At 71.6% G+C, this 114,621-nt stretch carries 98 protein-coding genes, 1 tRNA gene and 1 riboswitch (2 of these 100 running past the window's edge); of the genes, 40 read left to right on the top strand and 59 right to left on the bottom strand.

Annotated elements, in window-relative coordinates; genetic code table 11:
* The 3 genes in view from ACNI14_RS01340 to ACNI14_RS01350 are tightly spaced (at most 2 nt apart) and all read left to right on the top strand, a layout consistent with a single transcriptional unit that may run on beyond the window.
* Window positions 1-636: the 3' portion of a DUF4350 domain-containing protein gene (locus ACNI14_RS01340; protein ID WP_420518129.1), read on the top strand. It extends 624 nt beyond the left edge of the window; only the last 636 of its 1,260 coding nucleotides appear in the window; its start codon lies off the left edge, out of view; the stop codon is at window positions 634-636.
* Window positions 633-1,667, top strand: a complete 1,035-nt coding sequence (locus ACNI14_RS01345) for an AAA family ATPase (protein ID WP_420518130.1) — start codon at window positions 633-635, stop codon at window positions 1,665-1,667. Before ACNI14_RS01340 ends, ACNI14_RS01345 begins: the two co-directional genes overlap by 4 nt.
* Window positions 1,668-1,669: 2 nt before the next feature.
* Window positions 1,670-2,962, top strand: a complete 1,293-nt coding sequence (locus ACNI14_RS01350; protein WP_420518131.1) for a DUF58 domain-containing protein — start codon at window positions 1,670-1,672, stop codon at window positions 2,960-2,962.
* A gap of 14 nt (window positions 2,963-2,976) precedes the next feature.
* Here the strand turns inward: ACNI14_RS01350 and ACNI14_RS01355 are convergent, their stop codons facing one another.
* Complete coding sequence (locus tag ACNI14_RS01355) at window positions 2,977-3,972, bottom strand: stage II sporulation protein M (protein ID WP_420518132.1); 996 nt, start codon at window positions 3,970-3,972, stop codon at window positions 2,977-2,979.
* Window positions 3,973-4,013: 41 nt separating this feature from the next.
* On the opposite strand from ACNI14_RS01355, the gene ACNI14_RS01360 reads away from it, so the two are divergent.
* Window positions 4,014-4,841 carry an RDD family protein gene (locus tag ACNI14_RS01360; RefSeq protein ID WP_420518133.1) on the top strand — a complete coding sequence of 276 codons (828 nt, stop codon included), beginning with the start codon at window positions 4,014-4,016 and terminating at the stop codon, window positions 4,839-4,841.
* 72 nt (window positions 4,842-4,913) lie between these two features.
* Here ACNI14_RS01360 and ahcY read toward each other — a convergent pair whose 3' ends face one another.
* Genes ahcY through ACNI14_RS01375 form a run of 3 tightly spaced genes read right to left on the bottom strand, consistent with a single transcriptional unit; the run spans window position 4,914 to window position 8,202 of the window.
* Entirely contained in the window at window positions 4,914-6,359 is a 1,446-nt protein-coding gene (gene ahcY / locus ACNI14_RS01365; protein ID WP_420518134.1) for an adenosylhomocysteinase, read from the bottom strand.
* A 38-nt stretch (window positions 6,360-6,397) separates the two neighbouring features.
* A complete protein-coding gene (locus tag ACNI14_RS01370; protein ID WP_420518135.1) occupies window positions 6,398-7,837 on the bottom strand; it encodes a phosphomannomutase/phosphoglucomutase in 1,440 nt (479 codons plus the stop codon).
* Between the two features lie 11 nt (window positions 7,838-7,848).
* Complete coding sequence (locus tag ACNI14_RS01375; protein ID WP_420518136.1) at window positions 7,849-8,202, bottom strand: DUF3499 domain-containing protein; 354 nt, start codon at window positions 8,200-8,202, stop codon at window positions 7,849-7,851.
* Window positions 8,203-8,272: 70 nt separating this feature from the next.
* Between ACNI14_RS01375 and ACNI14_RS01380 the strand changes: the two genes are divergently transcribed.
* Window positions 8,273-8,671, top strand: coding sequence for a metallopeptidase family protein (locus ACNI14_RS01380; RefSeq protein ID WP_420518137.1), 399 nt, complete (start codon window positions 8,273-8,275; stop codon window positions 8,669-8,671).
* Here the strand turns inward: ACNI14_RS01380 and ACNI14_RS01385 are convergent.
* The 4 genes from ACNI14_RS01385 to ACNI14_RS01400 form a co-directional block, all read right to left on the bottom strand.
* Window positions 8,668-9,972 (bottom strand): DUF5719 family protein, encoded by a 1,305-nt coding sequence (locus tag ACNI14_RS01385; protein ID WP_420518138.1) that lies wholly within the window; start codon window positions 9,970-9,972, stop codon window positions 8,668-8,670. The genes ACNI14_RS01380 and ACNI14_RS01385 overlap by 4 nt on opposite strands.
* A complete protein-coding gene (locus tag ACNI14_RS01390; protein ID WP_420518139.1) occupies window positions 9,969-13,082 on the bottom strand; it encodes a glycosyltransferase family 2 protein in 3,114 nt (1,037 codons plus the stop codon). The genes ACNI14_RS01385 and ACNI14_RS01390 overlap by 4 nt, the downstream gene beginning before the upstream one ends.
* A gap of 24 nt (window positions 13,083-13,106) precedes the next feature.
* On the bottom strand, window positions 13,107-13,427 hold the full coding sequence (locus ACNI14_RS01395; RefSeq protein WP_062131961.1) for a WhiB family transcriptional regulator: 321 nt from the start codon (window positions 13,425-13,427) through the stop codon (window positions 13,107-13,109).
* Window positions 13,428-13,490: 63 nt separating this feature from the next.
* The gene (locus tag ACNI14_RS01400) at window positions 13,491-14,504 is read right to left on the bottom strand and encodes a glycosyltransferase (protein ID WP_420518141.1); all 1,014 of its coding nucleotides are present in this window, start codon (window positions 14,502-14,504) and stop codon (window positions 13,491-13,493) included.
* 86 nt (window positions 14,505-14,590) lie between these two features.
* On the opposite strand from ACNI14_RS01400, the gene ACNI14_RS01405 reads away from it, so the two are divergent.
* On the top strand, window positions 14,591-15,787 hold the full coding sequence (locus ACNI14_RS01405) for an LCP family protein (RefSeq protein ID WP_420518142.1): 1,197 nt from the start codon (window positions 14,591-14,593) through the stop codon (window positions 15,785-15,787).
* 110 nt (window positions 15,788-15,897) lie between these two features.
* Window positions 15,898-17,157 carry an LCP family protein gene (locus tag ACNI14_RS01410; RefSeq protein WP_420518143.1) on the top strand — a complete coding sequence of 420 codons (1,260 nt, stop codon included), beginning with the start codon at window positions 15,898-15,900 and terminating at the stop codon, window positions 17,155-17,157.
* A gap of 75 nt (window positions 17,158-17,232) precedes the next feature.
* On the opposite strand, the gene purE is transcribed toward ACNI14_RS01410, so the two are convergent.
* Both purE and ACNI14_RS01420 read right to left on the bottom strand, forming a co-directional pair.
* Complete coding sequence (gene purE / locus ACNI14_RS01415; protein ID WP_420518144.1) at window positions 17,233-17,742, bottom strand: 5-(carboxyamino)imidazole ribonucleotide mutase; 510 nt, start codon at window positions 17,740-17,742, stop codon at window positions 17,233-17,235.
* Window positions 17,739-18,884, bottom strand: a complete 1,146-nt coding sequence (locus ACNI14_RS01420) for a 5-(carboxyamino)imidazole ribonucleotide synthase (RefSeq protein WP_420518145.1) — start codon at window positions 18,882-18,884, stop codon at window positions 17,739-17,741. The genes purE and ACNI14_RS01420 overlap by 4 nt, the downstream gene beginning before the upstream one ends.
* A gap of 42 nt (window positions 18,885-18,926) precedes the next feature.
* Here ACNI14_RS01420 and ACNI14_RS01425 point away from each other — a divergent pair, with 42 nt between their 5' ends.
* The gene (locus tag ACNI14_RS01425) at window positions 18,927-19,421 is read left to right on the top strand and encodes a GtrA family protein (RefSeq protein WP_420518422.1); all 495 of its coding nucleotides are present in this window, start codon (window positions 18,927-18,929) and stop codon (window positions 19,419-19,421) included.
* Here ACNI14_RS01425 and ACNI14_RS01430 read toward each other — a convergent pair.
* Together ACNI14_RS01430 and ACNI14_RS01435 are read right to left on the bottom strand one after the other, a co-directional pair.
* Window positions 19,399-20,706, bottom strand: coding sequence for an ATP-binding protein (locus ACNI14_RS01430; RefSeq protein WP_420518146.1), 1,308 nt, complete (start codon window positions 20,704-20,706; stop codon window positions 19,399-19,401). The genes ACNI14_RS01425 and ACNI14_RS01430 overlap by 23 nt on opposite strands.
* A gap of 9 nt (window positions 20,707-20,715) precedes the next feature.
* Window positions 20,716-21,393, bottom strand: coding sequence for a response regulator transcription factor (locus tag ACNI14_RS01435; RefSeq protein WP_420518147.1), 678 nt, complete (start codon window positions 21,391-21,393; stop codon window positions 20,716-20,718).
* A 103-nt stretch (window positions 21,394-21,496) separates the two neighbouring features.
* Here ACNI14_RS01435 and ACNI14_RS01440 point away from each other — a divergent pair, with 103 nt between their 5' ends.
* Both ACNI14_RS01440 and ACNI14_RS01445 read left to right on the top strand, forming a co-directional pair.
* Window positions 21,497-23,608 carry a glycosyltransferase family protein gene (locus ACNI14_RS01440; RefSeq protein WP_420518148.1) on the top strand — a complete coding sequence of 704 codons (2,112 nt, stop codon included), beginning with the start codon at window positions 21,497-21,499 and terminating at the stop codon, window positions 23,606-23,608.
* A gap of 99 nt (window positions 23,609-23,707) precedes the next feature.
* Window positions 23,708-26,608, top strand: a complete 2,901-nt coding sequence (locus ACNI14_RS01445) for an FtsK/SpoIIIE domain-containing protein (protein WP_420518149.1) — start codon at window positions 23,708-23,710, stop codon at window positions 26,606-26,608.
* On the opposite strand, the gene ACNI14_RS01450 is transcribed toward ACNI14_RS01445, so the two are convergent.
* The gene (locus tag ACNI14_RS01450) at window positions 26,600-27,034 is read right to left on the bottom strand and encodes a hypothetical protein (protein WP_420518150.1); all 435 of its coding nucleotides are present in this window, start codon (window positions 27,032-27,034) and stop codon (window positions 26,600-26,602) included. The two genes, ACNI14_RS01445 and ACNI14_RS01450, sit on opposite strands and share 9 nt — an antisense overlap.
* Before the next feature lie 165 nt (window positions 27,035-27,199).
* On the opposite strand from ACNI14_RS01450, the gene ACNI14_RS01455 reads away from it, so the two are divergent.
* The gene (locus tag ACNI14_RS01455; RefSeq protein WP_420518151.1) at window positions 27,200-27,454 is read left to right on the top strand and encodes a WhiB family transcriptional regulator; all 255 of its coding nucleotides are present in this window, start codon (window positions 27,200-27,202) and stop codon (window positions 27,452-27,454) included.
* A 56-nt stretch (window positions 27,455-27,510) separates the two neighbouring features.
* Here the strand turns inward: ACNI14_RS01455 and ACNI14_RS01460 are convergent, their stop codons facing one another.
* Window positions 27,511-28,959, bottom strand: coding sequence for a sensor histidine kinase (locus tag ACNI14_RS01460; protein WP_420518152.1), 1,449 nt, complete (start codon window positions 28,957-28,959; stop codon window positions 27,511-27,513).
* Between the two features lie 58 nt (window positions 28,960-29,017).
* Here ACNI14_RS01460 and ACNI14_RS01465 point away from each other — a divergent pair, with 58 nt between their 5' ends.
* The 3 genes from ACNI14_RS01465 to ACNI14_RS01475 are packed head-to-tail and all read left to right on the top strand — an operon-like array spanning window position 29,018 to window position 30,284.
* On the top strand, window positions 29,018-29,512 hold the full coding sequence (locus ACNI14_RS01465; protein ID WP_420518153.1) for a DUF2505 domain-containing protein: 495 nt from the start codon (window positions 29,018-29,020) through the stop codon (window positions 29,510-29,512).
* Complete coding sequence (locus tag ACNI14_RS01470; RefSeq protein WP_420518154.1) at window positions 29,509-29,913, top strand: fluoride efflux transporter FluC; 405 nt, start codon at window positions 29,509-29,511, stop codon at window positions 29,911-29,913. Before ACNI14_RS01465 ends, ACNI14_RS01470 begins: the two co-directional genes overlap by 4 nt.
* Window positions 29,910-30,284, top strand: a complete 375-nt coding sequence (locus ACNI14_RS01475; protein WP_420518155.1) for a fluoride efflux transporter FluC — start codon at window positions 29,910-29,912, stop codon at window positions 30,282-30,284. Before ACNI14_RS01470 ends, ACNI14_RS01475 begins: the two co-directional genes overlap by 4 nt.
* 12 nt (window positions 30,285-30,296) lie before the next feature.
* Here the strand turns inward: ACNI14_RS01475 and ACNI14_RS01480 are convergent, their stop codons facing one another.
* The 4 genes from ACNI14_RS01480 to ACNI14_RS01495 form a co-directional block, all read right to left on the bottom strand.
* Entirely contained in the window at window positions 30,297-31,574 is a 1,278-nt protein-coding gene (locus ACNI14_RS01480) for an APC family permease (protein WP_420518423.1), read from the bottom strand.
* A 151-nt stretch (window positions 31,575-31,725) separates the two neighbouring features.
* Window positions 31,726-31,799 (bottom strand) — tRNA-Met (locus ACNI14_RS01485).
* Between the two features lie 210 nt (window positions 31,800-32,009).
* Window positions 32,010-35,054, bottom strand: coding sequence for a UPF0182 family membrane protein (locus tag ACNI14_RS01490; RefSeq protein WP_420518156.1), 3,045 nt, complete (start codon window positions 35,052-35,054; stop codon window positions 32,010-32,012).
* Window positions 35,055-35,101: 47 nt separating this feature from the next.
* Window positions 35,102-36,223: a YlbL family protein gene (locus ACNI14_RS01495; protein ID WP_420518157.1), complete on the bottom strand. Its 1,122-nt coding sequence runs from the start codon at window positions 36,221-36,223 to the stop codon at window positions 35,102-35,104.
* A gap of 107 nt (window positions 36,224-36,330) precedes the next feature.
* Between ACNI14_RS01495 and ACNI14_RS01500 the strand changes: the two genes are divergently transcribed.
* The 3 genes from ACNI14_RS01500 to ACNI14_RS01510 all read left to right on the top strand — a co-directional run bounded on the left by ACNI14_RS01500 (window position 36,331) and on the right by ACNI14_RS01510 (window position 39,107).
* A complete protein-coding gene (locus ACNI14_RS01500; protein ID WP_420518158.1) occupies window positions 36,331-37,758 on the top strand; it encodes a zinc-dependent metalloprotease in 1,428 nt (475 codons plus the stop codon).
* Between the two features lie 142 nt (window positions 37,759-37,900).
* Entirely contained in the window at window positions 37,901-38,062 is a 162-nt protein-coding gene (locus ACNI14_RS01505; protein WP_419390722.1) for a DUF5679 domain-containing protein, read from the top strand.
* Window positions 38,063-38,216: 154 nt separating this feature from the next.
* Window positions 38,217-39,107, top strand: a complete 891-nt coding sequence (locus tag ACNI14_RS01510) for a hypothetical protein (protein ID WP_420518159.1) — start codon at window positions 38,217-38,219, stop codon at window positions 39,105-39,107.
* A 6-nt stretch (window positions 39,108-39,113) separates the two neighbouring features.
* Here the strand turns inward: ACNI14_RS01510 and ACNI14_RS01515 are convergent, their stop codons facing one another.
* Window positions 39,114-41,096, bottom strand: coding sequence for an ATP-dependent helicase (locus ACNI14_RS01515; protein ID WP_420518160.1), 1,983 nt, complete (start codon window positions 41,094-41,096; stop codon window positions 39,114-39,116).
* 84 nt (window positions 41,097-41,180) lie between these two features.
* Window positions 41,181-42,062, bottom strand: a complete 882-nt coding sequence (gene nudC, locus ACNI14_RS01520; protein WP_420518161.1) for an NAD(+) diphosphatase — start codon at window positions 42,060-42,062, stop codon at window positions 41,181-41,183.
* Window positions 42,063-42,217: 155 nt separating this feature from the next.
* On the opposite strand from nudC, the gene ACNI14_RS01525 reads away from it, so the two are divergent.
* The gene (locus tag ACNI14_RS01525) at window positions 42,218-43,168 is read left to right on the top strand and encodes a macrolide 2'-phosphotransferase (protein ID WP_420518162.1); all 951 of its coding nucleotides are present in this window, start codon (window positions 42,218-42,220) and stop codon (window positions 43,166-43,168) included.
* Between the two features lie 67 nt (window positions 43,169-43,235).
* Here the strand turns inward: ACNI14_RS01525 and ACNI14_RS01530 are convergent, their stop codons facing one another.
* The 4 genes from ACNI14_RS01530 to ACNI14_RS01545 are packed head-to-tail and all read right to left on the bottom strand — an operon-like array spanning window position 43,236 to window position 51,731.
* Window positions 43,236-46,526 (bottom strand): ATP-dependent helicase, encoded by a 3,291-nt coding sequence (locus ACNI14_RS01530; RefSeq protein WP_420518163.1) that lies wholly within the window; start codon window positions 46,524-46,526, stop codon window positions 43,236-43,238.
* Window positions 46,523-49,705 (bottom strand): PD-(D/E)XK nuclease family protein, encoded by a 3,183-nt coding sequence (locus ACNI14_RS01535; RefSeq protein ID WP_420518164.1) that lies wholly within the window; start codon window positions 49,703-49,705, stop codon window positions 46,523-46,525. The genes ACNI14_RS01530 and ACNI14_RS01535 overlap by 4 nt, the downstream gene beginning before the upstream one ends.
* 49 nt (window positions 49,706-49,754) lie before the next feature.
* Complete coding sequence (locus tag ACNI14_RS01540; RefSeq protein WP_420518165.1) at window positions 49,755-50,729, bottom strand: DUF368 domain-containing protein; 975 nt, start codon at window positions 50,727-50,729, stop codon at window positions 49,755-49,757.
* A 45-nt stretch (window positions 50,730-50,774) separates the two neighbouring features.
* The gene (locus ACNI14_RS01545; RefSeq protein WP_420518166.1) at window positions 50,775-51,731 is read right to left on the bottom strand and encodes a DUF3152 domain-containing protein; all 957 of its coding nucleotides are present in this window, start codon (window positions 51,729-51,731) and stop codon (window positions 50,775-50,777) included.
* 50 nt (window positions 51,732-51,781) lie between these two features.
* Here ACNI14_RS01545 and ACNI14_RS01550 point away from each other — a divergent pair, with 50 nt between their 5' ends.
* Window positions 51,782-52,000, top strand: coding sequence for a DUF3107 domain-containing protein (locus ACNI14_RS01550; protein ID WP_420518167.1), 219 nt, complete (start codon window positions 51,782-51,784; stop codon window positions 51,998-52,000).
* Window positions 52,001-52,013: 13 nt separating this feature from the next.
* On the opposite strand, the gene ACNI14_RS01555 is transcribed toward ACNI14_RS01550, so the two are convergent.
* A complete protein-coding gene (locus ACNI14_RS01555; RefSeq protein WP_420518168.1) occupies window positions 52,014-52,520 on the bottom strand; it encodes a gluconokinase in 507 nt (168 codons plus the stop codon).
* 201 nt (window positions 52,521-52,721) lie between these two features.
* Here ACNI14_RS01555 and ACNI14_RS01560 point away from each other — a divergent pair, with 201 nt between their 5' ends.
* Complete coding sequence (locus tag ACNI14_RS01560) at window positions 52,722-54,368, top strand: DEAD/DEAH box helicase (RefSeq protein ID WP_420518169.1); 1,647 nt, start codon at window positions 52,722-52,724, stop codon at window positions 54,366-54,368.
* Here ACNI14_RS01560 and ACNI14_RS01565 read toward each other — a convergent pair.
* Together ACNI14_RS01565 and ACNI14_RS01570 are read right to left on the bottom strand one after the other, a co-directional pair.
* Entirely contained in the window at window positions 54,359-55,525 is a 1,167-nt protein-coding gene (locus tag ACNI14_RS01565) for a glycerate kinase family protein (RefSeq protein ID WP_420518170.1), read from the bottom strand. The two genes, ACNI14_RS01560 and ACNI14_RS01565, sit on opposite strands and share 10 nt — an antisense overlap.
* Window positions 55,522-57,216 carry an alpha-amylase family glycosyl hydrolase gene (locus ACNI14_RS01570; RefSeq protein ID WP_420518171.1) on the bottom strand — a complete coding sequence of 565 codons (1,695 nt, stop codon included), beginning with the start codon at window positions 57,214-57,216 and terminating at the stop codon, window positions 55,522-55,524. The genes ACNI14_RS01565 and ACNI14_RS01570 overlap by 4 nt, the downstream gene beginning before the upstream one ends.
* 149 nt (window positions 57,217-57,365) lie before the next feature.
* Between ACNI14_RS01570 and ACNI14_RS01575 the strand changes: the two genes are divergently transcribed.
* The 4 genes from ACNI14_RS01575 to ACNI14_RS01590 are packed head-to-tail and all read left to right on the top strand — an operon-like array spanning window position 57,366 to window position 61,714.
* Window positions 57,366-58,757, top strand: coding sequence for an ABC transporter substrate-binding protein (locus ACNI14_RS01575; protein WP_420518172.1), 1,392 nt, complete (start codon window positions 57,366-57,368; stop codon window positions 58,755-58,757).
* 1 nt (window position 58,758) lies between these two features.
* Window positions 58,759-59,694 carry a carbohydrate ABC transporter permease gene (locus ACNI14_RS01580; RefSeq protein WP_420518173.1) on the top strand — a complete coding sequence of 312 codons (936 nt, stop codon included), beginning with the start codon at window positions 58,759-58,761 and terminating at the stop codon, window positions 59,692-59,694.
* Complete coding sequence (locus tag ACNI14_RS01585) at window positions 59,694-60,560, top strand: carbohydrate ABC transporter permease (protein WP_420518424.1); 867 nt, start codon at window positions 59,694-59,696, stop codon at window positions 60,558-60,560. Before ACNI14_RS01580 ends, ACNI14_RS01585 begins: the two co-directional genes overlap by 1 nt.
* Entirely contained in the window at window positions 60,557-61,714 is a 1,158-nt protein-coding gene (locus tag ACNI14_RS01590) for an ROK family transcriptional regulator (protein ID WP_420518174.1), read from the top strand. Before ACNI14_RS01585 ends, ACNI14_RS01590 begins: the two co-directional genes overlap by 4 nt.
* Before the next feature lie 27 nt (window positions 61,715-61,741).
* Here ACNI14_RS01590 and ACNI14_RS01595 read toward each other — a convergent pair whose 3' ends face one another.
* Window positions 61,742-62,590 (bottom strand): PHP domain-containing protein, encoded by an 849-nt coding sequence (locus ACNI14_RS01595; protein WP_420518175.1) that lies wholly within the window; start codon window positions 62,588-62,590, stop codon window positions 61,742-61,744.
* A 61-nt stretch (window positions 62,591-62,651) separates the two neighbouring features.
* On the opposite strand from ACNI14_RS01595, the gene ACNI14_RS01600 reads away from it, so the two are divergent.
* From ACNI14_RS01600 to ACNI14_RS01610, 3 genes are all read left to right on the top strand, one after another.
* Window positions 62,652-64,025, top strand: coding sequence for an aminopeptidase P family protein (locus ACNI14_RS01600; protein WP_420518176.1), 1,374 nt, complete (start codon window positions 62,652-62,654; stop codon window positions 64,023-64,025).
* Between the two features lie 371 nt (window positions 64,026-64,396).
* Window positions 64,397-65,866, top strand: a complete 1,470-nt coding sequence (locus tag ACNI14_RS01605) for a hypothetical protein (RefSeq protein ID WP_420518177.1) — start codon at window positions 64,397-64,399, stop codon at window positions 65,864-65,866.
* A 139-nt stretch (window positions 65,867-66,005) separates the two neighbouring features.
* Window positions 66,006-66,983 (top strand): LLM class flavin-dependent oxidoreductase, encoded by a 978-nt coding sequence (locus ACNI14_RS01610; protein ID WP_420518178.1) that lies wholly within the window; start codon window positions 66,006-66,008, stop codon window positions 66,981-66,983.
* A gap of 31 nt (window positions 66,984-67,014) precedes the next feature.
* On the opposite strand, the gene ACNI14_RS01615 is transcribed toward ACNI14_RS01610, so the two are convergent.
* Both ACNI14_RS01615 and ACNI14_RS01620 read right to left on the bottom strand, forming a co-directional pair.
* Complete coding sequence (locus tag ACNI14_RS01615) at window positions 67,015-67,548, bottom strand: hypothetical protein (protein ID WP_420518179.1); 534 nt, start codon at window positions 67,546-67,548, stop codon at window positions 67,015-67,017.
* 66 nt (window positions 67,549-67,614) lie between these two features.
* A complete protein-coding gene (locus ACNI14_RS01620) occupies window positions 67,615-69,015 on the bottom strand; it encodes an aminotransferase-like domain-containing protein (protein ID WP_420518180.1) in 1,401 nt (466 codons plus the stop codon).
* A 96-nt stretch (window positions 69,016-69,111) separates the two neighbouring features.
* On the opposite strand from ACNI14_RS01620, the gene ACNI14_RS01625 reads away from it, so the two are divergent.
* From ACNI14_RS01625 to ACNI14_RS01635, 3 genes are read left to right on the top strand one after another with little or no spacing between them, the layout of a single operon-like run.
* Window positions 69,112-70,530, top strand: coding sequence for a pyridoxal phosphate-dependent decarboxylase family protein (locus tag ACNI14_RS01625; RefSeq protein ID WP_420518181.1), 1,419 nt, complete (start codon window positions 69,112-69,114; stop codon window positions 70,528-70,530).
* Window positions 70,531-70,589: 59 nt separating this feature from the next.
* Window positions 70,590-71,879, top strand: coding sequence for a magnesium transporter MgtE N-terminal domain-containing protein (locus ACNI14_RS01630; protein WP_420518182.1), 1,290 nt, complete (start codon window positions 70,590-70,592; stop codon window positions 71,877-71,879).
* Window positions 71,876-72,379: a DUF1003 domain-containing protein gene (locus tag ACNI14_RS01635; protein WP_420518183.1), complete on the top strand. Its 504-nt coding sequence runs from the start codon at window positions 71,876-71,878 to the stop codon at window positions 72,377-72,379. Before ACNI14_RS01630 ends, ACNI14_RS01635 begins: the two co-directional genes overlap by 4 nt.
* A gap of 28 nt (window positions 72,380-72,407) precedes the next feature.
* Here ACNI14_RS01635 and ACNI14_RS01640 read toward each other — a convergent pair whose 3' ends face one another.
* Window positions 72,408-72,698: a hypothetical protein gene (locus ACNI14_RS01640; RefSeq protein ID WP_420518184.1), complete on the bottom strand. Its 291-nt coding sequence runs from the start codon at window positions 72,696-72,698 to the stop codon at window positions 72,408-72,410.
* Between the two features lie 247 nt (window positions 72,699-72,945).
* Here ACNI14_RS01640 and ACNI14_RS01645 point away from each other — a divergent pair, with 247 nt between their 5' ends.
* Entirely contained in the window at window positions 72,946-74,070 is a 1,125-nt protein-coding gene (locus ACNI14_RS01645; RefSeq protein WP_420518185.1) for an Mrp/NBP35 family ATP-binding protein, read from the top strand.
* Between the two features lie 88 nt (window positions 74,071-74,158).
* Entirely contained in the window at window positions 74,159-75,169 is a 1,011-nt protein-coding gene (locus ACNI14_RS01650) for a DUF6395 domain-containing protein (protein WP_420518186.1), read from the top strand.
* 8 nt (window positions 75,170-75,177) lie between these two features.
* On the opposite strand, the gene ACNI14_RS01655 is transcribed toward ACNI14_RS01650, so the two are convergent.
* Complete coding sequence (locus ACNI14_RS01655) at window positions 75,178-75,846, bottom strand: hypothetical protein (protein ID WP_420518187.1); 669 nt, start codon at window positions 75,844-75,846, stop codon at window positions 75,178-75,180.
* Window positions 75,847-75,924: 78 nt separating this feature from the next.
* On the opposite strand from ACNI14_RS01655, the gene ACNI14_RS01660 reads away from it, so the two are divergent.
* A complete protein-coding gene (locus ACNI14_RS01660; RefSeq protein WP_420518188.1) occupies window positions 75,925-77,157 on the top strand; it encodes a galactokinase in 1,233 nt (410 codons plus the stop codon).
* Window positions 77,158-77,165: 8 nt separating this feature from the next.
* On the opposite strand, the gene ACNI14_RS01665 is transcribed toward ACNI14_RS01660, so the two are convergent.
* From ACNI14_RS01665 to ACNI14_RS01690, 6 genes are all read right to left on the bottom strand, one after another.
* On the bottom strand, window positions 77,166-77,966 hold the full coding sequence (locus ACNI14_RS01665) for an exodeoxyribonuclease III (RefSeq protein ID WP_420518189.1): 801 nt from the start codon (window positions 77,964-77,966) through the stop codon (window positions 77,166-77,168).
* Entirely contained in the window at window positions 77,966-78,880 is a 915-nt protein-coding gene (locus tag ACNI14_RS01670; RefSeq protein WP_420518190.1) for a bifunctional methylenetetrahydrofolate dehydrogenase/methenyltetrahydrofolate cyclohydrolase, read from the bottom strand. The genes ACNI14_RS01665 and ACNI14_RS01670 overlap by 1 nt, the downstream gene beginning before the upstream one ends.
* A 17-nt stretch (window positions 78,881-78,897) precedes the next feature.
* Window positions 78,898-80,190 carry a serine hydroxymethyltransferase gene (gene glyA, locus ACNI14_RS01675; protein WP_420518191.1) on the bottom strand — a complete coding sequence of 431 codons (1,293 nt, stop codon included), beginning with the start codon at window positions 80,188-80,190 and terminating at the stop codon, window positions 78,898-78,900.
* Window positions 80,191-80,235: 45 nt separating this feature from the next.
* A riboswitch (ZMP/ZTP riboswitch) is annotated at window positions 80,236-80,322 on the bottom strand.
* 36 nt (window positions 80,323-80,358) lie between these two features.
* The gene (locus tag ACNI14_RS01680; RefSeq protein WP_420518192.1) at window positions 80,359-81,402 is read right to left on the bottom strand and encodes an acyltransferase family protein; all 1,044 of its coding nucleotides are present in this window, start codon (window positions 81,400-81,402) and stop codon (window positions 80,359-80,361) included.
* Window positions 81,403-81,457: 55 nt separating this feature from the next.
* A complete protein-coding gene (locus tag ACNI14_RS01685) occupies window positions 81,458-81,991 on the bottom strand; it encodes a GNAT family N-acetyltransferase (protein ID WP_420518193.1) in 534 nt (177 codons plus the stop codon).
* Window positions 81,992-82,045: 54 nt separating this feature from the next.
* Entirely contained in the window at window positions 82,046-83,971 is a 1,926-nt protein-coding gene (locus ACNI14_RS01690) for a SpoIID/LytB domain-containing protein (protein ID WP_420518194.1), read from the bottom strand.
* Window positions 83,972-84,147: 176 nt separating this feature from the next.
* Here ACNI14_RS01690 and purU point away from each other — a divergent pair, with 176 nt between their 5' ends.
* Together purU and ACNI14_RS01700 are read left to right on the top strand one after the other, a co-directional pair.
* Window positions 84,148-85,002 carry a formyltetrahydrofolate deformylase gene (purU, locus tag ACNI14_RS01695; protein WP_420518195.1) on the top strand — a complete coding sequence of 285 codons (855 nt, stop codon included), beginning with the start codon at window positions 84,148-84,150 and terminating at the stop codon, window positions 85,000-85,002.
* A 191-nt stretch (window positions 85,003-85,193) separates the two neighbouring features.
* On the top strand, window positions 85,194-86,213 hold the full coding sequence (locus ACNI14_RS01700) for a CAP and S-layer homology domain-containing protein (protein WP_420518196.1): 1,020 nt from the start codon (window positions 85,194-85,196) through the stop codon (window positions 86,211-86,213).
* Between the two features lie 54 nt (window positions 86,214-86,267).
* Here ACNI14_RS01700 and ACNI14_RS01705 read toward each other — a convergent pair whose 3' ends face one another.
* The 6 genes from ACNI14_RS01705 to ACNI14_RS01730 are packed head-to-tail and all read right to left on the bottom strand — an operon-like array spanning window position 86,268 to window position 92,566.
* Window positions 86,268-87,143 (bottom strand): N-acetylglucosamine-6-phosphate deacetylase, encoded by an 876-nt coding sequence (locus ACNI14_RS01705; RefSeq protein WP_420518197.1) that lies wholly within the window; start codon window positions 87,141-87,143, stop codon window positions 86,268-86,270.
* Window positions 87,144-87,149: 6 nt separating this feature from the next.
* Entirely contained in the window at window positions 87,150-87,932 is a 783-nt protein-coding gene (locus tag ACNI14_RS01710; protein ID WP_420518198.1) for a glucosamine-6-phosphate deaminase, read from the bottom strand.
* Window positions 87,925-88,830, bottom strand: a complete 906-nt coding sequence (locus ACNI14_RS01715; RefSeq protein ID WP_420518199.1) for an ROK family protein — start codon at window positions 88,828-88,830, stop codon at window positions 87,925-87,927. Before ACNI14_RS01715 ends, ACNI14_RS01710 begins: the two co-directional genes overlap by 8 nt.
* Window positions 88,827-90,320, bottom strand: a complete 1,494-nt coding sequence (gene nagZ, locus ACNI14_RS01720) for a beta-N-acetylhexosaminidase (RefSeq protein ID WP_420518200.1) — start codon at window positions 90,318-90,320, stop codon at window positions 88,827-88,829. The genes ACNI14_RS01715 and nagZ overlap by 4 nt, the downstream gene beginning before the upstream one ends.
* A gap of 4 nt (window positions 90,321-90,324) precedes the next feature.
* Window positions 90,325-91,314 (bottom strand): malate dehydrogenase, encoded by a 990-nt coding sequence (locus ACNI14_RS01725; RefSeq protein WP_420518201.1) that lies wholly within the window; start codon window positions 91,312-91,314, stop codon window positions 90,325-90,327.
* A 34-nt stretch (window positions 91,315-91,348) separates the two neighbouring features.
* A complete protein-coding gene (locus tag ACNI14_RS01730) occupies window positions 91,349-92,566 on the bottom strand; it encodes an NADP-dependent isocitrate dehydrogenase (RefSeq protein ID WP_420518202.1) in 1,218 nt (405 codons plus the stop codon).
* Between the two features lie 192 nt (window positions 92,567-92,758).
* Here ACNI14_RS01730 and ACNI14_RS01735 point away from each other — a divergent pair, with 192 nt between their 5' ends.
* Entirely contained in the window at window positions 92,759-93,634 is an 876-nt protein-coding gene (locus ACNI14_RS01735) for an MIP family channel protein (protein ID WP_420518203.1), read from the top strand.
* A gap of 136 nt (window positions 93,635-93,770) precedes the next feature.
* On the opposite strand, the gene ACNI14_RS01740 is transcribed toward ACNI14_RS01735, so the two are convergent.
* Genes ACNI14_RS01740 through purN form a run of 3 tightly spaced genes read right to left on the bottom strand, consistent with a single transcriptional unit; the run spans window position 93,771 to window position 96,246 of the window.
* A complete protein-coding gene (locus tag ACNI14_RS01740) occupies window positions 93,771-94,034 on the bottom strand; it encodes a hypothetical protein (RefSeq protein ID WP_420518204.1) in 264 nt (87 codons plus the stop codon).
* The gene (gene purH, locus ACNI14_RS01745; protein WP_420518205.1) at window positions 94,034-95,593 is read right to left on the bottom strand and encodes a bifunctional phosphoribosylaminoimidazolecarboxamide formyltransferase/IMP cyclohydrolase; all 1,560 of its coding nucleotides are present in this window, start codon (window positions 95,591-95,593) and stop codon (window positions 94,034-94,036) included. The genes ACNI14_RS01740 and purH overlap by 1 nt, the downstream gene beginning before the upstream one ends.
* Window positions 95,590-96,246 (bottom strand): phosphoribosylglycinamide formyltransferase, encoded by a 657-nt coding sequence (gene purN, locus ACNI14_RS01750; protein ID WP_420518206.1) that lies wholly within the window; start codon window positions 96,244-96,246, stop codon window positions 95,590-95,592. The genes purH and purN overlap by 4 nt, the downstream gene beginning before the upstream one ends.
* Before the next feature lie 49 nt (window positions 96,247-96,295).
* Here purN and ACNI14_RS01755 point away from each other — a divergent pair, with 49 nt between their 5' ends.
* The gene (locus ACNI14_RS01755) at window positions 96,296-96,721 is read left to right on the top strand and encodes a hypothetical protein (RefSeq protein ID WP_420518207.1); all 426 of its coding nucleotides are present in this window, start codon (window positions 96,296-96,298) and stop codon (window positions 96,719-96,721) included.
* Here ACNI14_RS01755 and ACNI14_RS01760 read toward each other — a convergent pair.
* From ACNI14_RS01760 to sucC, 3 genes are all read right to left on the bottom strand, one after another.
* Window positions 96,708-97,934 carry a cell division protein PerM gene (locus ACNI14_RS01760; protein ID WP_420518208.1) on the bottom strand — a complete coding sequence of 409 codons (1,227 nt, stop codon included), beginning with the start codon at window positions 97,932-97,934 and terminating at the stop codon, window positions 96,708-96,710. The two genes, ACNI14_RS01755 and ACNI14_RS01760, sit on opposite strands and share 14 nt — an antisense overlap.
* A gap of 205 nt (window positions 97,935-98,139) precedes the next feature.
* On the bottom strand, window positions 98,140-99,033 hold the full coding sequence (gene sucD, locus ACNI14_RS01765) for a succinate--CoA ligase subunit alpha (protein WP_420518209.1): 894 nt from the start codon (window positions 99,031-99,033) through the stop codon (window positions 98,140-98,142).
* A 10-nt stretch (window positions 99,034-99,043) separates the two neighbouring features.
* A complete protein-coding gene (gene sucC, locus ACNI14_RS01770; RefSeq protein WP_420518211.1) occupies window positions 99,044-100,210 on the bottom strand; it encodes an ADP-forming succinate--CoA ligase subunit beta in 1,167 nt (388 codons plus the stop codon).
* A 356-nt stretch (window positions 100,211-100,566) separates the two neighbouring features.
* On the opposite strand from sucC, the gene ACNI14_RS01775 reads away from it, so the two are divergent.
* Window positions 100,567-102,723 carry a choice-of-anchor U domain-containing protein gene (locus ACNI14_RS01775; protein WP_420518212.1) on the top strand — a complete coding sequence of 719 codons (2,157 nt, stop codon included), beginning with the start codon at window positions 100,567-100,569 and terminating at the stop codon, window positions 102,721-102,723.
* Window positions 102,724-102,797: 74 nt separating this feature from the next.
* Here ACNI14_RS01775 and ACNI14_RS01780 read toward each other — a convergent pair whose 3' ends face one another.
* Together ACNI14_RS01780 and ACNI14_RS01785 are read right to left on the bottom strand one after the other, a co-directional pair.
* Complete coding sequence (locus ACNI14_RS01780; protein WP_420518213.1) at window positions 102,798-103,445, bottom strand: response regulator transcription factor; 648 nt, start codon at window positions 103,443-103,445, stop codon at window positions 102,798-102,800.
* On the bottom strand, window positions 103,442-104,857 hold the full coding sequence (locus ACNI14_RS01785; RefSeq protein WP_420518214.1) for a sensor histidine kinase: 1,416 nt from the start codon (window positions 104,855-104,857) through the stop codon (window positions 103,442-103,444). The genes ACNI14_RS01780 and ACNI14_RS01785 overlap by 4 nt, the downstream gene beginning before the upstream one ends.
* Window positions 104,858-104,966: 109 nt before the next feature.
* Here ACNI14_RS01785 and ACNI14_RS01790 point away from each other — a divergent pair, with 109 nt between their 5' ends.
* Entirely contained in the window at window positions 104,967-105,881 is a 915-nt protein-coding gene (locus ACNI14_RS01790) for a L,D-transpeptidase family protein (protein ID WP_420518215.1), read from the top strand.
* A gap of 6 nt (window positions 105,882-105,887) precedes the next feature.
* On the opposite strand, the gene ACNI14_RS01795 is transcribed toward ACNI14_RS01790, so the two are convergent.
* The 7 genes from ACNI14_RS01795 to ACNI14_RS01825 all read right to left on the bottom strand — a co-directional run bounded on the left by ACNI14_RS01795 (window position 105,888) and on the right by ACNI14_RS01825 (window position 113,829).
* Window positions 105,888-106,841 (bottom strand): L-lactate dehydrogenase, encoded by a 954-nt coding sequence (locus tag ACNI14_RS01795; RefSeq protein WP_420518216.1) that lies wholly within the window; start codon window positions 106,839-106,841, stop codon window positions 105,888-105,890.
* A 65-nt stretch (window positions 106,842-106,906) separates the two neighbouring features.
* Window positions 106,907-109,261, bottom strand: a complete 2,355-nt coding sequence (gene pcrA, locus ACNI14_RS01800) for a DNA helicase PcrA (RefSeq protein ID WP_420518217.1) — start codon at window positions 109,259-109,261, stop codon at window positions 106,907-106,909.
* Between the two features lie 76 nt (window positions 109,262-109,337).
* Complete coding sequence (locus ACNI14_RS01805; protein WP_420518218.1) at window positions 109,338-109,745, bottom strand: hypothetical protein; 408 nt, start codon at window positions 109,743-109,745, stop codon at window positions 109,338-109,340.
* A 154-nt stretch (window positions 109,746-109,899) separates the two neighbouring features.
* Entirely contained in the window at window positions 109,900-110,433 is a 534-nt protein-coding gene (locus tag ACNI14_RS01810; protein WP_420518219.1) for a hypothetical protein, read from the bottom strand.
* 75 nt (window positions 110,434-110,508) lie between these two features.
* A complete protein-coding gene (locus ACNI14_RS01815; protein WP_420518220.1) occupies window positions 110,509-111,897 on the bottom strand; it encodes a DEAD/DEAH box helicase in 1,389 nt (462 codons plus the stop codon).
* 262 nt (window positions 111,898-112,159) lie between these two features.
* Window positions 112,160-112,810: a response regulator gene (locus tag ACNI14_RS01820; protein WP_420518221.1), complete on the bottom strand. Its 651-nt coding sequence runs from the start codon at window positions 112,808-112,810 to the stop codon at window positions 112,160-112,162.
* A complete protein-coding gene (locus ACNI14_RS01825; protein ID WP_420518222.1) occupies window positions 112,807-113,829 on the bottom strand; it encodes a sensor histidine kinase in 1,023 nt (340 codons plus the stop codon). The genes ACNI14_RS01820 and ACNI14_RS01825 overlap by 4 nt, the downstream gene beginning before the upstream one ends.
* Window positions 113,830-114,008: 179 nt before the next feature.
* Here ACNI14_RS01825 and ACNI14_RS01830 point away from each other — a divergent pair, with 179 nt between their 5' ends.
* Window positions 114,009-114,621: the beginning of a PspC domain-containing protein gene (locus ACNI14_RS01830; RefSeq protein ID WP_420518223.1), read on the top strand. The gene runs 1,136 nt beyond the window's last position; 613 of the gene's 1,749 nt are visible here — the first part of the coding sequence; its start codon is at window positions 114,009-114,011; its stop codon lies beyond the right edge, outside the window.

The raw sequence follows: 114,621 nt of genomic DNA on the forward strand, positions 1-114,621 counted from the left end.
GAGCGACGCATCGCGCTGATCGCATCGTGGCCCCTCGTCACGAATGCGAACCTTGCGGACGACGGGAACGCGGCACTCGCGCTCCGCGCTCTCGGTCGCCACGACTCGCTCGTCTGGTATGTCGGCGACCTGTTCGACCCCTCCACCGTGACCTGGAGCGACCCGGACGGCGCCAGCGGCGCGGACGACGCCGCACCCCCCACCGAGATCGAGGCGAACCCCGACTTCCTGCCGCCGGGCACGGGCAGCGCCGTCTACCTGCTCGCGCTCACCGTGCTGCTCGCGGCGTGGTGGCGCGCCCGCCGATTCGGGCCTCTCGTGCGCGAGCCGCTGCCGGTGATCGTGCGCGCGTCCGAGGCGACCCGTGGCCGCGCCCGCCTGTACCGCCGCTCCCGCGCGAGCGGCCGTGCGACCGCCGCTCTGCGCGCCACCGCCGCCGCGCGCATGGCGAGACGACTGGGAGTCCCCCGCGCCTCAGGCAGAGCCGCGCTGATCCCCGCCATCGCCCGTGCGGCTGACCGCCCGGAGACAGATGTCGAAAGAATCCTCTACGGCCCCGCGCCCACCGACGATTCGACAATGATGAGCATCATCCACGAGCTCGACACCCTGGAAAGTGAGGTTCACCGACCGTGACCGACACCCCCGAATCCCCGCAGCCTGCAGCCGACACGCCTCGTCAGGACGGCGCCCCCGGCACGGTGGCAAGCGCCGCCGCGGACGGCGCCCGCGAGTCGCTGTCCCGCATCCGCACCGAGGTGGGTCGCGCCGTCGTCGGCCAGGATCAGGTGGTCACCGGCCTGGTGATCGCGCTGCTGTGCCGCGGTCACGTGCTGCTCGAGGGCGTGCCGGGTGTGGCGAAGACGCTCATGGTGCGCACCCTCGCACGCACCGTCGGGCTCGACTCGAAGCGCGTGCAGTTCACGCCGGACCTCATGCCTGGCGACGTCACGGGATCGCTCGTGTACGACGCCCGGACCGCGGCGTTCTCGTTCCGCGAAGGCCCCGTCTTCACCAACCTGCTGCTCGCGGACGAGATCAACCGCACCCCTCCCAAGACGCAGTCGTCGCTGCTGGAATCCATGGAGGAGCGTCAGGTCACCGTCGACGGCACGGCCCGGCACCTGCCCGACCCGTTCCTCGTCATCGCGACCCAGAACCCCGTGGAGTACGAGGGCACCTATCCGCTGCCCGAGGCCCAGCTGGACCGATTCCTGCTCAAGCTGCCCGTCCGCATGCCCGCCCGTGAGGCAGAGATCGACGTGCTGCGCCGCCACGCCGCCGGTTTCGACCCCCGCGATCTCGACGCGGCCGGCGTCAGGTCGGTCGCGACCGTTCAGGACCTCGAGGCCGGCCGCGAGGCGGTTTCGCAGGTCACGGTGTCGGACGAGGTCGCCGGCTACGTGGTCGACATCTGCCGTGCGACTCGCGACGCCCCCTCGGTGGCCCTGGGCGTGTCGCCCCGCGGCGCGACAGCGCTGCTCAGCACGGCGCGGGCGTGGGCGTGGATGCGCGGCGGCACGTTCGTCACCCCCGACGACGTCAAGGCACTCGCCGAATGGACGCTCAGCCACCGCATCCAGATGCGCGCAGAGGCGGAGCTCGAGGGCGTCACCACCGCCGCGGTGCTGTCCTCCGTGCTGGCGAGCGTCCCGGTCCCGCGCTGACCATGTACATCACCGGTTGGACCGTCGCGCTCAGCGCCTTGGGCGCCGTGCCCGCGCTGTGGGTGCAGGATCGCCTCTTCGCGTGGGCGTGGGTGCTCGGCGTGATCGCGCTGGCCTGCCTGGACGCGGCGTTCGCGCCCAAACCGGGAAGCCTCGGCGTGCGCCGGTCCGCGCCGCGGGCGGTCCGACTGACGGAGTCCACCGCCGTCGAGGTCGAGGTCGTGAACCTCGGCGGTCGGCGCGTGTCGGGCGCCGTGCGTGACGCGTGGCAGCCCTCGGCGGGAGCGACGGGCAACCGTCACCGGCTCCGGCTGGCGCCGGGCGAGGCGACCGTGTGCGTCACCCCGATGCGGCCGACGCGGCGGGGCGACCGGCGCGCCGACGTGGTGACGGTGCGCACCGCGGGGCCGCTGCGGCTCGCGGGTCGACAGCGATCGGTGGCGGCCCCCGCCACGCTGCGGGTGCTTCCCGAGTTCGCTTCTCGCAAGCACCTTCCCTCGCGACTGGCACGCCTGCGGGAGATCGACGGGCAGACGGCCGTGCAGCTCAAGGGCGCCGGCTCGGAGTTCGACTCCCTGCGCGAGTACGTGATCGGCGACGACGTCCGCACCATCGACTGGCGCGCGAGCGCGAGGCGCGCCGAGGTGCTCGTCAAGACCTACCGTCCCGAGCGCGACCGACGCGTGATGACGGTGCTGGACACGTCGCGGCTGTCCGCCGCGCGCGTGGGGGACGCGCCACGTCTCGACGCCTCCATCGAGGCGACGCTGCTGCTCTCGGCGCTGGCCTCCAAGGCGGGCGACCGCGTTCAGGTGAGCGCCTTCGACCGGGTCGAACGCGCCCGCGCGATCGGCGTGTCGGGGCCGGCGATGATGCCGGCGCTGGCCGATGCGCTGGCGACGGTCGAGCCCGCGCTGGTCGAGCCGGACTGGCCGGCCGTCGCGCGGCTCGTGCAGTCCCGGCTGTCGCAGCGATCGCTCGTCGTGCTGATGACCACTCTCGACGCCTCGGCGATCGACGGCGGACTGCTCGATGCGGTGGCGGCGATCGCCCACACGCACGCGGTGGTGATCGCCTCGGTCGACGACCCCGAGGTGCGCTCTCTCGAGCGCGGGCGCGACGACGTCCACGACCTCTATGCGGCGGGAGCGGCCGCCCGCGGCTCTCTCGAGCAGGACGCCGTGGCCGCGCGCGTGCGCGAACTGGGGGCCGACGTGCTCACGGCGATGCCCGACGATCTGGCGCCCGCGGTCGCGGACCGCTACCTCGACCTCAAGGCCTCGGGGAAGCTGTAGGAGCGTAGGCCACGCTAGCCGACCGCCGCGGCCCGATCCGTCGCGAAGTCGCCCTCGGAGTCCCCGGTGACCCGCGCGGCCACCGCGTGGCGACCCACGACGAAGATGTAGAGCCAGAAGGCCGCGAAGGCGAGCGCACCGATCACGATCTTGACGGCCCACGGCAGGTACGAGCCCGTGACGAAGCCTTCGATGATTCCGGACAGGAACAGCACGCCCACGAGCCCGATGCCGACGCTGACCGCGATCCGACCCTCCTCCGCGAGCGCCTCGCCGCGGCTGCGATCCCCCGGAACGAGCATGGTCCAGAACAGCCGCAGGCCGGCGCCCGCCGCGACGAACACCGCGCTCAGCTCGAGCAACCCGTGCGGGATGATCAGCTGGAAGAAGATGTCGAGCAGGCCCGCCTCCGCCATCACGGCGGCGGCGACTCCCAGTTGGATCACGGTGTTGTACATCAGGATGAGCGGGAACACTCCCGTGATCCCCAGGGCGATGCACTGGAGCGCGATCAGCCCGTTGTTGGTCCACACGGACGCGGCGAAGGACCCCGAGTCGTACTCGTAGTAGTAGTTCGCGAACTCGAGCTCCGCGACGGCCGCCCTCTCCTCGGGAGATCCGATCAGGGCGAGCGCGTCCGGGTGGGACACGGTCCACCACGCCGTCACCGCGCCGAGGGCCACCACGGCGACCAGCACCGCCGCTCCCCACCAGCGCACGCGATAGAAGGCCGCGGCGAGGCCGAGCGTCAGATAGTGGCGCACTCCGTGCGTCGACACCTCGTGAGCGCCGGTCAGCCACACGCGGGCGCCCGCGAGCAGGATCGACAGCCTTGTGACCAGCCCCGGCTCGGGAGCGGCGGATCGGATTGCGGACAGGTCCCCCGAGGTGGACTGGTACAGCCGGGTCAGCTCGTCGGCCTCCTCCCCCGTCAGGCGGCGACGTCGCGACAGGTCCTTGAGCCTGGCCCAGCGCGTCTCGCGAGCCTGAGAGAAAGCGTCGATGTCCACGCCGCTACGATGCCATAGGAGCGGCGGGAAGGGAGCGCACGATGACCGATATCGACGATGAGATCCTCACCGGCGAGGGCGTGGTGCTCAGCACCGGCGCCGCGTCCGTGACGATGCGTATGCTGTCCGGAATCCTCGACCTGCTCGCATACGGCGTGCCGGCGCTGCTGGCGATCGCCGCCGTCGAGCGCGCCGTCGCCCCGCTCAACGCCGCGCTGGGACGCGCGTCGATGATCATGGCGGCAGTCGTGATGATCGTGCTCGTGCCCGCCCTGGTCGAGACCCTCACGCGGGGGCGTTCTCCCGGGCGCTTCGCCGTGGGGCTGCGGGTCGTGCGCGACGACGGCGGACCGGTCTCGTTCCGCCATGCGTTCACCCGGTCCCTCGTGGGACTGGTCGAGCTGTTCGGCACGCTCGGAATGCTGGCCATGACCGTCTCGGTGCTGTCGGCCCGCGCCAAGCGGCTGGGCGACATGCTTGCGGGCACCTACGCGATGCGCATGCGCGGCGCCAAGCGGGCGCTGCCGCCCGTGGAGATGCCTCCGCACCTCGCCGCGTGGGCGTCGACCGCGGACATCAGGCGGCTGCCGGACGGGTTGGCTCTCACGTGCCGCATGTTCCTGGCCCGCGCCCACGACCTGCACCTGGGGTCGCGCGCGCGGCTCGCGGGCTCATTGTCCGGGCGTCTCGCCGAGTACGTCGCGCCCGCGCCGCCCGACGGCACCCACCCGGAGCACATGATCGCGGCGGTGCTCGCGGAGCGGCGGTCGCGGGAGACCGCGATCGAAGCGCGCCGCAGCGCGCGTGCCGCCGGGGAGTCGGCCAGAGCAGCCACTCTCCCCTACGGGATTCCTGACGCCGTCAACTGACGCGCACCCGGCCGCGCGTGCGGACCTGAGCCCGCCCGCGCATCGGCCGCCTGTCCAGGTGCCGCACACGCCCTAGTAGCGGTAGTGCTCCGACTTGAACGGACCGTGCTGAGGGAGCCCCAAGTAGTCGGCCTGGTCCTCGGTGAGCTCGGTGAGCCGCACGCCCAGCGCGTCGAGGTGCAGCATCGCGACCTTCTCGTCCAGCACCTTCGGCAGGCGGTGCACGCCGAGCGGATAGGCCTCGAGGTTCACCCACAGCTCGATCTGGGCGAGCACCTGGTTGGCGAACGAGGTGCTCATCACGAAGCTCGGGTGGCCCGTAGCGTTGCCGAGGTTCAGCAGTCGCCCCTCGGACAGCACGATCACGCTGTGCCCGTCCGCGAAGGTCCACTCGTCGACCTGTGGCTTGATGGGCTGGTGCTTGGCTCCTGAACGGGCGAGCCCCGCGATGTCGATCTCGTTGTCGAAGTGCCCCACGTTGCCCACGATCGCCTTGTCCTTCATGGCGGCCATGTGCTCGACGCGAATGATGTCCTTGTTGCCGGTCGTGGTGATGAAGAAGTCCGCGCGGTCCACGACGTCCTCGATGCGCACCACCTCGTAGCCATCCATCGCCGCCTGCAGCGCGCAGATCGGGTCCACCTCGCTCACCACCACGCGCGCGCCCTGGCCGCGCAGCGCCTCGGCCGCACCCTTGCCGACGTCGCCGTAGCCGGCCACGAACACGACCTTGCCGCCCATGAGCACGTCGGTGGCGCGGTTGATGCCGTCCGGCAGCGAGTGGCGGATGCCGTAGCGGTTGTCGAACTTGGACTTGGTGACCGAATCGTTGACGTTGATCGCGGGGAAGGCCAGGTCGCCACGTGCATGCATCTGGACGAGCCGGTGCACTCCGGTGGTGGTCTCCTCGGACACTCCGGCGATCCCGGCGGCCATCCGCGTGAAGCGCTGCGGGTCCGCCTCGAGGGACTGGCGCAGCACGTGCCGCATCGACTCGACCTCGGCGTTGTATGCGGGGTCCTCCTCCTCGAGGGGGGCGGGCACCGATCCGGCTCGCTCGGCCTTGACCCCCTCGTGGACCAGCAGGGTGGCGTCGCCGCCGTCGTCCAGGATCAGCGTGGGGCCGTCCTGGCCGTCCCAGCTCAGGATCCGGTTCGTGTACTCCCAGTACTCGCGCAGCGACTCGCCCTTGACCGCGAACACCGGCACGCCGGCGGGAGCGGAGTAGGTGCCGGCACCTACGACCACCGCAGCGGCCGCATCGTCCTGCGTCGAGAACACGTTGCACGAGGCCCACCGGACGTCCGCACCCAGCGCGGTCAGCGTCTCGATCAGCACCGCGGTCTGGGTGGTCATGTGAAGCGACCCCGCGATGCGGGCACCCGCGAGCGGCTGGGACGCGCCGAACTCCTCCCGGAGCCTCATGAGCCCCGGCATCTCCTGCTCCGCGAGGCGGATCTGGTGGCGCCCCGACTCCGCAAGGGACAGATCGGCGATGACATGGTCGGTCAGGGTCACGTGTGGAGCTCCTCGGTTGGGGCGGTCGAAAATCGGGGTCAGGCGTGGCGGATGGCAGCGAGCGCGGCATCGCGCACCCGCTCCATCTCGTGGGGCTCGGCGGCCTCGCAGTTGAGCCGCAGCAGCGGCTCGGTGTTGGACGCGCGGATGTTGATCCACCACTGCGGCTGCGCGTGCCAGTGGGACAGCGTCAGCCCATCCATCTCGTCGGCCTCGATCGCCGCCCCATCGAAGTCGTCGCCGTCGAAGACCGCGCGCACACGGGCGATCGCGGCCGGGACGTCGTCCACGGTCGAGTTGATCTCTCCCGACGCGGCGTAGGGGCTGTGCGACTCGAGCAGCCCCGAGAGCGGGCGATCCTGCGAACCGAGGGCCGCGAGCACGTGCATCGCGGCCAGCATCCCCGAGTCCGCGAAGAAGAAGTCGCGGAAGTAGAAGTGCGCGGAGTGCTCCCCGCCGAACACCGCGTCCAGGCGCGCCATCTCCGCCTTGATGTAGCTGTGGCCCACGCGCGAGCGCACGGGCGTCGCGCCCGCCGCGGCGAGCTGCTCCGGCACGGCACGCGACGAGATCAGGTTGTAGATCACCGACGGGCTTCGCCCCTCCGCGATCTCGCGGGCGGTCTCCCTCAGGCCCACGAGCGCGGTGACGGCCGATGCGGGCACCACGTGGCCACGTTCGTCCACCGCGAAGCAGCGATCAGCGTCTCCGTCGAAGGCGAGACCGATGTCGGCTTGCGTGGAGCGCACCGCCGCCTGCAGGTCGACCAGGTTCGCGGGGTCCAGCGGGTTCGCCTCGTGGTTGGGGAACGTGCCGTCGAGCTCGAAGTACAGCGGGATGATCTCGAGGGGCAGCTCCGGCAGGCCCGCGCCGGTGCCGAGCACGGCGGGCGCGGTGTGGCCGCCCATCGCGTTGGCAGCATCGACCACCACGCGCAGCGGCCGGATCGCGCTGAGGTCCACGAGGGAGCGCAGGAATGCCGAGTAGTCGGCGAGCATGTCGCGTTCGGTGGCCTCGCCGCGGTTGTCCGCGACGGGGATGCCGTCGGCCAGGTAGTCGGTCGCGAGAGAGCGCACGTCCCCCAGCCCCGTGTTCTCGCCCACCGCACGGGCGAGGCTGCGGCACAGCTTCATGCCGTTGTACGCGGCCGGGTTGTGAGACGCGGTGACCATCACGCCTGGCAGTTCGAGCGCGCCCGACGCGTGGTAGAGCCCGTCCGTCGAGCACAGGCCGATGTCGATGACGTCGACGCCGCGATCGCGCAGGCCCTCGCCCACCGCGGCGACCAGCCCGGGTCCCGACGCGCGCATGTCGCGACCGATGACCACCTCGCGCTGACCGTCCGGCAGCACCACGGCATCGGCGAATGCCGCGCCGATCGCGCGCGCCACCTCGGCGGTGAGGGTGTCACCCACGATGCCGCGCACGTCGTAGGACTTGATGAGCGGGCTGAGGTCGGGGCGTGTCGTCACGCGCACCAGGGTAGCGCTCAGGCGTCCCCGGACACCACGCGGAGGTGGCCGCGACGCGGCTCCGAGGCGAGCGGTGCGGGCGGCTGCTGCGGAGCGCGGGGCCGGCCGGCCTCTCGGACGGCGCGTGCCAGGGCGTCGAGGTCGTCCGGGGACGGGCCCGCGTCCACGAACTCCTGGTGAATGTGCACCACGTCCCACCCGCGCGGCGCGGAGAACCGATCCGCGTGGTGCGAGCACAGGTCGTAACTGTGCGGCTCGGCGTCCGCGGCGAGCTGGCCGACCACCACGGTCGAATCGGCGTACACGTACGTCAGCGTGGCCGCCGCGGGGCGGGAGCACGAGGTACGGGAGCACTGCCGAGTCGACTTCACGCCAGGGACGCTACCCGCGACGCCGTGCCGGTTCCGGCTGCCACGCCGAGGCGCGGGTAGCGTGAGCGGCATGGGACGCCGGGATCGCCACGACCGCGGGCTGCGCGCCCCCCTGCTTCCCTACGACGCACCGGGGTACCGCACCCGCGCGGATGTCTTCGACGACTGGGTGCGTGACGGAGCGGAGCGGCTCGAGAGCCGGTGGGGATCGCGGTGGGGCCGGATCGACTTCGCGGCCGAGGACGTGCCCCCGTCGGACCCGACGCCCTGGGAGCGCGGCGTCCCGCTGGGTCGAGTGTTCCCGGCGGACCTGGGCCAGCCCACCCGGGTGGTGCTCTATCGCCGACCGATGGAGCTGCGCGCCGAGCCCGAGGACGTGGGGGCCCTGGTGCGCGACGTGCTCGCGGAGCAGGTCGGCGCCGTGCTGGGCCGGGCTCCGGAGGACATCGATCCTCTGTACGGCTCCTAGTCGAGCGGCACCGGATAGCGGCCGTCGACGGTCACTGCGGTGTCCACCGAGGTCAGTTCCACGGAGACCGGCTCGAGAGTGGTGATGAAGCCAGGCTGGCCCGTCACGACCAGCGACCACGACGCCGCCGCCGCGCTCGACAGCAGCGTGCCCGGCTCGAGGTCGACGTTGACCAGCGCGGCGCCGTCCTCGGGAACCGAGACCTCCAGCGTGGAGCCCCCGGCGTCGAAGGCGACCACGCCGCCCGCGTCCGCATGCACGTGCAATGAGACGCTGCCCGGGGGCACCACGATCGCCCGTTCCCGCGCATCGGTCCGCGATTGGGAGCCGGTCCACGCCATGTCGTAGGCCAGATCTCCGCCGCGCGATCCCGATTCCCGGGGAACCTGCACGCGGGTGGCGGCGGCGACGGGCGCGGTCGCATCGATGAGCACCGCCCCTGGCCCCGCCTGCGGGATGGGCACCTCCGTCAGCACGCCGGGATCGAGCGTGAGCGTGGACTCGCCTACCCATGGCACTGCGCCGCGGTCCGCGGCCATCGCGAGGTCGACCTGCGCACCTTCGGGGGCGATCAGGGTCAGCGTCGCCCTGCCGTCACCGTCCGGCCCCGCGGGAGAGAGCACCGCGAGCTCCTCTCCGAGCGCGGAAGCCGTCACCCATTCCGTGCCGGCGGGCGTGAAGCCGTCGAGCCGGGAATCCTGCAGCGCGGCGCTGACGCCGAGACCGCCGGCGGTCACGTGCACGGCGACGGCGGGCATCTCCGGTTCGACGCCCTCCAGCAGAAGGGTGCGCTGAGAGCCCGGACCGATCACCACGGACGTGCTGCCTTCCACGGCGCCCACCGGCGTGTGGAGCGCGACCTCGGCGCGCACCGACGTGTCCGCGGGGTTGGACAGGACCAGCCGGGCGCTCGATCCCAGGGCGGTGGAGCCTCCCACCAGCCACTGGTCGTTCGAGGTGGGGGCGCAGGTGAGGCCGGCGAGGCCCGCGATGTCTCCCGAGCCGATGCGCTCGAGGGACGATCCCACCTGATCGAACGCGGTGCCGTCGTCGATCACCTCACCGCCGGGTGGCAGCACGTCGAAGGCGACGTCGGTCGAACCTGAGTCCAGTTCTGCGTCCCCCGACTGGATGTCGCCCACCGGCACGGTCTGCGAGCCCGGGCACACCGAGGGCAGCGTGCGCGGCTCGGACGAATAGGTCGCGGTCGCGGCCGGGACTCCGCCCTGCGATGGGGAATCGAGCGCGATCACGGCGACGAGCCCCACCAGGGCCGCCACCAGCGCGAGCGTGCGGATCATCGCTGGTCCTCCTCTGTCGCGCGCCGCGACCTGGCCGGGATCGAGCCGATGGCGGCCCACGCAATGACCGCGACGGAGGCCCAGAACCAGGCGCGATAGCCGCGGTCATCATAAGAGAAGGCGACGTCTCCAGCGCCGGCCACGGCGAAGGCCTGCCGGCCCAGCGGATCCTCGACCGCAGTGACCGGCGCGCCGTCGAGGGTCGCTCTCCAGGCGGGGTCCGCCGACGCGGCCACGATCAGCGTGCCCGGTCCGGGCGCCTCCACTGTCCCGGAGGCGTGGCTCATCTGAGCGGGAAGTGCGCCGTCAGCGGTGTCGATCCATGCTCGGGCGACGCGGCCCTCTCCTTCAGCTGATCCCACGCGCCACGAGGTGCCCGCGTCGGACGCGCCCATGAGCGTGAGTCCCGGCGCCTGGGCGAGCGCGTCTGCGATGCGCGCGGAGCCCGGAGCGGCCACGACCACCCCGATGCCCCAGTCCGACAGCGCCCCTGCCGCACCGTTGGCGGACACGACGAGCCCCGCGACGGCCTCCCCCACATCGGCCGCGCTGGCGACGGGGGCGCCCCCCGCCCGGACGGCCGCCGAGCCGTCCGCGACGAGCGTCGCGGCCGACGAGGTCACGGCCGGCCCGTCCGTCGACAGCACCGAATAGGCGACGGCGCCGTCCGCATCGGCGAGCGTGAGCACCCGCTGACGATCCGAGGTTCCCTGCTCCAGCGCGGCGACGAGTGGAAGCACTGCACGCGGGGCCGGCCCGACGTCGCCCTGCGCCTCCCGCGACGGCCACACCTGGGCGGTGGCGGCGCCCGCGGTGGCGACCGCAAGGGCCGTGGCGACCACCACCGCGCCGGTGCGGCGCCACGCGCGCGCGGCGCCGGCGCCCTCGAACCAGACGTCGGCGGTCACGGCGCAGATCAGCACCAGGAAGGAGGCGGCCACCACGGACATCCCCGGTCCGTACCAGCCCGGTGCCATCGCGCCGCCCGCGCCCGCATCAGGCGACAGCGTCACTCCCTGGGCGATCGTCGCGACGGCGAGCCCCGTGGCGGCGGCCGTCACGGTGAGTGCCGACAGAGCCCGGCGCCGGCTCGCGAGCGCCGCGCCCACGCCGGCGATCACGACCAGCGCGGCGATCCCGCGCGCGCCCAGGACGAGCGCATCAGGGACGCCGCCCAGGTCAAGGTCGAGGCCGGTCGCGAGGTCGAGCGCGGATTGACCGGTCGACCACGCGCTCGGTCCGGGCTCCCGGAACACGATCGCGAGAGCGTCACGGCTGAACGGCCCCGCGTTCCATGCTGCGACGAGCCCGGGACCGGACACCACGAGCGCAGGGATCGCGACGCCCCAGATCCGCCACCGCAGGCGGCCGGCGGCTGCCCCCAGCAGGACCAGCACGACGAGCGCGGGCACGAGCAGCGCGGGCGCCGCGATCACGACGACGCCGAGCGCTGCGGCGGCCCCCATCGCCGCGCTCGGCGACGGCGGCCGTGCGGGGTGCTCGTCCCCCGCCCCGATGCGCTCCCCGCGCTGCCAGCCGCCCGCCCGGGCGAGGCCGAGCACGACCCACGGCAGCGCGATGTGGACGATGACGGCGCCGACCCGCCCTTGCTCGATGGACAGCAGGGCCGGCGGCCACAGCGCGTACAGCGCCCCGGCCAGCGAGCGCGCGGCCAGCGAGCGGGTGAAGGCGCCCGACGCGGCCCACAGGGACACTCCCGCGGCCAGCGGGGCGAACACCCACAGCAGTCCGAGCCCCACCGCCAGCCCGCCGGGGACCGCGGCCAGAGGGATCAGCAGCGCGCTGAGGCCGGCATCGACCGCGGGGGCGCCGAGCGAGTGAGCGGACCACCCTGTGAACGCCCGGTCCCACAGCGCGCCGAGGCCCAGATCGGTGACGCCCAGCACGCTTCCGGTCAGCATGTCGCCGCGCACCACGCCCGCGAACCAGCGCGGGTGAAGCGCGATCGACAACGCCGCGAGCCCCACGGCGAGGACGGACAGCACGGCGCGCCGGTGCCGACGGGCGGCGAGCAGCTCCGCCTTCACCACATCCGAGGGCGCCGCCGCCACTCTTCGGCGGTCGCGCACGCCGAACTCCAGTGCCCGCACGTAGTGCGCGATCTGACGCGGGCCGGCCAACAGGCTTCTCTCGGCAGCACGGCCCACGTTCCCGGCGCGGCGCACGCGGCGCCGCGAACCTGGCAGTCGCGGGACCAGCGACAGGACGCGCCACGGCACCACCAGGTCCGCGATGAGCAGGCGGGGCTCATTCTGCGCGACCCGCAGGACCGCCCGGGCGAGAGCGGACAGCACGGTCCACCCCAGCAGCAGGGGCACGGCCCACAGCGGGGCGAATGCGAGCGCGTGGTACCACTCCGAGGCGCGGCGCATCGTATACGTCGAGCGTCGACCTCCGCCGGACCCGCCCCGCCGGCCGTACAGCCGCTCCTGGCTGTGCCGCACCTTGGCGGACGGCACCGCGACCACGTCGCGCCCCGATCTCCACGAGCGGCGACAGAAGTCGAGGCTCTCGGACCAGCCATCGCAGCCCGGGTCGGTGCCGCCGAGCTCATCCCACAGCTCACGACGGACGAGCGCGCCACCCAGCGCCACCGCAAGGACATCCTCGCGATCGTCGTACTGGCCCTGGTTGACGTCGTCCTCCTCGACGAGAGCGAGTCGGCGCGCGCCGATGCGTGACGTCGTGGTGCCGAGGTTGACCAGGCGCGATGAGTCGTCCCAGCGCACCTGGGCCGGACCGATCACGCCGGCGCGAGTGCGCTTGCGCGCAGTGGCCGTGAGTTCAGCGAGCGCGCCCGGCAGGGGCGCCATGTCGTCGTGGAGGAGCCACAGCAGTTCGTGCGGCGCGGCGGGCTCGTCGGCCAGCAGCAGCCGGACCGCCTCGGACCACGAGTCCGCGTCGATGCGGCGCACGTCGATGCGTGCGTCCCAACCCTGAGCCGGTGGGTCGATGTCGGCGGTGAGGAGCAGGTGCACCGTGTCCGGTGCGGGGTCCTGGGCGACGATCGCGTCGAGCGCGGAGGGGAGTTGAGGCGCGCGGCCGTCGCTCACCACCACAGCGCGCACCGTCAGGCGCGCGGGGCTCATGCCTTGCCCACGCAGGCTGGCCGACTAGACGGCGCGGCGCTTGAGTTTGCGCCGCTCGCGCTCCGACAGTCCGCCCCAGATGCCGAATCGCTCGTCGTTCTCGAGCGCGTAGTCGAGGCACTCGGAGCGCACGTCGCACGAGGCGCACACCTTCTTGGCCTCTCGGGTGGACCCGCCCTTCTCCGGAAAGAAGGCCTCGGGATCGGTCTGAGCGCACAGCGCGCGTTCCTGCCATCCCAAGGGGCCGTCATCGTCGGCCCCGTCGAAGATGTCCACGACCGATGCCAGAGTCGGCGCTGGCTTGCCTGCGTCCGAGGGCACTGCGCCTTCGTAGATATTCCACATAGGCCGTCCTCCGATTCGCCGCTGCAGGAGTTCCTGCATGTAGGAATTACACCGTTGTCATCCCTATGCGTCAAGTCGAGAGTAGCGCACACCACACAGATATCCGACGCCCCAGGCAACATGCATGGTAATGAGCACCAGCGGCAGGACCGCTGCGGGACGCGCACCGGCTCTGCGCGCGAGCGACGCACTGGCGACGATCGTCCCGAGCACGTACGCCGCGGGCGCCGCCACGAGCCAGACCAGGGCCGGAGAACCCACAAGGAGCCCGACTCCCGCAGCCGCGATCGCAGCGCCGTTGACGACCACCATGATCGGCGCGGCGAGGTATCGCCCGGTCCGGGTCTCGGGGTGCGTGCGCGTGACCTCGCGGCGCCACTGGCCCGAAGCGAAGAACTGTCGGCGCAGCGGAGACCAGCCTTCCCGCGGCGTGTACGGCACCGCCATCTCGGGGACGAACCACACCACGTACCCCGCGCGCCGGAGCCGGTGATTCAGCTCCCAGTCCTGGGCTCTGACGAACCGGCTGTCGTAGGCACCGACGTGTTCGAGCGCCTCGCGGCGGAACGCCCCCAGATAGACTGATGCGACGGCCTGCTCCCGGCCGCCCTGGCGGTGGCTCGCGCCGCCGAGCCCCCACCGCGACGCCATCGCCACCGCGATCGCCCTGCCCACGACGCCCGACGAGATGGGCACCATTCGCCCGCCCACATTCGCCGCGCCCGTGCGGCGCAGCGCTTCGACGGCCATATCGATGTATCCGGGTGGCATGCGCGCGTGCCCATCCATCCGCACGATCACGGCATGGCTCGCCGCCGCGATGGCGGCGTTGAGGCCCGCGGGAGTCAGCCCTGTCGGGTTGTCGACGACGGTGATGTCGCCCGCGGTCTCGAGGTCGCGCGCGATCTCGGCGGTCGCATCGTCGGACGGGCCCACGGCGACGATGACCTCGAGCGCTCCTTCATACCCGGCCGCCCGCACCGCTGCGACGGAACTGGCCAGCGCGGCCTCTTCGTTGCGCACCGACATCACCACCGACACTCCCGGCAGCGGGGCGAGGGGGGTCAACGCAGGCACGCCACGTAGGCTATCGGAGAACCTTTCCGTATCACCGGAGCCTGGCAGCGCACCCGCCGGTCGCCGCGGACGACGAGGAGTGGCACGTGCCGAGACGACCGGGACCCATCCGGCATGCTCGCCGCGTCCGATCGCACTCCCTGGTCCGCACGGCGACCGTCGCAGTGGCGGCCCTCGCGGGATTCGCGATGGTGTGGGCGCAGACTCTCGCGGCGCAGTTCGGGGGCGCGATCGACCCCCGGGACCTGACACAGCTCGTGACGGCCACTCCCGACGCACCGGCGGACGTGCGCGAGGCGCGGCCGCTCAACCTCCTGCTCATCGGATCCGACTCCCGCGTGGGCGCCAACGGCGAGATCGGCGGCGCCGACGTAGAGGGGATGCGCAGCGACGCGACGGTCCTCGCCCACGTCTCGGGCGACCGCGAGCGGATCGACCTCATGTCGATCCCCCGCGACCTCCGAATGGAGATTCCCACCTGCACCCTGTTCGACGGCACCGAGGTGCAGGGACGGGAGGGCAAGTTCAACGTGGCCTTCAGCAACGGCGGACGGCAGGGGGACCCGGCCGAGGCGGCCGCCTGCACGATCAACGCCGTGCACGACCTCACCGGCATCCGCATCGATCATTGGGCCGTCCTCGACTTCCACGGGTTCACAAGCATGGTGGACGCCCTTGGCGGCATCCCGATGTGCATCCCCGAGGACATCGTGTCGGCCAAGGCTGATCTCAACCTCGAGGCGGGACCGCAGGTGCTGTCGGGCGAGCAGTCGCTCGGGTGGGCGCGGCTGCGCACCTCGGAGGTCGGAGACGTGTCGGGTTCCGATCTTCAGCGCATCAACCGCCAGCAGGAGCTCCTCACGCAGACGCTGCGCGCGGCGCGCGCCAAGAACCTGTTCACCGACGCGGGCGAGCTCACGAGCTTCCTGCGGGCGGGGGCGGAGTCGCTGACCACCGATGAGGAGCTGGGCGATCTCGACTTCATGATCCGCCTCGCCTACAGCCTGCGGGGCCTGTCCGCCGACGACCTCACCGTCACCACGGTGCCGTGGGAGTACACCGAGGATCGGCTGGGCGTGCTGTTGGCGGACGACGCCCCGCAGGTATTCGAAGACATCCGCCAGGACCGGCCGCTGTCCGTCGTCGACGAGGACGACACCACGAGCGCGTGGGGCCAGGACGACGGCGATGACACGGAGGACGCGCCGTCGACGCCTCGTGCTTCCACCCCGGACACGGGGTCCGATAGCATCGACGACATCCTGGCGACGTGCGGCCCGTGACTGGGGCACTGAGCAGTGCGCCACACCGCGGGAACCCACGCGTTGACCGGGGCGTTACCTGCCCAGCACCCGCCTGTTTCTGACTACGCGTCCCCCTCCTGGAGGAGTCCATGCCGGCACCGACCCGGCCCGTGCGTCCGCGCCACGCGTCCCGCGCCGTCCACCGGCGCGTCCTCGGCACGCTCGCGGCCGCCTCCGCCGCGATCCTCGGCTTCGCCGCGGTGGGCGGGGTGACCTACATGCAGCTCGCGGTGGGGGCCTTCGAGACCCACGACGTGTCGTCGCTGCTGGTGAGCGAGGCGGATGCGACGAAGGAGCCCGACGACGACACCCCGAACGACTTCGCTGCCGGCCAGCCGCTCAACATCGCGCTGATCGGCACCGACGAGCGCAACGACGAGAACGCGGAGATCGGCGGCCTCGAAGGACTGGGCGGCATGCGTGGCGACACCACGATGGTCGTCCACATCTCCGCCGACCGCTCGCGCGTCGAGGTGGTCTCCATCCCTCGCGACTCACGGGTGCGCATCTCCGACTGCCAACTGTTTGACGGCACCACCGTCCCGGGCTGGACCGGCAAGTTCAACATCGCACTCGCCAACGGCGGCCAGAATGGCAACCGCGGCGAGGGTGCGGCGTGCGTGATGCGCACCATCACCGACCTGACCGGCGTCGATTTCAACGGCCACTTCATGATGGTCGACTTCTCCGGCTTCCAGAAGATGGTGGACTCGCTCGGCGGGATCCCGATGTGCATCCCGAACGACATGCGGTCGCCCAAGGCCAATCTCGATCTCGAGGCGGGCCCGCAGGTGCTCGACGGGCAGGAGGCGCTCGCGTTCGCACGCGCCCGCACGGGATCCGGGCTGGGGGACGGCACCGATCTCATGCGGATCGAGCGTCAGCAGGATCTGCTGACCAACACCGTGCGCAAGGTGCTCGGCGCCAATCTGCTGACCGATGTCCCGGAGCTCACCCAGTTCACGCGGTCCGCCGCGGAGTCGCTGACCGTGGACACGGAGCTGGCGCGCGTGAACAACATCGTCGGCCTGGCCTACTCGCTGCGCAACTTCGACACGCAGAACCTGGTCTTCACGACCGTCCCGTGGCGGTACGCGGGCGACGGCAGCGGTGACGTGCTGTGGAAGGAGGCGGAAGCAGCTGCGATGTGGGAGAGCATCGCGAACGACATGCCGATCGTGCTCGATGAGCCCGACGCCGCCCCCTCCGACGAGCCGACCGCTGAGCCGTCGACGTCCGCGACGCCGTCCCCCACGCCCTCCGCAAGTGCGACGCCTGCACCCAGCGTGAGCGCAGAACCGAAGCGCGAGACGCAGCAGGAGATCCTCGACAGCTGCGTGATCCCGTAGCCTCACGTCGGCAGGGCCACGCCCGCGGTGCGCCGCGCGGTGCGGCGACGTGGCGGCGGTCGACCCCTCCGCCCGTCACTCGCTGGAGCGCAGCGCCTCGCCCTTCGCGTGGGCCTCACGGCGCAGCCCTTCCCTGAACGCGCCCATCCGCGAACGGATGCGCGCGGCCTCGTCGCCCGCGCCCGAGCCGAGAATCCGCGCCGCGAGCAGGCCCGCGTTGCGCGCGCCGCCGATGGACACGGTCGCCACCGGCACGCCTGCCGGCATCTGCACGATGCTCAGCAGCGAATCCATGCCGTCGAGGCGGGCCAGCGGCACGGGCACGCCGATCACCGGCAGGTTGGTGACGGATGCGAGCATGCCAGGGAGGTGCGCCGCGCCGCCCGCTCCGGCAATGAGGACACGCAGGCCGCGTTCCTCAGCCGTACGGCCATAGGCGATCATCTCGTCGGGCATGCGGTGCGCCGAGACCACGTCCTTCTCGTAGGCGATGCCGAACTCGCGCAGCGCCTCGCCTGCGGCCTTCATGACCGGCCAATCCGAGTCGGACCCCATCACGAGCCCGACGGCGGGGTCTTCACTCATTCCGCACCTCCGTCCCTCACGATAGCGGCCGCGTCGACGGCCCGGCGGTAGGTCTCGTCCCGGTCGCCGCCGGTGACGGTGACGTGTCCGACCTTGCGTCCCCGTCGCACGCCCTTGGCGTACAGGTGGATCTTGGCCCCTGGATCGCCCACCTCGCCCAGCGCCTCCGCCAGGTCATGGCGCTCGCCGCCCAGCACGTTGGCCATCACCGTCCAGGGCGAGTGCGCCGCGGTGTCGCCCAGCGGCAGGTCGAGGACGGCCCTCAGGTGCTGCTCGAACTGGCTGGTCGCCGACCCGTCGATGCTCCAGTGGCCCGAGTTGTGGGGGCGCATCGCGAGCTCGTTGATGATCAGCGCACCCTCGACCTCGAACAGCTCGACGGCCAGCACCCCAGTGACGTCGAGCGATTGGGCGATCGACACGGCGAGGGTCCGCGCCTGCGCGGCGAGCTCGGGGGCGAGGTCCGGTGCGGGCGCGGTGACCTCGGAGCAGACCCCGTCACGCTGGATCGACTCGACGACCGGCCACACGGCGCACTCCCCACTGGGCCGGCGGGCCACCTGCACGGCCAGCTCGCGACGGAACGCGACCTTCGCCTCGATCAGCAGGCGCGGGCCGCCAGAGGCGGCGGAGACGAGCCAGTCGTGCGCATCCTCAGCGGCGCGAATCACCCGGACGCCCTTGCCGTCGTAGCCCCCGCGGGCCGTCTTGAGCACCGCCTCTCCCCCGTGGTCGGCGAGGAACGCCTCGACCTCGGCGTCCGTCTCGACCGCCATCCATGCGGGGTTGGGCATCGCGAGCTCGTCCATGCGCGTGCGCATCTCGATCTTGTCCTGCGCGTAGCGCAGCGCCTCCGCCCCCGGCCTGGCGGGCACACCGGCGGCCGCGCACTGCTCGAACACGTCCGCCGGGATGTGCTCGTGCTCCCAGGTGACCACGTCCGGGTGCGGGGCCGCCAGCAGCCGCCGCACTGCGTCGGGGTCGGTAGGCAGCCCGACCACCGTCTCGTGCGCGGCGTCGGCCGCTGAGGCCTGCTCCGATTCGACCAGGACTCTGAGGGTGATGCCGAGGGCTGTCGCGGCGGGAGCCATCATCCGCGCGAGCTGTCCCCCGCCGACGACGGCGACGATGGGTGAGTTCATGGGGCCAACCTACCGGCGACTAGGCTCCCCTTCGTGAGAGCCATGACGTGGGTGCGAGAGCGCGGCAGCCAGCTCGCCCGTTTCGCTGCCGTGGGCGCGACCGGCGTCGTGGTGAACCTGGGAGCCTTCAATCTCCTGAGGCTCGGACCGCTCTCTCCCGACGCCGAGGTGGCGGGAGATGAGGACCGCGTGGTCACCGCGAAAGTGATCGCGACGGTGATCTCCATCGCCTTCGCATGGTGGGCGCACCGCGGCTGGACGTTCCGGGGCGGGAGGCGCCATGGCGCCTCCCGTGAGATCACCTTGTTCCTGGCCGTCAACGGCGTCGCGCTGGTGCTCGAGGCGGCGGTGGTGGCGACGAGCCACCACGGACTGGGCTATACGTCACTGTGGGCGGACAACGTCGCCTCGGTGATCGGCATCGGCCTCGCGACGGTCACGCGTTACGCGGGTTACTCCCTGTTCGTGTTCCACGCCGCGGCTCCCGTGCCGAGCGCACCCGACGAGCCGCCCGCTAGCGGTGCCGACGCGTCTTGACGGCGAGCGCGTGGGGCACCACGGTGTCCAGGTCCACCATCTGCGGCACGCCCTGCAGGAACACCGCGAATGCCGCCGGCACGCGCTGAGCGAGCTCGAGCCGACCGCCGTCGGCGGTCACCAGGTCGCGCGCCAGCGCCAGACCCAGGCCCGTGCCGCGACCGCTGGTGACCTCGCGCTCGAAGATGCGCGGCGCGAGGTCCTCGGGAACACCCTCGCCCTCGTCCCGCACCTCGATCACGATGGCGTGGCTGGCGCCCGAGGCGCGCACCGCGACGCTCGTGGTGCCATCGCCGTGATGCAGCGAGTTCTCGATCAGGGTGGCCAGCACCTGCGCGAGCCCCCCAGGCGTCGCGAACACGGTGGCATCCGAGTCGCGGATGTCGAGGTGTCGCCCCGCGGAACGGAACGGCTGGGCCCATTCCTCTCGCTGCTGGTCGAGCACGTCCTGCAGCACCACGAGCTCGGTCCCTGAGCCGAGGGCGCGGCGAGAGCGCCCCAGCAGGTCGTCCACCACGCCGACGAGCCGCTCGACCTGCTCGAGCGACTTCTCGGCCTCCTCGCGCACATCTTCCTGGGAGGTGGTCGCCGCGATCTCCTCGAGCCGCATGGTCAGCGCCGTGAGCGGGGTGCGCAGCTGATGCGACGCGTCGGAGGCGAACTGACGCTCGACGGCCAGCCGCGCCGCCATCCGGTCCGCGCTGCGCGACAGCTCCTCCGCGACCTGGTCGATCTCTTCCACGCCGGTGCGCTCGAGCCGTGGGCGCACCTGACCGGATCCGAGCTGCTCGGCGCTCGCAGCCAGGTACAGCAGCGGCGCCACCAGCCGGTTCGCGAGCCAGATCGCGATGGACATGCCGGCCGTCACGGCGATCACGCCGAGCACCAGCACGAGCCCCACGTACCGAGCGGCCTGCCAGAAGACGTCCCACCAGTCCACGGACATGACGACGACGATCCCGGACTCGGTGACGTACGACTCGGCGAACGCGGACGGCGGCTCCTCGCCCGATGTCAGCTCGGTTCCCTCGGGGAGCTGCACGTAGATGTAGGAGCCCGCGCCGGGCGCACTGGAGACGTACGAGGACAGGTTGTCCTCCGTGATGGTCTCGCCCGCCCGCAGCCGCACGTCGAGCGCGCGCGCCGCCGTGACGGTCCTCAGCTCCAGGTCACGCAGGGCGTCGTCTCGCACGAGCTGCGCGGAGAAGAATCCCAGCGGGATGCCGAGCAGGATCACCGCAACGGCGAGAGCCGACAGGGTGGCCTGCAGCACGCGGCGCCGCATGAGGGTCGCCTACTCGTCGTTCTCGAACCGGAAGCCCATCCCACGCACGGTGGTGATGTACGAGGGGTCCGACGCGTCATCGCCGAGCTTGCGGCGCAGCCACGAGACGTGCATGTCGAGGGTCTTGGAGGGAGCGCCGGGATCGGCCTCCCACACCTCGCGCATCAGCGTGTCGCGGGACACCACCGAGCCGGCGTTGGCGACCAGCAGGTGGAGCAGATCGAACTCCTTGCCGCTCAGCTGAAGCTCGCGGTCGTCGAGGAAGGCGCGATGGCCACCGACGTCCACGCGCACTCCGCGGACCGCGAGGTCCTGCGCGTCGTCGGCCGTGAGGCGGCGGCGCAGGAGCGCGCGCACGCGCGCGAGCAGCTCCGCCAGGCGGAAGGGCTTCGTGACGTAGTCGTCCGCGCCCGCATCGAGCCCGACCACCAGGTCCACCTCGTCGGCGCGCGCGGTGAGCATGAGGATGGGCACCTGCAGTCCCTTGTCCCGGATCCTGCGGGCGACGTCCACACCGTCGATGTCGGGAAGACCGAGATCGAGGATGACCAGGTCCGCATCGTCGGCGGCCCCGACCCCTCCCATTCCGTTGCCGTGCCAGGCGACGTCGTAGCCTTCTCTGCTCAAAGCACGGGTCAAGGGTTCTGAAATGGTCGGGTCATCTTCGACCAAGACTATTCGCGTCATGGGGCAACACTACCCGCGCGCGAGGCGTTTGCAACGCCGGAGAACCCACGTCGTCGACGCCTTCGGGCACAGGCGTTCCGACCCGCGACTAGCCTGGTGCCTCGTGACCGCCACCACTCAGGGCGCCGCGCCGGCGCCCGTGCTTTCCCCCGTGCTGCGCGTGCTCGCGTCCGCTCCCGAACGACTCGTGCTGGTCGGAGTCGCGCTCGCCCTCGCGGCGGGCGGGGCGGTGTCCCTCGGCGTCCACCACTGGTGGACGGTGCTGCCCGCCGCGGCGGTCCTCGTCGCACTCGCATGGCGCCCGCTCGCGCCCCGGTCGGCGAGGACGGCGGCCGATGCGCGAGCCGGGGGCATCGCGGTCGGCGGCGCCCTGGTCTGGGGAGCCGTCAACATCGCGCTCGCCGCGGAGTACGTCATCGTGGTCCGCGACCCGGGCTTCCTGAGCCTGTCCGGGCTGTGGCTGGTCGACCACCCCCACACCGACATCCCCGCCGCCGGTGCCGTCGAGGCCGCCGCCGCCCACGCATCGGCCGTGCCGGACGCGAACGAGGCCTGGAACCTGGCGGGCGACGTCATCCAGCCGCAGGGCGCGAAGATGCTGCCGGCCACCATCGCCATCGGGGGGTGGATCGCCGGCGACACCGGGGTGCTCGCGGCGAACGTCGTGGTGGGCGCGCTCGGCCTGCTGGCCGTGTTCGCGGTCGCCCGGCGGTTCCTCGGACCTCTCGCCGCGCTCGCCCCCGCGGCGGCGCTCGCCCTCACGGTCGCTCACATCGGGCTGTCCCGTCCCGCCTACACCGAGCCGCTCACGCTGCTGCTGATCGTCACGGGCATCCTGTGGGCGTGGCGCGGCGTCGAGCAGCGGTCGATCCCCCTGCTGGCGGCCGGGGCGATCGCCTCCGGCGCCACGACGTTCATCCGGATCGACGGCGCGGCCTCGGCGGTCGGCGCGCTCGCCGGGGTCGGCGTCGCTCTGGCGCTGGCCGATGCGGACCGGGAGTGGGGCCGCCGGGCGGCGCTGGTCTTCACGGGCCTGCAGGCGACGGTGCTGGCGCTGGGCTACGTCGCGCTCGAGCGCTGGAGCGCCGAGTACCTGGAACGCCTGGCGGACGAGGCCTACGCGCTGCTCGCCGCCTACGGCGGCGTCGCCCTCCTGGGGACCGCGTGGGCGCTGCTGTGGTCGCGGCGGGTGCGCGCGGACCGGTGGCTGTCGAGTGCGGCCGATGCGGTGGGGCGGCGGGGCGCTCTCGTCGCGGGCGGCCTCGTGGCAGCGGGAATGGTCGTCCTCGCGTCGAGACCGCTGTGGACCACGGTCCACCGCGGGACCGAGGCCGCCAGGGATCAGTTCACCAACGGGGTGGTCGAGGGCTTCCAGTCGTCCCAGGGACTTCCGATCGAGCCCACGCGCACCTACGCCGAGTCGACCGTGACCTGGCTGTCGTACTACCTGACCTGGCCGCTCATCGTGCTCGCATTCCTCGGGCTGGCCATTGCGACGTACCGGATGGTGCGCCGCGACGGAGGGTGGGCGGTGTTCCTGGGCGCGGTCATGGCGCCCACGCTCGTGTACCTGTGGCGCCCGTCGATCGTTCCCGACCAGCTATGGGCGATCCGCCGGTTCGAGCCCGCCACCCTTCCCGGATTCGTGCTCGCGGCCGCGTTGGGGGCGTGGGCGCTCACCGAGCTCGCGCGCACGCCCGCCGCACGCGCTCGCTGGCGTCGCGGGGCCGCAGCGCTGATGGTCGCCCTTCCCCTCACCACCTGGGTGTCGATCGTGCCCGGCGACGAGTACCCCCTGTCGAGCGCCGTCAACGTGACCTCCCGGGAGATGATCGGCGCGCGCGCCCAGCTCGATCAGCTGTGCGCGATCGAGCCCGGCCGGCCCATCGTCCTCGTCGGCACGAGTTCGCACTACGGGTCCCTGCGCGTGACGTGCGATGCCCCGGTGGTGCTCGCCCTGTCCCCGCCGGGCGCCGAGGCGCTCGCCGAGATGGCCGCGGCGTGGGGAACGCCCCCGCTGGTCCTCACCCGGCAGGTGGACGACGTGCCGTGGACGACCGCCCCCGAGGTCGTCGTCGACTCCCGCGTCACCCATTCCGGATACTCGCTGCAGCGGATCCCCCGCACCTACATCGAGCGCACCTATCGCTGGTACGCGGGCCTCGTCACGGAGTCGGGCGAGGTCGAGCCAGTGCCGGCCGCTCCCGCACCCTGACCGCGCCTCGCCGTCCTGCCCTCCCGGGGTGACGGACGTTTTCCACAGCTCCGATCGCTCTCGCCGGGCAGCGCGGCCGGAGCCGGGCACGCTGGCGCCATGCTCATCACGGCACCCGGTGAGGTGGATCTGGACGTCAGGGCGGGGACGAGCGCCGCGGAGGTGATCGCCGCCGCGGGGCTCGACCGCGCCTGGTGCGGCGCCGTCGAGCTCGATCCCGACCACCCGGCGGGCGTGCCTCCACTCGTCCACGGCGCCCGGCTGACGGCCCACCCGGCGCCGCCGTGCATGCCGCTGCCCGGCCCGCACCTGCGCGTGGTCGAGGGACCCGATGCGGGCCACGCGATCGCATTGGACCGACCGGTGCTCGTGGGGCGGGGCGAAGCGGCGGACCTGCGCCTCGACGACCCCGCCGTGAGCGGCGCCCACGCGCTCGTGACCGGCCGCCATCCCGTGCGCGTGCGCGACGTGGGATCGGCCAACGGCACGGCGACCCCGCGACGGCACCGGCTGCGGCCCGGACAGGGGTTCGTCGTGGGACGCTCGCGCATCGTTCTCGTGGATCCCGCGGCCGCGCCGGCCACCGCGAGCGCCTCGCCGCAGGCTCCCGCCGCCGCCGGGTCACGGAGGTGGGGAGCGCTCGCGGGCGGCCTGGCGTCGGGAGCGACCCTCGCCGCGATGACGGGCCGGTGGCAGCTGGCCCTCGTGGGCGTCCTGCCCGCCGCGGCGCCGTGGCTGGTGCCACTCGTGACGAGCCGTGGCCGCGCCCAGGAGCAATCGACGCCTCCGGAACCGGGTGCCGTCGCCGTGCGCGGCGCGACCACCGCGATCCGCGGGTACGTGCGCGCGGTGGCGATCGAGCGGGGGCGGCGGCCAGCGGGTGACGAGTGGGACGAGCCGTGGATGCGCTGGCTCGACCCCGCTCGGGAGGACGATCGCGTGGTGGCGGTCGCCCCCGGGGGCTCATGGCCGTCGTGGTGCGCGGTGCGCGTCGACGTCGGGGAGGACCGCCGGGTCGAGGACCACGGGCGCGGCCCGCGCACGCTCCGGCCGCTGCTCGTCTCGGAAGCCGCCGCGGATCTCGCCGCGCGCCGGAGGGCGTCGGCGCGCACCGAGGCCGCGCTTCCCCGCTCTCAGCGGTGGGGAGACCTCGGTGGTCCCGCTCAGGCGCAAGGGACGACCGCATCCGAGCCGCGCCGGCTGCGCATCACGATCGGCGCCGCTCACGACGGGCCGGTGGTCCTCGACCTCGACGCAGATGGGCCGCACGTCCTGGTCGCGGGCACTACGGGCTCGGGCAAGTCGGTCGCACTCGAGCTGATCGTGAGCGCTCTGGCCCGCGACCACTCGCCCCGCGCCGTCACCCTTGCGCTCATCGACTTCAAGGGCGGGGCGGGCCTGCGAGCCTGCATGGGCCTGCCCCACGTCGCGGCGACGCTCACGGACCTCGACGGCGCTCTCGCCCGCAGAGCGCTGGCGGGGCTGTCGCACGAGCTCGCCGCGCGCAAGACTGCGCTGCACCAGCGGGGGCTGGCGTCGCTGTCCGAATGGGAGCGCCACGGCGACGCGCCGCCCCGGCTGGTGGTGGTGATCGACGAGTACCAGGAGATCGTGTCGAGTCACCCGTCGTTCCTGCCCGACCTGGCCCGGCTCGCGGCTCAAGGTCGCTCTCTCGGCCTCCATCTCGTGCTCGCCACCCAGCGGCCGGCCGGCGCGGTGACGCCAGAGGTGAGGGCGAACGTGTCCGCCACGATCGCGCTGCGAGTCGCCTCGGAGGCGGAGTCGCGAGACCTGCTCGGCACCGCGCAGGCCGCGCGCATCCCCGCAGCGGTGCCCGGCCGCGCGATCCTCGCTCGCGGCACGCATCACACCGAGCTGCAGCTGGCGGCGCCCAGCGCCGACCGCTCGCCGGGCGTGACGCGGGCCGGCGAGCCGGTGCCTCCTGGAGCCCCGCTCGCGCAGGTGGCGGCCGCGCGATGGCGCGATCACGGCCGCGCCCGGCCGCTGTGGACCGACCCGCTGCCAGTCCGATGGGAGCCGCCCGTCGGCGTGGGCGAGGGGATCCCGGTCGCGCTGATCGACCGGCCCGCGCAGCGCCAGCAGGGTCCGGCCGACTGGGACCCACGCGAGGGGCCCGCCTTCGTCATCGGCCCTCCCCGTTCGGGACGCACCGCCGCACTGAGGGCGTTCGCCGCGCATGCCCGCCAGTCCGGCCTCGCACCCGTGTGGCTGCCGGCCGATCCCCGTCTCGCGTCTCGCACGCTGGCGCTCGCCTCCGAGCGACCCGACGTGCTGCTGCTCATCGACGACCTGGAGGCCGCCCTGGCCCGCCTCGGCACGGTCGATGACGGTCATGCCCTCGAGGACCTCACGCGACGCGCGTCGCTGCGGCTGCCGACGGCGGCGGCGGGGAGCCCGGCCGTCCCGGCACGCCTCGCCTCGACAGCGGCCGTGCTGGCGGTGAGCACCGGGGTCGACGCGGGCTCCGCGTCTCAGTGGGGCGTGCCCCGCTCGCTCAGCGAGCACGCGGCCGCACCCGTGGCCGGCCGCGCGCACGTGCGCCTCCACGGCGAGTGGCAGATCGGTCAGCTCGCCTCGAGCGGCCCCACCGCATCGGTGGCGCTGGCAGAGCCGCTCCCCACGGGTGAGGAGATCGCCGTCCCCGACGGCATGCTCGGGGTCGGTGGGGACGGCGCCGAGCCCGTCCTCGTGCCGAGCGGCGCAGTCACCGTGGTGGGGCCCCCCGGGCCGGCGCGTGACGCGGTGCTGGAACGGTGCGGCGCAGCGCACGCCAGCGTGGTCGAACTGCCCGCGCTCGTTCCCCACGGCGCAACCGACGTGGTGCTCGTCGAGCCGAGCCCGCGCGCGGTGCGCCAGCTGTGCCCGCATGGCTGGCGCGGAGTTGCCGATCCGGTCCCCGTTGCGGGCCGCGTGGTCCTGGTGCGTGGCGGCGTCGCCGCAGCGGTGCAGCTGCCGTCCGGGCGCCAGGCGTCAGCGTGACGAGTGGCCGGGACCCGCCCCCGGCTGCGCGTCGCCCGAGCCGGTTCCGGCCGCCGCGATGTCGCGCCGCGCATCGACGACGAGCAGCGCGCCGGCGGCGATCGCGACCACGACGGCGGCGGCTCCCGCGAGGGTGGACCACTCGAGCACGGTCACGCCCACCGCGCATTGGAGCACCTGCCACGTCAGCGTGAGCCCGCGTGGCCAGGTCGATCCGCGCCACAGGGCACGGCTCGCCCAGCCGAGTGCGAGACCCCCCAGGGTGGACAGGATCGCGAGTCCCATCGACATCGCGCCCGCGTCGTCGCGCGTGAGGGAGCTGTAGCCGAACCAGACCCCTGCGGCCACGAGCGCCGCCGCCTCCAACCCCACCAAGAACCCCGCGAGGCGGCGCAACAGCGACCCCATCCCAGTCGTTGTGCTCATGGACGACACGGTAGCCGTCGGACGGCTGTGTCAGATGACACACCACCAACCCCTTGTCATCTGTTGTTAACAATGAGAACCTTGGTGCAGTGAATTCCGCGATGGCAGCGGCATCCCCACACCATCTTTGTGGGCTTTGCTGTGCCTCCAGACCCAGGAGGAACCATGGATTGGCGTAACAACGCAGCATGCCTCGATGTCGACGACCCCGAGCTCTTCTTCCCGGTGGGCAACACCGGCCCTGCCCTAGTGCAGATCGAGAAGGCCAAGGCTGTGTGCAACACCTGCGAGGTGCGCGAGGCGTGCCTGCAGTGGGCGATGGAGCACAACCAGGACTCCGGTGTCTGGGGCGGGCTGTCCGAGGACGAGCGTCGCTCCCTCAAGCGCCGCGCCGCCCGCGCGCGCCGCGCAGCCAAGTAGCGACGATGCCGGGGCGGACCGCGCCCCGCTAGCAGCGACGAGTGCCGGCGCGCGGCTCAGCGATCGTCGCCCACCAGGGCGTCGAGTTCGACCACTGAGCCGCCGTCGAGCCTCCTCCACGTGATCGACCCCGACAGCTCGTTCTCGATCAAGGTGCGGACGATCTGGGACCCGAGCCCGGAGGGCTCCCCCGCCAGGCCCACGCCGTTGTCCTCGATGGACACGTGCAGTCGGTCCTGCTCTCGCGAGGCCATCACCGTGATGGTGCCGATCTCGCGCCCCTCGAAGCCGTGCTCGACCGCGTTCGTCACCAGTTCCGTGATCACCAACGCGAGGGACGACGCGAACTGGGCCGGCACCAGCCCGAAGTCCCCGTCTCGGACGATCTTCACCTGAACCCCGGGGGAGGCGACGTCCGCCGCCATGCGCATCGACCGCTGAGCGAGGTCGTCGAAGTTGACGAGCTCGTCGAGCGTGCCGGACAGCGTCTCGTGGACCAGCGCGATCGTCGACACGCGGCGCATCGCCTCCGCGAGCGCCTCCTTCGCCTCCGGCGCCGCCACCCGGCGTGACTGCAGCCGCAGCAGGGCCGCGACGGTCTGCAGGTTGTTCTTCACCCGGTGGTGGATCTCGCGGATGGTCGCGTCCTTGGTGATCAGTTCGCGCTCGCGCCGGCGCAGTTCGCTCACGTCCCGGCACAGCAGCACGGCTCCGGTGCGCTCGCCCTGCTCCGTCACGGGGATGGCCCTCAGCGACAGGCACGCGCCGTTGGCCTCGAGATCCGTGCGCCAGGCGGCGCGTCCCATCACGACCATCGCCAGCGTCTCGTCGATGTGACCCTTGTCCAGCACCACCTCGCTCGTCACGCGCGGCAGCGAGCGGTTCATGAGCGAGCCCGTCACTCCCAGCCGGTGAAAGCACGACAGCGCGTTCGGGCTCGCGTAGGTCACGTGCCCTGCCGCATCGAGTCGCAGCACGCCGTCACCCACGCGCGGCGCACCGCGTCTGGGTCCCGTCACCGAGGTCTGGACCGGGAACTCTCCGCGGGTGATCATGTGCAGCAGGTCGTCGGCCGCACCCTTGTAGTTGAGCTCGAGCCGGCTCGAGGAGCGCGACACCGCCTGCGACACCTCACGCGTGAGGACCGCGATGGGGCTGCCATTCATGACGACCGGGAGCGCATCCTCCCGCACCGCATACGTCTCGTCCCAGCGGGGCTCGCGTGAGGCGATGATGCCGCCCTCGTCGATCGCGCGCCGAAGGTGAGCCACCCGGCCCGGTGCCGCCTTGGTGCCCACCACGTCGTCCTGGTGCACCGTGGGGCCCGTCGAGGGCCGGCACTGTGCGATCGCGACGAATCCGTCCGGCACCTGCCGCCACATCACCAGATCCGCGAACGACAGGTCGGCGATGATCTGCCAGTCGCTCGTGAGCAGGGCGAGCCTGTCCGCCTCCGCATCTGTCAACGGGCCGAATCGCTCTGCTGTCTCTCGAAGTGCTGCCACGGGTCCACCCTAGGCAACTGGCGGCGCGATACGCTGATGACACCTCGTAAGGATCACCATGGACATCTTGCACACCCACGACTTCGCCGCTTCTCCCGATGACGTGTCGGCGCTGTTCGCGGACGAGTCGTTCGCGCGCGCCCGCGGCGACTCCGCCGGCGCCGCACATGCCGATGCCATCGTCGACGGCACTCCCGCGACGGGTTTCTCGGTGTCGGTCCGGCAGTCAGTGCCGGCCTCGTCGATCCCGTCCGAGTTTCGGTCCTTCGTCGGCTCCGAGCTGAACGTGCGCTACACCGAGGTCTGGGACCCGGCCACCGCCGACGCCCGCACCGGCACGTTCGCGGTGGAGATCGTCGGCACGCCAGGACACGCCGCAGGGTCGCTGCGACTGGATCCCGACGGCGACACGACGCGTTTCACCGCCGATGGCTCCGTCTCGGTGAGGATCCCCCTCGTGGGGCCCATGATCGAGAAGGCCGTCGCCACCGCCGTCGTCAAGGCGCTGCGCGAGGAGCTCACCACCGCGGACGAGTGGCTCGCGCGTCGATGAAGGAGTGGGCCGCGCCGCTCGCGGTGTTCGCCGGGGGCTGCCTGGGCGGTGCGCTGAGACTGGGCATTGACGCGGTCGTGCCCGCGACCAGCACCGGGATACCCCTGGACGTCATCGCGATCAACGTCTCCGGTGCATTCGCGATGGGCGTCCTCGCGGCGTGGGTGATGGTTCACGGCGCGCGCTGGTGGGCACCGATGCTCGGCACCGGAGCCCTCGGCGCGTTCACCACCTTCTCCGCCATCGCGGCACTGCCGTGGCTGTCCACCGCCGGCGCGGTACCCGCCGTCTCCCTGCTCGCCGCCACGCTCGTCGCCTCCGTGGCGACCGCGGCGGCGGGCTGGGGACTCGGGGTCAGGCTTGCGTTGGCGCAGGAGCGCCGGTCCGAGAGCGCACCGTGACGCCCGCACTCTTCGTGGCCGCGATCGTCGGCTGCGGGGTCGGCGCCACGCTTCGCTACCTCGTCAGCCGGCTCGACCGGCACGGGGTGTTCCCGTGGCCCACCATCGTGTCGAATCTCCTCGGGTCGGTGCTGATGGGCGCGGTCGCGGCGGCCGTCATCGAGGGGGACGCTCACCCTGGGTGGCTGCTGGTGCTCGGCGGTGGCGTCGCCGGCGGTCTCAGCACCTTCTCGACCCTCGCGGTCGATGCCGTCCTGCTGTGGCGAGAGCGGCGCCCGCGCGCGGTGATCGCGTACCTCGTCGCCACCCTCGGCGCCGGCATCGCCGCCGCCGCCGCCGGATGGTGGGGATGGCTGGCGGTCGCGGCGTGACCTGCGGAGCGTTCAGCGCCGAGATCTGAAGTGCGCCGCGGTGGCCGCCACCGGCCACCCGACGACCACTCCCAGCAGCGCGATCGCGGGCCACGCCGAGTCTGAGGCGCCCATGAGTGCCACGCCGCCCAGCAGGAGCGAACCGATCAGTCCGACGACGGAGACCGCGACGGGGACGCGCAGCGACGCGGTGCGGCCCGCCCTGCGCTGGGCGGCCGCCGCGACGTTCGCCACCGCGTAGTACGTGAGGATCGTCGCCACCGACACGAGCAGCAGGTCGACCGATGGCGCCCACACCATCGCGACCGCCCCGACTGCGATCGCCGCCTCCGCCCGCGCGGGCGCCCCCGTCCGGCCCTGATGAGCGAGGGAGCCAGGCAGGTCCCCCTGCCTCGCCATCGCCATGGCCGTGCGCCCCGCCCCCGCCATGACTGCCAGCATCGCCCCACCGACCGCCAGCGCCGCGGCGATCGTCACCACGGTCGTGTCGACCCCGAGAGCGCTCGCGAGCGCCGCCAGCGGCGCGTCGCCGAGCGCCGCCGGGTCCGTGCCGCGATCGGAACCGAGCACCCGGCGCAGCACGAACGCCAGGCCCACGTAGAGCGCCAGCACCCACGCCAGCGCGATTCCGATCGCGCGCGGGATGGTGCGCTCGGGGGTGCGCACCTCCTCCCCCAGCGTCGCGATGCGCGCGTAGCCGGCGAAGGCGAAGAAGGCCGCCGAGGCCCCGGCGAGCACCGCCGCCAGGCCCGCCCCCGCATCGGCCGCGTGGGCCTCGAGCGGCGCGGGCGAGAAGCTGCCGAACTCCCGTGGCCCAGCCGTGCCGATCACGATCAGCGCCGTCAGCACGAGGCTGACGACGATGGCGATGACGGTGGCGGCCGCGGCGGTGCGGGTGATGCCGCGCGCGTTGAGCGCCCAGCACAGCGCGATGGCGACGGTGGCGACGGTCTGGGGGTGGCCCGGGACCACATACGTGCCGAGCACGACCGCGCCCACCCCCACCGACGCGGTCTTACCGACGACGAACGACGCTCCCGCGAGCCGGCCCGCGAACGCACCCAGCTCGAACCGGCCATACGAGTACGCGCCGCCCGCGACGGGGTGGCGGGCGGCGAGCTGCGCGGTGGACAGCGCGTTCGCGGTGGCGACCACGGCCGCGATCGCCAGCGCCAGCAGGTACCACTGGCCGGCAGCCAGCACATCGGCCCACATGCCGGAGAACACGCCTGCCCCCAGCATGGACCCCGCACCGATGCCGGTGGCGCCGAGGAGCCCCACGCGGCGCATTGCGATCACCGCCACAGCCTAGGGCTCCGGTGCGGCGTGTCGACGGTCGCGACCGTCACGGACACGTGAAGTTCACCCACGCGCGGAGCACGAGAAGGCCCGGAACGCACAAAAGCCCGGACCTCATGGTCCGGGCTTTTGTTCGCTGTAGTAGCGGGGACAGGATTTGAACCTGCGACCTCCGGGTTATGAGCCCGGCGAGCTACCGAACTGCTCCACCCCGCGTCGGTAATCACTGACTCTACCCGACGGTCCCCGCACCACCAAATCGCGGCGAGGGCGACCGGGATCGGGGGGGAGGCGNACCGAACTGCTCCACCCCGCGTCGGTAATCACTGACTCTACCCGACGGTCCCCGCACCACCAAATCGCGGCGAGGGCGACCGGGATCGGCGGGCCGCCGCTTCAGCGGCCCGCCGATCCCACGCTCGACTGCTAGTTCGTCGGCTCGGTCGTGGGCTCGGGGCTCGCGGCCGAGTCGGGCTGACCGCCGCCCTGGATCGAGGCGATCCGCTGGTCCGCGTCGAGAGCATCCTGCAGCGCCGCGGCGAGCGCGTCCTGCGAGGCTCCGTAGGCGGTGAAGTCCCCGTCCTGCAGCGCGGCCTGGCCATCGTCGATCGCCTGCTGCGCACGCTCGAGGGCGTCGCGCAGGTCGGCCTGGGCTGCATCGAGGTCCGTCTGGGTGCCGGGGTCGACGGGCGTGTCCTCGCCCTCGGACGGCTCGTCTCCCTGTGCAGGGTCGTCGCCCTCGACGGGAGCGTCCCCGGCCTCGCCGGGCGCCACCGCCTCGCCGTCCTCTGTCGGGGGACGTGGGTCCTCGACCGCGCCGTCCGCGGCCCCCTCGCCGAACACCTGGTCGAGGGCCTCCTGCAAGGTCGGCGCGAAGCCCACCTCGTCGCCGAACGCGACGAATACGCGGCGCAGCAGCGGCACTCGCGTGCCCTCGCTGGACTGGACGTACACCGGCTGGACGTACAGCAGGCCGCCGCCCACCGGCAGCGTCAAGAGGTTGCCGTTGACCACGTCGGTCTCACCCTGGCGGAGCAGGTTCAGCGTCTCCTGCGCGTCGGAGTTCGAGTTGAAGTTGTTCTGCACCTGACCCGGTCCGGGGATCGTGGTGTCACGCGGCAGCTCGAGCAGCCGCAGCTGGCCATAGCCCTCGGCGACCTCGCCCGGAGTGGAACCGGTCTCGGAATCCGCCGCCAGATACCCCGTGAGGATGTTGCGGTCGGTGTTACCGCCGGGAATGAAGTTGCTGGTGAGCGAGAACGAGGGCTCGTCCTGGCCCGGCATCTGCAGCGACAGGTAGTACGGGGGCTGCATGCCCGCGCCCGCCTGCGTCGGGTCCGGCGGCGTGGACCAGATGTCCTGGCCCGAGTAGAACGCCGAGGCGTCGGTCACGTGGTAGCGCTGGAGCTGGTGGCGCTGGATCGAGAACAGGTCCTCGGGGTAGCGCAGGTGGCTCATCAGGTCGCCGCTGATCTCGGACATGGGCTCGAACGCGGTGGGGAAGATGTTCTGCCAAGTGTTGAGGATGGCGTCGTCCTCGTCCCACGCGTAGAGCGTCACCGACCCGTCGTACGCGTCGACGGTCGCCTTGACCGAGTTGCGCAGGTAGTTGAGAGAGGTCGGGAACGCCGCGTTCGCCGAGCCGGCGAAGATGCCGGTCGCCTCGACCGGCGCGGAGTACGGGAACGAACCCGTCGTGGTGTAGCCGTCGACGACCCACACGACCCGCTCATCGACCACTGCGGGGTAGGTGGTCTGGTCGAGCTCAAGGTACGGCGCGACCTTCGCGACGCGCTGAAGCGGGTCGCGGTCGTACAGGATCTGCGACTCGCTGGTGACGCGGTCGGAGAACAGGATCTGCTCCTCGCCGAACTTGATCGCGTACAGGATCTTCTCGAGGAAGCCGCCCACGCTCGGGCCGCCCTCGCCCTCATACGTCGTGTTCACCTGGCCGGTGGGCGAGGCGTCGTCCGGGTAGTCGAGCTCCCACGGCGTCGTGCCGTCGGGAGCGCCCACGATCGAGTAGTCGGGAAGCGTCTGCCCGAAGTAGATGCGCGGCTCGTAGTCGCCGAGGCCACCGTTGGAGGGGATGTTGCCCTCGTAGAACGCGGGCTGACCGTCCACGGTGGTGCGGTTGCCGTACGCGGCCACGACGCCGAAGCCGTGCGTGAACACCGTGTGGTCGTTGACCCAGCTGCGGTTCTCATTGGACAGGCCGTCGAGGTCGAGCTCGCGCACCGCGATCACGGTGTCGCGGGACTCGCCGTCGATCGTGTAGCGGTCGACCGCGAGCTGGTCGCCGAAGTTGTAGTACTGGCGGTTCTGCTGCAGCTGCTGGAACGCGGGCGAGACCACGTTGGGGTCGAGCAGACGGATCTGGGTCGTGGTCTCCGCGTCGGCCCTGAGGTCCTCCGCTCCCGCCTCCGTGGCGGCCTGATACTGCATGGTCTCGATGTCGTCGAGCCCGTACGCGTACGTGGTCGCGTCGATGTTGCGCTGAATGTAGGGCTCCTGCAGCGTCTGCGCGTTGGGCTCGACCTGGAAGCGCTCCACGACGGCCGGGTAGATGCCGCCGATGACGAGGGCGGACAGCACCATCAGGGACACGCCGACGGCGGGGATGCGCCAATCACCGCGCCAGATGACGGCCAGGAACAGCAGGCCGACCAGCACCGCGATGCCGACCAGCACCGTGCGGCCGGGAAGGATCGCGTTGATGTCCGTGTAGGACGCGCCGTAGAAGCGATCAGCCTCCGAGTTCAGCAGCGCGAAACGGTCCAGCCAGTAGTTGGCGGCGATGCCGAGCATGACGATGAGTCCCGAGATCGCGAGCTGGATCCTGGCGCCGCCCGCCGCGACGAACCCACGACCGCCACCGATGCCCCCGTACAGCAGGTGGACGAACGCGGCGAGGATCGTGCTCAGGATCGCGATCGTGAGCACGAAGCCCACCAGCGTCTGCAGCACCGGCAGCGTGAACACGTAGAACGACGCGTCCAGGCCGAACTCGGGGTCCGCGACCCCGAACTGCTCGTGGTTCAGCCACGCGAGGAAGTCCACCCAACGAGCGGACATCGCGAGGCCCGCGATCAGTCCGACGAAGGCGGGCAGCGCCACCATGACGATCTTCTCGAGCGGCTGGATCTGCTCGCGGTACTGGTCGAGCGTGGTGCGCTTGCCAGTCACGGCGGGTCGCACGCGGCGCGCGACCCACAGGGTGAGCCAGACCGCCAGGGCCGCGATCAGCCCGAACCCGAAGAACAGCACCGCTCGCGTGATCCACTGCGTGGCCAGCACCTCGGTGAAGCCCAACTGGCGGAACCATGCGATCTCGGTCCAGATCTGCGCAGTGATCACCGTGACCACCACCAGCGCGCCGATGACCACCCCGGTGATGAACAGCGGGGAGCGTCGGCGTGGGGCCTGCACGGAGCGAGGCGGGGTAGGACGGCGGTCGTCGTCGAACGTCACAGGTGATTCCTTCTTCGCAGTTGAGTCAACTCAAGGGTAGTTCAGTGTCAGCCGCAAGACTGCAGCCCTTCGGTGTCGCCGCTTCCAATGCCGACCACGGCGCTATAGGCATCGTCGAGGGTATCCACTGAATAGACGTCGAGACCGTCGGGGACGTTCCCGACGACCTCGCCGCAATTCTCGACCGGCGCGAGGAAGTGCTCCGCCCCCGACTGAACGGCGCCGTGCATCTTCATCGTGATCCCGCCGATGGGGCCCACGTCACCGGACGCGTTGATGGTTCCCGTCCCAGCGACGCGCGAGCCGTCCAGCTCGTCGGCCTCGGTCAGCATGTCCATGATGGCGAGCGAGAACATCAGGCCCGCGCTGGGCCCTCCCACGGAGTCGATCTGGACGGTGACGTCGATGGGGAGATCGAACTGGGGGTCGATGCCGAGTCCCATCAACGCGCCGCCGCTGCCGTCGTCGAGAGTCGCGAATGAGGCCTCGGACCTCTCGCCGCCGCGCTCGTACCCCACGGTCACCTCGTCGCCGGGGGCGGTCTTCGCGAGCTCGTCCGACAGCGCAGAGAAGGTCGGCACGTTCACCCCGTTCAGCGACACGATGACGTCGCCCAGCTCGAGCACCCCGTTCGCGTTCGAAGTCTCGATGACCTCGGCGATCTCCAGTTCGGCCGGCACCGGCCGGTCGAGGGCCTCGAGCGCCGCGACGGAGGCGGATTCCTGCGAGGTGATCCACGCCTGCGCGGACCTCTCCTCGAAGACCTCCTCCTGATCGGGGGTGCCGAACACCTCCTCCTCGGGCACGACATACGTCGCGTCCTCTGCCCACCCACGCAGCACACGGCCCAGCGTGAAGGCGGATGAGCTGCCCCTGGCCACGGACACGGTGGTGAGCCGGAGCTCGCCGGATGCGGGGAAGGTGTCCGTCCCCTGAATCGCGACCAACGGCACGCCGTCGACCTCGGAGAGCGTGTCGAACGTAGGACCGGGGCCGCCGATGGCGAAAGGCGCCGGGAGGACGGAGAGCACGGCGATCAGGACCGATGCGCCCAATCCGGTGAGGGCGAGCACCAGGGAGCGGCGGTCGCCTGGGTCGCGATGCTCGGCTGGGGCGGGGCCGTCGACGCCACGGGCGTCGACGGGCGTCGGAGGGGGAACGGCGCTCACGCGCCCATCATTGCTCATAGCGAACGGCGTGCCCAAACCGCCGATGCGTTCGTTACTTTGGAAGAACGTGCGCGCCGGGCGCCCGTCACCACCTCCAGGAGCCTTACGTGACCGACGACCAGACCCCGTGGATGCGCCTGCTGCGCGAACTGTTCGGTGACGACGCCGAGTCCGCGCTCGAGGAGCTCGAGCGGATGGGCATGGATCCCGCCGCTCTGGCGCAGGCCAGCGGCATGCTGTCCAACCCCGCCATGATGGACCACGTTCTCGGCCAGATCCGCGCTCTGGTGGCGCAGTCTCAGGGCGAGGACGTGAACTGGCAGCTCGCCCACGACGTGGCGCGCGGCGTCGCCGCACAAGGCGGCGACCCGACCGTCACCGCACACGTCGCCGCCGAGCATCGCGCCGCCGTGTCGCGCGCGGAGCTGTGGCTCGACGCGGCGACGGACTTCAACCCATCGGGCCGCGAGCCCCGCGTGTGGAGTCGCGCCGAGTGGATCGAGGCGACGATGCCCACGTGGCGAGTGCTGGCAGGACCAGTCGCCACCAGCGTGTCCCAGGCGCTCAGCGGAATCCTGCGGGCCGAGGGTGACGCTCCGGGGCTGGGCGCCGAGTCATCGGCGCTCGTCGGATCCGTGAGCCCGACGGTATGCGGCATGCACGTGGGTCAGGCGGCGGGCGAGATGGCGCGAGACGCCTTCGGGGCCACTGACCTGGGATTCCCGCTGCTGGCCGAACCGCGCGTGGTGCTCGTGCCAGGCGCCATCGATGCGTTCGCCGACGGGCTCGGCATCCCCGAGGACGAGGTGCGTGCGTACATCGCGCTGCGGGAGGCCGCGCACGTGCGGCTGTTCTCGGCGGTGCAGTGGCTGCCCGGGCATCTCCACAACCTGATCGAGAAGTACGCGGCGGGGATCAGCATCGATGTCGAGGCCCTCGACGATGCCGTGCGGGACGTGGGATTCGAGGAGCCGACCAAGCTCCAAGAGGCGCTCACGCAGGGAATCTTCGCCTCGCATCACAGTGACGAGCAGCGCGAGACGCTCGAGTCGATCGAGACGCTCCTCGCCCTGGTCGAGGGCTGGGTCCAGGAGATCACGGTGCGCGCAGCCGCACCTCACCTGCCGTCGATCGGAGCGCTCCGAGAGATGATGCAGCGCCGACGCGCCACCGGCGGCCCCGCCGAGGATGCCTTCGCGACACTGTTGGGCCTCGAGCTGCGGCCGCGCCGCATGCGCGACGCGGCTGCGCTGTGGTCGCGGCTCAGCCTCGACGCGGGGCCCGAGGCGCGCGACACGGTGTGGTCGCATCCCGACGTGCTGCCGGGGGCGGAGGCGCTGGACGACCCGCAGGCGTGGGTCGCACGCTGGCTGAGCGGCGCCGAGGAGGACGACGTCGACCGGGCGCTCGAGGCGCTGCTTGCCGGCGGCCTCGGAGACGACGAGGAAGGGCAGGAGAGCGATCGCCCTGACACCGGCACGGCCCAGTCCGACGCGCCTGATGACGGCCCGGATGGCGGGACCCCGCGCGGCTGACGCGTCGACCGGCGCGACACGGCACGCGCGTGCTTGTCCCGCTTTGCGGTTCCGTCCGTCTACGCTTGAGGGGATCGGCCCGCAGGGGCCACCGGAGCCGCGCGCGCATGGCGCACGGCGATCCAAGTGAAGGAGATGCCTCATGGCTGATGAAACATACAAGGGCGAGTTCTACTGCGTGAAGTGCAAGGAGAAGCGCGAGACCGAGGGCAACGTCGTTGTCTCGGAGAACGGTCGCCGCATGGCGAAGGCCACGTGCCCCGTGTGCAGCACCAAGCTGAACCGCATCCTCGGCAAGGCGTAACGACCGCCTCACCGCATTGTCGAACGCGGGCCGCCCCTGAGGGGCGGCCCGCGTTCTGCGTTGTGGAGGGCCGCGGGCCGCGCGGCCGCACAGCCTGGCGCATTCCGCCTGTGGACAACGGCCGCCGCCGCCGCGTGCCTGGCACGCTGGCCCCATGTCCATCGACGCCGACACGCACCTGAACCCGGCCGCCCCCGTGCTGGCGCTGCCGGGCTCCGGCGTGCAGGTGGGATGGGACGTGCCACTCGTGCTCGCGGACGTGACGCCAGCCGAGGCCCGGTTCCTGCGCTCTCTGGAGGGCGGCCGGCGCATCGGCGCAGCCGAGCGGCGCAGGCACGCCGACCTGCTGGGCCGGCTGGCAGAGCGCGGCCTGTTGACGACCGGCAGGGCGCCCACCGCAGGCGACCGATGCGTCCGGATCCACGGCGCCGGCGCCCTCGGCACCGAGGCCGCGATCGCCCTCGCTCGCGCGGGGGTCGCGCTCACGGTGGTGGACGGCGCGCGCGCCCGGGTCGGAACGGCCCCACACCTTCCCGATCCCGACTGCGGCGCCGTCGCCCTCTCTCACGTGCGCCACGCCGTGCCCGCCGCACAGCTGCGCGGTGCGAATGCGGACGCCGCGCTCGACGTGCTCATCTCCTCGGGCCCCGCAGTCACGCGAGCGCGGACGCTGCTGGTCGCCGACCAGCCTCACCTGCTCGTCGAGTGCGGCGAGGCGACGGTGCGGGTGGGGCCGTTGGTGGTGCCGGGAGTCACCCGCTGCGCGACGTGCATCGGACTGAGCCGGACCGATTCGCGCCCGGAGTGGCCGCTGCTCGCACTCCAGGGCGACTCGCGGCGGCCCCGCGTGGACCCCGTCGCCGCCACGATCGCCGGTGCACTGGTGGCGCATGAGGCGATCGCCTTCATGGACGGCCGGCCCGCCACCACGTGGAGCGTCGGCGGGCATGGAGTGAGCGCCCTCGCGGCCGAGCCGCCGCACCCGGACTGCCGATGCACCGACGCCCGCATCGAGGCGGACGCCGCCGCGCTGCACGGCGCGTGAGGGCGCTCAGTTGTCCGCGACCACCCTGAGGATCTGCGCGCCGAACTGGTCGAGCTTCGAGGCGCCCACGCCCCTGACCGTCGCCAGCGCGCCGATGGTCGCCGGGCGTGCTTGCGCGATCTCGACCAGCGATGCGTCCGTGAGGACGGTGTACGCGGGCTTCGAGGACTCCTGCGCGAGGTCGAGCCGCCACGTGCGCAGCGCCTCGAACAGGTGAGCCTGGTCTGCGTCCAGGTCCGCGATCTTGCCCGCCGCCTTGGCGCGGCGCTGCGGGGGGCGGCCGGCCTCGGGCCACCAGCGCTCGAGGAACCGGGTGCGCTTGCGGGTCGCGCGGCCGCCGGCCTTGCGCGACCGCGCGAAGCTGAGCAGCAGGTGCTCGCGCGCTCGCGTCACGGCGACATACAGCAGCCGGCGCTCCTCCTCGATCGCCTGGGGTGCCTCGGCGAGCGAGATCGGCATCAGCCCCTCGGAGCAGCCGATGATGAAGACGGCGTCCCATTCGAGGCCCTTCGCCGCGTGCATCGTGGTCAGGGTGACTCCCTCGACCGCCGGGGCGTGCTGCGCCTGCGCGCGCTCGGCGAGGTGCTCGACGAACTCCCTCATGGTGGCGTTGCCGCCGCCGTCGGCGTCGAAGTCGTCCGCGAGCTGCACGAGCGCCTGAAGCGACTCCCAGCGGTCCCTCACCGCTCCTCGTGCGGCCGGGGCCTGCTCCGTCCACCCCGCGTCGGCGATCGCGTCGCGCACCTGCTCGCCTATCGGCGAGTCCGTCGCGCCCACCGCGGCCCCGCGCAGCAGCACCATCGCCCGCCTTACCTCGTCACGGTCGAAGAACCGCCGTCCACCGCGAATCAGGTAGCCGATGCCGCGGTTGGCAAGGGCGTCCTCCAGTTCCTCGGACTGGCTGTTGGTGCGGTAGAGCACGGCGATCTCGGAGGCGGCCAGCCCCGACGAGATGAGCCGCTCGATCCGTTCTGCGACCGCCGCGGCCTCCGACGCATCGTCGTCGTAGGCCGTGAACACCGGGTCCGGCCCCGAGGGGCGCTGGGCGACGAGCTCGACGCCGGTGCGCGCGACGCCCCGGGCCGACATCAGGCCGTTGGCGAGGTTCACGACCTGCGGGGTCGACCGATAGTCGCGCACCAGCCGGACCACGGTGGCGTCCGGGTGGGTGCGCTCGAAGTCGAGCAGGTGGCGGGGCGAAGCCCCCGCGAACGAGTAGATGGTCTGCGCCGGATCGCCGACCACGCACAGCTCCTCGCGGCCGCCCAGCCACTGGTCCAGAAGGAACTGCTGCAATGGCGACACGTCCTGGTACTCGTCGACCACGAAGTGGCGGTACTGGCGGCGGATCTGCTCGCCCACCTCGCCGTGACGACCGATCATGTCCGCGAGCAGCAGCAGGATGTCCTCGAAGTCGAGCACCACCGCCTCGGTCTTGGCGTCCTCGTACGCGCGCATCACGTCGACCACCTGGCGCCTCTCGACGCCCGCCGGGGCGGGACGCCCGGAGTCGGCGGTGACCTGCGCGTAGTCCTCTGCCCCGACGAGGGACACCTTCGCCCACTCGATCTCGCTGGCGAGGTCGCGGACCGTGAGGCGGTCCGGGCTGAGGCCCACCTGGCGGGCGGCGCGGCCGACGAGCGAGGCCTTCTGCTCGACGAGCCGGGGGATCTGCCCGCCCACCACCTGCGGCCAGAAGTAGCTCAGCTGCCGCAGCGCGGCGGCGTGGAAGGTGCGCGCCTGGACGCCTTGAGCGCCGAGCGCACGCAGCCGCTCGCGCATCTCGCCCGCGGCGCGGGCGGTGAAGGTCACGGCCAGCACGGACTGCGGCGTGTAGGCGTTGACGCGCACGCCGTATGCGATGCGGTGCGTGATGGCCCGGGTTTTGCCCGTGCCGGCGCCCGCGAGCACGCACACCGGCCCGTGCAGGGCGGTGGCGACGTCGCGCTGCTCGGGATCGAGCGCGTCGAGGATCTGGTCTGCTGACATCTCCGGCATTGTGTCAGGCGGCGGTGACACCGGACCACCGCGATGGCGCGCCTCGCCCGGCGTCGCAGGCCGTGACGCCGGCGGCTACGGCAGCGTTGCGCCGTACCACTCCTCGAGCAGGCGCCGCGCGATGGACCCGGCCGGAGCGAGCACGAGCGTGCCATCGGCGACCCGCGCGTCGAGCTCGGCGCGGGTCACCCACATCGCTGCGGAGATCTCGTCGTCGTCGAGCACGAACGCGGGGTCGTCCACGCGTGCGCGAAAGCCGACCATGACCGACGCGGGGAACGGCCACGGCTGCGAGCCCGCGTACGTCAGGTCGCGCAGCCGCAGTCCGGATTCCTCCGCGACCTCCCGGTGGGCGGCTTGCTCGAGGCTCTCGCCCGGCTCGACATAGCCGGCGAGATGCGAATAGCGATTCTCGGACCAGTGGCTCGCGTGCGCCATCAGCAGGCGGTCGTCCCCATCGGTGATGGCCACGATCACTGCGGGGTCCGTGCGCGGGTAGTGATCCTGCCCGTCCGCCTCGCAGCGGCGCACCCAGCCGCCCATGCGCGGCTCGGTCGGGTTGCCGCACCGTGCGCAGCGCGGGTGGGACGCGTGCCACAGCGAGATCGCCACCGCCGTCGTCGCGAGCTCGCGGTCGCGGGCCCCGTCGAGGCCCCGCGCGGCGAACAGACCCAGCAGCTCACGCAAAGGGGTCATGCGCGCTCCCGGCACCGCTACCTCGTCGAGCGAGTCCGGCACGATCGCCACGAGGTCCCGCTCCCTCTCGCGCCCCAAGTAGATCTGGAGGCCGTGGGCGGGCCGCTGCCCGGCCGCAAGCTCGACCAGGTCGCCGTCGACCGCCAGCACCGCGCCGTCCTTCACGACCACCGCATCGGCCGTCGCCATGTCGACCTGTTCGCGGCGCTCGCTGGCGCGGTCGATGATCAGGGGGCCGTCCAAGAGCAGGCGATGATTCACCCTTTCACGCTACGCCACCGCGCGCTCCGGTCTCGCGCCACGCGGCCGATGCGGGTGCGCCTCAGCCACTCTGCGCGGCGGGCGACCGGGGCGGCCCGCATGCCCGGGCGGCGTGGACTGTGGCATCCGGTCGGGTGAGGTCCTATCGTGAGTTCGTGCCACGTTCCCCGCTCGCCCTCGCCGCTCTCGCGTCTGTCGCTGTACCCGGCCTCGATGTGTATGACGTGCTGCGCAGCCCCCACACCGACGCGGACTTCGACGTGGTCGTGGTCAAGGACGCCACCGGCACCCGATGGATCGTGCGGGCACCCAAGCGCCCGGCGGCAGGCGCTGCGCTGGAGGCGGAGCGCGGCCTGCTCGACGCCCTCGCTCGCGCCCACGACACCGGGCTGCTGTCCTTCGACGTGCCCCGGCCGCGCGGCACGGCCACCATGGCCGAGGCCGAGGGCGGGCGTGCCGTCGTGTACTCCGAGGTGAGCGGGAGCGCGCTGGTGCTGTCGCGGCTCGAGCCGGGACCCGGTCTGGCGGCCGGGCTGGGTCGTGCGCTCGCCCAGATCCACGAGCTGTCGCCGTCGCTGGTCGAGGACGAAGGCCTTCCCGCCTACACCGCCGAGGAGTACCGGTCGAGGCGCATGGCGGAACTCGATGCGGGCATTCAGACGGGCCGAGTGCCGCCGCGCCTCGCCGACCGCTGGGAGCACCAGCTCGAGAACGTGGCGTGGTGGCGGTTCGAGCCCACCGTGGTCCACGGGGACCTCGGCGAGCATCAGATCATGGTGTCGGGCGACCGGGTCTCGGGGGTCGTGGACTGGATGGATGCGCGCGTCGCGGATCCGGCCGACGACCTCGCGTGGCTCGTCGCCGCCGCTCCCGACGACGCGCTGGAGTCCGTGATCGAGGCCTACCGCATGGCCCGCCGCGAATCGCGCGACCCGCACCTGCTCGACAGGGCCCGACTGTCCTCGGAGCTCGCGCTGCTGCAGTGGATGATGTTCGGCGTCCGGACGGACAACGAGGACGTGATCGGGGACGGGGCGGGCATGCTCGCGGACCTCGAGGCCCTGCTGTTCGACGACGAGTCGGCGGACGACGACACGGACGAGTAGACGACACGGACGAATAGACGACACAGACGAGTAGCGGCGGCGCCCGGCTCGCGGCCGGGCGGGATGATCAGCCGTCGCCGGAGATGAGCGCGACGATCTCGTCTCGTGTGAGGAGAGCGTCGGGAGACACCGTCACGTCCTCGGCCACGTAGTAGAAGGCCGCGTCGACGTCTGCGAGCGGGATGCCCTTCCACTCGGACCAGGCCAGTCGATAGACCGCCAGCTGCACCTCTCGCGCCGCACGCTCCACGGGGTCTCGTGGTGGGCGGCCGGACTTCCAGTCGACGACGGTGATGCGGTCCAGGCCGCCGCCCGCGGGGAACACCGCGTCGATGCGGGAGCGGATCGTCACCCCCGCGATCGGCACCTCCACGTCGACCTCGATGTCGCTCGGCTGGCGGTCGGACCAGACCGAGGCGGCGAACGTCTCCTTCAGGCGCTCAAGATCGGGCGACATGTCTCCGTCGGGGTCGAGGTCCTCGGGGCCCAGCAGCGGCACGTGCCCGTACTGGGTCTCGATCCAGGCGTGGAGCGCGGATCCCCGTTGCGCCGCGAGCGACGGCTCCTGAGGCACGGGCCGGCGCAGCTGCACGGCGAAGGCGTCGCGATCGCGGCGCATGGACACGAGCGCCGAGGCGGACAGGTGAGCGGGCAGCGACACCTCTGGAGCGTCGCGGGAGCGTCGCTCGCGCTCGTCGAGCATCGCGTCGATCTCGGTGGACAGCGGCAGGGTCGACGGGTCCGCGCCCGGGGTCCCGCCGCGGCGCACGGCGCCTCCCAGCGCGCGGCGCCGCCGGCGTGCGGGCGAGTCGGGCCGGGGCCATGCCGCCGTGTGCACGGCAGGCTCGGGGGGCTCGGCGTCGCCGTCGGGCTCCGGCGCCCAATCCGCTGTGCTCAGCACTCCGGCGTCGACCAGCTCGGTGACGAACGGCGAGGGCTGGCGCACCGTCTTCCCTCCGGCGTACCACGAGCCTGACACCAGCACATGGCTGCGGGCGCGCGTGAGCGCCACGTAGAACAGCCTCCGCTCCTCGTCCACGCGGTGCGCCCCGGCGGCGGCACGAAAGTCCGAAATGGTGTCGCTCAGGCTCGCATGATCGACGGCCCCTCGCAGGTGCCACGACGGCAGCCGGTCGGCGTCCATGCGCAGCGGCCACGGCACCTCAGGGTCGCTGCTCAGCCACGCGCCGTCCTCGTGCCTGCCGTGGAAGTTCATGAACATCGGGAAGCGCCCGTCCGTCGCGCCCGGCACCGCGACGACGTCCCATTCGAGGCCCTTCGCGGAGTGGACGGTCAGCACCTGGACCGCCCCCGGTTCCGGGTCCTTGACCGGGGCGTCGAGGCCGCGCTCCTCGCTGCGCGCGGCGTCGACCCAGCTCAGAAAGGCGCCGAGCGTCGCGTGCTCGGCCCCCTGCGAGAACGTGCGGGCGGCATCGAGAAAGGCGTCGACGTTGCGGCGCAGCCGCCCGTCGGGCCTCGCCACCTCCGCCTCGATGTCGAGGCACCACACCCGCTCCGCGAATGCCACGAGCTCCGTCAGCGGCAAATAGGTGTGCTCACGCAGGTGGCGCACGGTGCGCCGCAGGCGTTCGAGGCGCAACCGGGCCTCGGGGGTGAACGCGCGGCCGTCTCGCGACTGCCACCCGGCGGGCGGCAGGTCTTCGAGGGCGTCGACGATGCTCGCGGCCGCCTCGCGATCGGCGCGACTGCCCGCGAGCGTCTCGGCGCGATCCTTCAACGCCATGAGATCCCTCGGTCCCAGGTTGACGCGCTCCGACGTCAGCAGGCGCATGAGCGCGTCGCCGCGCGAAGGGTCGTGCGCGACCTCGAGCAGCGCAAGCAGGTCCGCGACCTCGGGGGTGTCGAGCAGCCCGCCCAGTCCCACCACCTCGTAATCGATGCCCCTGCGCTCGAGCTCGTCGACCACGAGCGGGATGGTCGCACGGCGGCGGCACAGCACGGCCGCCTCGACCGTCCGAGGCAACGCTCGGCCCGCGCCGTCGGTGACGAAGGCGCCGTCGTCGCCACGCCACGGGCGGCCGTGGCCGAGCTCGTCGCGCCTGGCGCTGAGGTAGTCGACTACATACTCAATCTCGTCCTCGGCCGTCGCCGCCATGTGGGCAGCCACTCCTGGGGCGTCCCGCTCGGGCTCGGGCACCCCGAGCAGCGCCGCGCGGGACGCGAGCCTCTCGACCGCAACGCTCGACGACTCGCGCAACGGATCCGCCGCGGCGTTCGCGGCATCGAGGATCGCGCCCTCGTTGCGCCACGACACGGACAGGCTCTCCTGGCGCACGCGGTCCGGCCCCCCGAACCGCGTCACGAAGTCCTCGAGAGCGGCCGCCGACGCCCCCCTGAAGCCGTAGATCGCCTGGTTCGGGTCGCCGACCGCCATGACAGGGTGGTCGGCCCCGAACATGTCGCCGAACAGCCGCAGCTGGGCCGGAGAGGTGTCCTGGAACTCGTCGAGCAGCACGGCGCGGTAGCGGGACCGCTCGATCTGCTGCACCGCCGGCAGCCCGGCGAGCTCGACCGCGACGGCCACCTGATCCGAGAAGTCCAGCAGCGCGCCCTGGTGCTTGCGTGCCTGGAAGTCCTCGACGAGATCGGTCATCGCCAGCAGCGTGCGCAGCTTGCCGATGCGGCCCGCCAGCGCGGCGGTCATCGTCCCGGGGACGCCGTCGCCCACCTTCTTGGGGAGGCCGTCGAGGAAGGCCAACGTGTCCTGCAGCCAGTCCCGCAACGACGCGGGAGTCACGCCGTGCTCGCGCATCTGCGCGGCCAGTCGGGGCAACGAGCCGCGCACGGTGCCGGGGGCGGAGTCGGTCTCGAGCGCCGCCGTCCACTCCTCGAGGGAACGGGCGGCGAGCTGCCAGAGCGCCGCGTCCGTCACGACGGTCGAATCCGGGTCCACGCCGACCCGCAGGCCGTGCTCGGCGGCGAGTGCGGCCGCGTAGGCGTTGTAGGTGGCGACGGTCGGAGCGGGACGCTCCGGATCCCGGCGACGGCGCTGCCGACCGTCGGGCCCGGTCTCGACCGGGTCCCACACCCGCGAGATGCGTTCGTCGGCGCGCTCGGCGATCTCGGCCGCCGCCTTGCGCGTGAACGTCAGACACAGAATCTCGTCGGGAGCGATGTCCTCGCCGAACAGTTCCCGGGCGTGGTCCAGCAGGTGCACGATCCGCATGGACAGCGTCTCGGTCTTGCCCGAGCCGGCGCCCGCGACGACGAGCATGGGCTCGGTACCGGCGCCGATGATGCGGGCCTGCTCGGCGGTGGGCGGGCGGCCGGGCGCGATCAGCTCGGCCAGGGCCTCCACGGTGCGCGCGCGCCCTTCGACGACTCCATCGACGCTCACGCGTCACTCACCTGCCCGCCGACCGCGTGCGCGGGGCACGACCTGCGGATGGGGCAGTGGGGGCACGTCGCGTTGGGCGTGGCCATGAATGCGCGCGCCCGCATGGTGGCGACGGCCGAGTCCAGCTCCGCCCGCGCATCGGCCTCATCGATGGCTGGCTGCGGGACGACGGTGCCCTTGCGCGCCGCGCCCTTCCCCACGAACACCAGGGCCGCATCGCTGGCACGATCCACGCCCTCGAACGCGCCGTGGTTCGCAACCAGCTGGTACAGCATCAGCTGGCCGTTGTCGGCGCCCTCGGCGCGCGTGATCGCGGCGCCGGTCTTGAGGTCGACGATCCGCGCCACGTCGCCGGAGATCTCCACCCGGTCGGCGATTCCCGAGACGCGCGCCTTGTCGAAGACCACCCCGAAGCCCTGCTCGACGACCACGCGGTCCGCCGTGACGCCGGCGAGGTACCGGGCGAGGCGGCCCACCATGTCGCGCGCGCTGTCAAACTGGAGTCGTTCGAGCCAGGTGTCCCTGCCGCCGATCTCCCCCCAGCGGCGCTCGAGCTCTGCCACCATCGCCTCCTCGTCGCCGTCGGGAAGCGCGGCGGCGATCTCGTGAACGAGGGATCCCACGTGCTGCGCGTCGGTGCTCTCCGCGGTGCCGCCCGCGGTCTCCAGCGCCCACTTGAGCGCGCAGGCGCGGACGGCGTCGAGCCGCGAGGGCGACACGCGGACCTCGGCCTCGTCGCTCCAGAACCCCTCCGTGGTCGTGACCTCGGGGACGCCGTGCCAGTCGTCGGGGTCCGCTCCGGGCACGCCGGCGTCCGCCAGACGGGCGAGCTGACCGGCGGCGCCGTCGAGCACGGCGGCGGCGGGCGCGTCGGACGGGTCCTCCTCGAGGCGGCTCGCGGCGCCGAGGCCGTCCGCCCTCAATCGCGCCACCGCCGCGCGCAGGTCCGCGACCCCGCGCGGCGCCGCGGCATCGGACCTCACCACGCCGGCGGCGTCCTCGATGAGCGCGAGATAGCGGGAAGGACGAGACTCGCCATCGTCCACCGCTGTGACCACGAGCCGCGTGCGCGCGCGCGACACGGCCACGAGCAGTGCCCTGGACTCGTCGTCGAGCACTGCTCGCCGTGCGCCGTGCAGATCGCGCGGACCGCGGGCGCCCGCGATCAGCTCATCCGTGACCGACCCCTCGGCGACCAGCTCCGCGAAGGCCTGCGCACCCAGCACCGAGTCGCGCAGCCGCAGGTCGGGCCACGACCCCTCCTCGACGCCGGCGATCGCGACCACATCCCACTCGCGGCCAGCGGCTGATGCCGGGGTGCAGAAGGTCACGACGTCGGCGGATTGCCCGCGCGCGCCCAAGGAGTCGGCGGCGAACTCCTGACCCTCGAGGTGTTCGAGGAACGCGGCGGCATCCGCTTCCGGAAGCCGCTCCGAGAACGTCTGCGCCGCCCGCATCAGCGCCATCACCGCATCGAGATCGGCATCGTCGCGTGCGGATCCCGCGAGCGCGGCCTCCCGCCACCGATCGCCGACCCCGATGGCGTCCCAGGCCGACCACAGCACCGCCCCGGGCGTGGCGGCGGGCTCATGGATGCGCGCTCGTGCCGCCTCCGCGGCCCGCGAGGCGCGGGCCGCTGCGCGCGCCTCAGGCACATCGAGAGACGCCCATCGCGCGGGATCCGCCATGGCCTCCACGACCAGCTCGGCACTCGACCGCTGGCCGCCGCCAGACCGCTCCTCACGCACGAGCGCCCGCCTCAGCCTCCGCAGCGCCACGGCGTCGAGCCCGATCAGGCGCGAGCCCAGCACGTCGATGGCCCGGTCCTCGTCCCACTGCTCCCCGAGTGCGATACGCACGATCTGCAGCAGCGGAGCGACGGCGGGCTCCCGATGAAGCGCGGTGCCGTCGCCCAGCGCCTCGCACGGGATGTCGGCGCCGAGCAGGTCGGATCGGAGCGCCCTCAACTGGGCGCTCGACCGGGCGATGACGGCCATCCGTCCCCACGGGATCGAAGGGCCGTCGAGCCCGTGCCTGGCACGTCGCAGTTCGGCCGCGATCGCACGCGATTGGCCGAAGGAGTGCGCTGCCGTCAGCACGGTGACCGGTGAGGCCGGGTCGTCGAGCCCCCGGTGGGCCGCGCGCGCGGAACCCACGCCCTTCACGCCGATGCGCTCGGCGACGGCGGCGGCGACGCGGGCCAGCCCCGCGCTCTGGCGATGGCGGGTCACCAGCTCGACGTGGCTCGCTCGCCCGAGAGCGCCGCTCGCGGCGCTGGCAAGACCCTGCGGAAGCGCCCCTCGGTATCCCTGCACGGCCTGGTCCGCGTTGCCGAGCAGCATGAGTCGGGCGCCGCCGCCGGCCATCGCGCGCAGGAGCGCGGTGGTGGCTGCGGTCGATTCCTGATGGTCGTCGACGATCACGATGTCCCATGCCGGGGTCGGGCCCCCAGCCACGTCGCTCCAGTGGTCGAGCACCCATGCCGCCTGCGCCGCGACCGTCGCGGGATCGTGCCGCTCACCTTGGTCGGACGGCATCGACCGCAGGGCCGTGACCAGTTCGTACTCATCCATCACCGCCGCGGCGGCGACCCATTCCTGCCGCCCCACGCGCTCGCCGAGCTCCCGCAGCTCCTCCGCGGTGCGGCCCGATTCGGCCGCACGCATCAGCAGGTCGCGAAGCTCGCCGCGAAACCCGGCCAGCACAGTCGCCTCAGGCGGGACCACGCCGGTCCAGTCGACCCGTGCGCCCTCGCCACGGGCGTGGCCCGCGAGCAGCTCGCGCAGAATCGAGTCCTGCTCGGCACCCGTGATCAGTGCCGGGGCGGGACGGTCGAGCGAGGCCGCCTGGGCCGCGAGCACACTGTGCGCCGCGGACGCCGAGGTGCGAACCATGGGCACGCCGCTCGGCCTGCCCATCGCCAGGCTGACGCGGTCCCTGAGGCTCGCGGCGGCGCGACGAGTGGGGGCGAGCACGAGCACACGCTCCGGAGGGATGCCGGCATCGACCGCGGCCACAGCCGCCGCCATCGCCACGGTGGTCTTGCCCGTGCCCGGAGCCCCCGTCACGACCACATGCCCCGTGCGTGACACGAGCGCATCGACCGCCGCGCGCTGCCCGTCGTCCAGCGGCGTCGCGTGACCGGCCGGCGCGGGCGGGACAAGTCGGATCCGCGTCATGACGTCACTTCACCACACCGGTCCGACACGACTGCGCCGACGACCGCGCTCACCGATGCTCGGGAGGGCCGACCTGCTGGACGTCCGCAGCCGCGCGCTGAGCCGCGAGTCGCTCGACGACCAGCAACGTGACCACCGCCGCGACGCCGACGGCGAAGAGCGCGAGGACCGGCCCGAGCGCGCCCGACGGCGCCTGCAGCACGGCGTCCTCCGACTGCCACGGCCACAGCGCCCGCAGCGAGCCCAGCATCAGCCCTGTCATCGCGGCGAGCGTGACCGCACGACGGTGCTCCAGCAACCACTCCAGCCCCGTCACGAACAGCGACAGCCCCACGACGGCGCCGGCCGCGAACGCGCCCAGGTACGCCAGGTCCCGGTCGTTGACCGCGCCGAGGGTGGGCGCGTACATGCCCAGCACGAGCAGCAGGAACGAGCCCGACACTCCGGGCAGCACGAGCGCACACACCGCGAACGATGCGGCGACTGCCACGAGCCACAGCGAGGGATCCGCACGCTCGACGCCCGTCAGGCCCGTGAAGAAGAACGCCGCGACGGCCGCGACGAGCGCCACCGCGCCCTCCCGCGCGCCCCACCGGCCTACCATCCGCGCGGGCACGATCAGCGACGCGACGATGAGCCCCGCGAACAGCGCGCGCGTCTGGATCGGGTGGGACTCGATGAGCGGCGCGAGGGTCGCGGACACGAGCACGATCGCGGTGAGCATGCCGAGTCCCAGCGGGATGAGCGTGCCCCACTTCACCCGGGCGAAGTGCTCGCGAGCCGGCGCGAGGTCGGTGCGGCGCACCAGCGCGCCCGCGGCCGCCACGACGCCCCGCACGAGCTCGCCCGCGCTCATGATGATGGTCTCGTAGACCCCCACCACCAGCGCGAGGGTGCCGCCCGACACCCCGGGCACGACTTCGACGGCACCGATGACTCCGCCTCGCAGGACGTCGAGAGCGGCGATGCCCGCACGGCGCGCGCGAGCCGGCGTGGACGGTCCAGTGGCGGGGTCGACAGGCATGCCGCGAAGTCTACCGACGCGCCTCACCGCGGCCTGCGACGCGCGCTACTCGCCTTCGTCGCGCGCGCTCGAGGTCGCGTCGGGCGACGGGCTGGGCGTCGGAACGGGCTCGTCGGGCCAGGTCCACGGGTTGGGTTCGCACTCCCCGGGCAGCTCCGACTGGTCCGTCGTGACCAGCGCGCGACCCGAGGTGCACTCGGTCTCCGACTCGCCCAGCGCATGGCCCACGAAGTGGTTCACCAGGTACTGCCGCGCTCCCGTGCGATCCTCGCCGTACGCATCCAGCCCGGCGATCCAGTCGTAGTGGTCGAGCATCACCAGCCCCTGATCGGCGCACGAGGTCGACGCTGCGGAGGAGTCAGGATCGGACGTCGCCGCGGTGGTCGGATCCACCGCGGGATCGGGGCTCCCCGAGGGGTCCATGAGGGCTCCCGCGGGCGCGGTCGCGTGCGGGTCGGGGCACGTGAGGGCCGCGGTGGCGGGGCTGGCGAGCACGATGCGCAAGTCCGGCGCCCCACCCGTGGGCACGAACTCGAAGCGACCGCGAGCGCCCCAGCCGCGCGGATCGTTCAGGGTGTCGAGGACGAAATTGCCCAGCGCCCCGCCATTCATCCCCAGGCCCTCCTCGTACTCGACGCGCACCCAGCGCACCGAGGCGCCGCCGCCGGACGGCTCGCCGTCGACGGTGACCGTCGCGAAGGTCTGCTCGCCGGCGCGCACCACGTCGAGCGATGCCACCCCCGCGAGGCGGTCGGCATCGTCCCGTTCGCGGTCGATCGGCTCCAGCGGCGGCAGGCTCACATCGGCCGTCGGGGTGGCCGTGGCGCTCGGCGACGGAGAGGGGCTGGGCTCCGGGGCGGCCAGGCGGTCGGCGACGACCCCCGTCCCCCAGCCGACGCCAATGCCGGCCGCGAAGGCCACGACGATGACGAGGGCGATGGATCCGAGGCCGGGCAGGGAGATTCCCCTGCCCGCGAACACGCGTCTGCCGCCATCACTCACCCCCCTACGATAATCAGTAGCCAGCAGTGAACAGACCTCGGGAGGTCAGCGTGGAAGTCAGGATCGGCGTTCAGAACGTGTCACGAGAGATCGTGATCGAGACCGACATGACGGCCGATGCGGTGGCAGAGGCGGTCGCGGGAGCGATGGCTGGGGCCACTCTCGACCTCACCGACGAGAAGGGACGACGCGTCGTCGTGCCTTCCGGTGCAGTCGGCTACGTCGAGACCGGCGAGGAGACCAAGCGACGCGTCGGATTCGGGGCCTGACGCGGCTGGTGCGTCACTGGGCGGCGGAATCGACGATCGAGCGGGCCACCAGCGTCGCGCCTTCGGGCGAGTAGTTCTGGACGGCCACCGTGCCGCCGATCTCGTCCGGCTCGAGCGGCTCGAGCGCCGCGTACTGGGAGTCGAGCAGTCCAGGCGGCGCGAAGTGGCCGTCGTGCTCGGCGCGCCGGCGCACCCGCGGTTCGAGGACGCTCTGCGGGGCCGCGAGGTGAACGAACACGACCTCCTCCCCCGCGACGTCTCGAATGCAGTCCCGGTAGACGCGCTTGAGCGCCGAACACGCGATCACGCCCCGGTCCTGGCCCTCGAGCCATGTCGCCACTGCCTCGAGCCACGGCCACCGATCCTCGTCGGTGAGGGCGATCCCGGCGGCCATCTTGGCGACCGCCGCCTCCGAGTGGAGGTCGTCGCCGTCGCGGAACTCCGCCTTGAGCTCGTGGGCGAGACGCATGCCGACCGTCGACTTGCCGCAACCCGTCACACCCATCACCACTATGCGCATACGCGCCAGCGTAGATGGCGATCCTGGCCACGCGCGGCACGTGGGGCTAGAATGAGCGTGACCCGGGGCTGACCGGTCGTCATGAGAAACGCGGTGCCGCTGGAGATAGCGCTGGCCGCAAGGACAATGATTCGCGATCGGCTGCCCGCCGATAGGACGCGATTCCTCGCGCCCGCGAACCACCCGAGGATTCACCCCACCATGACTGAAACGCACGCCAGTGTGCATACCGCAGACCAGACCTTTGCAGACTTCAAGATCAACCCGCTGATCGCCGAGGCCCTCGCGGAGGGCGGCATCGTGAGCCCCTTCCCGATCCAGGCGATGACCCTCCCGGTCGCGCTCGGCGGCCACGACATCATCGGCCAGGCCAAGACCGGAACGGGCAAGACCCTCGGCTTCGGCGTCCCGCTGCTGCACCGCACCGCCTCCCCCGGCGAGCCTGGCTACGACGAGCTCGACGAGCCCGGCAAGCCCCAGGCGCTCGTGGTCGCCCCCACCCGCGAGCTCGCGGTACAGGTCGCCGGCGACCTGCAGAACGCATCCAAGAAGCGCTCCACGCGGATCGCGCAGATCTACGGCGGTCGCGCATACGAGCCACAGATCGACACGCTGAACCGTGGCGTCGAGGTCGTGGTCGGCACCCCCGGGCGCATGATCGACCTGCTCAACCAGGGGCACCTCGACCTGCGCTACGTGCGCACCGTCGTGCTCGATGAGGCCGACGAGATGCTGGACCTCGGGTTCCTGCCCGACGTCGAGCGCCTGCTGGCCGCGACCCCTGCCTCGCGCCACACCATGCTGTTCTCCGCGACCATGCCCGGCCCGGTCGTGCAGCTCGCGCGTCGCTACATGATCCAGCCCACCCACATCCGCGCCGCCGACCCGGACGACGACGGCGCCACCGTCAAGGCGACCAAGCAGTTCGTCTACCGTGCTCACGCCATGGACAAGGTCGAGGTGCTCGCCCGCATCCTCCAGGCCGAGGGACGCGGTCGCACCATCGTGTTCGCGCGCACCAAGCGCACCGCGGCGAAGGTGTCGGACGACCTGCGTGACCGCGGCTTCGCCGCCGGGGCTCTGCACGGGGACCTGGGACAGGGGGCGCGCGAACAGGCGCTGCGCGCCTTCCGGCACACCAAGATCGACGTGCTGGTCGCGACCGACGTGGCCGCGCGCGGCATCGACGTCGACGACGTCACCCACGTCATCAACTACCAGTGCCCCGAGGACGAGAAGACGTACCTGCACCGCATCGGCCGCACGGGCCGCGCCGGCAAGACCGGAGTCGCCGTGACCTTCGTCGATTGGGATGACCTCCCCCGCTGGTCGATGATCGACAAGTCCCTCGACCTCGGCTACCCGGAGCCCGAGGAGACCTACTCGAACTCCCCGCACCTGTACGAGGAGCTGAGCATTCCCGCCGGCACCAAGGGCCGCCTGCCCCGCAGCGAGCGCACTCTCGAGGGGCTCGAGGGCGAGACCCTCGAGGACCTCGGCGAGACCGGCAAGAAGCCGGGCGGCGATCGCGGTGGCCGCGATGGCGGCCGCGGCGAGGGCCGTGGTCGAGGAGGCCAGGGCGGCGGACGCGGCGAGGGCCGCGGACGTGGCGGTCGTGGCGAGGGCGGCGGTCGTGGCGGTCGTGGCGAGGGCGGCGGTCGTGGCGAGGGCGGCGGCCGCGATGGCGGTGGACGCGGCGGCTCAGACCGTCCCCGTGGCGATCGCGACGGCTCAGCTCAGCCCAGCCGCGAGGGCGAGGGCGAGGGCGGGCAGCCGCGCAAGCGCAACCGTCGCCGTCGTCGCAGCGGTGGCCAGGGTGGCCAGGGTGGCAATCAGTCTCAGGACTGATCCGCCGCGCTCGGCCGCTGGGCTCGGACCGCGTGCGTGAGCGCGGCGACCTGCCCCGCGACGCTCGTCAGCGCCGCTCGCGCCACCTCGGGGTCCATCGCCTCCGCCAGGGTGCGTGGCTGGGTGTGAATGCTCAGCAGAGCATCGACGCCCGCCACGGCGACACCGGGCTCGATTGCACCGGCGAGCGCGACCACTACGGGCGTGCCCGCCCTGCGCGCGGTCGTCGCCACGGTCTGTGGAACCTTGCCCAAAGCCGTCTGAGAGTCGATGCGGCCCTCGCCGGTGATGACCAGGTCCACTGCGGCGAACACCGCGGGCCCGCACGCGTCCAGCAGCCACGACGCGCCGGGAACGAGCGGCGCCCCGAGCGCCGCCAGCGCGGCGCCTAGCCCCCCGGCTGCGCCCGCTCCGGGCACCGAGCTGGCGCGCCCTCCCAGGGCGTGCGACCACAGACGCATGCCGCGCTCGAGCACCTCGACGACCTCCGCATCGGCACCCTTCTGCGGGCCGAACAGCCGTGCGGCCCCCGTGCGTCCCAGAAGCGGGGAACTCACGTCCGTCAGGCCTACGAGCTCGACGCCGCCCAGGTCCGGCGGCGTCCAATGCGCCGCGCCCCGCGCGACCGGATTCCCATCCTCAGGGTGGAGCGGCACTCCCGCCGCATCGGTGATCGAGCCGCCCAGGCCGACGATCAGGCCTGCGCCGCCATCCGTGCACCCCGTGCCGCCGAGCCCCACCACGAGCCGCTCGGGGGCGTGAGCCTCGATCAGGGCACGCAGGTGCAGACCGAGACCGTACGACGTCGCATGCCACGGTGACGACGGATCGGGCCTTCCGTCCGGGCCCGCCTGCAGAAGCGGCAGGCCCAGCAGCGACGCCGACTCGACCACTACGGCGTCGCCGATGCGCACGTGCGGGACAGTGCATGCGCGGCCACGCAGATCAGTGCCCTCACTCTGCCCGCGCACCGCGCCGGGAAGGTGGCACAGCGCGTCGACCGTGCCCTCTCCCCCGTCCGCCATCGGCACGACGGTGACCTGCGCATCGGCGATCCGCTCCGTGATGCCGCGCGCGATCGCGCGTCCCGCCTCCGCGCTGGTGAGCGAGCCCTTGAACGAGTCGACCGCGACGGCGACCCGCAGCGGACCTGTCATTCTCGCGCCAGCCACAGCACACCGTCCGGAGGCAGGGTGACGCCCTCGTGTCGCGCGCCCGTCAGCAGGTCGTGCCCCCTCAGCATCGGCAACGACGCGTCGCGGCGCGAGACGTTCACCACGGCCGTCACCTCCTCATGCCCCCGACCCCGTCGCAGCGCGACGACCTGGTCGCCCAGGTCCAGGACCTCCTGCGGCGAGTAGGGATCGAACGCGGGCTGCTCGCGGCGCACGCGGAGCATGGCCACGATTCCCTCGAGCATGCCACGCCGTCGGGGCGAGGTGACGGTCTCGTCCAGGAGGGCGTCGGCGTCGAGCTTCTCGCGATTGATGCGGCGGTTGATGCCGGAGGCCACCATTCCCTCGATGTCCCCCGTCGATCCATAGAGCGAGTGGAGGTAGATCGCCGGCACGCCCACCATCGCGAGCAGGATGGCGTGGGCCGCGAGTCCGCGGCGCACCACCAGTCGCGGGTCGTCGCGCGCCTCGTCGTCCACGAGTGCGTCGAGGTAGTTCACATTGAGCTCGTAGACGCTGCGGGAACCGTCCGGCTCGGTCGCATGGGCCGCGCGTCCTCCCGCGGACTCGGCTCGGCGCACCAGTGCGGCGCGTTCCGCGTCGTCCAAGATCCCGAGCGTGGGGCGCAGGCCGACGCCATCGTGGCTGGCGAGGAACGTGAACCACGTCGCGTCGCTCCCCAAGTCCTCGAGGGAGGCCGCCCATCGCGTCAGCCGGCCGCTCGACCCGGAGACGAAGGAGTGCAGCACGAGCGGCGGCAGCGCGAACTGATAGACCATGTGCGCCTCGTCGGTGAGGTTGCCGAAGTACGAGACGTTGTCGCGGTGAGGCACGTTGGTCTCGGTGAGAAGCCGCACACCCGGAGCGAGCTCGTCCAGCATCGCGCGCCACATCTTGATGATCGCGTGGGTGCCCGGCCGGTGGATGCACGACGTTCCGCTGTCCTTCCACAGGTAGCCGATCGCGTCGAGCCGGATGGTGTCCGCTCCCCGGGCGACGTACGTGAGCAGCACGTCGGTGAGCTCCGCCAGCACGGCGGGCTCTGCCACATTGAGATCGACCTGGTCGGGACCGAACGTGGTCCATGCGCGCGCGAGCGTGCCGTCCTGGCGCGGGTACTCGTGGACCAGATCCGTGGTGCGCGGACGCACCACCGCGGATGTGTCGAAGTCTGCGGAGGGCTGGATGAAGTAGCCGCGCCTGCGCTCCGAGCCCGCCAGCCATTCCCGGAACCACGGCGAGGACGCCGAGAGGTGGTTCGCGACGAAGTCGAGGGCAATTCCTCGCGTGCGTCCCAGGCTCTCCACGTCACCCCAGTCGCCCAGCTGCGGGTCGACTTCGCGATAGTCGACCACCGCGAAGCCGTCGTCCGAGGTCCACGGGAAGATCGGCAGGAGGTGCACGTCGGAGATCTCGTCCGCCACCGTCTGGTCCAGGACCCGCCGGAGGGTTCGCAACGGGCGCTCGCCTTCCCGGCGGATCGAGTCCCCATACGCGATGAGGAAGGCCGACCTCTCGGTGAGAGGCGCGGTCTGGCGCCTGCTCAGCGTCTCACGGTGTCGGGCCGCGACGTCCAGCAGCCGGTCATTGATGTCGGAAGCGACCCCCGCATCGCCCGTGAGCACGGCGATATGGGGGGCAAGCGCTCGGGCTAGCGCGCTGTTAGTGACCACCACGTTCTCCCCGGTGTCCTCATGTGCACTCCGGCCTCGTCGCCCATGCACTCTTTAGCGATAGTCTTGCACACCTTTTGGCAACCTGCTATACAGATCATACGCCGTGCACCGCTGCCCGGCCCGATACGACAGTGAGGACTCAAGCCATGTCAAAGACGACACGAACCAGGCTCTTCGCGGGAGCCGCAGTCACAGCGGCGGGCGCGCTTGCGCTCTCCGCGTGCGGGAGCGGCGACGCCGTGAACGACGCCTCCGACGGCCTGCTCATGTGGACCCTCGAGGTGCAGCCCGACCGACTCGAGGCACAGCAGGCCGTGCTCGACGAGTTCACGAGCCAGACCGATATCGAGGTCGAACTCGTACCCGTCGAGCAGGATCAAGTGGCGCAGCTGATGGCGTCAGCCGCCCTCTCGGAGGAGATGCCGGACGTCGTGGGTGCCGCCACGCTGGGCCTCGTCCGATCCTTCGAGAGCGAGGGGTACCTGAACCACGACATCGCCGCAGACGTGGTCGACGCGCTGGGCGCGGACAGCTTCACCGAGGCCTCGCTCGACCTCACCCGCGACGGCGATGCGCAGCTCGCGGTGCCGGCCGATGCGTGGGCTCAGATCCTCGTCTATCGTCAAGACCTGTTCGAGGAGGCCGGGCTCGAGGCGCCCACCACATACGAGTCGCTGCGCACCGCCGCCGAGACGCTGACCTCCGGAGACTCGTTCGGCATCACGCTTGCCACCGACCCGGCCGGCACCTTCACGCAGGAGACGTTCGAGTCGCTGGCACTCGGCAACGACTGCCAGCTGGTCGACGATGGCGGTGACGTGACGCTGGACTCCGAGGCGTGCACGTCCGCTGTCGACCTCTACACCACTCTCGGAGCGGACCTGTCGCCGGCAGGCACGCAGACCGTCGAGTCCACGCGCGCCTCCTACTTCTCGGGGCAGTCGGCCATGATCCTATGGTCCACCTTCGTGCTCGATGAGCTGGCGGGGCTGAGGGCAGACGCCGCTCCCGCATGCGACGAGTGCTCCTCCGGCACTTGGCTTGCGGAGAACTCGGGCATCGTCCCGCTCGTGACCGGCCCCGACGGCGGCGAGAACGCCGGCTCCTTCGGCGAGATCACCTCGTTCGCCGCCTCGTCAGCGGCCTCACCCGACGAGACCGCGCAGCTCATCGAGTTCCTGATGACCGACGGCTACGTCGACTGGCTCGCGATGGCGCCCGAGGGCAAGATGCCCGTCCGCCACGGCCAGAGCGCAGATTCCACCGAGTACCTCGACGCCTGGACCGAGCTGGAGACCGGGGTCGACACCCGGATGCCGTTGGGCGACATCTACAGCGAGGAGACGATCTCCGCGCTGCTCGACGTGACGGAGAACATCTCGCGCTGGGCCCTGACCCAGGGCCAGGGAGACATCATCGGTCCACTCAACGCCCAGTTGCCGATCGCCAAGGTGGTGGCGGACTCGACCGCCGGTTCGGTCGACGCCGCGACGGCGCAGCGGGACATGGTCGACGCGGTCACCGACATCGCGGAGTGACGTGACCACCGACACTCTCACGCCTGCGGCGGGGGCACGACGCCCCCGCCGCACGCTGACCGAGCGCCGGGACACCCGAGTCGCGTGGTCGATGGTGGGGCCGCTCACCCTGATCGTCACCGCGGTGATCGTGGTCCCGATCCTGTGGACGTTCGTGCTGTCGTTCCAGGAGGCCCGCTACTCCGACGTCGCGCGCAACGGCCTGTTCAACACGGTCACGCTGCAGAACTACGCGGACACCCTGACGTCTACCGGGTTCTGGCAGTCGCTCGGGATCACCGTGATCTACACGGTCGCCACGACAGCCGGATCGATCGCGCTCGGATACTTCGCGGCCCTCGCGATGCGCGATCGATTCCGTGGCCGCGGCTTCCTGCGCGCCGCGTTCCTGCTCCCCTATGTGGCGCCCGTGGTGGCGACGGCGTACGTGTGGAAGACCATGCTCAACCCGCAGTACGGCGTGATCAATGCCATCGGCACCCGCTTCCTGGGGTGGGATCAGCCCATCGACTTCCTCGGTCTCGAGCCCTATGCGCTGGTGACCGTCATCGCGTACGAGATCTGGCGCTACTTCCCCTTCGCCTTCATCTTCTTCGCGGCCGCGCTGACGGGGCTGTCGCGCGACGTGGAGGAAGCCGCCCTGGTCGACGGCGCGACCCCCTGGCAGAAGTTCTGGCGTGTGGTCACGCCCCAGATGCTGCCCGTGATCGCCCTCCTCACCCTGCTGCGCATGGTGATGACCTTCAACAAGTTCGACGACATCTACCTGCTGACCGGCGGCGCCGCAGGCACCGAGGTCGCCGCCGTGCGCGTCTATGACGAGCTCACCGGCTCCTCCGACATCGGCTCGGCATCCGCGAACTCGGTGATCCTCGCAATCATCCTCGCCGCCGGCCTGGGCCTGTACATGCGTCTCACCCGAAAGGCGGCCGAGTGATGATCTCCGTCTCGATGCAGCAGACCATGCTCCGGGTGCTGAAGTGGATCTTCCTCACGGTGCTCGTGGTCGCCGTGGGCTTCCCCTTCTACTACATGGTGGTGATGAGCTTCGTCCCGATCCAGGATCTGCTGCGCGAACCGCTCACGCTCGTGCCGGAGCTCCAGAGCCTCACTTTGGACACGTACCGGCGGGTGATCGCCTCCGAAGGCGACGGCGGCTTCGGCTTCGCGCGGTTCATGCGCAACTCGGCCATCGTCGCGATCGCCGCCACCGCCCTGACGATGGTGCTGTCCATCCCGGCCTCGTACGCGATGACACGGGTCCGCTTCGCGGGCAAGGGGAAGATCTCCGCCCTGTTCATCGCCGTGTACATGTTCCCCCAGATCATCATCGCCGTCCCCGTGTTCGTCGGCTTCCAAGTCATCGGGCTCGGCACGTCGCTGGTGGGGCTGACGGTCGCCTACATCGCCCTCACCGTGCCCGTCTGCGTGCACATGCTCCGTTCGTACCTGCGAGGACTGCCCGAATCGATCGACGAGGCTGCGATGCTCGACGGCGCCTCCAAGTGGCAGATCATGCGCCGCATCACGGTGCCGCTGGCGATGCCCACCATCATCTCGACCGCGCTCTACTCGTTCATGATCGCCTGGAACGAGTTCCTGTTCGCGCTGCTGTTCCTCTCGGCCAAGCCCGAGCTGTGGACCGTCTCGCTCGGCCTCACGAGGCTCGCCGACGGCCAGGAGGTGTCCCGCACTATCCTCATGGCAGGAAGCGTGCTGATCACTCTGCCTATCGTGGTGCTTTACGGACTCGTCGAGCGGTGGCTCACGGAAGGGCTCACAGCCGGCGCCGAGAAGGGATGACTGCATTGAGGCATGGTCCTGGAGAGTTGCTGACGCTCATCCGGTCAGGAGAGGCCACCACCCGTGGTGAGTTGCAGCGCGCCACCGGCCTGTCGCGTGTCACCATCTCCCGCCGCCTCGACGCCCTGACCGACGAGGGCATCATCCGTGCTGCCGGCACGGGCTCCGCGACCGGCGGCCGACGACCCGGAACGTTCGCGTTCCATCCAGACGTGGTGGTGCTGGCGGCGACCCTGGACGCTGTGGGCGGGACCACCGCCGTGGTGACCGCGCAGGGGCGGGTGCTCGCTCGCGGCCATGTCGAGACGTCCGTCGAGGACGGGCCCGAGCGCACGCTCGCGCTGGTCTCGCAGGCTCTCCGCGAACTCGCGGAGAGCACTGACATCTCCCCGGATCGGGTGATGGCGGTCGCGATCTCGGTGCCCGGCCCCACCGATCCCACCGACCACCGGCTCAACGACCCGCCCATCATGCCCGGCTGGTCCGGATGGCCCATCGTCGAGCACTTGCGCGACGAGTTCGGCGTGCCCGTCTATGTCGAGAACGATGCCGACGCCATGGCGTACGGCGAGGCTTTCGACGGCGATGCGCCGCCGTCGTCCCTCGTGCTCGTCAAGGTCGCCGCGTACATCGGCGCAGGCATCGTCGTCGGCAACGAGGTGTTCCGGGGCGCCGAGGGCAGCGCCGGAGACATCGGCCACGTGAAGGTGGGCGGAGAGGCGCTCTGCCGATGCGGCCGCACCGGCTGTCTCGCGGCGGAGGCGTCGGGCACCGCGATCGCTGCACGGCTGCGTGCCGCGGGCATCGAGGTCCATGCGATCTCCGACATCGCCGAGCTGGCAGAGGCGGGCAACTCGACCGTGCTGCGGGAGCTTCAGCGCGCGGGCGAGCTGATCGGCTCCGTCGTCGCCGCCGTGGTGGGGATCCTGAACCCCGCGACGCTGGTCGTCGCCGGTGCTCTCGCGTGTCCCCCGCTCGTGGCCGCGATCCGGTCCGCCGTGTATGCGAACTCGCTGCCGCGCGCGACGCGCCACCTCGAGATCCGGCCCTCGACGTTCGGAGACGATGCCGCGATCGTGGGTCTGGCGACGGTCGCGGTCAACGACTACTACTCGCCCGAGGCGGTGAACGCGAGGCTGGACCCCGAGGACTAGGGCGACGACCACCCCTCGGCACCGCCGCTAGTTGACCGCTGAGGGGCGCCCTGCGGCGCGCGCCTTCTCGAGCGCGATGAACGCCTTCGGGTCGGTGAGGTTCTCGCCCAGCTCGTTGCGCTTGCCCGTGCCGTGATAGTCGCTCGCGCCGGTGCGCACCAGGCCCAGCCGCGCCGCGATGCGCGCGAGCCGGTCGCGCTGGCGCTCATCGTGGTCCCGGTGATCGATCTCGAGGCCCACCAGTCCCGCACGCGCCATCGACTCGATGACCGACGTCGTCACGATGCGACCGCGCGCATCGGCACCCGGGTGGGCGAACACCGTCACCCCGCCGGCCGCGCTCATGGTCCTCACCGCGTCGGTGACCTCGGGCGCGTAGTGCGGCACGTAGTACCGGGAGTTGCCGCCGAGGATGTCCGTGAACGCCTCGTCCCGGGTGGGCACCACGCCCTGGGCGACCAGCGCATCGGCGATGTGCGGCCGCCCCACGGTCGCCGCGTCGCCCGCGAGATCCGCGACCGCCTCCCACGTCACGGGATAGTCCACCGCGACCTTGTCGACGATCTCGCGTGCCCGCTGCACCCGCGCCTCCCGTGTCAGCGACAGCATCGTCGCGACCTGGTCATCGTCGGGACGGTGCCAATAGCTCAGCAGGTGGATCGAAATGCCGTGGTGACGGCACGAGACCTCGATGCCGGGCACGAACCCGAGCCCCGCATCGGCCGCCGTCGCCGCCGCCTCCTCCCAGCCGTCCACGCTGTCGTGGTCGGTGAGCGCGACGATGTGCAGGCCGGCCTCCGCCGCCTCCCTCATGACCTGCGCGGGCGTGCCCGTGCCATCGGAGACGGTCGAGTGGGTGTGGAGGTCGATCCTCATTCGGCCAGAGTACGCGGCGACGTGACCTCGGACGCCGCGGGCGGCATGCGACCATAGGCGCGTGAACGACGAGCAGCCGGACAAGACCAACAAGGCCCGCGCGCTGCGGCCCGACAACGACGAGTTCAAGGCGTGGATCGGCTCCAAGTGGGCCGAGCCGGAGGACCTCGAGACCACCGCGATGGCGTCCGCGCCGTTCGCCGCCGAACGCAGGCGCCGGCTGTCCGAGCGCTTCCCCGGCCGCCGCATCGTCGCACCCGCGGGCGAGCTGAAGGTGCGCTCCAACGACACCGACTACCGCTTCTCCCCCGACCGCGACTTCGCGTACCTCACGGGCCTCGGCACTGACCGCGAGCCCAGCGCGGTGCTCGTCATGGAGCCGGCCGATGCGGGCCACCAGTCCACGCTCTACCTCGTGCCTCCCGCAGGGCGGGACGACGACGGCTTCTACTCGGATCCGCGCTCGGGCGAGTTCTGGATCGGACGCAGGCCGGGCCTCGAGGAGTTCGCCGCGATGACGGGCATCGCCACCAAGCCGCTCAGCGAGCTGCCGAGCGACATCCGCCTGCACGCACACCCCCACAAGCCGGTGCGGCGCGCGCTGGCCCAGATGCGGCTGGTCAAGGACGAGTACGAGGTCCAGCAGCTGCGCGACGCCGTCGACGCCACCGTCGCGGGATTCGAGCGCGTGGTCGGGGAGCTTCCCCGGGCGATCGCCCACAAGCGCGGCGAGCGCGTGGTCGAGGCGACCTTCGACGGCCACGCGCGCGAGGAGGGCAACACGGTGGGCTACGAGACCATCGCCGCGTCCGGCCCTCACGCGACCACGCTGCACTGGATCACCAACCATGGCCAGGTGCGCGTGGGCGACCTGCTGCTGCTCGACGCGGGGGTCGAGGTCGAGAGCCTGTACACCGCGGACCTCACCCGCACCATGCCCGTGAGCGGCGAGTTCACGGACGTCCAGCGGCGCGTCTACCAGGTGGTTCTCGAGGCGGCCGATGCAGCCTTCGCGGCGGCGCGGCCAGGCGTCAGCTTTCGCGACGTCCACGAGGCGGCGATGGACGTCATCGAGCGTCACCTCACCGAGTGGGGAATCGTGCCGGAATCCGAGAATCCCGAGTCCAAGCTGTTCCGGCGCTGGATGGTGCACTCGACGTCGCACCACCTGGGGCTCGACGTGCACGACTGCGCGGCCGCCAAGCGCGAGCTGTACATGGACGGGCCGCTCGCGCCCGGCATGGTGTTCACCATCGAGCCCGGCCTTTACTTCAAGGACGACGACCTCGCGGTGCCGGCCGAGCTGCGCGGCATCGGCATCCGCATCGAGGACGATGTGCTGGTGACCGAGGACGGGGTCGAGAACCTCTCCGCGGCGCTGCCCCGCGAGCCCGATGCGGTCGAAGCGTGGATGCGGACGCACCGGCGAGGCTGATGCGGGGCCGGAGCGAACGGCGTCGCGCCTGGTGGCGCTGGGGCTGGGTCGCGCTCACGGCAGGGGTGCTGTTCTGCCCGGTCGGCATGGTTGTCACCTGTTCCCACGGCGACGACGACGGCCGATGCGAGACCTCCTACGCCTCCCTCGCTGGACTCGCGCTTGGCGTGGGCTACTGAACCGGCTTTCGACGCGCCGAGGGGCCGGTCGAACTGAGTGCGCCCGCGCGGATCACACGGGAGCGGACGACCCCTCAGTGAGCTGATCCGGCCGGTCGGTCGTCGACGCGGGTGCGCGGGACCTAAGGCCCCTCACATCGACCGCCGCGACTCGTAGCCTGACGGCACCCGTCATCGAGTCAAGGAGCACCGATGTCCGCCGCCCCCGCCACGCGCTCTCAACGCGTCCTCGCGATCCTCTGCGGCACTCTGCTCGCCCTCGCGCTCCTCACCCTCACCGGCGGCAACGCGATCGCGGCCCTGCTGAGCACCGGCGACGATGCCGCCCCCGTCGTGACCGCATCGGGCCCCGGCGGCCTCCTTGCCGGCGCCCAGGCGACCACTCAGACCCAGCCCGCCCTCGCATCGGCCGTGGACCCGGACGCAGACCTGGTGCTGTTCTGGGGCGATGGCTGCCCGGCCTGCAAAGCCGAGCGCGCATGGCTCGAGGACGTCGAGGCGCAGCACCCCGACCTGGAGATCACCCAGTACGAGGTGTGGAACGACGAGGCCAACCAGCGGCTGTTCGTCGCGGAGGCCGAGCGCCTGGGATTCGATGCGGGCTCGGTGCCCACCACGATCATCGGCGAACGGGTATGGATCGGGTGGAGCGACCAGATCTCGCAGGACATGGCGGGCGCGATCGCCGCGGTCGAGAACGGTCGCGCGCCGCTGCCGGGGGTGTTCGGCACCGCCGGCGCGGGCACGTGCTCGGAGGACGAGGGGCTGTGCAGCACCGAGCCCCCGGAGACCACGATCGACGTCCCGCTCGTCGGCGACGTGTCCGTCGGCGCCGACTCGCTGCTGTTCTCGACCATCGTGATCGGCTTCGTGGACGGCATCAACCCCTGCTCGCTGTGGGTGCTGTCGATCCTGCTCGCGATCGTGCTGCGCACCCGCTCGCGCCGGCGGGTGCTCGCGATCGGCATCACGTTCCTGTCCATCACCGCGATCATGTACGCGCTGTACATGGCGGCCTTCTACTCGGCCCTCGCCGTCGTGGGCGTCATGGGCTGGATCCAGATCGCCGTCGCGATCATCGCGGGCGTGTTCGGCATCGTCTCGGTCAAGGACTACTTCGCGTTCGGGAAGGGCATCTCCTTCACCATCCGCAAGCAGGACAAGCCCGGCCTCTACCAGCGCATGCGTGAGGTGGCCGGCACCAAGGCGCTGCTGCCGGCGCTCGGCGCCACCGCGGTGCTGGCCGTGGGGGTGTCGCTGCTCGAGACCCCGTGCACCGCGGGCTTCCCGGTGCTGTGGACCGGCATGCTGCACGCCAACGGCGTGGGGGTCGCGGAGACCGCCGGACTGTTCGTCGCCTACATGGTGCCGTTCCTGCTCGACGAGCTCATCATCTTCGGGATCGCGGTCGCGACCATGCGGGCCACGAAGCTCCAGGACAAGCACGGCGAGCTGCTCAAGCTGTTCGCGGGCGTCACGATGCTGGTGCTCGCGGGCGTCATGGTGGTGGACCCGACGCTCATGGAGAACCCGGTCATGGCGCTGGTGCTGTTCGCGGGGGCCTTCGCGCTGGCGACGGTCATCCACGTGGTCACCGCGCGAGTGAGGCGGCCGCGGTCGCGGCAGCCCGAACCGGAGCCCGTGCGCCCCAGCGGTGGCTGAGTGCCCAATTTCGCCCATTCTGGGCGCTGAGAACCTCGTGGCGCGCTGACGACGGGCGGCCGATGCGGGGGTCGCCGGGCATACCCGGCGGGGGTTCGGCGTTGGCACCACAGCAACCCCGCCTCGACGCAGGAGATCCATGTCTGTACGTCTGTCCGTCCTCGACCTCGCGCCCGTCGCCCCTGGCGAGGCGCCCGCCGATTCCTTTCGCCACTCGGTCGCCCTCGCGCAGGCCGCCGAGGCCGCCGGCTACGAGCGCGTCTGGTACGCCGAGCACCACAACATGGAGCGCATCGCGTCATCCGCGACGAGCGTGCTGGTGGCCCACATCGCGGCCCACACGCAGTCGATCCGGCTGGGCGCGGGCGGCGTGATGCTGCCCAACCACTCCCCGCTCGCGATCGCCGAGCAGTTCGGCACGCTCGCCGAGCTCCACCCGGGCCGCATCGACCTCGGTCTTGGGCGCGCGCCCGGCGGCGACCGCGCCGTGTTCGGCGCGCTGCGCCGCGACCCCACCGCCTCGGACCGCTTCCCGCAGGACGTGCTCGAGCTCCAGGGATACCTGGGCGACGAGTCGCGCGTGCACGGCGTGGTCGCGACCCCCGGAAAGGGCACCCACGTGCCGCTGTACATCCTCGGGTCGTCGCTCTTCGGCGCTCAGCTCGCGGCGCAGCTGGGCCTGCCGTACGCGTTCGCGTCCCACTTCGCCCCGGCCGCGCTCCACGAGGCGGTGGCGGCCTACCGCGAGGGGTTCCAGCCGTCCGAGCAGCTGGCGGAGCCGTACGTGATCGCCGGCGCCAACGCGTTCGCGGCCGACGACGACGCCGTGGCCCGAGAGCAGTTCGCGCAGGCCCGGCGGTGGCGCGTGCGAGGCATGATTCAGCGCGGCCCGCAGGCGCGCGAGTACTCGGACGACGAGATCGATGCGTTCCTGGCCTCGCCGCAGGGCGCGCAGCTGGCGGACATGATGCGCTACACGGCCGTCGGCACCGCGGACGAGGTCCACTCCTGGCTCGAGGCGTTTGCGGACGAGGTCGGCGCCGACGAGGTGATCGTGGCGCACAGCGCCATGGCGGCCGATGCGCGGCTCGAGTCGGTGCGCCTCACCGCCGCCTGACCGTGGTCGCCTGAGGCGGCGACGCGCAGTCCTACTCCGTCGCCATCGTGACGGTGTAGGAGACGGACACCACGCCGTCCTCGGAGCCGCCCATGACGCCCAGCACCACGCCGCCCACGGAGCCGGCGCCCTCGAGCGTGGAGCTCTTCATCTCGCCCATGTCCACCTCGCCGGCGGAGGCGAAGCCCGCTCCCTCGAGCTTCGCGAGCGCGTCGGCGTGGACCTCCTCGATGGTGCCGCCGACCTGCATCGTCACGGAGTAGCCGTCGGAGCCGCTGTCGGACACCTTCGCGGTCTGGATGATCTCTCCGTCGACCAGCGGCACGTCGCCCTCAGGGAATCCCTCGGGGAGCGAGCCGTCGCCGCCGACGCTGAACTCGCCGTCCTCCGTCTTGACGCTGAAGCCGTCCTCGCCGGCCTCGACGTCAGCGCCGGTCGCGCCCTCGATGCCTCTCTCGACGGCCTCCTCCATGGCGCCTTCGACCAGGTTCTCGGCGGCACCACAGCCCGACAGCACAAGTCCGGCGGCGGCAACGGGGGCAAGGATCCTCAGCATCGTGTTCATGCCACGCAAGGTAGCAGCGAGACCCGGCGGTGTCACTGGGCAATCTCTTCCTATCGGGTCGGCCCGCTACGCCGCCCTCTCGGCGAGCACCTTGACGCCCAGTCGCATCTCCTCGGGCGACAGGTAGAACGGCAGTCGGAAGTGGGCGCCGGCCACGCCGGGCACCACCTCGAAGGCCGATGCCGGGGCGACGGGCACACCCGCATCGGCCGCCCGCGCGGCGAACCGCTCCGCTCCCCCGTCGGGAAGCTCGACCCACAGGCACGGGCCACCCTGCGGCCGCCGGAAGGTCCACTCCAGTCCGTGATCCTCGATCGCGGCGACGGTCGCGGCCAGGGACTCGCGCATCGACTCGAGGCGCCAGCGCACGGTGTCGTCGTAGTGCTCCGTGAGGAACCGGTGGGCGAGGCGCTGGAACAGCGCGGGGCTGCCCAGGTCCATCGCGGCCTTGCGGTGGCGCAGCTGCGCCGCGAGCGTCGCGTTGGTGTGCAGCCAGCCGATGCGCATGCCGCCCCAGAACACCTTGCTCAAGCCTCCGATCGTGATCACGTTCTCGCCGCCCTCGTGAGTGGCAAGCGGCGGGCGCACGCGGCCGTCCAGCGCGAGGTCTCCCGTGATGCGGTCGTCGATCACGGTGGTGCCCACGGCCGATGCGGCGGCGACCAGCCGCGCCGCGTCCTCGTCGGCCATCGCGGTGCCGGTCGGGTTGTGAAAGGTCGTGACGTAGGCGACGTCGGGGCGGGCGGCGCGCAGCAGCTTCACCGAGGCCGCCACATCGAGCCCGGACGGCGTCATGGGCAGGGCGAGCGGGCGGGATCCGGCAGCAGAGATGGCGTCGAACACCCCCGGGTAGGTCACGGACTCGAGAGCGACCGGGCACTGCGGGCCGGCGACCGCGGTGATCGCGAGCCACACCGCCTGCTGCCCACCCGCGGTGATCACCACCTCGTCGGGCTCGGCGGCGATGCCGCGGCCGCGCAGGTGGTCGACGATCGCGCGGGTGAGCTCGGGGTCGCCGAGCGCGGCATAGCCGGTGCCGAGCGCCGGGACTCCGTCGAGCATGGCGCCCGGCTCGCGCAGCGCCTCGACCACGACGGGAGCGGGCGGCGGGCACGCGGAGCTGAGGCTCACCAGCGGGGCGCGGCCGGTGGGCAGGATCTTCGCGAACCTGTCCTCGTCGCTCATCGCGTCGAGGCCGCGCGCTCGCGATCCCAGCGTGGGGGCGGCGCCGGCGCGCACCTCGAGCCACTCCTCGTCGCGCAGCCGCTGGTACGCCGCCGTCACGGTGTTGCGCGACAGGTGCAGGCTGGTCGCGAGCGCACGCTCGGACGGCAGCTTGGTCCCGTAGTCGAGAGACCCCGCCTCCGCGAGCGACACGATCGCATCGGCGAGCTGGGCGTAGAGCGGCCCCGTGCCGGACTGCCAGTGGTCGAGGACGTCGCGGAGCTGATCGGCGGTAGTGCGCATGGAGCCATTGGACTCGAAACTGGCACCCGACGACAAGTGCCAGCTGCCGCGCCACTGGCCCTTTTGTGGAGGGTCCAGTGCGGCCAGGCTGGTGCCATGACCACCACCGATCCCCTGGAGCGGGTGCACACCAACCCGCGGTCCCTTGCTCGGTCTCGCGAGCGCATCGGCCTCATCACCGAGGCCGCGCGGCGCGCCGGATCGTACGTCGCGGGCGCCTCCCACCGTCCGGTCTACCCGGGCGGGGAGGCCGTGACCGGGCTCGACGCGTTCCGGCGTCCGCTGCAGGACGAGGCCATCCCGGCCCGCGACGTCCTCGCGGAGCTCGACGCCTTCGGCTCTCCCGCGACCGTCGTGTCCACCCATGGCCGCTACTTCGGGTTCGTCAACGGCGGCACCGACCCCGCCGCCCATGCCGCGTCCATCCTGGCGGGAACGTGGGACCAGAACGTGGGCGGACTCATCATGTCTCCCACCGCGTCCGTCCTCGACGAGGTCGCTCGCGGCTGGGTGATCGACGCGCTCGGCCTGCCCTCCACGGCCGCCGGCGCGTTCAACGCGGGAGCGACCGTGGCGAACCTCACCGGCGTCATCGCCGCTCGCGACGCGCTCTACGCACGCCAGGGCTGGGACGTCGGCAGAGACGGTCTCGCCGGCGCCCCGGCCCTGCGCATCGTCGTCGGCGAGGAGGTGCACGCCTCCGCGCTGAAGGCGCTGCGGCTCGCAGGGCTCGGCACCGCGCAGATCGAGCGGGTGCCGACGGACGGCGCCGGCGCGATCGACGCCGATGCGTTCCCCACCGACACCGACTCCCTCACGCTGGTGCTGCTGCAGGCGGGCAACGTCAACACCGGGGCCTCCGACCCGTTCGAGGCGATCATCCCGGGCGTGCGCGAGCGCGGCGGGTGGGTCCACGTCGATGGCGCGTTCGGGCTGTGGGCGGCGGCGTCTCCAACCCTGCGCGAACAGGTGCGCGGCGTCGAACTCGCGGACTCGTGGGCCACGGACGCGCACAAGTGGCTCAACGTCCCGTACGACTCCGGCTTCGTGGCGGTGCGCGACCCTCGCGACCTCGAGCGCGCCATGGCGGGGACGGCCGCATACCTGAGCGCCGCCCACGATGCGCCGATGCACCGCGGCATACAGATGTCGCAGCGCGCCCGTGGAGTGGAGACCTGGGCGATGCTCGCGTCACACGGACGCACGGGGCTCGCTGAGCTCATCGACGGCACGTGCGCACATGCCCGGCACTTCGCCGGCCTGCTCACCGCCGGTGGCGCGGAGCTGCTCGCCCCCGTCGCCCTCAACCAGGTGCTGGTGGCGTTCGGCGACGAGGCGCAGACGGCCGCGGTGATCGCCGCGCTCCAGGAGGACGGCACGGCGTGGGCCGGCTCCTCCATGTGGAAGGGCCGCGCGGCCATGCGCATCTCGGTGTCCGACGCCGCGACCACGCGGGACGATGTGGAGGCGAGCGCGGCCGCCATCCTGAGGTGCTGGCAGACGGTGCGCCACTGACCTCGCCGGGGGCGCTGGGGCTCGGTGCTCGCGATCCGCGGCGCGGTTAGGCTGTGCCCATGAGCACCTCAGCCGAGCGGGTCTACGTCGCGCGCCTCGCGGGCACGACCGTGTTCGACCCCATCGGCGACGCCGTGGGGCGCGTGCGCGACGTCGTGATCCTTCTGCGCCGCACGGCCGCCCCGGTCGCCGTGGGACTGGTCGTGGAGGTTCCGGGCCGCCGCCGTGTGTTCCTGCCGCTCACCCGCGTGACATCGATCGTGCCGGGCCAAGTGATCTGCACCGGAGTGCTCAACCTGCGCCGGTTCAAGGCGCGCGCCTCCGAGACGCTCGCGATCGCCGAACTGCTCGAACGCTCCGTCACCATCAAGGACGGCGGCGACCGGGCCTTCATCGAGGACGTCGCCATCGAGCCGATGCGCGGCGGCAACTGGGCGGTGTCGAAGCTCTACGTGCGCAAGGCCGAGCGCCGCAAGGGCGTGCTGGGCTTCTCGCGGCGCGGCGAGGCGGTCGTGGTCGACATCGACGAGGTCACGGGACTGATGAGGCGCGACGAGGTGCAGGGCGCACACCTGGTCATCCAGACGTTCGCCGACCACAAGCCTGCGGACCTCGCGGCGGCGCTGATGGAGATGTCCCCGGAGCGTTCCGCGGAGATCGCCGCGGCACTCGACGACGAGCGACTCGCCGACGTCCTCGAGGAGCTGCCGGAGGAGGACCAGATCGCCTTGCTCGGCACGCTTCAGTCGGACCGTGCCGCCGACGTGCTCGAGGCCATGGACCGCGACGACGCTGCCGACCTGCTCGGCGACCTGCCCGCCGCGCAGGCGCAGGCGCTGCTCCAGCTGATGGAGCCGCAGGACGCCGAACAGGTGCGCCAGCTGCTGGGCTACGAGGACGACACCGCGGGCGGGCTGATGACCACCGAGCCGGTGATCGTGGGCCCGGAGGCCTCGGTCGCCAGCTGCCTGGCCCTGGTGCGCAAGCAGGAGATGCCTCCCGCGCTGGCCTCGATGGTGTTCGTGGTCCGCCCTCCCCTCGAGACGCCCACCGGCCGGTACATCGGGCTCGTGCACATCCAGCGGCTGCTGCGCGAGGCCCCGCACGAGCTGATCGGCTCGTTCGTCGACCCTGCGATCGAGCCTCTCGCCGCACACGACTCGTTGGCCGAGGTGTCGCGACGCATGGCCGCCTACGACATCCTGGCGCTGCCGGTCGTCGACGACGATCATCGCCTGCTGGGTGCGATCTCGATCGACGACGTGCTCGACCACCTGCTCCCGCGCGACTGGCGCGAGCACGTCGACGAGCACGTGGATGAGGCCGACAAGCCGGAGGTGGCGTCGTGAACGACCGCCTCGATCGCCCCAAGGCCGAGGCGCGTCGCTTCAGTCTGCGCCGGCCGCGCAAGTCCGACCGATTCGGCGCGATCTCCGAGGGCATCGCCCGGTTCCTCGGCACCCCGCGGTTCCTGGTGTACCTCACGGGATTCGTCATCGTGTGGCTGATCTGGAACACCTGGGCGCCGGAGGGCCTGCGCTTCGACAACGCGGCCAACGGCTATACGGCGCTCACGCTGATGCTGTCGCTCCAGGCCTCGTACGCCGCGCCCCTCATCCTGTTGGCCCAGAACCGCCAGGACGACCGGGACCGCGTGTCCGCCGAGCAGGACCGCCAGCGAGCCGAGCGCTCGCTCGCGGACACCGAGTACCTGGCGCGCGAGGTGGCTTCCCTGCGCCAGGCGATCAACGAGGTGGCGACCCGCGACTTCGTCCGCTCAGAGCTGCGGTCGCTGCTCGAGGAGATTCAGGACCAGGACCGGCCTGGCGAGGACGACCGCAAGCGCTGACGCCGCCGTCACCGCGCGCTCGGCAGGCTCAGCGCAGTCGCGCCCGCGCTGAGCCGGATCCCCTGGCTCCCACGAGTGCCATGCCGACCGCGCCCACCACCAGCGCCGCCACGAAGGCCGCCGGACCCGCGAGCGCGAAGAGGCCCGCATAGAACGCGATCACGAGGGCGACGACCGCCCACCGAGACGCTGTCGACCGCGAGGTGACCGCGTGAGCGCGGCGCTTTCGGACCGAGGGGCTGACGGTCGGAGAGGCGCCGCCCGCGGACGCCGCCGGCTCGGGCCCCGGCCCCAGTGCGGAGTGATCGGGTTCGCTCACGAGGCGCAACCACTCGGGCGCGGCCGATCGCGGACGCGGTGCTGGAGCGGCGTCATCGGGTTCCGACATGCCGTCCGGGTAAAACGTCGAGTGATCTGCCACACGGGCCTCCAGTCGATGGCGCCACCGTCGACGCGCCAAGCGTGGCACGCCTTCGTGTCCACCACAAGACCCTGTGGACCGCCCGCGAACCCCGCCCGCGCTTCGGCCGTGCCGCCGCCGCGCACACACCGCCTACGATGGATGCATGCCTACCGAGAGCCAAGTCCGAGACGCCCTCTCGAAGGTCATCGACCCCGAGATCCGCCGCCCGATCACCGAGATCGGAATGGTGCGATCGGTCGACCTCGAGGGCAGCAAAGCCACCATCGGCATCGACCTGACCACGGCCGGCTGTCCGATGAAGGAGCGCATCACCGACGACGTCAAGGGGGCCGCGGGCAAGGTCTCCGGCGTCACGGATGTGCACATCGAGCTGGGCGTGATGAGCGAGGAGCAGCGACTCGAACTGCGCTCCAAGCTGCGCGGCGGCAAGCCCGAGCCGATCATCCAGTTCACGCAGCCGGGCAACATGACGCGCATCTACGCGATCGCCTCGGGCAAGGGCGGCGTGGGCAAGTCGACCGTCACCGCGAACCTCGCCGCCGCGATGGCCGCCGACGGACTCAAGGTGGGCGTGCTCGACGCGGACATCTTCGGGTTCTCGATCCCCGGCATGCTCGGGGTCGAGGGACAGCCCACGCGCCTCGACGACATGCTGCTGCCGCCCATCGCGCACGAGGTCAAGGCCGTGTCGATCGGGATGTTCGTTCCCGAGGGACAGCCCGTCGTCTGGCGCGGACCCATGCTGCACCGGGCCATCGAGCAGTTCCTCGCGGACGTGTACTGGGGCGACCTCGACGTGCTGCTGCTGGACCTGCCTCCCGGCACCGGCGACATCGCGATCTCGGTCGCCCAGCTCCTGCCACACGCCGAACTGCTGGTGGTCACGACGCCTCAGTCGGCAGCTTCTGGCGTGGCCGAGCGAGCCGGATCAATTGCCACCCAGACCTCGCAGAGCGTGGTGGGCGTGATCGAGAACATGTCGTGGCTCGAGCAGCCGGACGGCTCGCGCCTGCACGTGTTCGGCGAGGGCGGGGGCCAGATCGTCGCGGATCGCCTGTCCAAGACGCTCGGCACGTCCGTGCCGCTGCTGGGCCAGGTGCCGCTCGACATCTCCGCGCGCGAGGCCGGCGACAGCGGCACGCCGGTGGTCATCTCCGACCCCGACTCCGTGGCGTCGCAGGCACTGATCGAGATGTCACGCACGCTGGGCGCGCGCAAGCGCGGCCTTGCCGGGAAGTCCCTGGGAGTCACGCCCGTCGCACGCTGAGGCGGCCCGCGTCGCCGGCAGCACGCCGGCGGTAGGCGGGACGCCGGGCCAGCGCCGTCGGCGGCCACGAGAGGAAGCAGGTACCGCGATGGAGTGGTCGCTCGCTCACCACCGACTCACCCTGCACCACCCGAAGGGCGAGATCTACTGGGTCATGCCGTCGGGCTACGAGATGCCGAGCCCCGCGATCCGGTCGCTCGCGGAGCACGTGCTCCTCACACCGTTCGGCGAGACCGTCGAGGTCCTCCCCGCCGACTCCGCTCCGGGTGACCGCACCGCAGTGGCCTTCTCCGGTGGCGTGGACTCTGCAGCGGTGCTCCAGCTCGTGGAGGACCCGCTGCCGATCTACACGCAGGTCGCCTCCCCTGGCGGCCTTCACAAGCTCGATAACGCCCTGCTCGCGGTGGAGGAGGTCGGCGGAGTGACCATCGAGTCCAATCAGGACATGCTGCCCAAGTGGCTGGGGAAGGGCCGGGGCTTCTACGGAGCCGCGGGCTGGACCACCACCAGCATCCTGCTCGCCGAGCACTTCGGGCTGAGCACGTTCACCGACGGCAACATCATCGAGTTCGTGTACCTGCGCACCCCGAACGGTCACGGCACGGGCTATTCGCCGCGGGACTACAGCGCGACGCAAGCGGCCTTCGCGCGCGTGGGCCTCCACTACGGAATGCCCTGCGCCGGGCTGACCGAGATCAGCACCACGAAGATCGCCTCTCAATACCGCTATGCGATGGGATGCATGCGCGGCGAGGACGGCCAACCGTGCCTGAACTGCATGAAGTGCTACCGCAAGCTGGCCATCCAGGGCACTCCCATCCCGACCAACAACGAGGTGGAGCGCGCATTCGGCCGCGAGTGGATACCCGTGCTCGCGTCGTTCCTGTGGGCCCGCGACAACCATGGCCTCAGCCACACGGTCCTCGACTCGGTCGAACGCGACTACTCCTGGGTGGACAAGTGGTATCCGCGCTCCATCGAGATGATTCCTGAGCACCTGCGCGCGTACTTCCTCGCGCGCCTGGACGACTTCGGCATCGCAGCCCTCGAGGACGACTCGAGCCTCGTCAACTGGGACTCCCGAGTCGGCGGATCATAGGGCCGAGGTCAGCGCCCCACGCGACGCTCGGCGTCGCGCGGGCGGCCCCACCCCACGATGATCACGGCGGTCAGCCCGGCCAGCAGCGCACCTGTCGACACGGCGGGGGTCGCGAAGGCCACCAGCAGCGCCTCGTTGAAGCCCGGACCGGACGCACCCAGCTGCTCGAGCAGGGGGATCTCCCCGCCCACGGCGCCGGTGACCGACATGAGGTGCACCCCGACGGAGGTCGCGAGGAAGGCCTCGAGCTGACGGCGCGATCCGCGCTCGACGGACAGGTACCGGACGGTGAAGCCCACCGCCGCCGACAGCAGCGCACCCAGGATCACCATCGCCAGCACGGACGGCCGGTTGGGCACCAGCACCGACAGCAGCAGGCCGACGGCGATCGCCACCAGGAGCCCCGCGGCGAGGGGTCCCACATGGTTGTCGCGCACGCCGTCGAGAACGGAGCGCCCGCCGCGTGCGCGGTCGGACTTGCCGGCGGCCGGCGCGGTGGCAGCGGCCGATGCGGGGGCGGGTTCGGGATCCGGAGTCGCCACCACCTCGGGCTCGGTGGGCGCCGCGGGGGGCGTCGAGCCTGCGGCGGACTGCGACGTGCTCTTGCGCGTGGGCGTCTTCTTCGCCTTGCCCCGTCCCGGCTTGGCGGTGGGCGGCTCGGGGGTCGGGTCTGACATGGCAAGTCCTCCAGCAGCGTCGTGTACGCCCATGCTACGCCGAGCGATGCATGCATCTCGCCCTGGCACAATGGCGGCATGGGGAGCGTGCAAACCTCGGCGGTGCCGCCGCGGTGGGTGGAACCGTGGACCCGCGGCCAGGGCGACGCACGGGCGCGCGCCCTGCTCGCGCGCGTGTGGGATGGGGAGCCCGACGGCGTGTGGTCGGCCCCTGGACGCGTGACGATCATCGGCGAGCACACGGACTACAACGGCGGGATGACGCTGCCCACGGTGACCCCCCACCGCACCTACGTGGCGGCCCGGCTGCGCGACGACGATCGCGTGCGGATCGTGTCCGAGGGCGCGGGGAGGTTCGACGGCCCGGGCGACATCTGGGAAGGCACGCTCGACGGCATCGACCCCGAGACCGCGAAGGGATGGCCCGCCTACGTGGCGGGGGTCATGTGGGCGCTTCGCGAACGCGGCTTCGACGGTGCGGGCCTCGACATCGCGATCTGCTCGTGCGTCCCGTCCGACGCGGGGCTGGCGTCCTCCGGAGCCCTGTCGTGCGCCACGGCCCGTGCGATCAATGCGCTGTGGGGCCTCGCGCTCGACTCGGACCAGTCGCAGTGGGAGCTCGCCGAGGCGTGCGTCCACGCCGAAGAGGCCATCGCGGGCGTCCCTGCGGGCGGCCTCGACCAGCACACCCAGCTGCGGTGCCGCGAGGGCGAGGCGATCGAGCTGGATTTCTCTCATGCGCCGCCCCGCGTGCTCCGTCGCCCGCTGTACTTCCCCGAATACGGCCTGGCGTTGCTGGTGATCGCCCTCCGATCATCGCACCAGGGCCGCGCCGCCGGGCTCGCGAATCGCGTCGACGAGTGCCGAGCCGCGGCCCGCGCTTTGGGAGTGGCCCGCCTGGGCGATCTCGCGGGGGCGCCGGGTGCGTGCGGTCGCGTGGGCGCACTCGAGGACGCCACCCTCAGGCGCCGTGCGCGCCACGTCCTCAGCGAGATCGACCGGGTCCACGACGTGATGGCCGAACTGGCCAACACCGGGCCGGCGCACGAGCGGTTCGTGCACGTCGGCGAGCAGCTGTTCCGCTCGCACGCGTCCCTCGAGATGGATTTCGAGGTGTCGACGCCGGAACAGAACCTGGCGGTCGACACGGCGTACCGCACAGGCGCGCTCGGCGCGCGGCTCATCGGCGCGGGGTTCGGCGGCTGCGCCCTGGCGTTCATTCGGCGCACGCAGGCGGACTCGATGGCCCAACGGATCGACCATGAGTTCATCGACGCGGGGCGCGAGCGACCGCAGTTCCTGCTGCTGTAGGGGCCCGCTTAGAGCGTGTAGTCGACCACCAGCGGTGCGTGGTCGGTCCAGCGCGCGTCCCACGACGACTGCCGGTCCACCCGCGCATCGGCCGCAGTGCTCGCGAGCGCAGGTGAGGCGAACTGATAGTCGATCCGCCAGCCCGCGTCATTGTCGAATGCCTTGCCGCGCATCGACCACCACGTGTACGGACCCTCGCGGTCGCCCGCCAGGGTGCGGTGGACGTCCACCCATCCGGCATCGACCCAGCGGTCCAGGTAGGCCCGCTCCTCCGGCAGGAAGCCCGCCGACTTGAGGTTGCCCTTCCAGTTCTTGATGTCGCGCTCGGTGTGGGCGATGTTGATGTCGCCCATCACGACCACGTGGTCGTACTGCTCGCGAAGCTCCGCCATGCGTGCGGTCGAGGCGTCGAGCATCGCGTACTTGTCGTCCATCGAGGGTGTGCCGGCGGTGCCGGAGTGCTGGTACGTCGACACCACTCGCACGGGCCCGGCGGGAGACTCGATGGTCGCCTCGATCCACCGACCCGTGTGAACCGGCTCGCCCATCGCCCCGCCCAGCGCGTCGACGCCCGCGACCACATCAGTGGGTGCGGTGCGGGACACGATGGCCACACCGGCCCGGCCCTTGATCTCGCACGGCTGCTCGACCACGTGCCAGCCGTCGCCCACGAGCGAGGCCGTGATGTCGAGTGGCGCGCGCACCTCTTGCAGGCCCACCACATCCGGGGCACTCTCGGCGAGCCAGTCGCCCATGCCCTTGCGAGCGGCGGCGCGCACGCCGTTGACGTTCACGGACACGATGCGCATCAGTGGGACTCCAGTTCTCTCTCTGCGGTCTCGACCACGTTCGCGAGCAGCATGGCGCGCGTCATGGGACCCACCCCTCCGGGGTTGGGCGAGAACCACGACGACCTCTCGATCGCCTGGGGTGAGATGTCGCCCGCGACCTTGGACTTGCCGGTCTCCGGATCCGTGATCCGCGAGACGCCCACGTCGATGAGCACGGCGCCGTCCTTGACCATGTCCCCGCCGATGATGCCGGGCACGCCGGCTGCGGCCACGATCACGTCCGCCTTGCGGGTGTGCGAGGCCAGGTCGGCGGTGCCGGTGTGGCACAGCGTGACCGTCGCATTCACGGCCTTGCGCGTGAGCAGCAGGCCGATGCTCCGGCCCACGGTCGTGCCGCGGCCCACCACGACCACGTCCTTGCCGTGAAGGGACACCCCGTGACGCTCGATCAGCTCGATGATGCCCTTGGGGGTGCACGGCAGCGGCGACTCGATCTCGCCGGCCACGCGCAGCACCAGGCGGCCAAGGTTGGTGGGGTGGAGCCCGTCCGCGTCCTTGGCCGGGTCGACCACCTCGAGCACCCTGTTCGCGTCGATCCCGTCGGGCAGCGGCAGCTGGACGATGAATCCCGTGCACGCAGGGTCGGCGTTCAGCCGTGCCACCGCGGCCTCGATCTCGCCCTGCGTGGCAGTCGCGGGCAGGTCCTCGCGGATCGAGGAGATCCCCACCTCGGCGCAGTCCGCGTGCTTGCCGTTGACGTACCAGGTCGAGCCCGGGTCGTCACCGACGAGCAGCGTGCCGAGACCGGGCGTGACGCCCCGTTCGGCGAGCGCCGCGACCCGCTCGGTCAGCTCGGCCTTGATGGTCGCGGCGGTCGCCTTGCCGTCGAGTCGCTGCGCCGCGGTGTTCGATGACGCGGTGTTCGATGCCATGTCCTCGGGCGCCGCCACTACTGCTGAAGCCCGTCGTACAGCGGGAAGTCGTCGGCCAGCTTCTTCACACGCGCGCGCAGTGCGTCCACGTCGGCCCCTCCCTTGAGCGCGGTCGCGATGACGTCCGCGACCGTGGTGAACTCCTCGGCGCCGAATCCGCGCGAGGCGAGCGCGGAGGTGCCGATGCGCAGCCCCGAGGTGACCATCGGAGGACGCGGGTCGAACGGCACCGCGTTGCGGTTCACCGTGATGCCGACCTCGTGCAGCAGGTCCTCCGCCTGCTGGCCGTCGAGGGGCGAGTTCCGCAGGTCGGCGAGCACCAAGTGGACGTCCGTGCCGCCGGTGACGACGGAGACGCCGGCCTGGGCCGCATCGGCCGCCGTGAGGCGCTCGGCGACGATGCGCGCGCCCTCGAGCACGCGCTCCTGGCGCTCCTTGAACTCGGGAGCCGCCGCCGCCTTCAGCGCGACCGCCTTCGCGGCGATGACGTGCATGAGGGGGCCGCCCTGCTGGCCGGGGAACACCGCGGAGTTGAGCTTCTTCGCGTATTCGGTGTCGCGCGACAGGATCATGCCGGAGCGCGGGCCGCCCAAGGTCTTGTGAATCGTGGTCGACACCACGTCGGAGTGCGGAACCGGCGACGGGTGGACGCCCGCGGCGACGAGTCCCGCGAAGTGCGCCATGTCCGTCCACAGCTTGGCGCCCACCTCGTCGGCGATGGCCCGGAAGGCCTCGAAGTCGATGTGGCGCGGGTAGGCCGACCAGCCCGCGATGATGACGTCCGGCCGCTCGGCGATGGCCTGCGCGCGCACCTGGTCCATGTCGAGTCGGTGAGTCGTCTCGTCCACGCCGTAGGCCGCGACCTGGTAGAGCTTGCCGGAGAAGTTGAGCTTCATCCCGTGCGTGAGGTGACCGCCGTGCGCGAGGGACAGCCCCATGATCTTGTCGCCCGGGTTGATCAGCGCGTGGAGCACGGCCGCGTTCGCGGTGGCGCCGGAGTGCGGCTGAACGTTCGCGAACTCCGCGCCGAACAGGGACTTCGCCCGGTCGCGCGCGATGTTCTCCGCGACGTCCACCTCTTCGCAGCCGCCGTAGTAGCGACGTCCCGGGTAGCCCTCCGCGTACTTGTTGGTCAGCACCGATCCCTGCGCCTGCAGCACGGAGCGCGGCACGAAGTTCTCGGAGGCGATCATCTCGAGATAGGTCTGCTGACGCCCGAGCTCGCGGTCGAGGACCTGGGCGATCTCGGGGTCGAAGTCCTGCAGGGTCGCGTTCATGACCGCTGCGGTGGCGCTGGAGTCGGTGCTCATCGGTGTCCTTGTCTGTGGCGGCACGCTGGCCGCCGGTAGTCCGGTGACCTTGGCCCAGGCGGACGACCAACAGTCGAAAGATTCGGTGCCGCTCCCCCGTGGTGTCCCACTTCGCCAGTCGCGACGGTGGTCAGTCTAGCAACGCGCGCGGGTGACAGGCGAGCCGTCTCACGCGCTCCGGCGGGGCCTCCACCACCGGGAGTCCATGAGCGGACGCGTCGCCTGCACGACCGGCCTGAGGGACACGACCCAGGCGAACAGCAGCGATCCCGAGGCGATCACCACCAGCCATGCCCACTCGGGGATCACCGCGCTGTAGACGCCGTCACGCATGGGATAGAGCGCGAACGGGTGAAGCAGATAGACCACCAGCGAGGCGGTGCCGATGCGCGCGAGGCGGGGCAGGCTCCACCCGGTCAGCGATACGAGTGCGAGCGTCAGCACCATGCCACCGGCCAGCACTCCCGCGCGGACGGCGAGGCCCTCACCCAGCCCCTGGTCGAGAGACGCGTAGCCATCGTCCAGGTAGAAGACGCCCAGCCGCACGTTCGATTCGGTCAGCACGGCGAATGCCATCGCCGCCACGAACAGGCCGATCGCCACGACACGCACGCGAGCGGTCCTCAGGCGGGCGAACCATTCGTCTCGCCACGCCAGGCCCAAGGCGAAGAACGGCAGGAATCCCAACGTACGGCCCAGCGAGAACTCGGGCCCCACGAACGCCACGCCGCCCGCGGCCAGCGACACGGCAAGGCTCACGGGCACCAGGTACGGGACCCGCACGAGCCACGGCGCGGCGAGCCGCCACACGAAGAGCGACAACAGGTACCACGTCGTCCACGCCGGGATGGGCGACCCGGGAAGGTCGAGCTCGCCCGCCATGACGGACCGTGCGGCGATGTGGAACACCTGGAAGATCGCGAAGGGCATGAGGAGGCGGCCGGCGATGCGCCCCGCCGACCATGTCGAGGACATGCGCGTGAGGTAGCCCGACAGGAACACGAAGGCGGGCATGTGGAACATGAACAGCCACTGCGTGATGGCCTCGGCCGGGCGGTCCTCGAGCGGCCCGATCGCGTGGCTGAACACGACGAAGACGATGAGCAGCCCGATCGCGGTGTCGAGAGAGCGATCGCGGTTGCCGCCGATCGCAGAATCGTCGCCAGCCGCGCCCGTCGGCCCGTGGTTGCGCGCGATCGAGGGGGAGGTCACCGTTCCAGTGTGCGCTTCGCGCCTCTCAGACGGCGCTCAGGAGCGGGACGAGCGCTCAGTTGTCCCCGCGCACCGCGTTGTCGTCGAGCTCGTCGGAGACCACCGCTCCGGCCTCGAGCACCTTCTTCAGGTACGCGTACGTGAGATCGCCGGCGACCTGGTCGAACTGGTGCTCGTAGCCCGCCTTGTTGTACAGCGCGATGTTGTGCTTGGAGTTCTGACCGGTGAAGACCCAGACCTCCTTGGTGGTGTCCGGCAGGTGTCCGAGCACCGCGAACAGCAGCTGGGTGCCGATTCCCTGGCCCTGCAGGTCGGGCACCACGGCGAGGCGTCCCATGGTCGCCTTGTCGCCTTCGAGACCCACCCGGATGGAGCCGATCAGGCGGTGGCCCTGCCACGCGCCCAGCGTCACCACGTCCTCGGACTCGAGGTCGACCTGCAGCTCCTCGATGGTCTGCGTGAGGGCCGGGATGTTGGGGTCGTCGTACAGCTGCGCCTCCGTCACGAAGGCCGCGCGCCGCACCGTCAGGAGCTCCCCCACGTGCTCGACTCCGATGACGTCAATGCGCACTCCGTCTGACTCAGCCATGGGTCAATCGTGGCATGCTCCGCGCCGCACGGCGCACCCGACTCGCAATCACGCTCAGTACTTCGCGGTGAAGGACCAGATCCACGGCGACTTGCCTCCCACGACCCTGCTGCGGATGGTCTCGGGGCCGGTGATCGACTTGGTCTGGCCCGTGGATGAGGTGGCGGTCACCTTGGTCGCGGCCGCCATCGACGAGTCCGACGTGCGGGACGTCACCTTGATCGACACCACGTTGCTGAGACCGAAGATGCTGGCGGCCTGCGACTGCGTGAGGGAGCGCGTCCACGCCCTGTTGGGATTGCGGGACTCGAGCGACCACGGGTCGTCGACGGCGCGCAGGTAGCTGAGCTGGGCGGTCCAGATGTCCTCCGAGTTCTCGGTGCGTCCGCCCGAGGAGGAGAAGTAGTACGTCTGCGCGATCGCGCTGCCGGACTTCACGACCCTGCCGTCCCTGCCTCCCGACGAGGTAGTCGCGTCCACCGCGCTCACCCAGCGCTTTCCGTAGTAGGCGTCGGTCCCCTCGTTCTCCTTGCGCCAGCCCGTGAAGTGCTGGCTGCGGGTGTCGTCATAGAGGTGGCACACGCAATTCTCGCTGTAGGTCTGCATGTTTCGCAGCGCGTAGCCACGCGCCACGATCGCCTGCGCCTTGAGAGCCTCCGGGTTCCACGATGACGGCATCTCCGCGATGCCGTACAGGTACTCGGAGTTCAGCTCGGTCCAGTTGGACACGATGAGCCGCGGGTACGTCTCGGAGGGGATGCGAATGACCATGCGGCCGTGACGGTAGTCGCCGTGCGAGGCCCTGTCGCCGTTGGTCTTCAGCAGCTGGACGTACGGGTCCTCGCTGGACGCCGACTGGTAGAAGCCGGTGCCCTCCCAGTGGAACTGGAGCTGGCGCGTGGCGCGCTGTCGCGTGCCGTCTGCGCGCTGGACGACGATCTCGTTGTCGCCGTTGGGACGGACGTCGCGGATGATCGTGAGCTTCTCATCCTTCTTGCCGGTCCACGTGGTGTGCTCGCCGGCGTCGCCCTCGTCGTAGAACATCAGGCGCCACTGGCCGCCCGTCGTCGCGCTCGACCCGGGTGAGCGCACCACCATGACCACGCGGTCCCTGCTGTCCGAGCCGGACCCGAAGATCTCGGTCTTGATCTCCTTGTCGGAGTTGACCGAGGAGACGGAGGTGCCTCGGTAGTAGTGCTTGAGGATGTCATCCGCGCTGTAGCCGTCGACGGCCATGCCCTGAGCCCCGTACTGCGACATGCCCACGCCGTGGCCGAATCCCGCGCCCTTGACCGTGAAGGACTTGGGAATGTTCGCGGGCACCACGACCGGGGGGCTTCCCTCGAGACGGTAGAAGAAGGCCGCCGTCGCCTCGCGCGTGACGCCGTCGAACGGGCGGAACGTCCCATCGCTCCAACCCGTGGAGATCCCGGTCTTGTCGAGCCACACGATCGCGTCGTAGAACTCGGTGTTGGTGGGAGTGATGTCCACGAATGGAGACGACGAGGGCAGCGTGACCGAGGGCTCGTCCTTGTAGCGGTACAGGAAGGCGGCCATGGCGTCGCGGGTGATGGTGTCGAAGGGCCGGAACTCCGTGCCCCCGTTCACCTTCCAGCCCTTGGTGATGCCCTGCTGGGACAGCCACACGATCTCCTCGTAGAAGTCCGTGTTGGTGGGCGTGATGTCCGTGAACGGCGAATCCGCTGGCAGATTGACGGTCGGCGAACCGTCGAGCCGGTACAGGAACGCGGCGAAAGCGTCGCGCGTCACCTCGGACCGGGGCCGGAACGTGCCGTCGGAGTACCCGGTGGTGATCTCCTGCTGGGCCAGCCAGGTGATCTCCTCGAGGAAGGCGTGCGAATCGGGCACGTCCGTGAACCGCGCGGGCGCCGCGGCGGCCGCCATGGCGGGAACCAGCATGACGGCGACGACTGCTGCCGCGACAGCGCGGCGGAGTCGACGGGGTGTGGGTGAGGTCACGGATACCACCTTGCACAACGCGCGTTCAGGGGACTCCCCTCAGACGAGGCGCCCACCGAAACAGTTCCCGTCCACGCGGGATTGCGTGACAGATGTGACCAGTGTGACACGTGAACTGGAAAGCGCAAGAGACCTGCTGCACGGGCCGATGCGCCCCGATCAGTAGTCTGGGGCCCATGGAATCCACGGATACGCGCTACGTACTGAGCCTCTCCTGCCCCGACGGCCCAGGCATCGTCCACGCCGTGTCCGGCATGCTGGCCGAGCATGGGGGCAACATCACCGAGTCGCAGCAGTTCGGGGATCCCGACACCGGGCTGTTCTTCATGCGCGTCGAGGTCTCGAGCCCCGTCGAGCGCGGCACGCTCACGGACGCCGTCGCCGCCCTCGCGGACCAGTTCGGCATGACCTGGAAGCTCGATGTCGCCGGCCGCCGGATGCGCACGCTGCTGCTGGTCTCGAAGTCGGAGCACTGCGCGAACGATCTGCTGTTCCGCGAGCGCGCGGGCACCCTGCCCGTCGACATCGTGGGCCTCGCGGGCAACCACACCACGCTCGCCGAGCTCGCCGCGTTCTACGGCAAGCCCTTCCACCACATCCCCGTGACCGCGCAGACCAAGCCCGAGGCCGAGCAGCGCATGCTCGCACTCATCGACGAGCTCGATGTCGAGCTGGTCGTGCTCGCCCGCTACATGCAGATCCTCTCGCCGGCGCTGTCGGAGCAGCTGCACGGCCGCGCGATCAACATCCACCACTCGTTCCTCCCCAGCTTCAAGGGAGCACGTCCCTACTTCCAGGCGCACGATCGCGGCGTCAAGCTCATCGGAGCCACCGCGCACTACGTGACCGCCGACCTCGACGAGGGCCCGATCATCGAGCAGGAGGTCGACCGGGTGGACCACACTCACACGCCTGAGACCCTCACCGCCGTGGGCGCCGACGTGGAGCGCCGGGCGCTCGCGCGCGCCGTGCGCTGGCACGCCGAGCACCGGGTCCTGCTCGACGGGCACCGCACCATCGTCTTCAACTAGCCCGCCTCCGGCATCCCATCTACCAGCAACCTTCCCTCAAGGGCGGGTCGCTGCCGGCCGTCCCCAGCGCCATACGGCAGGATGCGGCATTCCTCACACTGAGTTGACCGGCGTTCGTCGCGATCCGCAGACTCTCGGAACAGGAGCCCCTCAGGGGCACACGGACCGAGCAGCAAGGGATGGCGACCAGCGTGAACACGACACAGCTCCGACGGCGAGGACTCACCGCCACCGCGATCGTCCTCGCATTCGCTCTGTCCGGGGTGACCGCGCCCGCAGCGCAGGCCGCCACCGACCCCACCGACGTCATCCTCGAGGTCACCAACGACTACCGGGCCGATGCTGGCGAGGCTGCGCTGTCGCGCGCCGGGCTCATCGACAACGTGGCGCAGCGGTGGGCGGAGCGGCTGCGGTCCGACCGCAAGCTGTCCCACAACCCCTCGTACTCGTCGCAGATGCCGGCGACCGGGCGCTGGGCGGCCGGCGAGAACGTCGCGCTCGCCTGCGGCCAGGGCGGACCGAAGCAGGCCGCCGAGACCATGATGCGCGGCTGGTTCAAGTCGGACGGTCACCGCAGGAACATGGAGAACTCCCGCTTCACGCACATCGGGATCGGCTTCGCCTACAACGCCAGCACCGACTGCGGGTACGGCGTCCAGAACTTCGGCGGCTACGCCCAGAACTTCTTCGACGTGCCGCGCACGCACCACTTCTACGACGAGATCGAGTGGCTCGCCGCCGAACGCATCACCACGGGCTTCGCAAGCGGCGAGTTCCGTCCCCGCGACGACGTCTCCCGCGAGGCGTTCGCGGCGTTCCTCTACCGCCTCGCCGGCAGCCCGAGCGTCTCCCTTCCCTCGCGCTCGCCCTTCAAGGACGTCTCGACCAGCGCTCCGTTCTACAAGGAGATCGTGTGGCTGTCCCGTGAGGGGATCACCACGGGCTGGTCGGACGGCACGTTCCGGCCGCGAGCGGACATCTCCCGCGAGGCCATCGCCGCGTTCCTCTACCGGTTCGAGGGCGAGCCGACCGTGCGCTCCACGACGGCCACCTCGTTCGCCGACATCAACAAGAACTCGGCGTTCCTCAAGGAGATCAGCTGGCTCGCGGAGTCGGGAATCACGACCGGTTACACGGACGGCACGTTCCGTCCACTGGCCCCCGTGACCCGCGAGGCGACCGCGGCCTTCCTCGAGCGCGCGGCGGGATAGCCCCCGCCGGCCAGCTCTGGGCGGGCTCCGCAGTCCGGTTCAGCCCAAGCCGGTTCAGCCCAAGCCGATCGCCGCACGCGCCGTGGCGCCTGCAGCGGCCTCGGCCTCATCCCGCGGCACGCCCGCCGCGACGCACACTTCGATGGCGCGCCGCAGGGTGAGCGTCGAGCCGGCCAGCGTCTGCGTGCCGGCGATGACGGCGCGGCCGTCGCGCACCTCGACGTCGCGGGATCCCAGACGATAGCGACCGTCCGCCGCGGCGGCCGCCGCCATCGCATCCGTCACGAGCACCACCCGCCCGGGTGCCGCACGGAAGAGCGCGGCCACCAACGACGGGTCGACGTGGGTGCCGTCGGCGATCACCTCGATAGCCACGCGGTCGTCGGCAAGCGCGGCGCCCACGGGACCGATCTCCCGGGCGGATATCCCGTGCATGGCGTTGAACGCGTGGGTCACGAGCGTGGCCCCCCGGTCGAACGCCTCGGTCACGACGCGCGCGCCGGCATCCGTGTGGCCGATCGCCACCGTCACGCCGGCGGCCACCAGGGTGTCGATGGCGTCGAGGGCGCCGGGGAGCTCGGGAGCGAGCGTGATCTGGCGGAGCGCACCGCCGGTCGCATCCAGCAGTCGCGCCACCGCATCCCCTGTCGGCGCGGCGAGGCTGTCTGCGTCGTGGGCTCCTTTGCGCGACGGCGCGAGGAACGGCCCCTCGAGGTGAAGCCCTAAGATCCCCGGATCCTGCTCCATGGCCCGGCGCACCACGTCGATCTGGCGATCCGCCTCCGCCAGCGGCAGGGAGACCAGCGACGCCACCACCGCGTGCGTCCCGGCCTCCCGGTGCGCCGCCGCCGCGGCGAGGGTGCCCTCGACCGTGTCGCCGAAGGGGTGCCCCCCTCCGCCGTGGCAGTGAATGTCGGTGAGAACGCTCATGGCCGGCTAGATGCCCTGCCAGTCGGGCTTGTGCCGCTGAGCCCAGCGGTAGTAGTCGAGATGAGCGAGCGACGAGGCGGCCGGCTCGTCGAGCACCACCGTCACGTGCGCGTGGAGCTGGATCGCGGAGCCTGGCATCGACGCGGTGACCGGCCCCTCGAGCGCCGCCGCCACCGCATCGGCCTTGCCCTCGCCGAAGGCGAGCAGCACCAGGTGCCCGGCGCGCAGGATGGTGCCCAGACCTTGGGTGACGCAGTGCATCGGCACGTCCTCGAGAGAGTCGAAGAACCGCGCGTTGTCGCGGCGGGTGCGTTCCGTCAGGGTCTTGACGCGAGTGAGCGAAGCGAAGGACGACCCCGGCTCGTTGAACCCCAGGTGCCCCGTGGAGCCGATGCCGAGAAACTGCAGGTCGACGCCCCCGTGCGCCACGAGTTCCGCCTCGTAGCGCTCGCCCGCCGTCTCGATGCCCTCGACACGACCATCGGGAACGTGCACCCGGGTGCGGTCGAGGCCCAGCGGCGCGGTGACCTGGCGGGTGACCTCCTCGGCATACGACCCCGGGTGGCCCTCCGGCAATCCGACGTACTCGTCGAGAGCGAAGGCGGACACCTGAGAGAAGTCCGAGTCGCGCGCCGCGTGCTCCGCGAGCGCCGCGTAGACCGGCAGCGGCGTCGATCCCGTCGCGACGCCCAGCGCGAAGTCCGGCCGCTCTCGGACGGCCGCGACGACGTGGTCGGCGACCACGCGCGCGCCCGCCTCGGCGGACTCGAAAATCAGTACCTCAGCCACGGATCTCCTCCACATGTGCGGCGCCGATCGCCGCGATCGGCTCACCATGGGGCGCGAGCACGATCCGCGCTCCCATGTCGAGCGACGCCAGGAACGGCGACGCCGCCTCCCAGCCACGAATCACGCTACAGGCCCCGTCGACCAGTTCATGCTGCAGTCCAGTGAGCCCGCCCCCGAGCATGACGCGATCCACGTCGAGCGTCAGCACCAGCACGCGCACCGCGGTCGCGACGCCGGTCATCAGCCCCGCGCGGATCCGCTGTGCGCTCTCATCCCCGGCCCGTGCCGCGCTGAGCACCTCCACGGCGCCCTCGCCGTCGCGTCCCCATTGCAGGGCGATGCCGCTGCCCGAGGCGTACGTCTCGAGTCCTCCCGGCAGTCCATCCGCGCCGACGGGGCCGGCCGGATCGATCGAGATGTACCCGATCTCGCCCGCGGCTCCCCTGCCACCGCGCCACAGGCGCCCGTCGAGGATCAGCCCCGCCGCCAACCCGGTGCCCACGTTCAGGTACGCGATCGAGGCGCCCTGCTCGCGCTGCAGGTGCCACGCGCCGAGCGCCGCGACGTTCACGTCGTTCTCGACAACCACCGGGACGCCCCAGCGGTCGCGGAGCACGTCGGCCAATGCGAGGCGCTCGACGCCGAGGTTGAGCGCGTGCTCGACCACCCCGCCCCGCACCGCGCCGGGGATGCCGATGCCCACGCCGGCAGCATCGGCGACCCTCACCCCGGCATCGGCGGTCACCGCGTCCACCGCGGCGCACGCCGAGGCGATCACGCCGTCCGCTCCGCGCTCCACGGGACGGCGGTGGCGGGCGAGCAGCGCGTCACCGTCGCCCAGCACCACCGCGTCGATCTTGGTGCCACCGATGTCGAGGCCGATGCGCGGGGCGCTCACGCGAAGACCTCCGCCAGCGCCTCGCCCACGAGCCTGGACGCCCCGAACGTGGCCACGTCCGCGTAGGGCTCGTCGAGATCCGGCCACCCCATGTCGACCACGACCGGGTCGAGCGGGCGCAGCGCATCGATGACCTGCTGCGCCCACGGGTGGCGATGATTGTTCTTGCCCACCACCACGACCAAGGCGCCGTGGGGCACGGCATCGAGGGCGATGCCCCCGTCGGGGCCCACCATGACGTCCGCCGTCACTCCCGCGGCGAAGACGCCCCACGGGGAGTCGCCGACCGCGATGTTCGCCGCCGACTCGAGGCGGATCCAGTGCACCGGCGTTCGCTCCGCCCGTCGCGACTCGATGCGTGCGGCCGCACTCTCGGACACGTGGAAGGCCCGGCCGACCGTGGCGCGGTCGAGAACCGGACCGTCGCTTGAGCCGGCGGGGCCGCCCGTGGCGGCCCTCGCATCGGCCGCCTGTGCGGTGAGCGAAACGGCCAGGGCGCTGATGCGGTTGCTGGCATCCTCGACGCGCTCGGCGGTGAGGTCGCCGGCGGCGACCGCGACGTCGATGGTGCGGACGATGTCCTCGATCTGGTCGTCGGTGTTGGCGGTGCCGAGGCACAGCAGGTCGCAGCCCGCCCCGAGCGCTCGCACCGCCGCGGCCGGGATGCCGATCTCCCCGGAGGCGCCCACCATGTCGAGGGCATCGGTGACGATCACTCCATCGAAGCCCATCTCGCCGCGCAGCACGCCCGTGAGGATGTGTCGCGAGAAGGTCGCCGGGCTGTCGGGGTCGAGAGCGGGCACCAGGATGTGCGACGTCATGATCGTCTGCACGCCAGCGTCGATCGCGGCGGCGAAGGGTGCGAGCTCGCGCGCTCGCAGGGTGTCCAGGGTGGCGTCGACACTCGGCAGCGACACGTGCGAATCCTTGCTGGTGTCACCGTGGCCGGGGAAGTGCTTGGCGCACGCCGCGACCCCCGCCTCCTGCAGGCCGCGGGTCCACGCCGCCCCGTGGCGGCTCACGAGTGAAGCCTCGGCCCCGAACGAGCGCACCCCGATGACGGGGTTGCGGACGTTCGAGTTGATGTCGACGTCGGGAGCGAGATTCAGGGTGACGCCGGCTGCCAGCAGTTCCCGACCCACCTGCTCGCCCACGCGGTGCGTGAGCGCCTCGTCGTCCAGGCGCCCCAGCACGGCGTTGCCAGGAAAGGGGGATCCCGTTCGCTGATGAAGCCGCGACACGTCGCCACCCTCTTCGTCCACCGAGATCACCGCGCGCGGATTGGCGGCACGGATCGCCGAGGTCAGCGCCCGCAGCTGCTCCGGGGACTCGACGTTGGTGGCGAACAGGCAGACGCCGGCCATCCCGTCGCGGAGGCGGCGCTCGACCCACGCGGGCAGCGCCGTCCCCTCGAACCCAGGCATCAGCGTCGCAAGTGCGTGCGACCCCTCGCCACCCGTCCCACCGGGCCGGAAGTCTTGGGTGAGCATCGGACTAGAGCAGACCGAGCTCCCGCACGGTGTCCCGCTCCTCCGCGAGCTCCGCAACGGAGGCGTCGACCTTCTCGCGGGCGCCGGGCGCGATGTCCAGGCCCTGCACGATCTCCCACGCGCCGTCCTTGGACACCGCCGGGAATGAGGACACGAGGCCCTCGGGAACGCCGTACGACCCGTCCGAGGGCAGCGCCACCGACGTCCAGTCGCCCTCGGGCGTGCCGTTCACCCAGTCGTGCACGTGCTCGATCGCGGCGTTCGCGGCCGAGGCGGCGGACGATGCGCCACGCGCCTCGATGATCGCCGCGCCGCGCTTGGCGACGGTCGGCACGAACTCGTCGGCCACCCACGCGTCATCGCTCACGACCTCGGTGGCCGGACGGCCGCCGATCGTCGCGTGCGCGATGTCCGGGTACTGCTTGGCGGAGTGGTTGCCCCAGATCGCGACCTTGCGGATCTCGCTCACGGGCATGCCGGTCTTGGCCGCCAGCTGCGCGAGGGCGCGGTTGTGGTCGAGCCTCATCATCGCGTTGAAGCGATCGGCAGGCACGTCAGGGGCGTGCGCCGAGGCGATGAGCGCATTCGTGTTCGCGGGGTTGCCCACCACGAGCACGCGCACGTCGTCCGCCGCGCCGGCGTTGATCGCCTTGCCCTGCGGGCCGAAGATGCCGCCGTTCGCCGCGAGCAGGTCGCCCCGCTCCATGCCCGGCCCGCGAGGCCGCGCGCCCACCAGGAGCCCCACGTTGACGCCGTCGAACGCCGCGGTGGGGTCGTCGAAGATGTTCACGCCCGCGAGCAGCGGGAAGGCGCAGTCGTCGAGCTCCATCGCGGTGCCCTCGGCCGCCTTCATCCCCTGCGGGATCTCGAGCAGGTTCAACTTCACGGGGACGTCCGCGCCGAGCAGCTGGCCGGAGGCGATGCGGAACAGCAGGGCATAGCCGATCTGGCCGGCGGCGCCGGTGACGGTGACGGTGACAGGTGCGGTGCTCACTTCGGTGTGACTCCTTGAGAGGGGGGTGCGGCGCCTACTTGAGGCGGGCCGCGAGGTTCTGGTCGAGGGTCGCGAGGAACTCCTCGGTGGTCTGCCATCCCTGGTCGGGGCCGACCAGCGCGGCGAGGTCCTTGGTCATCGCGCCGGACTCGACCGACTTGACGATGACGTCCTCGAGGGTCTCGGCGAAGCCGGTGACCTCGGGGGTGCCGTCGAGCTTGCCGCGGTGCCTCAGGCCCCCGGTCCACGCGAAGATCGACGCGATCGGGTTCGTCGAGGTGGGCTTGCCCTCCTGGTGCTGGCGGAAGTGGCGGGTCACGGTGCCGTGCGCGGCCTCGGCCTCCACGGTCTTGCCGTCCGGCGTCATCAGCACGGAGGTCATCAGGCCCAGCGAGCCGAAGCCCTGCGCGACCGTGTCGGACTGCACGTCGCCGTCGTAGTTCTTGCACGCCCAGACGTAGCCGCCCTCCCACTTCATCGCGGCGGCCACCATGTCGTCGATCAGGCGGTGCTCGTACGTGAGCCCGGCGGCGTCGAAGTCGGCCTTGAACTCGCGCTCGAACACGTCCTGGAAGATGTCCTTGAACGCGCCGTCGTACTGCTTGAGGATCGTGTTCTTGGTGGACATGTACACCGGGTAGTTGCGCTGCAGGCCGTATGCGAACGAGGCGCGCGCGAAGTCCTCGATGGACTTGTTGAAGTTGTACATGCCCATGAGCACGCCGCCGCCTTCGGGCATCTTCACGATCTGGTGCTCGATGGGCTCCGAGCCGTCGTCCGGCGTGAAGGTGATCATCGCGGTGCCGGCGCCGGGCACCTTGAAGTTGGTCGCCTTGTACTGGTCGCCGTGCGCGTGACGGCCGATGATGATCGGCTTGGTCCAGCCGGGAACGAGCCGCGGGATGTTGGAGATGATGATCGGCTCGCGGAACACGACGCCGCCCAGGATGTTGCGGATGGTGCCGTTGGGGCTGACCCACATCTTCTTGAGGCCGAACTCCTCGACGCGCGCCTCGTCGGGCGTGATGGTCGCGCACTTGACGCCCACGCCGTACTTCTTGATCGCGTTGGCCGCGTCAATCGTGATCTGGTCGTCGGTCGCGTCGCGCGACTCGATCCCCAGGTCGTAGTACTCAAGATCGACGTCGAGGTAGGGGTGGATCAGGCGGTCCTTGATGAACTGCCAGATGATCCGCGTCATCTCGTCGCCATCGAGTTCGACGACCTTGCCTTCGACCTTGATCTTCGTCATGCGCATGCCTCACGAGTTCTGGGGAGTGGGATTGATGGTTTCCAGGCTAGTGCATGGGGTCCGGGGCCCCGCCCCGGTCGGCGACGACCCCGCCGGGTGCGGGACCTGCGGCACGTCGGTGGGCCCGCACGCGGCGCTCATGCCAGGATGCGCATGGACCCACCAGTCACGCCCCATCGATGGAGGAACGACATGACAGAACCCAACGCCCAGTCGGGCAGCCCCGATCCGGCGGCCGATGCGGCAGCCGAGCCGGTCGACAGCCAGTTCGAGCAGGAGCTCGAGGACGACGCCTGGCTGGCGGAGGACGCGGCGGGGCCGAGCCTCGTGACCCGCATGCTCGCCGAGACCGCCGGAACGTTCATCCTGGTCTTCTTGGGGCTGGGCGCCGCGCTGTTCTTCGCGACGGGGAACAACGGCACGCTCACCATCGCGTTCAGCTTCGCGATCGGCGTGGTCATCGCGGCCCTCGTGTTCGGCGGGGTCTCGGGAGCGCACATCAACCCCGCGGTCACGGTCGCCATGTGGCTGAGCGGCCGGTTCCCGGGCCGCGACGTGGTCTCGTACATCATCGCCCAGATCGTCGGCGGCATCGCGGCCGGCGCAGTCCTGGTAGCGATCAGCTCGTCTCATCCCGAGATCGTCAGCGGTCGCGAGTTCATGAACTCGGCCGCCAACGGCTACGGCGAGAACTCGCCCGTGGGGTTCGGCCTCGTCGCGGGACTGGTCGTGGAGGTCATCCTCGCCGCGCTGCTCGTGGCCGTCGTGCTCGCGGTCACGTCCGTGTACTCCCGCGCCGGGGCGGCCGCTGCTCCGTTCGCCATCGGCCTGACGTTCGGCCTGCTCGTGATGTTCGCGATCCCCTTCACGAACGGCGCGCTGAACCCCGCTCGCTCCACCGGGGCCGCGCTGTTCGCCGACGCCTGGGCGCTCCAGCAGCTCTGGGTGTTCTGGGTCGCGCCCCTCGTGGGGGCCGCGATCGCCGGCCTGCTGTTCCGCGCCTTCGGCCCCGAGGAGGACCTCATCATCGTCGAGACGGTGGAGGAGATCCACGTCATCGAGGACTGACCGCGCCGGCAAGGAGGGGCCCGGTCGCTCGCTGGATCATTCCACGGTCTGGATCACTACACAGTGCGGCCGGGCCCGCTTCATGCGGCCGATGCGGGTGCGAGGCGAGCGGTGCGCTCGCCTTCCTGCGTGGGGCCTACCCCAGCGGCGTGGTGAGCCCCAGGAACCCGAGCGCTACCGCGAACGCCACCAGCACCACGACGTCGACGTACCGCCGCCGCACGGAGAACGAGCGGCCCGCGCGCAGCGTGAGGCGCGTGACCGCCCCCACGAGCGCGAGCCCGGCGAGCATGAGCACACCCGCCCTGACGTCGATCAGCGCACCCACGGTCACGACGGCCACCGCCGCGGCGAGCGCGATGAGGGCCGTGCGGCTGGAGGCGAGCGGTGTGCGCGGCATCAGTGAAAGAAGTGCCGCGTGCCCGTGTGATACAGCGTGATGCCGGCCTCATGGGCCGCGTCGATGACCTCGCCGTCGCGCACCGAGCCGCCGGGCGAGACCACCGCCTTGACCCCCGCATCGGCCAATACCTGGAGGCCGTCCGCGAAGGGGAAGAACGCGTCGGACGCCGCGACCGAGCCGCGCGCGCGCTCGGCCCCCGCGCGCTCGACGGCGAGCCGGCACGAGTCGACGCGGTTGACCTGTCCCATGCCGATGCCGACCGCGGCGCCGTCGGAGGCCAGCAGGATCGCGTTCGACTTGACCGAGCGGCACGCGATCCACGCGAATTCGAGGTCGGCGAGCGTCGCCTCGTCCGCTGCCTCGCCGGCCACCAGTCGCCACGCGCCCGCGGGGTCCCCCGGGGCCTGGAACCGGTCCGCGGTCTGCACCAGCAGGCCGCCGCCGATGCGGCGCCACTCCTGATCGAGGCCGCTGTACTCGACCTCGAGCACCCGTACGTTCTTCTTGGACTGCAGCACCTCGAGCGCGCCATCCTCGTATGCGGGCGCGGCCACCACCTCGGTGAACACCTGCGAGATCTGCTCGGCCGCCGCGACCGAGATGGGTCGGTTGGAGGCGATCACGCCGCCGAAGGCCGAGACCGGGTCGGTCGCATGAGCCCGCGCGTGAGCCTGGGCGATGTCCTCGCCCACCGCGATGCCGCACGGGTTGGCGTGCTTGATGATCGCGACCGCGGGCCGGTCCTGGTCCTCGGCGGCGCGCAAGGCGGCATCCGCGTCGACGTAGTTGTTGTACGACATCTCCTTGCCGTGCAGCTGGCGCGCGTTCGCCAGCCCCCGCCCCGCGGCGCTCCGGTCGGCGTAGAGCGCGGCCGGCTGGTGGGGGTTCTCGCCGTAGCGCAGCGTGCTGAGGCGCTCGAACGATGCGGCGGTCCAGACGGGCAGGTCGGCCTGCTCGTCGCCCACGACCTCGGTGGTCATCCAGGATGCGACGTGGATGTCGTAGTCCGCGGTGTGGCGAAAGGCGGCCGCCGCGAGCGCTTGGCGTTCGGGCAGAGTGAAGCCGCCCGCACGCACGGAGGCGAGCGCGGACTCGTAGCCGGCCGGGTCCACGATGACCGCGACGGACGGGTGGTTCTTGGCGGCAGCGCGCACCATCGACGGCCCGCCGATGTCGATCTGCTCGATCGTGGCGTCCTGGCTCGCTCCCGAGGCGACGGTCTCCGCAAAGGGATAGAGGTTCACCGCGACCAGGTCGAAGGGCGCGATGTCCAGCTCCTCGAGCTGCGCCCGGTGCGCCTCGAGTCGGCGGTCGGCGAGGATGCCTGCGTGCACCCGCGGGTGAAGGGTCTTGACGCGCCCGTCGAGGCACTCGGGGAAGCCCGTGAGGTCCTCGACCCGCGTCACCGCGACACCCGCATCCGCGATCCGCGTGGCGGTGGATCCGGTGGAGACGATCTCGACCCCCGCATCGGCCAGCCCGCGGGCGAATTCCTCGATCCCCGTCTTGTCATACACCGAGATCAGTGCCCGTCGTACCGCCTGCCGGTCGCTCATGCGTCGTCCTCCGTGTTGAGATTCTTCGCGGTGTCGCCCACCGTCACCCGTCGGCCGTCCACCGACCATCCCTCGCGCACCATGCGCCCCACGGTGGCGGCGACGAGGCTGCGCTCGACGGTCTTGATGCGTTCGTGGAGGCTCGACTCGGTGTCATCATCCCAGACCTCGACCGCCGCCTGCGCGACGATCGGGCCGGTGTCGACGCCCTCGTCGACCAGCATCACGGTGCAGCCCGTGACCTTCGCGCCGCCGGCGAGCGCGTCGCGCACCCCGTGAGCGCCCGGATACGCCGGCAGCAGCGCGGGATGGGTGTTGACGATCCGGCCACCGAAGCGGGTCAGGCTCGGTGCGCCGATCAGCCGCATGAACCCGGCGAGCACCACCAGGTCCGGCTCGTGGCGCTCCACCTCCTCCGCCAGCGCGCGGTCCCATGCCTCGCGGTCCGAGAAATCGGACAGGGCGACCACCGACGTGGGCACCGCGTGCTCGCGCGCGATCTCCAGCCCGGCGGCGTCCGCGCGGTCCGAGATCACGGCCACCACGGACGCCCCGTAGCCGGGGTCTCGCTGCGCCTCGAGAACGGCGCGCATGGTCGATCCCGCCCCGGAGATGAGCACCACCAGTCGCGCGGGAGCGGTCGAGTTTGTCACGGGCCGAGCCTATCGGCATGCTTGGGGCACACCTATCAGGAGGACCGCCGTGGCCGAGGACCAGACCCGCGAGAGCCGACTGCCCCCCGGGGCACGGCGGGACAGCGGGATCTTCATGGCGCTGCTCGCCGCCACCGTGCTGCTCTACATGGCGTCGATCCCGATCGCGTTCGGCGTGATCGCCACCGGTCCCGCGGCCGCGATCTTCGGTCTCCGCGCGCTGTACCGCTCGCGCTCCACGCCCGAGGTCGTCACCTTCCGATGGGCGATGATCGCGGGAGTGCTCCTCTGCGGCTTCGCGGCCTTCATGGGGCTGGCGCTCGTCCTGTTCCGGGAGCCGGTGCAGGAACGTCAGGACTGCATGGCGCGCGCCATCACTCAGGCGGCGGAGAGCGCGTGCCAGCGTGAGTACGAGGAGGGCGTCGAACGGATCGTCCAGGACACCTTCGACCGCGCGGGCGTCACACGGCCGTAGTCGCCTCTTCGCGCGCCGGCTGCCGCGTGCCCGTGCGCCGTTCTCGCAGCGCCGCGGACACCCGCAGCATGAGCGCGCCCGCCCCCAGACCCGCGAGAGTGAGCGCCACGACGGCCGCCGTGGCGACCAGCAGATCGGGTCCGACCGCCGCGAGCCGTCCCGGCCCCGCCGCACCGCTCGCCGCACCGAACGCGACCAGGACCGCCGCGCACACGATGCCGGCCGCGACCGCATCGGCCGCCGCGTCCTGTCTCCATGTCAGCGCCGGCCGGCGCACCGCCAGGCGCGCGACCACCGCCGCGAGCGCGAGCAGCACCGGCGCCCACACGAGCAGCCCGCCCGATGCCGAGGGCAGCGCGCCGAGCACCGGGAACGTGGGCAGCGCGTCCGCGCTGATGGCGCCCGGGGAGTACACGGTGCCGAGCCCCACTGCGAAGCCCGGGCCCGCCAGCCATGCGACCATCCACACGATCAGAGTGGGCACGTACGCGAGCTGAGCGATGGCGAGCACCACCGCGCTCACCAGGTCCAGGTCGAGGGCCGTGGCGGCGTCGCCGATCGCGTGCCGGCCCACCACCGCCCAGGCCGCGCCGGCCGTGGCGGCCAGCGTGGCCATCGCGAACGTCGCCCCCGCGCCCCGGCGCACGCCCGCCCTCGCCCACGCGGGCACCCGGGTGAGCCACCCGAGCTGGACGCCGTGCGCCCTCGAGATGCCCACCGCGACTCCCACCGCCGCCACCCCGACGGCGACGGCGGTGGCGGCCACCACGTGGGCGCGCTGATCAGGGTCGCCGACCACGGAGGCGACTGCTCCCACTCCCCCGGCGTACGTCACGACCGCGAGCGCCCAGCTTCCCCAGGTGCGGGCCGCGAACCGCCGCGCGAGCGCGGCCAGGATCGCCCCGAACAGGAAGGTCACGCCCAGGGGCACCAGCCCCACGACCGCGCCCCCCACGTGAGCAGGCACACCGTGGCCGAGCAGCCACAGACCGGTCGCCACGGACGTGGCACCGCTCCAGTCCGCGCCGCCCACGCCGTCCTGCGGAGTCGAGGCGGCCACCGCGAGGCTGGGGGCGAGCAGCGCGAGGTACGACAGCGCGAGCCCCTGCAGGCCGGTGAGGATTCCGCCCAGCCACGCGGGCGCCGCGCGCACCGCCGCGACCGCGCGGCGCGCGAGGGCGCGCAGGTCCATGGCGAGGGATCGGGTCGACATGACTCCATGGTCCCCGGCGCGTGCGGTAATCCTCGGAGCGGCTCGCGGGCGCGGGGCCCCTGCTGCCTCAGCGCTGAGCGCCGGCCGTTCGTGACGCTCGTGGCCCGATGGCGCGCCAAGGCAGAGAGTGGAGAACGGAGCGTGGAGACGCCGACGGCCCGGGTCACCATCGCGCGGATGGCGGCCCGGGCCGTCGGATCAGGCGTTACGAGGCGGTGAGGATCTGCCGCATGAGCTCCGCGGTCTCGGTGGGGGTCTTGCCCACCTTCACGCCCGCGGCCTCGAGGGCCTCCTTCTTGGCCTGCGCGGTGCCGGCCGAGCCGGACACGATCGCGCCCGCGTGGCCCATCGTCTTGCCCTCCGGTGCCTCGAACCCGGCGACGTAGCCCACGACGGGCTTGGTGACGTGCTCGGTGATGTACGCGGCCGCCCGCTCCTCGGCGTCTCCGCCGATCTCGCCGATCATCACAATCGCGTCGGTGTCGGGGTCGTTCTCGAACGCCTCGAGGCAGTCGATGTGGGTGGTGCCGACGATGGGGTCGCCGCCGATTCCCACGCACGTCGAGAAGCCCAGGTCCCTCAGCTCGAACATCATCTGATAGGTCAGGGTGCCGGACTTGGAGACGAGCCCCACGCGTCCGGTGCCGGTGATGTTCGCGGGAGTGATGCCCACGTTGGACTGGCCGGGCGTGATGAGCCCCGGGCAGTTGGGGCCGATGAGCCGGGTGCCCTTGGACTGCGCGTAGGCGAAGAACTCGGCGGTGTCGGCGACCGGCACACCCTCCGTGATGATCACGGCGAGCGAGATACCGGCGTCGACCGCCTCGATGACCGCGCCCTTGGTGAACGCAGGCGGGACGAAGAGCACGGACACGTCCGCACCCGTCTCGGCGATCGCATCGGCCACCGAGCCGAACACCGGAATCGAGCGCGTGGCGCCCTCGACCTCGAAGTCGACGGCGGTACCGGCCTTGCGCGGGTTCACTCCGCCCACGATCGTGGTGCCGGAGGCCAGCATGCGCGCCGTGTGCTTGGCGCCCTCGGAGCCGGTCATGCCCTGGACGATGACCTTGGAGTCGGAATTGATGAAGATCGACATGGTGACTCCTCTAAGCGTTGGCGAGCTCGGCGGCCTTGGCCGCGGCTCCGTCCATGGTGGGGGCGATGGTCACGAGCGGGTGATTGGCGGCCGCGAGGATCTCGCGGCCCTCGTCAACGGAGTTGCCGTCGAGCCTCACCACCAGCGGCTTGGTGGCGGTGTCGCCCAGCTGCTCGAGGGCGCCCACGATGCCGTTGGCGACCTCGATGCAGCTGGTGATGCCGCCGAACACGTTGACGAACACGGACTTCACCTGCGGGTCGTTCAGGATGACGTCGAGGCCGTTGGCCATCACCGCCGCGGAGGCGCCGCCGCCGATGTCGAGGAAGTTGGCGGGCTTGACGCCGCCGTGCTGCTGGCCCGCGTAGGCGACCACGTCGAGCGTTGACATCACGAGACCGGCGCCGTTGCCGATGATCCCCACCGAGCCGTCGAGCTTCACGTAGTTGAGGTTCAGCGCCTTGGCCTTGGCCTCGAGCGGGTCGGCCGCGTCCTTGTCCTCGAGGACCGCGTGGTCCTCGTGGCGGAATCCGGCGTTCTCGTCGAGCGTCACCTTGCCGTCCAGCGCGACGATGTCGCCGCCCTCAGTGAGCACCAGCGGGTTGACCTCGACGAGCGTCGCGTCCTCCTCGGCGTACACGGTCCAGAGCTTCTCGATCGCAGCGGCGACGGGCTCCTTGAGGTCGTCGGCGAAGCCCGCCTCGTCGACGATCTCGCGCGCCTTCGCGGCGTCGATGCCCACCAGCGGGTCGACGGCGACTCGGGCGAGCGCCTCGGGGCGCTCGACGGCGAGCTCCTCGATCTCCATGCCGCCCTCGACCGAGCACATGGCCAGGTAGCGGCGCTCCGAACGGTCCAGCAGCACCGAGAAGTAGAACTCTTCCGCGATCTTGGCGCCGGCGGCCACCATCACGCGGTGAACGGTGTGGCCCTTGATGTCCAGTCCCAGGATCGCCTCTGCGGCGGCCTCGGCCTCATCGGGCGAGTGGGCGAGCTTGACGCCGCCGGCCTTGCCGCGGCCGCCGGTCTTGACCTGGGCCTTGACGACGACGGTGCCACCACCCATCTTCTCGGCGGCGGCCCTGGCCTCCGCGGGGGTCTCGGCGACGATGCCGGGCAGCACGGGCACGCCGTGCTTCTCGAACATGTCGCGCGCCTGATACTCGTACAGGTCCATGTGCGTCCTTGCTGTCGCGATGGGCGCGCGGGTCCCGCGCGCAGTGGTTCGGTGAGGTTCAGCCTAACGGCCGCGTGTGTCGGGCCGGTAACGTCGCGCGCGAGGCGGCGCGGGCCAGGCGGCTCCTTGGGCCCCGGCGTCGACGGTCGCTGTCGCCGGCCTCGCGGGCTCGCGTCGGCGACGCCGAGCGGCCGGATCAACTGCGCGGCCGGTGCCTCGCCCCCGTTCATGGCGGCACCCTGCGCCCAGTTCCACCGGTCCGTGCGTCGGCCATGCGTCGCCCCTCGGCGCCGCGTCGCATTCTGGTAGCGTTCCCGCCGTACGAGGTACGACACAACCTTCAAGGTGAGGGCCCCATGCCTACGACCCGATTCCCCACGCCCATCCGCGCCGCCAAGGTGCTCTCCGCGACAGGGCTGGGGTTGCTCACCGCAGCGCTCGTCGTCTCACCCGCGTCCGTCTCCCCCGCATCGGCCGCCGTCGACTGCGACGGCCTCGCCGCCGACGCCGCCGACTACGAGGCCGAGCTCCGGTGCGCGTCCGAGGCGACCGAGGGCGCGCAGACCATCACCCTCACCGACAGCTTCACGGTGCCGGCGACCGCTCAGAACCGGTACTCGGGCACCCAACCGCTCACCGTCGAGGGGGCGAGCGCGGGCATCACCATCACCGGACCGGGCCGGGACAACTCGGACCTCCAGGTCGACGGGGGCGCGTTCCTCGAGGTCAGCCTCGGCCTCGAGGGCCCCGTGGCCCAGGAGGTGCCGCTCGACGACGTCATCCCGGTGCCGCCTGGGGCCGGACCGGACGTCACCGTCAGTGGGCTGACCGTCACCGGCTTCTCCGGCACGGGCACGATCGCGCACGCCGGCGGCGGGACGCTGCACCTTGACGGCGTCGACGTCTCGGGCAACGGGCTGCTCGCCACACCAGGCGGACCGGGCGCGTTCCCCGGCGGCGCCGCCGTCGCTGCCTTGGGCGACATCGTCATCACCGACTCCGTGTTCCAGGACAACGCGGGCGGGCTCGGCGGGGCGGTCAGCAACTGGCCAGTCCTCATGTCGCAGGGCCCCGAGGCCGACGGCGCGCCGAGCCTTCCCACCGTGACCGTCACCGGCTCCACGTTCGCCGGGAACGAGGCGGTGGCCGGCGCGGCGATCTTCTCGTTCGGCAGCACCGACGTGTCAGGTTCGGCCTTCGCCCAGAACGTCGCGGAGACGGGCGGCGCGGTCGCCTCCTTCGGCCCGGCCGCGGCCTTCACCGGCTCCTCCTTCACCGACAACCTCGCCACGAGCCTCAGCTCGGCGGAGGGCTACATCGAGGGCGGTGCGCTCGCCGTGGACGGCGAGGTCACCATCGCCGACAGCACGCTGCGCGGCAACGCCAGCGACGGCATCGGTGGCGCGATCGCGTTCAGCGTGGGCGCGGAGGTCGAGCGCACGTCGCTCGCGGTCACCGACAGCCTTCTCGACGCCAACTCCTCGGCGGGTGCCGGGGGCGCGGTGTGGTTCGAGGGCGGCGTGGAGGTCACCGGCTCGACGTTCATCGGCAACGAGTCGGCGGACGGGCCAGCGGCGATCGCCGTCTCGGCGCCGGACGCCGACGTCTCGGTCACCAACTCGACGGTCGTCGCGAACGCCTCCGAGGCAGCCGCCCCGGCCATCGCGGTCGATGGGGCAGACGGGGTCGCGATCACCCACTCGACGTTCGCGGACAACTCGTCTGCGGGCGCGGCGGTCGATCTGGGCGTGCTCGACGCAACCGCGACCGCTCTCACCGCAAGCGTGTGGAGTGCTGGGGGCACGGTCGCCTCGTGCGAGATCGACGGCGCTGCCACGACGGCGGCCAACTTCGACGCGGACGGCTCCTGCACGGCCGACTGGTCGGGGCCGGGCGACATCGGCGAGGGTCTCGATCCTCAGCTGGGCACGCTGGCCGACAACGGCGGCCCGACCCCCACGCTGCTGCCCGCAGCCTCCGGCCCGCTCGTCGACGCGGTCGACGACGCCACGTCGGATGTCACGGTCGACCAGCGCGGAGTGACGCGGCCCCAGGGTCAGGCGAAGGACATCGGCGCGGTCGAGCTCGAACAGGACGCGCAGCCGCAGGGCTCGCTCATCGAGTTCGAGGTGCCCACGGACGCGGGCATCATCTTCGGCACCGCCGACCCGGCGCTGGCGGTCACCGACATCGCGTGGATCCCGACGGGCGACCTCGACACCCCTCCGCCGGCCGACACCGCGCTGCCGTACGGCGCGGCCGGCTTCACGGTGGACGTGCCGGGGCCCGGCGATTCGGTCGAGATCACGCTCACGGCCCCGCGCCCCTTCACGACTCTGCTCAAGTCCACGGACGGCGTGTGGGGCGAGGTCGGGGACGCGACGTTCAGCGACGACGGCACCACGGTCACGTACACGCTGACCGATGGCGGCGAGCTGGACGAGGACGGGGAGGCCAACGGCCTCATCGTCGACCCCGTCGCGCTCGCGGTGCAGGCGACCTTCACGGGCTGACCCCCCGGACGCGCGACGAGGGCCGGCAACCCGCCACGGGTGGCCGGCCCTCGTCGCGTCCGACGCCCGCCGGGCTACTCGTCCTCGCCGCCGCCCGGGCGCACGAATCCCGATTCGTACGCCACGATCACCGCCTGGGTGCGGTCCCGCACGCCGAGCTTGGTGAGGATCGCCGCGACGTGCGACTTGACCGTCTCGCCGGACACGAACAGGCGTGCGGCGATCTCCGGGTTGGACAGTCCTCGGGCGAGCTCGCGCAGGACGTCCTGCTCGCGTTCGGTCAGGTCGGGCAGCTCCCCGTCGTCGGGGCCGGCGAACCTCTCGATCACCGCCCTGGTCGAGGCGGGGAACACCAGCGACTCCCCGGCCGCCACCACCCGCACCGCCTCGATCAGCTCGGCGGGCGGCACGCGCTTGAGCACGAATCCCGACGCGCCCGCCCGCATCGCCTGGAACACGTACTCGTCGACGTCGAAGGTCGTGAGCACCAGCACCTTGGCGGCGGAGCCGGACTCCACGATGAGGCGGGTCGCCTCGAGACCGTCCATGCCCGGCATGCGCACGTCCATGAGCACCACGTCGGGGGCGGTGCGCCTCACCTCGGCCAGCGCGGCGGCCCCATCGCCGGCCTCCGCAACCACGTCCCACCCTGGCTCTGACTTCAGGATCGCGCCGAGTCCCATGCGGACCAGCGGATCATCGTCGACGATCACGACTCTCATGCGCCCACCCTGGCACGGGCCCTGTTCCACTGGCAGCATCCCTCGCCCCCCGCGTGGGCGCCGTCTGCCGGGGCGGCGAGCGCCATCCCGAGCGGCAGCAGCACCATCACCTCGTAGCCTCCGTCCGGGCAGGGCCCGATCACGCTCACGCCGCCCAGCAGCGCCGCCCGGTCGCGGATCCCCGCGACCCCGCGCCCGATCCCCGCGTGCGCCGGCCGCAGCCCCGTCAGCGGCGCCTCCCCCGGCGTCGCCGGGCCGTTGCGCACGCACACCGCCAACGCGTCGTCGAGGGTCGTCACATGGAGATGGATGCTCGCCCCCGGCGCGTGCTTGGCGGCGTTCGTGACGCTCTCCCGCACCACCGCATAGGCCGCCCGGGACAGGGCCGCGGGGGTCGGCTCGGCCTCGAGTCGCGTCTCGACGTCGAGGCCTGCGGAGCGCGCCTGGTCCACCAGCCCCGGAAGATCCTCCAGCGTGGGCACCGGCGCGCGCGACTGCGCGTCGTCTCCCCTGATCGCCGCGATGATCCGGTCCAGTTCGCCCATCGCGACGCGGCCCCGCTCCTCGATGTTGCGCAGCGCCTGCCGCGCGAAGTCGGGGTCGGCGTCGAAGACGTGGGCTCCCGCGCCCGCCTGGACGATGTTCATGGTGATCATGTGCCCGATGCTGTCGTGCAGCTCCTGGTCGACGCGCACCTGGGTCTCCGCCAGCTCGGCCCTCTCGGTCGCCTCGGCGATGCGTGCGCTCCCGCCTGGACCGAGCACCGCCCGCGCGAGCAGCGCCACCAGGCTCGCGTAGTAGTGGGTCACCCACGCGAACATCGGCACCGCGAGGGCCACCACCGGCGTGCCCACCAGGATCCAGAACGCGACCGTGTCGGCCACCGCGCGAGCCGCCTGCTCGTCGCTCCCCTGCACCACCGTCAGGCCCACGGTGTGCGCGAGGGCGGCGACCCACGCCCCGGTCAGCGCCACCGGCACCACGATCGCGCACAGTGCGAGGACGAACCCCACGGGCCCGAGCACGATCCGCATCATCAGCCACGCGAGGGTGCGCCACCCCTGCGCGTCGTAGAGCAGCGCATACCCCCAGTTGCCGGTGCCCTCGAGGGTGGGCACCTTGCCGGGTTCGCGGAGCCGGTAGCGACGGGGCGGCGGTTCGTCGATGCCGGCGTGCAGCAGGGCGTTCGCGGTTCCACGCTCGAAGTCCCCGATCGGCCTCAGCGTCCACTGGACCAGGGCGACGATGACCACGCCCACCCACACGATCACGAGCGCGACGCCCGTCAGGTACATCGAGACGGTGTACGTGAACCACACGATCGCCACGGGCAGCCCGAGCAGCAGGTACGTCACCTCGCGCCAGGTGCGGGCGTGCCAGGTCACCGCGAAGTAGCGGCGGATCAGCGTCATGGCCCCCATCGTGCCCGCCGCCGGCCCTGTCTGACCACACCGCCGCACCCACGGACCCCACACCGCCGCCCGCGCCGGGGCCCGCCGGGGCACGTCTACTCTGGTGTGCGTGCCCGCCCACGACAGCCCGCCATCGCGCCCTGGTGGCCGCCCGGAACCCGTCAGCCGGGCCCCGCAGCACACGGCGGCCGGGCCGTCGCCGCGCACCCGGCGACTCCAGCTCGCGACCGCGGCAGTCATCGTGATCGCCGGCGTGGCGTGGGGCGCCGTCGCCATGGCAGGCGGCGGGACCGAGCCGGTCACGGCCGCCGCTCCCTCCCCCCTGGAGGCGGACTCCTCCCCGACGCGCGAGGCGTCCCCGTCGCCCACTGAGGCCGGCCCCGAGGTGGTTCCCGGCGACATCGTGATCGAGTCCGGGGAGGCGGGGATCGAGGTCTTCGACGACCCCCGCGACGAGTCGCCCGCCGAGCGTCTGGGCCCGTGGACCGCGCTCGGGTCGCCGACCACGCTGCTCGGGTTCGCGCGCGAGAGCGTCGACGGCGAGGAATGGATCCTGGTCGAGCTGCCGGGCGCACCCAACCACCGCTCCGCATGGGTGCGCGCGGCCGATGCGGTCGTCACCTCGGTCGACACGCGCATCGACGTCTATCTCGACGAGCGCGAGGTCGAGGTCAGCGTGGGCCCGGAGACCACCGTGATCGCACAGGCGGTGATCGGTGAGCAGGCCTCACCGACGCCGCTCGGCGTGTTCTGGGTCACCGACGTGCTGGACTTCACGGCCAACCCCAGCGGGGTCTACGGCGCCTACGCCCTGGGCCTCAACGGCTGGTCGGAGACGCTCGAGGAGTTCGACGGCGGGCCGCCGCAGATCGCGCTGCACGGCACCAACGATCCCGAGCTGCTGGGTCAGGCGGCCTCGAACGGCTGCGTGCGGCTGACGAACGCCACGATCACGGACATCGCGAGCACCCCGGGGGTGGGAGTGGGCACGCCGGTCGTGGTCCATCCATCCCGCGCGGCGTAGCGCGCGTCAGACCGCGCCGAACCGTTCCGCGGTCTCGCGGATCGAGCGCGCCGATGCCTCCAGGGCCATGCTCTCAGACTCGTCCATCGGGGTGTCGGCATGGTGCTCGATGCCGTGGCGGCCGATGACCGCGGGCAGCGACATGCACACCTCTCCCACTCCGGGGTAGTCGATCAGCGTCGACACCGGCATGATCCGCCGCTGGTCGCCCAGCACCGCCTCCACGATGCGTGCTCCGGCGACGCCGATCGCGTAGTTGGTCGCGCCCTTGCCCTCGATGATCGTGTAGGCCGAACGCATGACGTCGTGGTGAATGCGCTCGCGACGCTCGGGAGTCATGACGATCTCGCCGTCGCGGTCGCGCCACTGCCCGAGCGGCTGACCGCCGACGGTCGCGGACGACCACAGCGCCACCTCGGAGTCGCCGTGCTCGCCCGCGATGTACGCGTGCACGTTGCCCACGGCGACGTTGCAGGCCTGCGCGACCTGGTGGCGCAGGCGAGAGGTGTCGAGAGCGGTGCCGGAGCCGAACATGCGCGCCGGGTCCATCCCCGACTTCTTGATGGCCGCGAGCGTCACCACGTCGACCGGATTGGTGACGAGGATGTAGATCGCGTTGGGCGCCACGTCCATGAGCGGGGGCAGCACCTTGTCCATGAGCGAGATGGTCGCGCCCGCGAGGTCCATCCGCGACTGGCCGGGCTGCTGCTTGGCGCCCGCCGTCACGACCACCACGTCGGATCCCTCGACCACGCCGACATCGTCGGAGCCCACCACGGTCGCCTCGGGCATGAACTGGATGCCCTGCGCGAGGTCCAGCGCCTCGGCCTCGACCTTGGCCTTGTTGATGTCGTACAGCGCGACAGTGCGCGCGAAGCCGCGCATGAGGCCGGCGTACGCGAGGGTCGCGCCGACGGCTCCCGCACCGACGATCGACACCTTCGAGGTCTTGGATTCCACTGGTTCCTCCAACAGTTGGGGACGTCTCGCCCAGCCTAGCGAGCCCGTATGCGCATCGCGGCGGTCTAGAGCTTGTCGAGCCGGTTGAACCGCAGCACCAGGCGCTTGACGCCCTCGGATCCGAAGTCGACCTTCGCCACGGCATTGCGACCGCTGCCCTCGGTGCCGACGACCTTGCCCATGCCGAACTTGTCGCTCACCACCCGGTCGCCCACCTCGAAGCCGATGTCCGACGAGCCTCCTGGCGGGCTCGGCGGCACGCTGCGGGTGCGCACCGCTCCCGCCCGCGAGTACGCGTTGCCGTCCTCGCGGTCCTGCGATCCGCCGTAGCTCATCGACGACCAGCCGGCAGAGCCCCGCCGCTCGGTCCGCGCCCGCAGCGACGCCATCGACTGCTCCGAGCGTGACCACTCGATCAGCTCCGCCGGGATCTCGTCGGCGAAGCGGGACACCCCGAAGTACTGCGGCGCTCCCCAGCTCGAGCGGACCTCGGCGCGGGTCAGGTACAGCCGTTCGCGGGCGCGGGTGAGGCCCACGTAGGCCAGGCGCCGCTCCTCCTCCATGTCCTTTGGCAGACCGGATTCGATCGACCGCATGTGCGGGAACGTCCCGTCCTCCATGCCGGTGATGAACACCACGGGAAACTCGAGGCCCTTGGCGGTGTGGAGGGTCATCAGCGTCACCACTCCCCCTCCGCCGTCGCCGTCGGGCAGCTGGTCCGCGTCCGCCACCAGCGCGACCTTCTCGAGGAAGTCCGCGAGCGTGCCGTCGGGGTTCTCCTCCGAGAACTCGCGGCCGACCGACACCAGCTCCATGACGTTCTCGACGCGCGAGGCGTCCTGCGGGTCCTCCGACGCGCGATACGCCGCGATCATCCCGGACCGGTCCGCGATCGCGTCGAGCACTCCCGCCGGCCCGTTGTCCGCGGCCAGCGCACGCAGGTCGTCCATGAGGGACACGAAAGCGCCGATCGCGCGCACCGCGCGCGCCTGCAGCCCCGCCTCGTCCGCCCACCTGAGCGCCGCGCCGAAGCTGACGGGCGCATCGGCCGTGGTGCGCTCCCGCCGCAGGCGGTCGATCGCCTCCACAGCGGTGTCGCCGATGCCGCGTCGTGGCGTGTTGATGACGCGCCGCATGGCGACGTCGTCGTCCTCGTTCACGACTGCGGAGAGGTACGCGAGCGCATCCTTGATCTCCTTGCGCTCGTAGAAGCGCGTGCCGCCCACCACCTTGTAGGGCACGTCGGCGCGCATGAACCGCTCCTCGATGGCTCGCGACTGCGCGTTGGCGCGGTACATCACCGCCACGTCGGACGGCGCGACGTCGTGCTCGCGGATCAGCCGAGCGATCTCGTCGGCGATGTACTTCGCCTCCTCCTGCTCGGTGTCGCCCGCGAAGGCGCGGATGCGCTCGCCCGCTCCGGCATCGGTCCACAGGTTCTTGGGTGGCCGCCCCTGATTGTTGGAGATCACGGAGTTGGCGGCGGTGAGGATGTTCTGCGTGGAGCGGTAGTTCTGCTCCAGACGCACGATGTGGGCGCGCGGATAGTCCTTCTCGAACTCCAGGATGTTGCGGATCGTCGCGCCGCGGAAGGCGTAGATGGACTGGTCCGCGTCGCCCACGACGGTGAGTTCGCCAGGGGGCAGGCTCGCGTCGCCCTCGGGACCCACGAGCTCGCGCACCAGCACGTACTGCGCGTGGTTGGTGTCCTGGTACTCGTCGACGAGCACATGGCGGAACCGCTCGCGGTAGCGGCGCGCGATGTCGGGGTGGCGCTGCAGCAGGTGCACGGTCTTGACGATGATGTCGTCGAAGTCGACGGCGTTGGCGGCCTCGAGGCGGCGCTGGTACTCGCCGTACGCGCGGCCGGCGGCGTGCTCGATGCTGAACTTGCTGGCCATCTCGGTGGCGGCGAGGGCGGCGGCCGGGTCGATGAGCTCGTCCTTGAAGGTGCCGATGCGGTTCAGCAGCGCCTTCGCCGTGAACTTCTTGGGGTCGATGTCCTGTTCCTTCATGACCAGCTTCATGAGGTTCTGGGAGTCGGCGGAGTCGTAGATCGAGAACGTGGACTTGAGCCCCGCCGCCTCGTAGTCCGCGCGCAGGATCCGCACGCAAGCGCTGTGGAACGTCGCGACCCACATGCCGCGCGCCTGGGGGCCCACCAGCGCCGCCACGCGCTCGCGCATCTCGCCGGCGGCCTTGTTCGTGAACGTGATGGCGAGGATCTCGTGCGGACGCGCGCGCCCCGCCTCGAGCAGGTGCGCGATGCGGTGGGTGAGCACCCGGGTCTTGCCGGAGCCCGCGCCCGCGATGATGAGCAGCGCCTCGCCCCCGTGCAGCACCGCCTCCGCCTGGGCAGGGTTCAGGCCCTCCACGAGGGGGGAGTGGGAACGGTCGGCGAGATCGAAGAGTGCATCCATGACCCGTCGAGTCTAGGGCGTGGGGCCGACGCGGGCGGCCGGGCGGCGGGGCCTGTGGAGGGGTTCTCGAGGGACCTCAGCCGGAGCACGCCGTCGCGACCGTGCCATGACGTTCGAGCGCCCTCAGCGCCGAGTCCGCGGCCGCCCGCACGTCCTCGTCCTCGTCGTACTTCGACAACCCGAGCAGCAGCCGGAACACCTCGCGGTCCGCCGGCGCGCGGCCCGCGGTGGCGAGGATCGCGAAGCACCGCGCGGCGGTGGCACGCACCGGGGCGCGGGAGTCGTGAGCGAGGCGCTTGAGCTCGGGGACCATCAGCACGAGTTCGCCGATCCGACGGGCACGCATCGCGTCGCGTGCGGCGCGATCCAGGTCCGGCGAGGGGCCGATCTGCGGGGCGGGCTCGGCCGCCGGGTGGTGGCCGACCCAGAAGGCGAGGGCGCGCAGCCTCGACTGCGTCTCGTCGTGGCGCGCGCTTGCGCTCATCGTCGTCATCTTCGCCACCGCCAAGTTCGGCTCTGGTCCCCCGTGGCGCACCGGAGCGCGCGCGTGTGAAGGTGACGATACTGACGATTCCCACCGCTTACAAGAGGCAGGACGTCGCGGACCGGGCGCAGGGGCGGACGGCCGATGCGCGGGATCAGGCAGTCAGCGGCCGCGCCTCCGCGCGGCCCGCGAACTGCGGCAGTACGTGCAGCTTCATTCCCGCGAGCAGCTCCGCGGCCACGGGGGCGGGGTCCACCCCGGCGCGGACGGTCCAGCGCCTGTCCAATCCCGAGCGCTGAAGCTCGCCGAGGCGCGCCATCAGTCCGCCGCCCGGAACGAAGTCGTGCGCGTAGTACTTCGCGGCATCAGGCCGCTCGGGCAGGCCGGGCTCGCTCACGCGCCACTGGTCCCATTCGACCCGGCTCACGGCGACCACGTTCACATCGAACTGGTAGCGCGCGACCGTGTTCCACGCGGCGGGCAGGAAGGCGAGGCTCAGGTGCCACACGCGGCTGGGGTAGTCGAAGCGGCCGTCGTCGCCGTCGAATCCCCAGTCGCGAAGCGCGGGCGCGACCTGGGTCTCCATCATCGCGCCGTAGACCTGGCGCGCACTGTCCGAGGCCGTGACCGGCGGCAGGGCATCCCGCACGCGCCGCACCTCGCTCCGCTCCGCAAAGGGCAGGCTCATAGTCCTTGTTCTACACAATCCAGACGAAAGCCGCACGTCGAGCCAGGCTCGACATGCGGCTTTCGGGAGGAATGGCTAGGCGCTGTACCCGGCGCGCTGGCCGCTGGAGCGACGCGAGCGACCGGCGCCACCGCCGCCACCCGACGAGCGACGGCGACCGTGGTCGCCCTCGGTGCGGGGGCGTCCGTTGCCGCCCTCGGGACGGCCCGAGCGGCCACCCGACGTGCGCGAGCGCCCGCCCTGGCTGCGGCCGCCCTGCGGCTGGCGAATCGGGGTTGCGGCCGGCTTCACGAACGGCGCGACCTCGCCGACAAGCTTGGTCACGGCGTCGGTTTGAGCGGAGACGGCCTGCGGCTCCGCGGTGATCTTGGCCTTGCGCATGAGCTGAACCGAGTCGCGACGCTGCTCCGGCAGCACCAGGGTCACGACGTCGCCGTCGGAGCCGGCGCGCGCTGTGCGGCCCGAGCGGTGCAGGTACGCCTTGTGCTCGGTGGGCGGGTCGACGTGCACCACGAGCTCGACGTCGTCGACGTGCACGCCGCGAGCCGCGACGTCCGTGGCGACCAGCACGCGGTGCGTGCCCTCCGCGAACTGCGCGAGGTTCTTGTCGCGCTTGGCCTGCGACAGGTTGCCGTGCAGGTCGACGGCGGGGATGCCGGCGTCGGACAGCTGCTTGGCGAGGCGCTTGGCGTGGTGCTTGGTGCGCATGAAGAGGATCCGGCGACCCGTGCCCGAGGCGAGCGCGTGCACCACGTCCCGCTTCGCATCGGCCGATGCGACGTGGAAGACGTGGTGGGTCATGGCCGCGACGGGCGACTCCGCAGAGTCGACCGAGTGGGTGACGGGGTTGGACAGGAAGCGGCGCACCAGCTTGTCGACGCCGTTGTCCAGCGTCGCGGAGAACAGCATGCGCTGCCCGGTGGTCGGAGTGGCCGTCATGATGCGGGTGACACCGGGCAGGAAGCCCAGGTCCGCCATGTGGTCGGCCTCGTCGAGAACCGTGATGTCGACCGAGTCGAGCTTGACGTGGCCCTGCTTCATGAGGTCCTCGAGGCGGCCGGGGCAGGCCACCACGATGTCGGCGCCGCGACGCAGCGCGACCTCCTGGCGGTGCTGCTTGACGCCGCCGAAGATGGTGGTCGTGGTGAGGCCGTACGCGGCGGCGAGCGGGGCGATGACCGCCTCGATCTGCGTCGCGAGCTCACGGGTCGGCGCGAGCACGAGTCCGCGGGGGTGGTTCGGGCGGGCGCGACCGCCCTTCTCGCCCAGGCGAGCGGCCATCGGGATCGCGAAGGCGAGCGTCTTTCCGGAGCCCGTGCGGCCGCGGCCCAAGACGTCGCGGCCCGACAGAGTGTCGGGCAGGGTGTCGACCTGGATCGGGAAGGCGTTCGACTTGCCCTCCGCATCGAGGACGTTGGTGATCTTGGTGGGCACGCCAAGAGTGGCGAAGGTGGTGTCAGACAAAGCGGGTGCCTTTCGGGGCAGTGCGCCAGTGCTTGCCGCGCGACAGCGCGACGTGTCCGTGTCGATCACGGCACCAGCGGTGGTGGCGAATCGCGCGAGGTTCACGCGTTCGTTCGCCGAAGAGATTTTCTACGAGCCTCGCTGCCGTGTCAGTGACCGGCTGCGGCGAGAAGGAGAAGCCATCTGCGACGCAGGAGGACCGGGGATGGTCCTGCAAGTGACACCAGCGTAGCAGGCCCGATGCTGAGAGCCTCGCAGGCGCCTAGACGATGCGCCGCTGGGCGGCCCAGTGCGCGAGCTCGTGACGGTTCGTCAGCTGCAGCTTGTGGAGCACCTTGCCCACGTGCGTCTCGACCGTCTTGATCGAGATGAACAGCTTCTCCCCCACCTCGCGGTAGGTGTAGCCGCGGGCGATCAGGCGCATCACCTCCTGCTCGCGAGCCGTGAGCTTGTCGAGGTCCTCGTCGGCGTGCGCCACCTCCCCGCCGGCGGCGCCGAAGGCGTCGAGCACGAACCCTGCGAGCCGCGGCGAGAACACCGCGTCGCCGGACGCGACGCGCCTGACCGCATCGGACAGCTCCGGGCCGGAGATGGACTTGGTGACGTAGCCGCGGGCGCCCGCGCGGATCACCGACACGACGTCCTCCGCCGAGTCGGATACCGACAGCGCCAGCACCCGGGTGCCGTCGACGCGGCCCTTGAGGTCGGCGAGCACGTCGAGAGCGCCGCCGCCCTGGCCGCCGGGGAGGTGCACGTCCAGGATCACCACCTGCGGACGCGCCTCCAGGATCTCCGCGACCGCGGAGTCCACGTCGTGGGCCTCGCCCACCACGCGGATGTCGTCGTCCAGGGACTCGCGCACCCCGACGCGAATCACGTCGTGGTCGTCCACGATCACCACTGTCACGCTCATCGGGATCCTCCTCTTGGCATCACGATCATCACCTCTGTCTTGTCGCCGGGCGCGGAGCGCACCTCGGCCCCGCCGCCGTGCCGCGCGACCCTGCCCACGATGGACTGGCGGATTCCCAGCCTGTCCGCCGGCACGGCCTCGGGGTCGAAGCCCGGCCCGGAGTCGCGCACGAACACCTCGTAGGCCTCCGCCGTGAGCTCCGCGTACACGCTGATGGGCTCGGAGCCGTGGCGCGCGGCGTTCGCGATCGCCTCTCGCGCTGCCTGCACCGCCGCCCCCAGCCACTCGTCCGTGGGCGCGTCGCCCACGCACACCGTATCGATCGCGACCCCGTGGGCGTCCTCGACCTCCGCCACCGCGGCCTTGATCGCGCTCGCGACCGACTCCTCGACGCTCGGACGGTCCTGGTAGAGATACGAGCGCAGGTCGCGTTCCTGGGCGCGCGCCAGGCGCGCCACCGAGTCCGGGTCGTTCGCGCGGGCGCGAATCAGGGTGAGGGTCTGCAGCACCGAGTCGTGCAGGTGCGCCGCGATCTCCGCGCGCTCGTGCTCGCGGATGCGCTCGTCGCGTTCGATGCCCACCTGGCGCAGCAGTCGCAGCCACCACGGCGTGAGCAGCAGCGCACCGCCCCCGGCGATCACCAGCGGCGTCACGATGCCGCGCAGCACGCCGTTGTCGGTGAAGTCCCACATCGCGAACCACCACATGGCGCCGATGCCCAGCAGCAGCCCCACGAGCAGCCGCAGCCACGCGTCGCGTCGGAAGATTCCCGCGACGTCGAGCCGGCGAGCATCCTGCCCGAAGGCTCCGTCCAGAGGACTCCACACCACTCCCAGACCGGCGAGGTAGACCACCAGCGGGACCGCCCACGGCGGCAGATCCTCAGTCCCCCACCGGCCCACCGCAAGGACGGCCGCCACCGTGAGCAGCGCCAGTCCCCCCAGCACCTTCCACGCGGTCGGCACGCCGCGGCGGCGCGCGAGGGGCGCGGCCACCGGGCGATGGGCCTGGGTCGTCATGGAGTCATCGTCACACAGCGCGGCCTCGCGCGACCCTTCATCGTGCGCATCTCAGGGTCGTGCCCCCACGAGAATCAGGGGACCAATCAGGGGGGTACCTCATAGCGTCCGCCGCCGGGCCGGGACGACACTGGAGTCAGCACCGGCGTCCGTGACGCCACGATCATTAGAGGAGAGCCATGACCGAGCAGCCGCAGCCCCCGAGGGAGGCAGCGTTCTTCACCACGATCCGCCAGTGGGGCCTCACGCGAGGCGAGCACGGCGTGGTCGGCGGCGTCGTCGAGGGGCTCGGAGCCCGGGTGGGGATGGCGGCCGTGCCCGCGCGACTCATCGTGGTCCTGGCGTGGTTCCTGTTGTCGGGGCTCGTCATGCTCGCCTACGCCGCCGCATGGGGGCTGCTGCCCGACCGCCGCGGCAACATCATCATCCAGAACTTCGGCAGGGGCGTCACCAACGTGGGCGCGCTGCTGGGCATCGCGGTGCTGACACTGTTCGGGTTCGGCGCTCTCAACGACGGACCGCTGTTCGGCGCTCTCGGCCTCGGCGCCGACCCATGGATCTGGGGCGGCGGTATGTTCAACGGCGGTGGTGTGGGCGAGGTCGCCCGAGTGATCGCCGTCCTGCTGGCCGTCACGATCCCGCTGCTGATCATCTCCGGCGTGATCGTGCTGATCGTGTGGCTCGTGAAGCGCTCCAAGGACCAGAACCCTCCTGCCTCGGGCTGGGCTTCCACGCCCGATGCGCCCGCCGGGTCCGGCGCGCCCGGCACGGCCGATGCGGGGGCCGGTTCAG

It is taken from the genome of Demequina pilifera (assembly GCF_048814985.1).
GTDB lineage: Bacteria > Actinomycetota > Actinomycetes > Actinomycetales > Demequinaceae > Demequina.

Bases quoted from the DNA above. Each gene is read 5' to 3' on its own strand.
- ACNI14_RS01350 (WP_420518131.1), top strand. From the start codon at position 1,670: ATGTACATCACCGGTTGGACCGTCGCGCTCAGCGCCTTGGGCGCCGTG.
- ACNI14_RS01360 (WP_420518133.1), top strand. From the start codon at position 4,014: ATGACCGATATCGACGATGAGATCCTCACCGGCGAGGGCGTGGTGCTC.
- ACNI14_RS01380 (WP_420518137.1), top strand. From the start codon at position 8,273: ATGGGACGCCGGGATCGCCACGACCGCGGGCTGCGCGCCCCCCTGCTT.
- ACNI14_RS01385 (WP_420518138.1), bottom strand. From the start codon at position 9,972: ATGATCCGCACGCTCGCGCTGGTGGCGGCCCTGGTGGGGCTCGTCGCC.
- ACNI14_RS01390 (WP_420518139.1), bottom strand. From the start codon at position 13,082: ATGAGCCCCGCGCGCCTGACGGTGCGCGCTGTGGTGGTGAGCGACGGC.
- ACNI14_RS01395 (WP_062131961.1), bottom strand. From the start codon at position 13,427: ATGTGGAATATCTACGAAGGCGCAGTGCCCTCGGACGCAGGCAAGCCA.
- ACNI14_RS01410 (WP_420518143.1), top strand. From the start codon at position 15,898: ATGCCGGCACCGACCCGGCCCGTGCGTCCGCGCCACGCGTCCCGCGCC.
- purE (WP_420518144.1), bottom strand. From the start codon at position 17,742: ATGAGTGAAGACCCCGCCGTCGGGCTCGTGATGGGGTCCGACTCGGAT.
- ACNI14_RS01420 (WP_420518145.1), bottom strand. From the start codon at position 18,884: ATGAACTCACCCATCGTCGCCGTCGTCGGCGGGGGACAGCTCGCGCGG.
- ACNI14_RS01425 (WP_420518422.1), top strand. From the start codon at position 18,927: ATGACGTGGGTGCGAGAGCGCGGCAGCCAGCTCGCCCGTTTCGCTGCC.
- ACNI14_RS01430 (WP_420518146.1), bottom strand. From the start codon at position 20,706: ATGCGGCGCCGCGTGCTGCAGGCCACCCTGTCGGCTCTCGCCGTTGCG.
- ACNI14_RS01435 (WP_420518147.1), bottom strand. From the start codon at position 21,393: ATGACGCGAATAGTCTTGGTCGAAGATGACCCGACCATTTCAGAACCC.
- ACNI14_RS01445 (WP_420518149.1), top strand. From the start codon at position 23,708: ATGCTCATCACGGCACCCGGTGAGGTGGATCTGGACGTCAGGGCGGGG.
- ACNI14_RS01450 (WP_420518150.1), bottom strand. From the start codon at position 27,034: ATGAGCACAACGACTGGGATGGGGTCGCTGTTGCGCCGCCTCGCGGGG.
- ACNI14_RS01455 (WP_420518151.1), top strand. From the start codon at position 27,200: ATGGATTGGCGTAACAACGCAGCATGCCTCGATGTCGACGACCCCGAG.
- ACNI14_RS01465 (WP_420518153.1), top strand. From the start codon at position 29,018: ATGGACATCTTGCACACCCACGACTTCGCCGCTTCTCCCGATGACGTG.
- ACNI14_RS01470 (WP_420518154.1), top strand. From the start codon at position 29,509: ATGAAGGAGTGGGCCGCGCCGCTCGCGGTGTTCGCCGGGGGCTGCCTG.
- ACNI14_RS01480 (WP_420518423.1), bottom strand. From the start codon at position 31,574: ATGCGCCGCGTGGGGCTCCTCGGCGCCACCGGCATCGGTGCGGGGTCC.
- ACNI14_RS01505 (WP_419390722.1), top strand. From the start codon at position 37,901: ATGGCTGATGAAACATACAAGGGCGAGTTCTACTGCGTGAAGTGCAAG.
- ACNI14_RS01510 (WP_420518159.1), top strand. From the start codon at position 38,217: ATGTCCATCGACGCCGACACGCACCTGAACCCGGCCGCCCCCGTGCTG.
- ACNI14_RS01515 (WP_420518160.1), bottom strand. From the start codon at position 41,096: ATGTCAGCAGACCAGATCCTCGACGCGCTCGATCCCGAGCAGCGCGAC.
- ACNI14_RS01535 (WP_420518164.1), bottom strand. From the start codon at position 49,705: ATGACGCGGATCCGACTTGTCCCGCCCGCGCCGGCCGGTCACGCGACG.
- ACNI14_RS01540 (WP_420518165.1), bottom strand. From the start codon at position 50,729: ATGCCTGTCGACCCCGCCACTGGACCGTCCACGCCGGCTCGCGCGCGC.
- ACNI14_RS01555 (WP_420518168.1), bottom strand. From the start codon at position 52,520: ATGCGCATAGTGGTGATGGGTGTGACGGGTTGCGGCAAGTCGACGGTC.
- ACNI14_RS01560 (WP_420518169.1), top strand. From the start codon at position 52,722: ATGACTGAAACGCACGCCAGTGTGCATACCGCAGACCAGACCTTTGCA.
- ACNI14_RS01565 (WP_420518170.1), bottom strand. From the start codon at position 55,525: ATGACAGGTCCGCTGCGGGTCGCCGTCGCGGTCGACTCGTTCAAGGGC.
- ACNI14_RS01575 (WP_420518172.1), top strand. From the start codon at position 57,366: ATGTCAAAGACGACACGAACCAGGCTCTTCGCGGGAGCCGCAGTCACA.
- ACNI14_RS01585 (WP_420518424.1), top strand. From the start codon at position 59,694: ATGATCTCCGTCTCGATGCAGCAGACCATGCTCCGGGTGCTGAAGTGG.
- ACNI14_RS01590 (WP_420518174.1), top strand. From the start codon at position 60,557: ATGACTGCATTGAGGCATGGTCCTGGAGAGTTGCTGACGCTCATCCGG.
- ACNI14_RS01595 (WP_420518175.1), bottom strand. From the start codon at position 62,590: ATGAGGATCGACCTCCACACCCACTCGACCGTCTCCGATGGCACGGGC.
- ACNI14_RS01605 (WP_420518177.1), top strand. From the start codon at position 64,397: ATGTCCGCCGCCCCCGCCACGCGCTCTCAACGCGTCCTCGCGATCCTC.
- ACNI14_RS01610 (WP_420518178.1), top strand. From the start codon at position 66,006: ATGTCTGTACGTCTGTCCGTCCTCGACCTCGCGCCCGTCGCCCCTGGC.
- ACNI14_RS01615 (WP_420518179.1), bottom strand. From the start codon at position 67,548: ATGAACACGATGCTGAGGATCCTTGCCCCCGTTGCCGCCGCCGGACTT.
- ACNI14_RS01620 (WP_420518180.1), bottom strand. From the start codon at position 69,015: ATGCGCACTACCGCCGATCAGCTCCGCGACGTCCTCGACCACTGGCAG.
- ACNI14_RS01625 (WP_420518181.1), top strand. From the start codon at position 69,112: ATGACCACCACCGATCCCCTGGAGCGGGTGCACACCAACCCGCGGTCC.
- ACNI14_RS01630 (WP_420518182.1), top strand. From the start codon at position 70,590: ATGAGCACCTCAGCCGAGCGGGTCTACGTCGCGCGCCTCGCGGGCACG.
- ACNI14_RS01645 (WP_420518185.1), top strand. From the start codon at position 72,946: ATGCCTACCGAGAGCCAAGTCCGAGACGCCCTCTCGAAGGTCATCGAC.
- ACNI14_RS01650 (WP_420518186.1), top strand. From the start codon at position 74,159: ATGGAGTGGTCGCTCGCTCACCACCGACTCACCCTGCACCACCCGAAG.
- ACNI14_RS01655 (WP_420518187.1), bottom strand. From the start codon at position 75,846: ATGTCAGACCCGACCCCCGAGCCGCCCACCGCCAAGCCGGGACGGGGC.
- ACNI14_RS01660 (WP_420518188.1), top strand. From the start codon at position 75,925: ATGGGGAGCGTGCAAACCTCGGCGGTGCCGCCGCGGTGGGTGGAACCG.
- ACNI14_RS01665 (WP_420518189.1), bottom strand. From the start codon at position 77,966: ATGCGCATCGTGTCCGTGAACGTCAACGGCGTGCGCGCCGCCGCTCGC.
- ACNI14_RS01670 (WP_420518190.1), bottom strand. From the start codon at position 78,880: ATGGCATCGAACACCGCGTCATCGAACACCGCGGCGCAGCGACTCGAC.
- glyA (WP_420518191.1), bottom strand. From the start codon at position 80,190: ATGAGCACCGACTCCAGCGCCACCGCAGCGGTCATGAACGCGACCCTG.
- ACNI14_RS01685 (WP_420518193.1), bottom strand. From the start codon at position 81,991: ATGGCTGAGTCAGACGGAGTGCGCATTGACGTCATCGGAGTCGAGCAC.
- purU (WP_420518195.1), top strand. From the start codon at position 84,148: ATGGAATCCACGGATACGCGCTACGTACTGAGCCTCTCCTGCCCCGAC.
- ACNI14_RS01705 (WP_420518197.1), bottom strand. From the start codon at position 87,143: ATGAGCGTTCTCACCGACATTCACTGCCACGGCGGAGGGGGGCACCCC.
- nagZ (WP_420518200.1), bottom strand. From the start codon at position 90,320: ATGCTCACCCAAGACTTCCGGCCCGGTGGGACGGGTGGCGAGGGGTCG.
- ACNI14_RS01730 (WP_420518202.1), bottom strand. From the start codon at position 92,566: ATGACGAAGATCAAGGTCGAAGGCAAGGTCGTCGAACTCGATGGCGAC.
- ACNI14_RS01735 (WP_420518203.1), top strand. From the start codon at position 92,759: ATGACAGAACCCAACGCCCAGTCGGGCAGCCCCGATCCGGCGGCCGAT.
- ACNI14_RS01740 (WP_420518204.1), bottom strand. From the start codon at position 94,034: ATGCCGCGCACACCGCTCGCCTCCAGCCGCACGGCCCTCATCGCGCTC.
- purH (WP_420518205.1), bottom strand. From the start codon at position 95,593: ATGAGCGACCGGCAGGCGGTACGACGGGCACTGATCTCGGTGTATGAC.
- ACNI14_RS01760 (WP_420518208.1), bottom strand. From the start codon at position 97,934: ATGTCGACCCGATCCCTCGCCATGGACCTGCGCGCCCTCGCGCGCCGC.
- sucD (WP_420518209.1), bottom strand. From the start codon at position 99,033: ATGTCGATCTTCATCAATTCCGACTCCAAGGTCATCGTCCAGGGCATG.
- sucC (WP_420518211.1), bottom strand. From the start codon at position 100,210: ATGGACCTGTACGAGTATCAGGCGCGCGACATGTTCGAGAAGCACGGC.
- ACNI14_RS01775 (WP_420518212.1), top strand. From the start codon at position 100,567: ATGCCTACGACCCGATTCCCCACGCCCATCCGCGCCGCCAAGGTGCTC.
- ACNI14_RS01780 (WP_420518213.1), bottom strand. From the start codon at position 103,445: ATGAGAGTCGTGATCGTCGACGATGATCCGCTGGTCCGCATGGGACTC.
- ACNI14_RS01785 (WP_420518214.1), bottom strand. From the start codon at position 104,857: ATGACGCTGATCCGCCGCTACTTCGCGGTGACCTGGCACGCCCGCACC.
- pcrA (WP_420518217.1), bottom strand. From the start codon at position 109,261: ATGGATGCACTCTTCGATCTCGCCGACCGTTCCCACTCCCCCCTCGTG.
- ACNI14_RS01805 (WP_420518218.1), bottom strand. From the start codon at position 109,745: ATGAGCGCAAGCGCGCGCCACGACGAGACGCAGTCGAGGCTGCGCGCC.
- ACNI14_RS01810 (WP_420518219.1), bottom strand. From the start codon at position 110,433: ATGAGCCTGCCCTTTGCGGAGCGGAGCGAGGTGCGGCGCGTGCGGGAT.
- ACNI14_RS01820 (WP_420518221.1), bottom strand. From the start codon at position 112,810: ATGAGCGTGACAGTGGTGATCGTGGACGACCACGACGTGATTCGCGTC.
- ACNI14_RS01825 (WP_420518222.1), bottom strand. From the start codon at position 113,829: ATGACGACCCAGGCCCATCGCCCGGTGGCCGCGCCCCTCGCGCGCCGC.